This is a genomic window from Comamonas avium (genome assembly GCF_014836675.1).
Lineage (GTDB): Bacteria > Pseudomonadota > Gammaproteobacteria > Burkholderiales > Burkholderiaceae_C > Comamonas > Comamonas avium.
This window is the reverse complement of the sequence record NZ_JACSQK010000003.1, coordinates 1-114,014: the sequence shown is the minus strand read 5'-3', so window position 1 is coordinate 114,014 and position 114,014 is coordinate 1. Positions and strand designations below refer to the sequence as shown.

Genomic DNA, 114,014 nt, shown 5'->3' with positions numbered 1-114,014 from the left:
AGCACCACTCTTCTTCAGATTATCGGCGGTCTCGCGACTATTGAACACAAGTGCCGTGTAGAAGAAACAGAAGAAAATGATTGCGGCGGCGTAGAGCATCACATAAATCGGCTGACCGGGGGTCAGTGTCGATGCAATGTCCTTCAACCAGCGCATGGATTCTCCTGCACTGAACCAATTCACCACGGTTGCTGGCAACAAGATGATCGAAGAAGCAAAGATGGGAGGAATGACACCTGCCATGTTCAACTTCAGTGGCAAGTGCGAAGACTGACCACCGTACACCTTATTGCCGACTTGGCGGCGTGCGTAATTCACCAAGATCTTTCTTTGACCACGCTCGACAAACACGACGAAGTACGTCACTGCTGCCACTACGAGGACGATAAAGATCGCGGCCAGAATGCTCATGGCACCGGTACGAACCAGCTCCAGCAATCCACCGATCGAGCTGGGCAAGCCTGCGGCAATACCAGCAAAAATCAGGATAGAAATACCGTTGCCCAGACCACGTTCTGTGATCTGCTCGCCGAGCCACATCAGGAACATAGTGCCAGCTGTCAGGCTGACCACCGCAGTCATGCGGAAGCCAAAACCTGGATCCAACACCAGACCTGGAGAGCTTTCCAAAGCCACGGCAATACCCAACGACTGAAAGAGTGCCAGGCCCAAAGTGCCGTAGCGGGTGTATTGAGTAATCTTGCGACGACCCGCCTCACCCTCCTTCTTCAGCTGCTCAAATGTAGGGACGACATACGTCATCAGCTGCATGATGATCGATGCCGAGATATACGGCATGATCCCCAGTGCAAACACTGTGAAGCGCGAGAGCGCTCCACCCGAGAACATATTGAACAGGTTGAGAATGCCCTGCTGGCCATTAAACAGCTGCTGCAGCTGCGCTGGATCGATGCCCGGCACGGGGATATGCGCCCCGATACGGTAAACGACCAACGCAAGCAACAGAAAAACCAGTCGGCGACGCAAGTCGCCAAACTTGCCGGTTTTTGCAATTTGAGCTGCGCTAGTAGCCACGGATGTCTCTTTCAGAACTTAATCAGGCGATGCTGCCACCGGCAGCTTCGATGGCGGCCTTGGCACCGGCTGTAGCGACAATGCCGCTCAGCTTGATAGCCTTGGTCAACTCACCGCTCTTGATAACCTTCACCACCAGGGCGTTGGAAGCTACCAAGTTTGCTTGCTTCAGTGCTGCGACATCAACGTCGGCCAGACCCAGCTGCTCCAGAGCAGCCAATGTCACTTCAGCGTTGAACTTCAAAGTCATGGACTTGAAGCCGCGCTTAGGCAAACGACGTTGCAAAGGCATTTGACCGCCTTCGAAGCCTACCTTGTGGTAGCCACCCGAACGCGATTTTTGACCCTTGTGACCACGACCGGCAGTCTTACCCAGACCGGAGCCGATACCGCGGCCAACGCGACGCTTAGCGTGCTTGGCGCCTTCTGCAGGCTTGATGCTATTGAGTTCCATCATCAATCCTTTCACAGAACCTTCACCAAGTAGGCGATCTTGTTAATCATGCCGCGCACTTCAGGAGAATCCTGCAGTTCGCTGACGCTGTTCAGCTTACGCAGACCCAGGCCACGCACAGTCGCACGGTGCGACTCTTTGGTGCCAATAGGGCTACGAACCAGCTGAATCTTGACAGTTTGTTGTGTTGTCATGTGCTGGACTCCGATCAGGCGGTGAAGATGTCTTCAACCGACTTGCCGCGCTTTGCTGCCACTTCCGAAGGAGTTGTGGAGTTCTTCAAAGCGTCGAGCGTGGCGCGAACCATGTTGTAAGGGTTCGAAGAGCCATGGCTTTTGGCCACGATGTCGGTGATACCGACCACTTCGAACACAGCGCGCATTGGGCCGCCAGCAATAATGCCGGTACCCTTGGGAGCTGGGTGGAGTTCCACGCGAGCTGCACCATGATGACCCAACACAGAGTGGTGGATGGAGCCGCTCTTGAGCGAAACCTTCATCATGTTGCGGCGGGACTCTTCCATGCCCTTTTGCACGGCTGCAGGCACTTCTTTCGACTTGCCCTTACCCATGCCAATACGGCCATCACCGTCGCCAACCACGGTCAGTGCAGCGAAGCCGAGGATACGACCGCCCTTCACAACCTTGGTGACGCGGTTCACCGCGATCATTTTTTCGCGCAGACCGTCGTCACGACCTTCGTCTTGCACCTTGGGGGAAAACTTTGCCATTTTTGTCCGCTCCGCTTAGAACTGCAGGCCCGCTTCGCGAGCGGCCTCTGCCAAAGCCTTCACACGGCCGTGGTATGCAAAACCGGCGCGGTCGAAAGCCACTTTCTCAACGCCGGCAGCCTTAGCACGCTCGGCAATCAACTTGCCGATTTGTGTGGCGGCAGCCACGTTGCCACCCTTGCCAGCGGCGCCCAATTGTGCGCGCACAGTGGCTTCGGCAGTCGAAGCTGTGGCCAACACCTTGGTACCGTCTTCGGAGAAGACGCTGGCGTAGATGTGGAGGTTCGTGCGGTTCACGCTCAAACGCGCCACGCCTTGCTGTGCAATGCGAATACGAGTTTGGCGTGCACGACGCAGACGCTGCTCTTTCTTGGTCAACATATTGCAGCTCCTTACTTCTTCTTGGTCTCTTTGATCACGACCTTCTCATCCACATAGCGGATGCCCTTACCCTTGTAGGGCTCAGGAGGACGAACGGCACGGATCTCAGCAGCCAGCTGACCTACCACTTGGCGGTCAGCACCCTTGATCACGATTTCAGTCGGAGTGGGGGTAGTGATGGTGATGCCTTGAGGGGCTTCGAAGTTCACAGGGTGCGAAAAGCCTACAGCCAGGTTCAACTTGGAACCTTGCACGGAAGCCTTGTAACCCACGCCGATCAGGCTCAGCTTCTTTTCGAAGCCTTCGGTTACACCCTTCACCATGTTGTTGACCAACTGGCGGAAAGTACCGGCCAGAGCGTCAGCATCACGGGAATCGTTTGCTGGGGCAAACGACAGCTTGCCTTCGTTGTTGCTGATAACGACCAAAGCGTTCAGAGCTTGGGACAGTTCACCGCCCTTGCCCTTGACCTTGATGGATTCAGCATTCATAGACACATCCACGCCAGCGGGGATGGTCACATTTGCTTTAGCTACGCGAGACATTTCAGTATTTCTCCTTAATGTCTGTTAGGCCACATAGCACAGCACTTCGCCGCCGACACCGGTAGCACGTGCTTTGCGATCTGTCATCACACCCTTAGGGGTGGTAACAATGGCCACACCCAAGCCGTTTTGGACTTGAGGAATAGCGTCACGGCCCTTGTAAACGCGCAGGCCAGGACGGCTTACACGTTCAATACGTTCGATCACAGGGCGACCGGCGTAGTACTTCAGGGTAATAACGAGTTCAGACTTACCGTCTTCGGTTTTGACTTCAAAACCGTCAACATAGCCCTCGTCCTTCAGCACTTGTGCAATGGCAACCTTCACTTTGGATGAAGGAACCGACACAGTGGCCTTGGACACCATTTGGGCGTTGCGAATACGGGTCAGCAAGTCGGCGATAGGATCACTCATGCTCATCTTGTATCTCTCCTACTTGCTTACCAGCTGGCCTTGGTGACACCAGGGATGTCACCAGCGAAGGCCAGTTCACGGATCTTGGCGCGACCCAGACCGAATTGACGGAATGTGCCACGTGGACGACCAGTGATCTCGCAACGGTTACGTTGGCGAGTGGGGTTGGCGTTACGAGGCAGCTTTTGCAGACCCAGACGGGCTGCATCACGCTCTTCGTCGGAACGCTTTGCGTCACCGGCGATTGCCTTCAATTCAGCGTACTTGGCAGCGAACTTCGCGGCCAATTTTTCGCGCTTCAGTTCGCGCTCGATCAAAGCTTTTTTAGCCATGCGCTACCTCAGTTCTTGAAGGGGAATTTGAACGCGGCGAGCAGTGCCTTGCACTCTTCGTCGTTCTTGGCCGTTGTCGTGATGCTGATGTTCAGACCACGCAGAGCATCCACTTTGTCGTATTCGATTTCAGGGAAAATGATCTGTTCTTTAACGCCAACGTTGTAGTTGCCGCGACCGTCAAACGAACGACCCGAGATACCGCGGAAGTCGCGAACGCGAGGCAGAGCCACGGTCACGAAACGGTCCAGGAATTCGTACATTTGAACGCCACGCAGAGTCACCATGCAGCCAATTGCCTGGCCTTCACGGATCTTGAAACCTGCGATAGCCTTCTTGGCCTTGGTCACCACGGGCTTCTGACCAGCAATTTTGGTCAGGTCAGCCACAGCGTTGTCCATCACCTTCTTGTCGGCCACAGCTTCGCTCACACCCATGTTCAGGGTGATCTTGCTCAGGCGGGGCACTTCCATAGCGGAGGTGTAACCGAACTTTTCTTTCAGTTCAGCCGCGATCTTTTCGCGATAGAGTTTTTGCAGTCGTGCCATGTGTGATGCTCCTTAGGCAGCCTTGATTTCGGCGCCGTTAGACTTGAACACGCGTACACGTGCACCGTCAGCGTTCACCTTAATGCCCACGCGATCGGCCTTGCCAGTCGCTGCATTGAAGATCGCCACGTTGGATTGGTGAATAGGCATAACCTTTTCCACAATACCGCCAGTGGTGCCCTTCATGGGGTTTGGCTTAACGTGCTTCTTAACCAGGTTCACGCCATCGATCACCAGGTAAGAATCATCCTTGCGCGAGGCAACTACGCCACGCTTGCCTTTGTCACGGCCGGTCAGCACGATGACTTCGTCGCCCTTGCGAATCTTGTTCATTGCGCTTTCCTTAGAGAACTTCAGGTGCCAAGGACACGATCTTCATGAACTTTTCGGTACGCAGTTCACGAGTCACGGGGCCAAAAATACGAGTGCCGATAGGCTCCAGCTTGGCGTTCAGCAGAACGGCAGCGTTGCCATCGAACTTCACCAAAGAACCGTCGCCACGGCGGATGCCCTTGGCTGTACGAACTACCACTGCACTGTAAACCTCGCCTTTTTTGACGCGGCCACGGGGAGCGGCTTCTTTGATGCTCACTTTGATGATGTCACCAACACTTGCGTAGCGACGATGTGAACCGCCCAGTACCTTAATGCACTGAACAGACTTCGCGCCCGTGTTATCGGCAACCTCTAAACGAGATTCTGTTTGGATCATTTCAATATTCCCAACTTGCTCCAGCAGATCCGGACAGCCCCAGAGAACTTCTCAAGGGCCAAACGAAGCAGCCAGTCAGTCTTGGGCCCGTCGTCCACCTCCCGGACCATTCCGGAGGGCTTCCCGCTGGGCAGAACTTTCACGCTTTTACACATGAAGCTAGCGATTATCGCAAGAATTTCCTTGCGCGTCAACCGCTTAGATAGCGAAAACCACCACACTTTCGGGGAATGCAGCCCGGCTTTCAGCGTCAATAAAAAAGCATAGCTAACAACGTAGCAATAACGCTTATTTGACGCTATTTAGCTTACAAGACCCCATAAAACAAAGCGCGAGCAGCTTCCTTTTTAGAAGTCTCTCGCGCTTTTAGATCTACCGCACTGGCTTGTTCAGGCCTTGGTCGGCAAATATTGCTGTGCCAGCATGAGAAATTCAGGCAGCTTCACGTCTACGCCCGGCAACTCTTGCTGCAAAATTTCTGCCACACGGGGGGCCACACTGGCTGCCAAGCGAGCGTCCAGAAACAGCAACCGGCAACGGCGAGCCAGCACATCTTCCACGGTACGAGCATATTCATAGCGTGCAGCAAAACGCACCATGGCTTCGCTCAGCCCCTCGGCCAGCATGCGCTCGGCGCCCGGCAAGCTGTGTACAGCAGCAGCCTCTGTGCCATAGACATGCTCGCCCTGCGCAGCGTTCATGCGGTGCTTGACCTGCTCTGGCTTGGGCGCACCCACCAACGGCAGCTTTACCGTGACACCACCGGCACGCGCTGGCAACAGTTTCTGGTCAAAGCACTCCGTCAGCACATCCTCCGCCATGGCGCGATAAGTGGTCCATTTGCCGCCAGTGACAGTGACCAGACCAGACTTGCTGGTCATTACGGTGTGCTCACGGCTGATCTTCTTGGTGTTCTCACCATCATCATCTTGCGGCTTGACCAGTGGGCGCATGCCCACCCAGATGCTGCGCACATCGGCACGGGTCGGACGACGGCACAGGTAGTTACCGGCTTCTTTGAGGATGAATTCAATTTCGTGCTCGAAAGCCAGAGGCTCTCGGGCCAGATCGTGACGGGGCGTGTCGGTAGTGCCCAAAATGACCTTGCCCAGCCATGGCACGGCAAACAGGACCCGGCCATCGGCGGTCTTGGGTACGAGCAGCGCGTGGTCAGAGGGCAGAAATTCACGGTCCACAACCACGTGCACCCCTTGACTGGGCGCCACCATCGGCTTGACCGGCTTGCCCAGCAACTCGGCATCTTGCTGACGAAACAGGTCGACCCAAGGGCCTGTTGCATTGACCACACATTTGGCGCGCACTTCAAAGCGTGCGCCGGTCTCGGCGTCTTCACACACCACGCCTGAAACCTTGCCATCGGTGTGCAGCAATTCCTTGGCGGGGCAGTAATTGACCAGCAACGCACCCTTGACTGCAGCGGTACGCGCCAGAGCCAGCGCCAGACGGGCATCGTCAAACTGGCCATCCCAGTATTTCACGCCACCCTTGAGCGAATCAGTTCGCACGGTGGGCAGCAGACGCAAGGTTTTGTCTTTGCTCAGAAATTCCGTACGACCCAGACCTTCTTTGCCGGCCAGTGCGTCATACATCTTCAGGCCCGCGCCATAAAACGGCGTATCCAGCAGCTTGTAAGACGGCATGACAAAAGCCAGCGGCTGCGCCAGATGTGGCGCGTTATTGAGCAGTCTGGTGCGCTCATGCAGAGCTTCTCGCACCAGGGACACATTGCCTTGTGCCAGATAACGCACACCGCCATGCACCAGCTTGGTTGCGCGCGATGAGGTTCCCTTGGCAAAGTCATGCGACTCAATCAGGCACACCTTGAAACCGCGCGTTGCAGCATCGACGGCAGTGCCTAAACCGGTAGCGCCACCACCGATAATGAGCAGGTCATACGTTTCGGATTGGGCCAAACGGGCCAGCAATTCCGCGCGGTCAGTCGTAACTGGAGAAGAAAAGTTGTTCATGGGCAACGCCTCGTGGATGCACCGCTCCACCCGCTTTCAGCTCGAACAGCGAGCGATAGAGCACAGATAACCAGTGTGCATTTTCGCTCTTTTTCGTTTTTTGTGCGCGATTAAGTTAATTTATGCGCGAAATTGATCAAATCCAGCTGCATCCAGCGAAAAAGAGCAAGCAGCCCATGCCGCTTGCTCTTGATTGTCCTACCTGCTCACAGCAACTCAACGCGCCTTGCCGTTCTTCCACGCATTGAGCAAGCTGTCATAGGCGATGGTTTCCCCTTTGGGCTTTTCATTGGCCAGCTTCTTCCACGGTGCATGCGCATCGCTCAGCCATTTGCCAGGGTCGCTTTTGGGATTGAGCTTGGGTGCGCAATGGGTCATACCGGCACGCTGCAAACGAGCCATGACCTGGTCCATTTCTTCAGCCAGGGTATCCATCGCTACCTGCGGTGTTTTCTCCCCCGTCACGGCCTGCGCCACGTTCTTCCACCACAGCTGTGCCAGCTTGGGGTAATCAGGCACGTTGTTGCCTGTGGGCGTCCAGGCCACACGCGCTGGGCTGCGATAGAACTCCACCAGACCGCCCAGCTTGGGAGCCATATCGCTCATGGCCTTGGACTGGATGTCGGATTCGCGGATGGGCGTTAAGCCGACGATGGTCTTTTTCAGGCTGGTGGTCTTGGCTGTCACAAACTGCGCGTACAACCAGGCGGCGGCCAGACGATCGGGGTTGTGGTCTTTAAAGAAAGTCCAGCTGCCCACATCCTGATAGCCGTTTTGCATGCCCTGCTTCCAGTACGGGCCGTTGGGGCCTGGAGCCATGCGCCACTTGGGCGAGCCATCGGCATTCACTACGGGCAAGCCGGGCTTGGTCATGTCGGCCGTAAAGCCCGTGTACCAAAAGATCTGCTGGGCAATATGGCCTTGCGCGGGAACCGGGCCCGACTCGCCAAAAGTCATGCCCATGGCTTCCTTGGGCGCGTATTTCTTCATCCAGTCGACGTATTTGGTCAACGCAAATACCGCTGCAGGTGAATTGGTAGCACCACCACGCGAGACGGAAGCCCCCACAGGGGTGCACTTGTCGTCTGCTACCCGAATGCCCCATTCATCCACGGGCATACCGTTGGGTATGCCTTTGTCTGCCGCACCCGCCATGGACAGCCACGCATCGGTAAAGCGCCAGCCCAGCGATGGGTCTTTCTTGCCGTAATCCATGTGGCCATAGATGGGCTTGCCATCGATGGTTTTCACATCGTTGGTGAAAAATTCCGCGATGTCTTCGTAGGCACTCCAATTGAGTGGAACACCGAGGTCATAGCCATATTTCGCTTTGAATTTTTGCTTCAGATCGGCACGCTCAAACAGGTCAGCGCGGAACCAGTACAGGTTGGCAAACTGCTGGTCTGGCAACTGATAGACCTTGCCATCAGGGGCCGTGGTGAAGCTGATACCAATAAAGTCCTTCAGATCCAGCCCCGGATTGGTCCACTCCTTGCCTGCGCCGCCCATGTAGTCCGACAGATTCAGGATTTTTCCGTATCGATAATGCGTACCGATCAGATCCGAATCAGAAATCCAGCCGTCGTAAATACTTTTGCCTGACTGCATCGAGGTTTGCAGCTTCTCCACCACGTCGCCCTCTTGAATCAAGTCGTGCGTGACTTTGATACCTGTGATCTCCGAGAAGGCTTTGGCCAGCGTTTTACTTTCGTATTCGTGGGTTGTGATCGTCTCCGAAACTACAGAAATGTCTTTGACCCCTTTGGCCTGCAATTTTTTGGCCGCTTCGATGAACCACTTCATCTCGGCCATCTGCTGGTCTTTGTTCAAGGTACTGGGCTGAAACTCGCTATCGACCCACTTTTTGGCATCCGCTTCACCCGCCCATGCGGCATGACCAGCTACCAGCGCCGCGGCGGCAATGGCGATGGCCCGAACTTGCACTTTCATAGCTGTCTCCTGGTTTGATATTGCTTTGTCCCCGCTGACAGTTCACCTGGCCGACAGGGGAAGATCAGGCCAAGCACACACTCGCCCCATGGCACCCATGCATTCGCGGGTACCGCCGCACCTGCCGCCTTAACCCTTGCGCATCACCAGCCCCAGCAACAGCATGGACAGCACAAAGCTGATCCACACCGAAGGCTCTTGCTCCAAGGACAGCCACTGGGCCATTTTTTCACCCAGCCCCAGCCAGATTAAATTCACATACGCGGCCAGCAGCAAACCTACAAAAAGACGATCTCCACGTGTCGTCTCCATAGGCAGCCAGCCCTTGCGCTGCACCGAAGGGCTGCGAATCTCCCATACCGTCATGCCCGCCAGCATCAGCGCAATGCATGTAAAGAAGATTGCGACAGGCGTCGTCCATGCCATCCAGCTGAGCATCACATCTCTCCTGTTAGACGCGCCCCATCGCAAAGCCTTTGGCGATGTAATGGCGCACAAACCAAATCACGATGGCTCCCGGAATGATGGTGAGTACCCCGGCTGCAGCCAGCGTTGCCCAGTCCATCCCCGAAGCACTGACCGTGCGCGTCATGGTGGCAACAATAGGCTTGGCATTCACGCTGGTCAGCGTGCGCGCCAGCAGCAGCTCCACCCAGCTGAACATGAAGCAAAAGAACGCAGCCACACCCACACCCGACTTAATCAGCGGCAGGAAGATCGTGAGGAAAAAACGCGGAAAGCTGTAGCCATCGATGTAGGCGGTCTCATCAATTTCACGGGGGATACCGCTCATGAAGCCTTCCAAGATCCATACCGCCAGCGGCACGTTAAACAGCAAGTGCGCCAGCGCCACCGCAATGTGCGTATCCATCAAGCCCACGGTGGTGTAGAGCTGAAAAAAAGGCAGCAAGAACACGGCGGGCGGCGTCATGCGGTTGGTCAGCAACCAGAAGAACACATGCTTGTCACCCAGAAACCGGTAGCGTGAAAACGCATAGGCGGCGGGCAGAGCCACGGTCAGCGAAATCACCATGTTGATGGCCACGTAAATCAGGCTGTTGATGTAGCCCGAATACCAGGACGGATCGGAAAAAATCGTGTGGTAATTGGCCCAGGTGAAATTGGCTGGCCACAGCGTGAAGCTGGACACAATTTCTTCATTGGTCTTGAAACTCATGTTGACCATCCAATAGATGGGCAACACTGCAAACACCAGATACAGGCACAGGAACACACTGCGTTTGTGGAAGCGTTTTTCAGTCATGTTTGACCTCTGCGTCACCCGTGCCCACGCGCTGCATCCAGTTATAGAGGATGAAGCAAAGCAGCAAGATGATGAGGAAATAAATCAGCGAGAACGCCGCTGCAGGCCCCAGGTCAAACTGGCCCACGGCCTTTTGCGTGAGGTACTGGCTCAAAAAAGTGGTGGCATTGCCTGGGCCACCACCTGTCAGCACAAAGGGCTCTGTGTAGATCATGAAACTGTCCATAAACCGCAGCAGAACCGCAATCATGAGCACGCCGCGCAGCTTGGGCAGCTGAATGAAGCGAAACACCGCCCACTTGCTCGCGCCATCAATGCTGGCAGCCTGGTAATACGCATCGGGGATGGAGCGCAAACCGGCATAGCACAGCAGAGCCACCAGAGGCGTCCAGTGCCAGACATCCATCACCAAGACGGTGATCCAGGCATCCATGGCGTTGCCGGTATAGCTGTAATCAATGCCCATGCCGTTGAGCGCTGCACCCAGCAAGCCAATGTCGGAGCGACCATAGATCTGCCAGATCGTGCCCACCACGTTCCACGGGATCAGCAGTGACAGTGCAATCAGCACCAGCACTGCCGAGGCTTTCCAGCCTTTTTCCGGCATGGACAGCGCCAGCGCAATGCCCAGCGGAACTTCCACCAGCAACACCGACAGAGAAAACACGATTTGCCGGTACAACGCACTGTGCAGCTCTTGGTCACGCATCACCATGGCAAACCATTCGGTCCCCACAAACACGCGCCGCTCGGGGCTGATGATGTCCTGCACCGAATAGTTCACCACCGTCATCAAAGGCAAGATGGCCGAGAACGCCACGCACAGCATGACAGGCAAAATCAGCAACCAGGCACGCTGATTGAGTGGCTTGTTGGTGGTACTCATGCCTGCAACTCCTCGTTGCGATAAAAGCAGGTGTGTGGCCCAGTCAGCTGCAGCCACACCGTCTCGTGCAATGCCGGTGTGGCCCTGTCTGCTGGCAGGCGCACTTTCAATGCGCTGCCTGCCATCACGGCAGTCAGCAGACTGTGCGTTCCCACATCCTGCACTCGCACCACTTGTGCCGGCCAGGCACCCAAAGAGTGAGGCGCCACCAGTTGCACATACTCCGGACGAATCCCCAGCTGCAGTGTCTGCGCTGCAGTGGCCGCCGCAGACAACCCAGGCGGCGCCGTCACCTGCTGCCCGGCGATATACAGCGCACCGTCGCGCTGCTCCAGGGGTACAAAGTTCATGCCTGGCGAGCCAATGAAATGCCCCACAAAAGCATGCTGGGGGCGCTCAAACAGCTCTTCAGGCGAGCCCACCTGCACCATCTTGCCGCGCGACATCACGACCACGTGATCCGCAAACGTCAAAGCCTCTACCTGATCGTGGGTCACGTAGATCAGGGTTAGTTTCAGTTCATGGTGAATCTGCTTGAGCTTGCGGCGCAACTGCCACTTCAAATGCGGGTCAATCACGGTCAGAGGTTCATCAAACAGCACCGCAGCGACATCAGGGCGCACCAAGCCTCTGCCCAACGAGATTTTTTGCTTGGCGTCCGCCGCCAAACCTGCTGCGCGCTGGTTGAGCTGGCCACTCATCTCCAGCATTTCGGCAATGACACCCACACGCTCCCTGATCTGCGCCTCTGGCACATGGCGATTGCGCAAAGGGAAAGCCAAGTTTTCAGCCACCGTCATCGTGTCGTAGATCACCGGGAACTGAAACACTTGCGCAATATTGCGCTGCTGTGGCGTGCGCACAGTGACGTCCTGCCCATCAAACAGCACCGAGCCGTGAGAGGGCTTGACCAGGCCCGACATGATGTTGAGCAACGTTGTCTTGCCGCACCCCGAGGGGCCCAGCAAAGCGTAGGCACCGCCGTCGGCAAACTCCATGCGCATGGGCAGCAAGGCGTAGTCACTGTCTTGCTCAGGCTTAGGGCGGTAGGCATGGGCCAGGTCCAGGGTAATGCGTGCCATGGTTCAGCCTCCCTGCGCGTGCGCTGGCAGTTGCAGCAAGGCACCGCCCTGATCAGCCGCACGCTCGCTGTCAAATACGTAACACGCGTCTGGCATCAGATACACGCTGATCGGCGCATTCAACGGCACTTTGTGCACCCCCGTAAGCTGTACCACCCAATCGCCCCACGGCAGCTGCACATGCACAAACGTGTCAGAGCCTGAAATTTCGGCCAGATGCACCTGCCCGCGCACTTCCACGCTGCCCGGCTGTGCCTGCAGCGTCAGTGCGCTGGCACGCACGCCGAGTACGGCCGCTGCGTCCGCAGTCGCTACAGGCTGGCGCAGGGCAAGCACCACCCCATTGGGCAGCCGCATCTGCGCGCCCCCCTCTTGTAACTGAACTGGCACCAGATTCATGGGCGGATCGCTGAAGGCGCGTGCCACACGCAGCGATTTAGGGGAACGAAATACCTCTGAGGTCGGCCCGTACTGCAGCAACTCTCCCCGCTCCAAAACGGCGGTGTACCCGCCCAGCATCAGGGCTTCTGCAGGTTCGGTGGTGGCATACACCACCGTAGAGCGGCCTGCCTCAAACAGCTGCGTCAATTCATCGCGCAGGCCCTCGCGCAGCTTGTAGTCCAGATTGACCAGCGGTTCGTCCAGAAGCATCAAGGGGGCATCTTTGGCCAAGGCGCGTGCCAGGGCTACGCGCTGCTGCTGACCGCCTGAAAGCTCTGCGGGCAATCGATCCAAGAAGGGTTCAATGTGCAGCCGCTGTGCCAGGCTGTGCACCTTGTGGGCAATGTCTGTATCCCCGCGCAGCTTGAGCGGTGAGGCAATGTTTTGTGCCACCGTCATGGACGGGTAGTTGATAAATTGCTGGTACACCATGGCCACGTTGCGCTGGCGCACCGGCATGCCTGTGACGTCCTGGCCGTCTACCCACACACGCCCTTCGGTGGGCGTGTCCAGACCCGCCATGATGCGCATCAGACTGGTCTTGCCAGCCTGTGTGGCACCCAGGAGCACGGTCACCACGTTGCTTTGCAATGACAGGCTCATCGGATACAGCCAGGTGGCCGCTCCGACTTTCTGCACTACGTTTTCCAACACCAGTTGCATGTGCACCTCTCGCCCTGTCGCATGAATGAAGTGCGCAAGCACTACCGCCCAAACAAGCTTGAAATCTTTCGATTTCTGATCATTTTTGTTCTTTTCAGGCCATCAGATATAGAAAAATACCCTGACATCTTTTCGTTTGAATTCGCTCTACATTGGCAAACGAAATTAGGATGACAGGCTTGGCAGCCCCGTGCGATGTAAAGGCGGGTTTTATTCACTCCCTGATCTCTAACCCGTGAACTCAAATCCACGTCAACTACAGCTTTTGGAAGAAGTTCGACAGCGGCAATCGGCCACTGTTGAGCAACTGGCAGAAATTCTGGAAGTCACGCTACAGACCGTGCGTCGCGATATTCAAAAGCTGGCAGAAATGGGCCTTCTGGTGCGCTTTCACGGTGGGGTACGCATGCCCAGCGCCACCGTAGAGAACATTGCCCACCCGCGCCGCCAGACCATGCACGCCGAAGGCAAGACACGTATTGCCAAGGCGATTGCGCAGGCCATCCCCAATGGCTGCTCCTTGATTCTGAACATTGGCACCACCACCGAAGCGGTGGCCAAGGCGTTGATGCGACATCAAGGCCTGCGCGTCATCACCAACAACCTGAACGTGGCCGCCATCCTGAGCAGCAACGCAGACTGCGAAGTGATTGTTGCGGGCGGAGTGGTGCGCACGCGTGACCGCGGCATTGTGGGTGAGGCTGCGGTAGATTTCATCCGGCAGTTCAAGGTGGACATTGCCGTCATTGGCATTTCAGCCATGGAACCAGACGGTAGCCTGCGCGACTTTGATTTGCGCGAAGTGAAGGTGGCGCAAACCATCATTCAGCAATCGCGTGAAGTGTGGCTGGCCGCAGACCACAGCAAATTTGACCGCCAGGCCATGGTGGAGCTGGCCAAACTGAACCAGATTGACCGCTTATTTACCGATGCCCCCCCTCCTGCCCACTTCGCCAGCCTGCTGCAAGAGGCTGAAGTGCAGTGCATCGTCGCACAATAAGCAGCCTGCCTTCCCACCAGCGGCCTGAGGCCGCTTTTTTCTGCCCTATCCTTGTCAGTTATGACGACCTACCTGCTCGCCTTGGACCAAGGCACTTCCAGCTCCCGCTCCATCGTGTTTGATACGCAGGGCCGCATCGTGGCCTCGGCACAGCAGGAGCTCCCGCAGATCTACCCCCGCCCAGGCTGGGTAGAACATGACCCCCACGAAATCTGGCGCACACAGCTGACCACGGCCAAGGAAGCGCTGGCCAAAGCAGGCCTGAAAGCCAGCGACATTCGCTCGGTGGGCATTACCAACCAGCGCGAAACCACGATTGTCTGGAACCGCAGAACGGGCGCGCCCGTTCACCACGGCATCGTCTGGCAAGACCGCCGCGCCGAGCCCACCTGCCAGCAACTGCGCGAGGCAGGCCACAGCAACACCATCCTGCAAAAGACCGGCCTGCGCATTGACGCCTACTTCTCGGGCACCAAGCTCAAGTGGCTGCTGGACAACGTGCCCAGCGCCCGCGCTGCGGCTGAACGTGGCGAGCTGGCCTTTGGCACCGTGGACAGCTGGCTGATCTGGCAGCTGACTGGCGGCAAGCGCCACGTCACCGATGTGAGCAATGCCAGCCGCACCATGCTGTTTAACGTGCACACCAACCAGTGGGACAGCGACTTGCTGGCGCTGCTGGGCATTCCTGCCAGCCTGATGCCTGAAGTGCTGCCCTCTGCCGCAGACTTTGGCAAAACCGCTGAAGACGTGCTGGGCGGCATGATCAACATCGGCGGCGTAGCCGGTGACCAGCAAAGCGCGCTGTTCGGTCAGGCCTGCTTCAAGGCAGGCATGGCCAAGAACACCTATGGCACGGGCTGCTTCATGCTGATGCACACCGGCGGTCACTTTCAGACCTCGGCCAACGGCTTGCTGACCACCAGCGCCGCCCAGCCCGGCCCCGCGCCCCAGTTTGCGCTGGAAGGCAGCGTGTTTGTGGGCGGTGCCGTGGTGCAGTGGCTGCGCGACGGCCTGCAGGCCATCGAGCACAGCGGACAGGTGCAGCAACTGGCCGAAAGCGTGCCAGACAGCGGCGGCGTCATGCTGGTGCCTGCCTTCACAGGTCTGGGTGCGCCGTACTGGGAGCCCGATGCCCGCGGCTCCATTACCGGCCTGACCCGCGGCAGCACCATTGCCCACATTGCCCGCGCCGCGCTGGAGTCGATTGCCTACCAAAGCGCGGCCCTGCTGCTGGCCATGAGCCGCGATGCGGTTGCCAACGGCGGCGCAGCCGTCAGCGAGCTGCGCGTAGACGGCGGTGCCTGCGTGAACAACCTGCTGATGCAGTTTCAGGCGGACTTGCTGGGCATTCCCGTGGTGCGCCCCGCCTGCGTGGAAACCACCGCACTGGGTGCAGCGTATCTGGCGGGCCTGTCCAGCGGTGTTTACCAAAGCACCGATGAGCTGTCGGCGCTGTGGAAGGCCGAGCGCCGCTTTGTGCCCACGCTGGACAAATCCCGGGCTGATGAACTGATGGAGCGCTGGGAGCGCGCCGTGCGCCAGACCACGGCGCACTAGCGCATCACACCAACAAAAAGAGAGCTATCAGCGCTTATACACTGGTGTTTTCAGATACAAAACACTTTGAAAACATTTACCCATAAGCGTTGGCAGCTCTTATTTTTAAATATTCATTGAAAGCATCGCCATGAATCAGACTTCTTCTCCCCGCATCGCCTTCATTGGCGGCGGCAACATGGCCAGCGCCATCATTGGCGGCCTGATTGGCCGTGGCGTTCCGGTGGATCACATCACCGTGGTGGAGCCCTTTGAGGCTGCACGTGCCGCGCTGCAAACCAAGTTTGGCATCACCGCCCTGCACACCGCCAGTGCCGCGCTGGCAGGGCAGGATCTGGTGGTCTGGGCCGTCAAGCCCCAAAGCTTCAAAGACGCCGCCACCCCCGTGGCCGCACACACCGCTCAGGCTCTGCACCTGAGCGTGGCCGCCGGCATCACCACCGACAGCATTGCCCAGTGGCTGGGCACCCCCCGCATCGTGCGCGCCATGCCCAACACCCCGGCGCTGGTGGGCAAGGGCATGACAGGCTTGTTTGCCCGCCCTGAAGTCAACGCCCAAGGCCAGGCCCTGATCGAGCGCGTAATTGGCAGCACAGGCCAGTTTCTGTGGGTAGACGCCGAAGACAAGCTGGACGCCGTGACCGCCATGTCGGGCTCTGGCCCCGCCTATGTGTTTCTGTTTCTGGAAGCCATGACCCAGGCGGGTGTGGACATGGGCTTGACCGCCGATCAGTCCTACCAGCTGGCTGTGGCCACCTTCCAGGGCGCCACCGAGCTGGCTGCCCGCTCTGACGAAAGCGCCAGCGTGCTGCGCGAACGTGTCACCAGCAAGGGGGGCACGACCTACGCCGCCATCACCCACATGCAGCAAACCGAGCTGCCCCAGCACTTCATCGCGGCCCTGCGCAAGGCCGAGGCCCGCGCCAAAGAACTGGCCGCAGAGTTTGGCAAGTAAGCACTGCTGAACACGATAAAAAAGCCCCGCCAGCATGGTTGCTGCGGGGCTTTTTGCATCTTCTCCACAGTGCGCCGCCTTTGCCAGCCGGGGCCGCACATTGCAGGCAGTGTTTGAGAAAAAGCGCATCAAACCAGACAGCGATCTAGCGATTTAGAGCTTTAGCACCTGAGTGCGTGCCACCAGCGCATCGATGCATCACGGTCTGGGCAACCAGCGGCGTCAAGCACCCCAGAGCATGGAGCGCATGGAGATCGATGCCATCTGAAAATCAGCATTGAAAAACCGTGCGCGCTCGCCGCTGCCCACAGCACCTGCCGCATACAGCAGCGGTAGATAGTGGTCGTGCGTCGGGTGCGCCATCTGCGCCACGCTGCCCATTTGCTGAAAGTTGCTCAGCCCAGCCAGATCGCCTTTTTCAACATGCCCGGCCACCATCTGGTCAAACTCGATGGCCCAGTCATATGCCTGCAGCGGCGACTGTGTACGCTGCAGGGCACGCAGGTTGTGCACGGCATTGCCACTGCCCACAATCAGCACGCCGCGCTCGCGCAGTTGCTGCAATTGCTGGCCCAGCGCAAAGTGCTCTGCCGGGGGGCGGCTGTAGTCCATGCTCAGTTGCACTACGGGGATGGACGCATCGGGGAACATGGGCTTGAGCACGCTCCACGTGCCGTGGTCCAGCCCCCAGGCATGCCCATCCACGCCCAGAGCCTGCTGGTTGTGGGGGTTGTGCAGTTCTTGGGCCAGTTGCTGCGCCAGTGCAGGTGCACCCGGCGCGGGGTATTGCTGGGCAAACAGCTCGTCAGGAAAACCACCAAAGTCATGGATGGTCCTGGGCTGTGCCATGCCGGTCAGCAGCGAGCCCTGTCCCTGCGTGATCCAGTGCGCAGAGATGCACAGCACCAGTTGAGGCCGCTCTACGCGCTGCAGCAGCTCCTGGCCCAATTGCTGCCAGCTTTGGCGGTAGGCGTTGTCTTCGATCGCGTTCATGGGGCTGCCGTGCCCCACAAACAGCACCGGCATGCGAGCCGAGGGCTGCAGTTCTGTGACCCCGGCCTGCGCTGCGGCGCCTGGAAGGTTGTTACTTGCTGTCATGCGTGCTCCCGTGGCCACCAAGGCCGCTGCACCTGCTGCGGCACCCAGCCACTGTCTGCGTTGCATCTTCCCACTTTCAAAGCCAACCCGCGTACGGATACACAAACCGGGGCCACGCGCCGTGTGCGTTCACTGCATGCAGATGGCTGCGTTTGCGCCACCTGCACCCTGGCCCGCTGCCCACTCAACGCAGGCCAAATCCCAGTGCAATACCGGCAAAAATTGTCAGGCCGATGTAGTGGCTCTTGCTGAAAGCTACAAAGCAGCCTGCGCGCTGGCGGTCTTTGATCAGGGTGAAGTGCCATGCCACCTGCGCCGCTGCCGCAGCCATGCCCAGCCAGAAAGGCCAGCCCAGGCCATAGGGCAGCAACGCCCAGATCGTCAGAGCCATGCACAGCACAAAGAAGGCCATGATGCCCAGCACGTCAAAACGCCCCAACGTGATGGCCGAGGTTTTCATGCCAATCTTGAGATCATCGTCGCGGTCCACCATGGCGTATTCCGTGTCGTACGCCAGCACCAGAAACATATTGGCCAGCCACAAGATCCACGCAGTCCAGCCCACGCTGCCAGTGACCGCTGCAAACGCGATCACGATGCCAAAGTTGAATGCAATGCCCAAGAAGGCCTGCGGCATGGCAAAAAAACGCTTGGTGAAGGGGTAAAGGATAGTGAACAGCACCGCCGGCACAGACCATGCAACCGCCTCCCACCGGGTGGTGAGCACCAGCCCGAAAGCCACCAGGGTGAGCACGACGCCCACCATGGCAGCTTCTTTGACGCTGATTTGCCCACTCGTAATCGGGCGCTGTGTGGTGCGTTTGACGTGCTTGTCAAAATCACGGTCCGCAATGTCATTGATGGTGCAGCCTGCACTGCGCATCAAGAATGTGCCCAGCACAAAAACCACCAGCAGGTGCCAGCCCGGAAAACCGTCACCAGCCACCCACAACGCGGCCAGTGTGGGCCAGACCAGCACCAGCCATCCGGCAGGGCGGTTGAAGCGAATCAGATCTAGGTACAGCGCAATTTTGGAGCGCGGTGCAGGCTTGGCTGCGTGCGTAGGCGTGGAAGTGGTCATGGGCAAATTGTCACGCTAAAAGCACAACGCCCGCTGGGTGCGGGCGTTGTGCAGGCTGCAGGTACTGGTATCAGCCCCTGCAGCGCAATGCAGGTATCAGTCTTCCAGCAAGGAGCGCAGCATCCATGCGTTTTGCTCGTGCACGGTCAGGCGCTGTGTCAGCAAGTCGGCGGTAGGTTCGTCGCTGGCCTTGTCAGCCAGGGGGAACAGTTCACGGGCTGTACGGGCCACGGCCTCGTTGCCCTCCACCAGAATACGGATCATGTCCATGGCCTTGGGAGGGGTTGCGGGCACATCGGGCAGGCTGGTCAGCTTGCCAAACTGGCCGTACGAACCGGGTGCGAAATGGCCCAGTGAGCGAATGCGCTCTGCCACGGGGTCTACGGCATTCCACAGTTCGGTGTACTGCCCCATGAACATGGTGTGCAGCGTGTTGAACATGGGTCCTGTGACGTTCCAGTGGAAGTTGTGCGTCGTCAGATACAGCGTGTACGTGTCTGCCAGCAAACGCGACAGGCCATTGGCAATGGCTGCGCGGTCTTTGTCATTGATGCCGATATTGATGGGCATGCCGGCAGGTGCTTGTGCCGCTTTGACAGTTTGCTTCTTGGTTTCTCTAGCCATGATGTATCTCCTCGATCATGCAAAACCGGACAACATCCACGATGTTGCTCGGGGTTGGGTGGTTCTTACTGTAGCGCATGCACGTGTACACAACCGCGTCAGTCAATGACTTATGGCAAGGCACGCGCTCCAGGGTCACGCTCAGGTCAGCAGCTCGGCGCCGGTCAGCTCGCAGGCGTACACGGCATTGCGCAAGGCGGCAATCGCTTCGTAGCGGGTAAAGCTGCGGCGCCACACCAGCACCACGCGGCGGCTTGGTGGCGGATGGCCATCTTCTGCACGAATTGGCAGATAGCGAATGTGGGGGTCGTCCGATGTGCGGCGGCGCTGCGTGACCAGGGCGTCTTTGGGGACAGACAAGCGCGGAACCAGCGTCACGCCCATGCCTGCGGCCACCATGTGCTTGATGGTCTCCAGAGAAGAGCCTTCAAACGTGCGGCGAATGCCTTCTGCGTTGCTGGCATAGCGTGCAAATTCAGGGCACACCTCCAGCACATGGTCGCGAAAGCAGTGACCGGCACCCAAGAGCAGCATGGTTTCGTTCTTGAGCTCTGTGGTCGTTACCGATTCCTGGTTCGCCAGAGGGTGGGTATTGGGCACCGCAGCCATAAAGGGCTCGTCATACAGTGCTGCGGTCGCCAGACCGGTTTCAGGAAATGGCTCGGCCACGATGGCGCAATCGATTTCACCTGTGCGCAGCATCTCCAGGAGCTTGACGGTGAAGTTCTCCTGCAGCATCAGCGGCATTTGCGGCGTCATCTTGATGGAGTTGCGCACCAGCTCCGGCAGCAGATAGGGGCCAATGGTGTAGATCACGCCCAAAGTGAGCACGCCCGACAGCGGGTCTTTGCCGCGCTTGGCAATTTCCTTGATCTCTGCGGCCTGCTCCAGCACGCTTTGCGCCTGGCGCACGATGGATTCCCCCAGCGGCGTCACCGACACTTCGCCTGCGCTGCGCTCAAAGATTTTGACGTCCAGCTCTTCTTCCAGCTTCTTGATGGCCACCGACAACGTGGGCTGCGATACATAGCAGGCGTCAGCTGCACGGCCAAAGTGTTTTTCGCGAGCAACGGCAACGATGTATTTCAGTTCTGTAAGCGTCATGACTTTTGAGTATGCCTATCGAAGATCGAGCAATTATTGTGCATTTATGTAAACAAATGTTTGGTTCGCAGACTGTTCAATACCCGGTCTTTGCCGGTTATTGCGAACAAATCCGTTTTTGTCCTACGCCTTGAGGAATTCAGATTTTGCGCCCAACCAGCGCTGAATGTGCGTGGCCGCCAAATGGGGGTGCTGCGCCAGCATCACAGGGGCCAATTCTCGCGCCCACTCCAGCAAGGCAATGTCTTTGTCCAAATCGGCAAACCGCAGCATGGCATCGCCAGACTGCCTGGCACCCAGAAATTCACCCGGCCCCCGTATTTCCAAATCGCGGCGCGCTATCTCAAAACCGTCATTGGTCTCGGCCATCGCCCGCAAACGCTCTTTGCCGGTATCCGATAAGCGACCATTGTCATTGACCGCGTACAGCAGCACGCATGCAGAGGCTGCAGCACCGCGCCCGACACGTCCACGCAACTGGTGCAGCTGACTGAGCCCAAAGCGCTCGGCATGCTCAATCACCATCAGCGATGCATTGGGGACATCCACGCCCACCTCAATGACGGTGGTGGACACCAGCACGCCCATGATGCCCGCGGTGAACAGTTCCATCACGGCCTTCTTGTCTGCCGTGGGCATGCGTGAGTGCAGCAGGCCCACGGTGACGCCGGGTAAAGCTTCACTCAAATCGGCGTGGGTGGCCGTGGCATTGGACAGATCAAGCGTTTCACTTTCCTCAATCAGCGGACACACCCAGTAGACCTGGCGCCCCGCCGCAACCTGGGCACCAATGCGCGCAATGACCTCGTCTTTGCGGCTGTCTGAGATCACCTTGGTCACGATGGGGGTGCGCCCCGGCGGCAGCTCATCAATGACCGATACATCCAGGTCTGCGTAATAGCTCATGGCCAGGGTACGCGGAATGGGGGTGGCACTCATCATCAGCAAATGGGGCTCCAGCCCCTTGTGCGCCAGCTTCTGGCGCAAAGCCAGACGCTGCGCCACACCAAAGCGGTGCTGCTCGTCAATGACGGCCAGCGCCAGACTGTGAAACTGCACCTGCTCCTGGATCACCGCATGTGTGCCCACCACCAAGGCGGCTTCGCCACTGGCCACCAGCTCCAGCATGGCTGTGCGCTCTTTTTTCTTTTGCGCACCCGACAGCCAGGCTACTTTCTTGCCCAGTGGGGCCAAAATAGGCTCCAGCCACCCCACCAGCTTGCCAAAGTGCTGTTCCGCCAGAATTTCGGTCGGTGCCATCAAAGCGCACTGCCAGCCAGAGGCAATGCAGACCATGGCCGACATGGCTGCCACCACCGTTTTGCCAGAGCCCACATCGCCTTGCAGCAGGCGGTGCATGGGGCTGGCACGCGCCATGTCTTCGGCAATTTCCCGGCACACGCGCTGCTGGGCACCCGTGAGCCCAAATGGCAGCTGCTGCAAGAACTGCTCCACCAGCGTCTGGGTGCCGGCTTGCGGCGCAGGCACCGTCAAACGCGGGGCCTTCAAGGCCGCACGTTCTTGTTTGGAGCGGTATTGCGACAACTGCTGCGCCAGCAGCTCTTCGGCCTTCAGCCGCTGCCATGCCGGGTGGCTGTGGTCTTCCAGCGTGACCAGCGCCACGTCGGGCGTTGGGTGGTGCAAGAAAGACAGCGATTCACGCAGCCCCATCATTGGCTGCAGACCATTGTCACCCCAGTAGCTCATCACAGGCGGGGGCGTATCCGGGGGCAAGGTTTCAGGCAATTGCACGCGTTGCAGCGCGCTGGCAATGGCACGGCGCAAATAGGGCTGGGGCAGCCCGGCGGCAGTGGGATACACCGGGGTCAACGCTTGCGGCAGCTCGCCACCGGCCACCTTGAAGGCAGGGTGCAGCATCTGCCGCCCCCAGAATCCGCCTTTGATCTCCCCCCGAATACGCAGCACCGTACCCACGGCCATGGTTTTTTGCTGTGAGGGATAAAAACTAAAGAAGGTCAGCACACAGTTGCCGGTCTCGTCTTCCACTGTCACCTTGAGCATGCGCCGAGGCCGCAGCTGCACCTCACACTGCGTGACCGTCGCTTCAATCTGCACCGTATCGCCATCGCGGGCATTGCGCAGCAAGGTGATTTTGGTTTCATCCTCATAGCGCAGGGGCAGGTGCAAGACCAGATCAATATCACGCACCAGACCCAGCTTGTGCATGACTTGCTGTGCAGCACTGGGGGCCGTTTTTTTGCTGGTCGGTGCGGGGGAAGAAGGCATGAATCTTGAAACGTTGGAGTAATCGCTGGCTTGGAGGAAAAGGCTAACACGCAAGGCAGCGTGCACAAGCTTAAGCCCACAGTTTCATGCACGTACAGGGCAGGGAAACTGCGTGCAAGCACTGGTGACCTGGCTCACCACCACCACAGCTTGTGGTCGGTACACACCCTGTACACCATGTGGCCCGTTGTTCGCAGACTCTGGGGCTGGGTTTTACGCATCAGGCTGCCATCATGCACGCGGCAACCGTGCCAAGCTAGGTCACTCGGCGTATTCAAAAGTACGGATAGCTGGCAGTGGCCTTATGTCCCACCGTTTTGGCTGGCGCGCTGCTGCTTTGCCAAGAACAAGCGTGCACATCTCCTGAAACCAGCAGGTGGCCCACCAGGCCTGTGCATGCCATCAGGTCAAGGCTTTCAGCCCCTCGCACCCAAAAGCACACACGGCTTACGCGGCTGGCTGCACCTTGCACCAACGCACAGCCAGATGCCCTGCCCTGTGTGGCTGAATTTATAGGGACCGCTCGGCCGTTTCGGGCTTCATGGCGCAATTGCGGCCCGCCCCCTTGGCGCGGTACAGCGCCTGATCCGCCTCGCGCACCAGCAACTTGGCGCCAGCACCTGTGGGCACCAGACTGCATGCGCCTGCGCTGATGGTCACCACCGGTGCAGCCTGAGAGCTGTCGTGCGCCAGGCCCAGGGCCTGTACCGCCAGCACCATGCGCTGTGCAACGGCGTAGGCACCGTCCATGTCAGTGTCGGCCAGGATGACGGCAAACTCCTCTCCGCCATACCGGGCCACCACATCGGTTTCACGGTGTGCACAGCCTTGAATGGCTTTGGCCACGGCTTGCAAGCACGAGTCTCCCTGCAAGTGACCATAGCGGTCGTTGTAGCGCTTGAAATAGTCCACATCAATCAGCAGCATGCCCACAGGCCGGCCACTGCGACGTGCAATGGCGCAGGTCTGCTCCAGGCGCTCATTGAAGTGCGCACGGTTGGCAATGCCCAGCAAAGCATCTGTGCACGACAGTGCCTTCAATCTGGCGTTGGCATCTTCCAGCTCCCGCGTGCGACGGGCCACCCGCGCTTCCAGCGTTTGATTGGCCAGTGCCAGCTGCGCGTTCTGGGCCGTCAGCGCCGTGTACAGCTTGCCAATCATCTTGAGCAGCGCCTGTGTGCCGTTGTCGTGGTTGCCGCGCTCTTTGTCGTAGGCGTCGGCCGGCCCCATGCCTTCGCGGATGGACTTGATCTGCCGCGCCATGGACTGATCGATGCCCAGAATGTGCAAGCCCAGCCATGACGTCAGAAAGCCCACCAAAGTGGTGGCCGGATCCGTCATGGTGGTGCGCTGCGCCCACAGCATGATGACCTGCTCCACAAATTGCTGGTGCATGCTGCGGTGGCTCTCGACATGCCGGGGATCGACGGCAAATTTCGCCATCAACTCCTCTTCTTCCTGGAAGTGATGCTCGGTGTACGACAGCAGACGCGCATAGGTGTCGGCCAGCACCACCTCACGGTCACTGCGTTTGGAAAAAAGGCCCCGGCTCAGTTCGTTGAACAGATCCACCAAGGCATGGTGCTGCTCGTCTACGGACTCGAGATCCGTCACGAAATGCTGATCCCATACAAAAGTGGTATCCATACCAAGCCGATCACATAGTAAAAAATATGTAAGTCAGTGTAAGGACGATTTCAGCGGCGTTCGTGATGCGTATCAAAGGATGCACCCCTTGCTACCGAGGGCTTACCCAAAGTCATCAGGGGCATTGTTGGCTTCAAACGACGTCGCAGCACCCAGATTTGCGAGAATTACTTCTTTTGTCTTCACCTTGGAACGGGCTTGTTCAGCCCTCAAGAACACGCATGTCTCTCAGCCCCCGCGCTCATACCCTCAGTGATTTCGACTTTGTGCTCCCCGAGCACCTGATTGCCCAACACCCTGCTGCCGAGCGCAGCGCCTCGCGCCTGCTGGATGCACGGGCACCGGAGCTGGTGGATCGCATTTTCAAAGAACTGCCCGATTTGCTGAGCGAAGGCGACCTGCTGGTGTTCAACGACACCAAGGTGGTCAAGGCCCGCGTATTTGGTGAAAAAGCCAGCGGCGGCAAGCTGGAGCTGCTCATTGAGCGCGTGCTGCAGGGCAACGAAGTTGTGGCGCACATGAAGGTCAGCAAAAAGCCTTTGCCCGGAGCCCGTGTGCACCTGTGCGGTGGCATCAGAAACGGTGGTTTTGATGCGGTACTGCTAGGCCGCTGGCCCGATGAAAACGGCCCCTTGTTCCGCTTTGCACTGCAAGGAGCCAAAGGCGAAACACCATGGCAGCTGATGGACCAGTTTGGCCACCTGCCCCTGCCGCCCTACATTGCGCGCAACCAGAACGCCGAGGTAGACCCCGATGAAGCAGAAGATGCCGAGCGCTACCAGACGGTGTTTGCCAGCCACCCCGGTGCCGTGGCCGCACCCACAGCAGCGCTGCACTTTGACGAGAAGGTGCTGGCTGCGCTCAAAGCTAAAGGCGTAGAGACCGCAGCCGTCACGCTGCACGTGGGTGCAGGTACCTTCCAGCCCGTGAAAACCGAAAACCTGGCCGAGCACCAGATGCACACCGAGTGGTACAACATTCCGCTGCCCACGCTGGCTGCGCTGGAGCGCTGCCGCCAGCGCCGTGGCCGCATCATTGCGGTAGGTACGACCAGCGTGCGCACACTCGAATCCTGGGCACGCTCTGGCCAGATTTCAGGCGACACCAACATCTTCATTACCCCGGGTTTTGAGTTCCGCGTGGTGGATGCGCTGATCACCAACTTTCACCTGCCCAAAAGCACGCTGATGATGCTGGTGAGCGCGCTGGCGGGCTACAAGCACATCATGGATGTGTACCAGCACGCCATTGCCAACGATTACCGCTTCTTCAGCTACGGCGACTCGATGCTGCTGGAACGCCGTCGTTGATCTGGCAGATCATTAAAAAATGAGCTACTAACGCATATCAGCAGGGCTTTTCAAAGTCAAAACACTTTGAAAACGTTGATACACATGCGTTAGCAGCTCTTTTTTATGATTGTCACCGCATAGCCTCTTGCTGGCCCACCGCCGGCGTCACGTTCTGCTCAGCGTCTTGCACCTGTACCTGCCATTGCGGCCAGCGGGGTGGCAGCGTTTGCACCTGCCCGCTGCGCAACGCTTGACTCAGGCTGCTTCGCTGGTGCGCATCGTCCATGTAAGGCCACTGCACGCGGCCTTCATCACGCCACGCGCCCGGCACGTCAGCGCGTGTGCTGGCTTCACGCGCCGTCAGCTGGCAGCGCGGTGAAGACGACCCCAGATTACACAGCAGGTAGTCGGTCTGGCCATCTTTGTCCCAATCCCCACCCACCAGCACACACTGTGCATCTTCGGCCACGCAGGAAGAAGCCCAATACTGGCTGCGCGTTTGTGCCTGCAGCCACAGCCACCAATCCGCTGCGGGCACATCGCCCGCCACCGTGCGAATGCGTGTCTGGGCAGTGGGCACATCCACCACCTCGTCCTCGTCTTCGCGCTCCAGCACGGCATCTGCACGGGTTGCACTGCCCGCAATTTTCTCTATCCATGCCTTCACCTGCGCCTGCTGGGCAGTCGGTGACTGGGCCAGCTCTGACAGTGCTGCAGCGCCGTAAGGGCCATGGTCAAATTTCAAGGCTTTCAGGCGTGCAGGGGTGATGGTTTGCGCCCCCGATGCCAGTTGCGCCAGCTGGCTGCGAGCACTGAGGCGATCAGGGTCCAGCAACGGTGTCTGCAAGGCCAGCAACACCGCCAGCACCAGCAGCGACATGACTCGATTGACCCCACTGACCACAGACAGCCACAGCCCACCCTGCACGCCAGCGCGCCTGTTGTGAATGGCGGCCCAGGCGTAGCCCGCGGCATACAGCCACAGCACGCCGCTGCCTGCCGCCGCCCACAAGCGCTCAGCGGTCCAGCCGTATTGCGCCACCCGCAGCCCCACAGCCACGCCCGCCAGTGTTGCCAGCACAGGCATGGCCAGCAGGCTGGCATGCACCAGATGCAGCACCCAGCGCGGGTACGGCCCTTGCAGCGCAGCGCCATCTTGGTAGACCGCATTCACCAGCCACAGGTGGGTCAGCAAAACGCACATCAGCAATGCGGCGGCAAACCGTGTGGCCCACAGTTTTTCAACGCCGGTAAAGAGCAGCATGACCACAAACAGCACCAGCACCCAGGCCATCAGCGGCAGCAACAAGCGCCCCAGCGCCAGCAGCACCTGGCGTGCCATTTGAATGGGGCGCTCTTGTGTGCGGGCCATCCACAAGCCCAAACCTGCTGCCAGCCCGGTGGCAGGCAGCACAAACCACATCTGGCTGAATAACGTGGCAAACCATTTCACCCCCACCAGCGCAAACAGCCCGGCCCACAGCCACAGCACGCCCCAGATCAGCTGCACGCACAGGCTGGCCAGGGCCAGCACCAGCGCGTTGTTCCAGGCATGGACAAACAGCCGCGCATAAGGAATGCGCCAGCTGCCTTGCTCCAAACGGGCTTGAAACCATGCCAGCGCCACAAACCACCACAGCGTGATGGCGCCCACCAGCCGCAGCAGCGTGCCTTCATGCCCGGCTTCACTGTGCAGGCTGCGCCACACGGCCCAGCCCCCCATGGCCAGCACCACCGCAGCCATCACGGCACCGCCGGCCCACAGCGCCGCCTGACGCCAGCGGGAGACAGCCATGCCCATGAACAGCGCAGGCAGCACGATGAGCAGCGTCCACAGCACCAGCCAGGATCGATCAGCCACACCATCGCTGCCCTTCATCCACTCCATCAGCACATACAGCGCCAGGCCTTGCAGCAAGCCCATGGCGAGCAAGCCTTGCCGCGACACTGGCGCTGGTGGCGCCGCGGCCTGTTCGGACGAGGAAGGAAAAGCGGGGGGCGAAAGCGAATCGGCGTGCATGCGGTGAGTCTATCGGGGCTGCCTGGGGTTGCGGCGCATTTCGCGCTGCCTGCAGGCACAGCTGCAACCATCCTGCAAAGCGTTTTTCAGCACCCGCACAACGCCAGCTGCAGATGCACGCAGCGCACTTGGAGTGCACGCTGGCGCATCGCATGGTTCATGCCAGAGATGGCCGGCGTGCAAAGATGTTTTCAAAGCCATGACCACCTGCATTTGCACAGCCAGCGCCTTGAGCAAAAACACCTTGGAACGCTGTATTTTTCCGCTCTAGTACCAGCGCCAGTGACAGCGACAGCAGCGCTAATTTTTTACTGGAAAGGCGCTACGCAAAGTAGTGGCACAGCCGCTGACCCTGGATCTCATGCACCGTCACATCCATCCCGTACAGCGCGCTCAAGACCTCATCGCGCACCACCAGCAGCGGACCACCCTCGTAGGCTACATGGCCGTCTTTCATGGCGATGATGTGGTCGGCATAGCAACTGGCAAAGTTAATGTCGTGCAGTACCACCACCACCGTTTTGCCGCGCTCTTGCACCATGCGGCGCAGCAGCTTCATCATGCTGGCCGCATGTGCCATGTCGAGGTTGTTGAGCGGCTCATCCAGCAAGATGTAGGGGGTGTCCTGGCACAGCACCATGGCGATGTAGGCACGCTGGCGCTGGCCACCCGAGAGTTCATCCAGATAACGGTCTGCCAGCGCGTTGAGTTGCAGAAAATCCAGCGCCTCATCCACATGGCGCACATCCTCTGCCGTCATGCGACCCTTGCTGTGCGGAAAGCGGCCAAAGCCCACCAGATCACGCACCGTCAGGCGCAGCGCAGACTGGTTGTCCTGACGCAAGATGGCCATCACCTTGGCCAGCGCATCGCTGGCGGTGTTGGCCACATCCAGCCCCCCCACTGTGGCCGTGCCAGCGGTCATGGGAGCCAGGCGGCTGACCATCGACAGCAAGGTGCTTTTCCCCGCTCCGTTGGGGCCGATGATGGCGGTCAATTGCTGTTCAGGGATTTGCACGCTCACCGCGTGCAGCACCGTGGTCTTGCCGTGGGTTTTCACCACATCACGTGTTTCGATCATTGTTTACCTTTGCGCATCAGCAGGTAGATAAACACCAGCCCGCCAACAAACTCCACCACCACCGACAAGGCCGAGTTAAAGCCCAGCACCCGCTCCAGCACCACCTGCCCGGCCAGCAGCAGCACACAGCCCCACAGCACCACGGCGGGCAGCACCCACTGATGGCGGCGTGTGCCCATCCACTGGTAGGCCATGTTGGCTACCAGAAGGCCAAAGAAAGTCACCGGCCCGACCAGTGCGGTGGAGATGGCCACCATGGTGCACATCACCACCAGCAAACGCAGCACCTGCGGCTGGTAGTTGATGCCCAGATTCACCGCCGCATCACGCCCCAGCGCCAGCACATCCAGCACATGCCGCTGACGCCAGAAATAAAGGGCCCCCAGCACCAGCAACGCCAGCGAGGGCCACAGCAGCTGCGTGTGGATGGTGTTGAAGTTGGCAAACATGCGGTCTTGCAGCGTGGCGAACTCATTGGGGTCAATCATGCGCATCGCAAAGCTGGTCATGCTTCGAAACAAAATGCCCATGACCATGCCCACCAGCAGCATCAAGTGCAGGCTGCTGGTATGGCCGGTGAACAGCCAGCGCATCAGCGCCACGCTCAGGGTCACCATCAATGCGATTTCCATCGCAAACTTGGGCAGCACACCCATGCCCACCACGCCGACAGAGCCCAGCACCAGCACGGCCTGCAAAAACAGATACAGCGCATCCAGCCCCATCACCGCAGGTGTCAGGATGGTGTTGTGCGTCACGGTCTGAAACACCACGGTGGACATGCCCAGCGCGCAGGCCACGATCACCATGGTTACCACTTTGGTGCCACGGTGCTGCAGCACAAATGCCCAGTCTGCCTCGACCCCCAGTGTCATGAACGCCAGCACCGCCAGCACCGCCATGACAGCCAGCGTGGCCAGACGCACACTGCGTCGCTCCCACCCTCTGGCAGGCTGTGCAGCCACATACAAATCTTGCGCCATGCCTACCCTTGCTTCGCACGACGGCGCAACAAAATCACCAAGAACAAGGCACTGCCCACCACCCCCATCACCGTGCCCACGGGCACCTCATAGGGCGCAATGATGAGACGGCCAAACAGGTCGCACACCAGCGTCAGCGCAGCCCCCGCAGTCGCCACCCACAGCACGCTGCGGCGCACGTTGTCACCCACCATCAGGCGCACCACGTTGGGAATGATCAGACCCACAAAGGGGATCGAACCGACGGTCACCACAATGCAGGCCGTCACCACTGACACCACAATCAAGCCCTGCAGCACCAGCCGCTTGTAGTTCAGCCCCAGATTGGTGGCGAATGATTCACCCAGGCCCGCCACCGTAAAACGGTCGGCAGCCAGACACGCCAGCGCCGTCATGCCCAGCGACAGCCAGAGCATTTCATAGCGGCCTTCGATCACTACCGAAAAGTCGCCATTGGAGAAGGCCCGCAGCGACTGAATCATGTCGTGCTGGTAGGCGATAAAGGTAGTGCCCGCGTCAATCACCCCAGCCAAAATCAACCCCACCAGCGGCACGATCCATGCCGAGCGCAGGCGTATGCGCGCAAGCACCGCCAAAAACAGTGCCGTGCCCGCCATGGCCGTGGCCGCAGACACACCCATCTTTGCAAACACCGGCAGATCTGGCGCCCACAGCATGCAAAACAGCATGCCCAGCGTGGCCGACTCTACGGTGCCCATGGTGGATGGCTCCACAAAATGGTTGCGCGCCAGCATCTGCATGAGCAAACCCGCCACCGCCATGGCACTGCCCGCCAGCATCAGCGCCAGCGTGCGTGGTACGCGCGAATACATCAGCACCTGGGCCACCATGTCGTCGTCGCTGTCGCTCCACAAGGTGTCCCATGACACATCGCTCACGCCCACCGACAAACTCCATAGCGCCAATGCAAAAAGGGCCACAAGGGCCCCTGTCCACGCCAGCGCAACGCGCCCAGCGGGTGTTTGTTTACTTGGAAAAAGCATCTGCTAGCTGTTTCAAATTCTCTTTCAACGCAGTTGGGCTGGCGTTGGACATCGTGTACCAGTTGGCTGCATTCAGATAGACCACCTGCTTGTTGCGCCATGCCTTGGTGGCATGCACCAGCTTATTGTCCAGCAGCTTTTGTGCAGCCTGGCCGTCGTTGCCAATCGCGGCATCACGGTCAAGCACCAGCAGATAATCAGGATTGGTCTTGAGCAGGTATTCAAACGACACCGCCTGACCATGCTTGGACACTTCAATCTTGTCCTTGATGGGGTTCACGCCAAACACCGAATACAGCATGTCAAAACGCGAGCCGGGGCCGTAAGCGCTGAGCTTGCCACCATTCGTCATCAGGAACAATGCACCGCCCTTGTTGACCGCCTTGGCCTTCACATCAGCAATGCCTGCGTCAATCTCTTTGATCTGCTGCTCGCCCTTTTCAGGCACCCCGTAAATGGCCGCAATGCTGCGGATGTTGCGGTACACGTGGGCCATCTGATTTTGGTTATCAATCGTAATGTCCAGCACTGGTGCGAACTTCTTGAGCTCATCAATCTTGGGCAGCGAGCGATTGCCTGCAATGATCAAATCGGGCTTGAGGGCTTTCACCTTCTCGTAGTCCGGCTCAAACAAGGTGCCGATGTTGGCGTACTTGCCGGCATCAGCGTAGTGCTTCAAAGCAGGAGGCAAGGCTTGGTGCGGATTGCCCGCCACATCGCCACCGAGCGTCTGGATGATGTCCAGCGCGCCATAGTCGTACACGAGCACCGTCTTGGGCTTCACGGGCATCTGCACCTCTCCCGTGTTGTCATTCACCTTGATCGTGCTTGCGGCGTGCGCAGCAGCAAAAGGCAGTGCCAAAGCTAACACCAGGCCGCCCAGAGTTTGGCGGCGTGTCCATACAGCGTTCATGTTCTTTTTCCTTGGCCCCAAAGGCACCAGCAACATTGCGAAGATGCCTTATTGTATGAGAATCATTCTCAACATGTGTCAAGTGGTCATGCAAGCTTGTCCAAGATCAGAAAACAGCATGTCACGCAAGCGCCGAACTTGGCCAGATAGACGCACTAAAATCTGCGGCGCGTGGCGTGCCCGGTGCAGGCCTTTTCCGGAATTGGCGAAGCCCCTTCGCGCCCGGCTTCGCCGCCATGCTGGTGGCATTCGTTTGTTGCAGAAAGTGGGTGGACAGCATGTCGTCCTCCATCGGGCCAGTGGCCACCATTTCCCCCGTTCGCGCCACACTCACGGGCATTGCCCTCACCATCAGCGCATGTGCGCTGTTTGCACTGCTGGACAGCGGCACCAAGTACACCGGCCAGTACCTGCCCATGCTGATGGTGGTCTGGTTGCGCTTTGTGGCCCAAGCTGTAGTGACCACCGCCTGGGTACTGCCACGACACGGCCTGCATGCGCTGCGTACGACACACCCCAAATTCCAGATCGGCCGAGCCCTCAGCGGGGTCATGACCACCGTCTTTGCCTTTTATTGCATCCAGAACATGCCGCTGGCCAACTTCACGGCGATCTGGTCGGCAGGGCCGCTGCTGATCGTAGTGGCCTCTGCCCTTCTGTTTGGTGAAAAAGTCAGTGCTGCACGCTGGGCCTTGCTGGTCATTGGCCTGCTCGCCGTGATCGCCATCGTGCGGCCCGAGCAAGATGGCATGCCACTGGGCTGGATGGCGCTGGCACCCGTGGGTGTGCTGCTGTGTGGCACCACCTACCAGCTGCTGGGCAGCCGGCTGGCGCGGCTAGAGCACCCCACCACCACGCAGCTGTACACCACATGGCTGCCCGTGATCGCCACTGCGCCACTGATTCCGTGGATCTGGGAGCCGATTGCCCAGTGGCACATCTGGCTGGCCGTGGCCGTCATGGGCCTGTGCAGCGGCATTGGCCACCTGCTGCTGCTACAGGCCTTTACCTTTGCCACCCCATCGGTGGTGTCGCCTTTTCTGTACAGCCAGATAGGCTTTGCCATGGGCATGGGCTGGCTGTTTTTTGGCCAAACACCCGATGGCATCTCGCTGATGGGCATGGCCATCATCATGGGCTGCGGCTTGTTCAGCATGTGGCTGAGCGTGCGCGAACATTAGCCCCCTCTTTGTCTTGATTATTTAAAGCGAAAAAGTCCGTTCCTTTTTATTGCCATCACGAGCCCCATCATTAGGCCTACGATCAGACCCATCACTATATAAAGTGCTTTCTGAGGAGAAAAAGGACTAGTGGGCATGTGAAGCGGACCATCCTGGCGATACATGCGAAACCTGTAATCTTCTGGCTTTTGCTCCTGCAAAAGTTTCAATCTCAGCTCGGACTCTCGGACACCTTCCATGAATGGAGCCTCGTCTTTACGTTCATTAAGTATTTCTAATTCAGCTTGTAATGACTTAACCCCTCGCTCAAATAAACCAGAACCATCGGTAAATGAAGCCATATTATCTTGACTTGGCAAACGTGCAACTGTCACCTGAGGATTGATAATTCCAGCTGCCTTAGCAACATGAAATGCTTCATTCAAACGCACGCTTTTATCCAACCGCAATTGACGAGCTAATTGCAGCCGCGCACTCAACTCTCTACTTGAATTCTGGATTGCAAGATTAATGCTTGATCTTGCATTTTTCAACCATAATGAACGAGCTTCGTCCTCTGTGCTCGTCAAGAAAGCATTCATCCACTCAATTGCTTTCTCTGCGGTTGGAGCCTCAACGCGCACCGAATATTCTCTTCGATCTTTTAACTTAGGTTCAACAACTTTAATTTGATTCTTTATCACCGCCTGCAACAACTGCAATTTTTCTTTCTCAGAGCTAGGCTCAACGCCCATTGAGGGTAGGTACGTATTTGTAAAAAAACGCACTTTTGCCTCATCAGACTGAAGCTCTTTAATGAAAAAATCAAATACTTCTTCTGGAGTTACATGCGACAAACCGGACAAAGAAATTCTATTGGAATTTATATCAGCGAGTTCGCTTGCCCTAGGTAAATCCAAATAAATTTTCAATTCGTATTTTTCACTTGCAATCAAAGTAAACGTTGTAGCTACCGCCCCTCCCACACAAACGCATGCGACTACAATCCTCCAGCTTCTTTTTAGTGAAGAAATGATATCTGTCACAGAAATCTCATCTTGTCCTACAAAATTTTTCATATTTAAAGTTAATAGTGTAATCTCACAAAATTGGAGGAAATATCACCCCGAATTTTCAAAAATGTGTCTCTAAAAAATTGAAATACGGGTGACTCTTTATGATGATAAAAAACTCTGCAAACTCCACACTGGAAGTCGAAGATGAAATTGATTTACTTGATTTACTTGTTCTTCTCGCAGAAAATATCAAACCCCTAGTTTTAATACCATTAATCGCTGGAATTGCTAGTTTTGGACTTTCTTTTTTCTTACCTAAAACATATGAAAGTCAATCTATATTAAATCCAAATAAATCTGATTTCAGTATTTCTGCCGCAGTAATTGCCAGTCATATCAAATCAGCAGACATGTTGGCCTTGGTTGGCAATAAAGCAGGACTTGACTCGAATGCAAGCCATGCGCAATTAATCAAAAAAATGGACACTCTTGTACGAGTCAACATTGGCAAACAAGATCAGCTTATCACACTCACAACCCAAGGCGGCAGTCCTGAGTCTGCACAAAATCTCAATAATCTTATTTGGAAATTTACGCTTCCTAATACGGCCCCTCGAGGTTCCGAACTGAAAAACTTACGAGACCAGCTAGAGAAGGAAAAAGAACGTCTAGATTCAGGTTTAATTCTAGAGACATCTACTGCAAAAACACTTAAAAATGGCAATGGTGGTGAAGGTTCAGCTAGGTTATATAGTGAGTTACTTGTCGCAAACAGTGATCGTCTAAAAAGAATTTCCAATCTCAATTCAAGAATAGAAGGGCTTACACTTGAGAATTTAACCCAACAGCCAACCTTACCCGAGCTAGAGATTAAGCCAAACAAGAGCCTAATTGCAATTACTAGCACCTTGGTAGCTGGTATTTTGATATTGATCTTCATTTTCTTACAAAATTTTTCAACAATAGCAAAAAATACACCTAAACAAGCAGAAAAAATTCAAAGAATACGTATGGCTTTGAAGTTCAAGAAATAGGTCTGCATCTGACAAAAGTATGCGCCAAGTATTCATTCCTCAATTTCTTTTTCAATATCCGTGTTGTTCACGAAAGGCCTTGGCCTGACTGAAATGGCCGTTGCCAATGAACGGCACCGGCGGACGCAGCGCAGACAGTGGAGACGGGTGGTTGCTCATCAGCACCAGATGGCCCCTGTCTTGTGGAATCAGAGACTGCTTGGACTGTGCGTGGGCACCCCAGAGCATGAACACCGTGGGGCGGCCTTGCTCGGCCACCTGGCGGATGACTGCATCGGTCAGCTCTTCCCAGCCGCGCTTGCTGTGGCTGGCGGCCTGGCCCTCTTCCACCGTCAGGCAGGTATTGAGCAGCAGCACACCGTTTTGCGCCCACTTGACCAAAGAACCTCCGGGCTGGGGCATGGGCGGAAAAGGCGCGCCCAGGTCGCGCTGCATTTCCTTGAAGATGTTGAGCAGCGACGGTGGCAGGCGCACACCTGGCGCGACGGAAAACGCCAGACCTTCCGCTTGACCGCGACCGTGGTAAGGGTCTTGCCCCAAGATAACCACGCGCACATCTTCGGGAGCAGTGAGCTCCAGCGCACGCAAAGGCTGAGGCGGAAAAATCACCGCACCCGCCTGCAGGCGCTGCTGCAGATAGGCCTGCAACTGCTGCCCCTTGGGCGAAGTGAAGAACGATGTAACCGCCCCGCGCCAGCCGTCTGCCACCATCCAGCCTGCAGGGTCTGCGCTCATCAATTGGGTAGCAGCTTGCGCTGGTGATTCGGTCATTTCAATTCAATTTCTATTCAACACAATCCAAGACAAGCACTATCAGCTCACAAGTGCAGAGCATCAACACTTGCCTTGCCATCCTGACGCGCCAGCGAAACGGGTGCTGCTGCGCCAGCCCATCTTGCAGTTACGCAAACAGCTTGGCCAGCGCTTCGCCGGGTTCGGGGGCACGCATGAAGGCTTCACCCACCAAGAAGGCATCAATGCCTGCGCCGCGCAGGCGCTGCACGTCGTCTTGCGTCAGGATGCCCGATTCGGTCACCAGCAAACGGTCTGCGGGCACTTCCTGCTTGAGCGTGATGGAGGTTTGAATGTCGACTTCAAACGTGCGCAGATTGCGGTTGTTGATACCCACCAAAGGCGTCTTGAGCTTGAGCGCACGCTCGAGCTCTTTGCCGTCGTGCACTTCCACCAGCACGGCCATGTCCAGGCTGCAGGCAATCTGCTCCATCTCGGCCATCTGCGCATCATCCAGGCATGCTGCAATCAGCAGCACGCAGTCGGCACCCATGACACGCGATTCATAGATCTGGTAGGGGTCGATCATGAAGTCCTTGCGCAGCACCGGCAGCAGCGTGCTGGCACGCGCTTGCTTGAGGTAATCGGGCTGGCCCTGAAAGAACTGGCGGTCAGTCAGCACCGACAGGCAGGCCGCGCTGATCTTGCCGTTGCCCACCATGTAGCTCTGGGCAATGTCAGCGGGGTCAAAGTCGGCACGGATCACGCCCTTGCTGGGGCTGGCCTTCTTCACTTCGGCAATCACCCCGGCCTGGCCTTTGGCGATTTTGGCGCGCAGCGCACCAACAAAGTCACGGGTGGAGATGCGGCTTTCGGCATCGCGGCGCATTTCAGCCAACGCAATCGCACGCTGGGCCGCGGCTACTTCCTGCACTTTGACTTCGCAGATTTTTTGGAGGATGTCAGACATGGTTTTCTTTCTGTTCAGTCGCTGCGCAGCGGGGCGCAGCCATGGGCACTATTGTCAACGTCAGCGTATTTACGCGGTGTGCTGGCCGGTATAGGCCACCAGTTCCTTGAGTTTGTTCAGCGCCGCCCCGCTATCGATGGCAGCTTGCGCACGCAGCAGGCCGTCAGCAATGCTGCTGGCCACATTGGCCGCATACAGCGCCGCGCCCGCATTCAGGCAGACGATGTCGCGCGCCGGGCCTTGTTCGCCCTGCAGCACGCCCATCAGCATGGCTCTGGATTCCTCGGGGGTTTCCACCTTCAGCGCACGTGTGCCCACCATGCGCAGGCCAAAGTCTTCGGGGTGAATTTCGTATTCACGCACCACGCCGTCTTTGAGCTCGCCCACCAGCGTGCCCGCGCCCAGGCTGATTTCATCCAGCCCATCACGGCCATACACCACCAGTGCATGCTCGGCCCCCAGGCGCTGTAGCGCACGCACCTGAATGCCCACCAGATCTTCGTGGAACACGCCCATCAAAATGTTGGGGGCGCCCGCAGGGTTGGTCAGTGGCCCGAGGATGTTGAAGATGGTGCGCACGCCCAGCTCTTTGCGCACGGGAGCCACGTTTTTCATCGCCGGGTGGTGGTTGGGCGCGAACATGAAACCAATGCCCATGTCACGGATGCAATCGGCAATCTGCGCTGGCTGCAGGTTGATGTTCACCCTCAGCGCCTCCATCACGTCGGCGCTGCCCGATTTGCTGCTCACGCTGCGCCCGCCGTGCTTGCTGACCTTGCCGCCCGCAGCCGCAATCACAAAGGTCGAGCAGGTGGAGATGTTGAACGTGTTGGCGCCATCACCGCCGGTGCCCACAATGTCCACCAGATGCGTTTTGTCGTGCACATGCACCTGGTTAGAGAACTCGCGCATTACCTGTGCGGCAGCGGCAATTTCGCCAATGGTTTCCTTCTTCACTCGCAGGCCGGTGACGATGGCTGCCGTCATCACGGGCGAGAGTTCGCCGCGCATGATGGTGCGCATCAAGGCCAGCATTTCGTCGTGAAAGATTTCGCGGTGCTCAATCGTGCGTTGCAGCGCTTCTTGCGGGGTGAAAGTGCTCATGACTGGGTATCCTTTGCTATGCCTATAGAAGCTACCAACGCCTATACAGTCTTGTTTTCAGATAGTTATTGCTTTGAAAACAAGCACTAACAAGCGCTGAGCGCTCTTAAAAACAAAAGGCCGCCTGCTGGGTGCAGCGCGGCCCGGGTTTATTTCTGCTCCAGAAAGTTCTTGAGCATGGCGTGACCGTGTTCGGTCAAGATGCTTTCTGGGTGAAACTGCACCCCCTCCACCGCCAGCGTGGTGTGGCGCACGCCCTGAATTTCACCGTCTTCGCTGGTCGCCGTCACTTGCAGGCAATCTGGCAGCGTGGTCTTGTCGATCACCAGCGAGTGGTAGCGGTTGACCGTGAACTGCGCGGGCAGATCGGCAAACACGCCCTTCTGGTCGGTGCTGATGACGCTGGTTTTGCCGTGCATTTGCTGGCCTGCACGGATGATGTCGCCACCAAAGGCAGCGCCAATGCTCTGGTGCCCCAGACACACGCCCAGCACCGGCAGCCTGCCCGCAAAGTGCTGGATGGCGGCCACCGAAATACCGGCCTCCGCCGGCGAGCACGGCCCGGGCGAAATCACGATGCGCTGCACACCTTCGCGCTCAACCAGCGCAATCACGTCTTCCAGCGTGGACTCATCGTTGCGCACCACGATCACCTGCGCCCCCAGCTCGCCCAGGTACTGGACAATGTTGTAGGTAAAGCTGTCGTAGTTGTCGATCATCAAGAGCTTCATGGCTGCTCTCCCTGGGGCTTCAAGCCCTGTGCACGCAGGCGCGCCAGCTCCTGGTGCTCGTAATCGATGTAGCACTCCATCATGGCGCGGTACAGGCGCTCCATCAGGTCGGGGTTGCCGCCCTGTGCCTGCGCCATGGGCCGTACGCGGTCCACAATGGTCTGAATGCGCGCTTCATCGCGCACCAGGTCTTCGTTGTTCTTGACCTTGGCCGCCTGGGTCATGTAGCCACTGCGCTCCACCAGCAGCGGCACCAGGATATCGTCCAGCGCATTCACGCCAGCGCGCACCTCTTGCATGTTGCTGCAGTTTTTGACTTTATCGATTGCGCGGCTCATTCCAGACCTTCCTCCACCAGTTCTGCGGCGCGCAGCAAGGCGCGGGCTTTGTGTTCAGTTTCTCTCCACTCCATCTCGGGGACGGAGTCGGCCACCACACCGGCGGCCGCTTGTACGTACAGATTGCCGTCCTTGATCACGCCGGTGCGAATTGCAATCGCCATGTCCATGTGCCCAGCAAAGCTCAGGTAGCCCACAGCGCCGCCGTAAATGCCCCGCTTGGTTGGCTCCAGCTGGTCAATGATCTCCATGGCATGCACCTTGGGCGCCCCCGACAGCGTGCCCGCCGGAAAGGTAGCCTTGAGCACGTCCATGCTCGTCATGCCGTCCTGCAAAATACCTTCCACGTTGCTGACGATGTGCATGACGTGGCTGTAGCGCTCCACCACAAAGGCTTCCGTCACCTTGACCGTCCCCGTCTTGGCAATGCGGCCAATGTCGTTGCGTGCCAGATCAATCAGCATCACGTGCTCGGCGCGCTCTTTGGGGTCGGTGATCAGCTCTTGCTCGGTGGCCTTGTCTTTTTCAGGCGTGGCACCGCGTGGGCGCGTGCCTGCCAGCGGGCGAATGGTAATTTGCTCGCCCGCATCGGTCTTTTCTTGGCGCACCAGAATTTCGGGGCTGGAGCCCACCACCTGAAAATCACCAAAATTGTAGAAATACATGTACGGCGACGGGTTCAGCGAACGCAGCGCACGGTACAGGCTCAGTGGCGATTCGGTGTAGCGTTTTTGAATGCGCTGGCCCACTTGCACCTGCATGAAATCGCCCGCGGCAATCAGCTCCTTGGCGCGCTCCACGGCGGCCAGGTAGTCATCCTTGGCAAAGCTGCGCTCGGCCGGATGGCTGTCGCCGCCTTTAATCTGCGGCACGCTGACCGAGTAGCGCAACTGCTCCTTGAGCTGGCGCATGCGCTTCTTGGCCTTGCTGTAGGCCTCGGCCTCTGCAGGGTTGGCGTACACAATGAAATACAGCTTGCCCGAGAGGTTGTCGATCACCGCCACCTCTTCGCACAGCAGCAGCATGATGTCGGGCGTGCCCAGCGCGTCAGGCGGGCAGGTGGCTTCGAGCTTTTTCTCAACATAACGCACCGCGTCATAGCCAAAGTAGCCCGCCAATCCACCGCAAAAACGCGGCAAGCCGGGGCTGAGCGCTACCTTGAAACGCTCCTGGTACGCGGCAATGAAGTCCAGTGGATTGCCCGCATGGCTTTCCACCACCACACCGTCGGTCAGCACCTCGGTTTTGGCAGCAGCACCAAAGCCGCTGGCACGCAAGCAGGTACGCGCAGGCAGTCCAATAAAGCTGTAGCGGCCAAAACGCTCACCACCCACCACCGACTCCAGCAAGAAGCTGTATTTGCCGTTACCGCTGGCATGCGCCAGCTTGAGGTACAGAGAAAGCGGGGTTTCGAGGTCAGCAAACGCCTCGGTCACCAGAGGTATACGGTTGTAGCCTTCGCTGGCCAGGCTTTTGAATTCAAGTTCTGTAATCACAGAGCAGGCTTCCCAATCGGGGCACGCACTGCGCCCATGTCGAAAGGGCAGGCGTGCAATTCACTCAAACCATCCGCAGCAGTGGCGGACAAGGGTGCGCCCGCAATGGAGCGCTTTAAACGGTCATTAATGCAGGCTTACGCCAGGGCCAGGCTCCCCGGTCCGCGCAACCTGTGATGAACACGTGATGAATGAACATAGCGAACAAGTGTAGCGCATTGCCGCCCTTTGAATGGTCTGGGCGCAGCAGCAGCGCTTTGCAGCTCCTTTCATCGCTTTTCTGTGCCATCTCCCAAGTGGTTTTCCCGAGGACTGGGGCACTTGCTGTTGTCGTGCACTGAACCACGCAGCACAATCGCTTACATAAAAAAAGCACGCGCGTGCGAATCAATCCAGCAACCAAGGAGACACCATGTTGACCGCCCATTTCGCCTCTGTGCTGCGCATGCTTCGCTTGGGATGCGCAGGCCTGTGCACCGCGCTGTGCGCATTGGCATTGCCCGGCTGGGCACAGAGCAGCGAGCCGCCTGAACTGGCCACACTCCCAAAGATGGTGGAAGTGAACAACCAAAGCCTGCAACGCAATGGTGCGGGCATTCGCTACAAAGCCATTTTCAAGGTCTACGCTGCGGCGCTGTATCTGGAAAAACCGGCCACTTCTCTGGAAGAAATTGGCAAGATGGCCGGTGCCAAGCGGATCACGGTGCACATGCTGCGCACCATCAATGCCTCCGAGCTGGGCAAGCTCTTTGCCCATGGCATGGAAGACAACATGGACAAGCAGCAGTTTTCCAAGCTGATCCCTGGCGTGATGCGCATGAGCGAGGTATTTAACCGCCACAAAGAGCTCAAGCCGGGCGACAAGTTCACCCTGGACTGGCTACCCGGCAAAGGCATGCTGATCAGCGTCAACGGCGCTCCTGAACCCGCACAGTTCAACGAACCCGAGTTTTACCAGGCCATGCTGGGCATCTGGCTAGGCCCCAAACCCGCAGACGCCAAGCTCAAACAAGCCTTGCTGGCAGCCACACCAGACTAAACAACCGTTTATCAGAACCTTCTGTCCAGGCCCCAAGGGGCCTGTTTGCTTTTGTACACACATTCTTGCGAAGTGATTTGTTCCTCCGCAAATCCACGCCGTACAAAAAAATACATAGTGCCCCCTCACTTCTGATCTGTGTGCCATAGGGAGAGGCACACATAAACAATAAAGACATATCCGGAGAGTTCATGCCACTGCTTCAAAACATCACCGTCACTCGCCGGCTGGGCGGGCTGGTGCTCTTGGCCACGCTCAGCATTCTGGGTCTGGCACTGAGCCTGAGCTTTTCAGAGCGCAGCCTGCTGATTCAAGAGCGCCAGAATGCCGTCCGCCAGAACGTTGAAATTGCCCACGGCTTGCTGCAGCAATTTCAAGCGCAGGCAGCCCAGGGAGCCATCACCAACGAAGAGGCACAAAAACGTGCTTTGCAGACCATCTCCAAACTGCGCTACAGCGGTGGTGAGTACTTCTGGATCAATGACATGCAGCCGCGCATGGTGATGCACCCTGTGCGCCCCCAGCTGGATGGCCAGGATCTCACTGAAAACAAGGATCCAACAGGCCAGCGGCTGTTTGTGAACTTTGTCGATATCGTTAAAAAAGAGGGGGCTGGATATCACCGCTACCTGTGGCCCATGCCCGGCAGTGATGCCCCTGTCGAGAAAGTCTCTTACGTCATGGGGTTTGAGCCCTGGGGCTGGGTGATTGGCTCAGGCGTTTACATCGATACCGTGCACGCTGCGTTTGCTGAGCGCTTGCGCTGGGCCATCGGCGGTTCATTGCTGCTTGCCGTGCTGCTGCTGGTCGCCGGATGGCTTATTTCCCGCAGCATCTTGCAGCAACTGGGTGCCGAGCCGGTGCGCTTGCTCGCCATCACGCAGCAGATGGCCCAAGGGAATCTGAGCACCAGCCTGGCTGGCCAGGCCAACACAAGCAGTGTGGTGTATGGGCTCGAGAGCATGCGCGCCAATGTTGCCGACATCGTGCAAGGCGTACGCAGCGGTGCAGAACGTGTCGCCATGGCCAGCCAGGAGATTGCACAAGGCAACCATGACCTCTCCGTACGCACTGAAGAGCAAGCCAGCGCTTTGGAGCAAACGGCAGCCTCCATGGAACAGCTGGGTAGCACGATCCGCCAAAACGCAGACAGCGCACGGCAGGCCAATCAGCTGGCCGTCAACGCCAGTCAAGTGGCCCAGCAAGGCGGGCAGGTGGTGCAAGAGGTGGTCAGCACCATGCGCGGCATCAACGATGCCAGCCAGCGCATTGCAGACATCATTGGCGTGATTGATGGCATCGCCTTCCAGACCAATATTCTGGCTTTGAATGCGGCGGTAGAGGCAGCACGCGCAGGCGAGCAAGGCCGTGGTTTTGCCGTGGTTGCCAGTGAAGTGCGCAGTCTGGCACAGCGCAGCGCTGAAGCGGCCAAAGAAATCAAGACACTGATCACCGCCAGCGTGGAGCGCGTCAGCCAGGGCTCAGCCCTGGCTGATCGCGCGGGCTCTACGATGTCCGACGTGGTGTCCGCCATTCGCCATGTCAACGATATCGTGGGTGAAATCAGCGCCGCAAGCGCCGAGCAAAGTACGGGCGTGACACAGGTCAGCGAAGCGGTCGGGCAAATGGACCGCAACACCCAGCAAAATGCGGCCTTGGTAGAGCAAAGTGCTGCAGCTGCATCCAGCCTGCAAACCCAGGCGGAACAATTGGTGCAGGCCGTCTCGGTGTTCCAGTTGGCGCATTACACCCCTTCTGCGTTCGCGCATCCGGGCACCAGCGCACCGCAATCGCCTGCTGCCCATCTGCAGCGACCTACAAAGCCCACCCTGCGGGCACTGCCCCACCACGAAAACGCTTAGAAAAAGCTTCCCGTCAGGCTCCGCTTGCGGGGCTTGGCTTGAGGCCGGCTGGCTTGCCAGCCCCAGACAGCCATTGGACAGCCTGAGCCTTTCTGGCGCACCGAACGCCCAGCCTTTGCGCTTGTGCTCAAAGCACGCGCAATTGCGCAATGCTGTCTACAAAACCATCAGCATCGACGGTGTCTACAGGCTGACCATGGTTATAGCCATACGAGACCAGCGCCACTGGGCAACCAGCAGCACGACCGGCCTGCGCATCATTGCTGGAGTCTCCAATCATCAAGGTGCGCGCTGGGCTTGCTCCCAGTGCCTGGCAGGCATTGAGCAGCGGCAGCGGGTCGGGTTTTTTGCGCTCGAACGAATCACCGCCAAAGACCACCTCAAACAAGCCATCCAGGCCCTTGGCCTTCAATAACGGCGTAGTAAATGCCAAAGGCTTGTTGGTCACACACGCCAGCCGCAACCCGGCGTTCTTCAAGGCCTGCAAACCCAGCGCCACACCGTCGTACACACTCGAATGCAGGCCGTTGATGGCCACGTAGTGGTGCATGTAACGCTGCATGGCCTGCGGGAACAAAGTCTCTACCGCCTCAGCCAGCCCATCCTTCGGGTGGCCGGCACTGGTCAGGACCGCCGCCAGAGCCAAGCGCAGCAAATGCTCGGTCCCTTTGCCCACCATATGTTCAATGTCTGCAGCTGTCAGCAGTGGCAACTGCAAATCGGACAGCATCCGCGTAATGGCCTCGGCAAAGTCGCCAATGGTGTCGACCATCGTGCCATCCAGATCCACGATGGCCGCATCCAGAGCCCACACTTTTCCTGCACCACCCAAAATCACATTCACTGGCATTGCACACATCCAATTTCAATCGCTATTCACCCTTGCACAGCAAGCGCTAACAGCCAAAAAGACTGATAAAAAAGGCCTGCATCCGCAGGCCGCAAGGCAGGTGTTACAGCAGAAAGTATCTGCTAGCTGCAGTGCCTTAAGCTGCCAAATTGGCACGCATCTGATCGATCACGGCCTTGTAATCGGGTTTGCCAAAAATAGCGCTGCCCGCCACAAAGGTGTCGGCACCGGCATTGGCCACCGCGCGGATGTTGCTTTCCTTGATGCCGCCATCCACTTCCAGGCGAATGTCTTTACCGCATGCATCAATGCGCTTGCGCACCGCTTCAATCTTGCGCAGCGTGCTATCAATGAAGCTCTGGCCACCAAAACCGGGGTTCACACTCATCAGCAAGATCAGGTCCAGATCTTCAATCACCCAGTCCAGCATATCCAGCGGTGTAGCGGGATTGAATGTCAGCCCAGCCTTGACGCCATGGGACTTGATGTTCTGGATGCTGCGGTGCACATGGGCCGAAGCATCAGGGTGAAAGCTGATGTAGTCCGCGCCGGCCTTGGCAAAGGCACTGGCCAGCTCATCGACTGGCTGCACCATCAGGTGCACATCAATAGGCACAGGCTTGCCATCTGGCGTGACTGCATGTGGCTTGACAGCCTGGCAAATCATGGGACCAAAGGTTAAATTGGGGACGTAATGATTGTCCATGACGTCAAAGTGGATCCAATCTGCGCCAGAAGCGATGACAGTGCGTACTTCTTCACCCAGACGGGCAAAGTCGGCAGACAAGATGGAAGGGGCGATGCGGTACGTGGGGTTCATAGGGTCAATTGTCGCAGTTACTATTGCCACATGCCGATGTATGAGTTTCAGGTTGAAGCGCACGCCCACTATGAGGCGCAGCAGTCCATCCCCCAGCAGGGGGTCTATCGTTTCGCGTACACGATTACGGTCACCAACACGGGAGAGGTGGCCGCGCAATTGATCGCACGCCACTGGCTCATTACCGATGCCCAACAAGCGCAGCAAGAAGTGCACGGTCTGGGCGTTGTAGGGCGCCAGCCTCTGTTGCAGCCCGGAGAAAGCTTTAGCTACAGCAGTGGCTGTGAATTGCGTACAGATTCAGGCAGCATGCAAGGACGCTACGTGTGCATTACAGAAGACGGGGAAATCTTTGATGCTCCGATTGCACCGTTTGCACTGAACGTCGAGGCTGACCCGGAGCCCGACCGCTCCAGCACCCTTGCTCAGCCCTCCTCACGCACCCTGCACTGAATGCGCCGTAAACCCCAAGACCTGCCCCGCCTGCTGGCGGAACTCGACCCCCACGCAGATATTGCCGAGCGTCATCTGTGGCTGATTCACGTCTTGGAATGGGTGCGTGAAGCAGCCCCATCCATTGAGGTAGCTACAGGCCGTGTGGAAGCTTTTGTAGTCGCCATGGAAAACGATGCCGACGCACGGCAACGCCTGCAAGCGTGGTGGCTGATTTTTATTGACCGCGTAGACATCACGACCTTGCTGGCCGATTTCGGCTTCGCACCCCGCACTGCGATGATCACGGAAGTGTCCGAACGCATCCGCAGCAAGCTGCTGCCCGGCACTCCCGAGACCATCGACGCATCCGAGCTTTTTTCCATTGCGATGCCCAGCGAGTTTGACGCACGCTGGCTCAACGCATTGCCAGAGTCACTGCTGCAGCGCCTTGCAGCCCTGCTCGCCCCTGCAGACAGCCAGGGTGCCAGTTTTTGGCAGCATGCACTGCTCAATGCCATCACTTACTGCGCCGGGCAAATTCTGTCCAATGGCTTTGCACCCGAATTGCGCCTGCGCATGAGCGAAGAGGCACGCGATCAGCGCCCTTTTCACGACCTGATTCGAGATGTCGAAAGCCTGCGCATCGAGGTGCTGCACGGCCTGCGCACCCCCGACCGGTTGCTGGAAGCAGAACGCCGCCTGCGCGAACGGCTGGATGCCTGCCGTGCAGCCATTGGCACCGTCTACAACCACTATGGCGATGACGGCATCTCCGTTGGCCTTGTCTTTCGGGTGCGCCAGTTGCGCACCCGCATTGTGCGCATTCGCCAGTTGCTCGATTGCCTGACCAGCACACGGCCTGAGCAAGATGCCCTGCGCCTGCTGGCGGGGTTTGTCAGTGTCGGGCGCGAGCGACGCAGCCTGCGCTCCCTGTTTGCCAACAACTCTTCGTTGCTGGCGGCCAAGATGACCGAGCGCAGCGCTGAAACCGGCGAACACTACATCACCCGCACCGGCAAGGAATACTTGCAGATGCTGCATCGCGCAGCCGGTGGTGGCCTGGTCATGTCCGTGACCACTTTGGTGAAATTCGGTCTGGTGGCACTGACCTTCTCCGCATTCTGGGGCGGCTTCTGGGCTGGCATTAACTACGCCATCAGCTTCTTGCTGATTCAGTTGCTGCATTTCACCGTAGCCACCAAACAACCCGCCATGACCGCGCCGGCCATGGCAGCCAAGCTCAAAAACATCAACGAAGAAGGTGCGATCGAGGGCTTTGTGGATGAGGTAGCCAACCTCACCCGCACCCAGGTGGCGGCCATTTTGGGCAACGTGCTGGTGGTTTTCCCGGCCGCGCTGGGGCTGAGCATGCTGTACCAGTACGCTTTTGGCACGCCACCACTTGATGAGCCACACGCCACGCAAGTCTTGGATTCGCTCAGTTTGCTGGGGCCTTCGGTCGTGTTTGCCGCCTTCACCGGGGTGTTGCTGTTTTTAAGCAGCCTGATTGCCGGCTGGGCTGAAAACTGGTTTGTTCTCAACCGCCTGGACTCGGCCTTGCGCTACAACCCTACCATCACTCGAGTGCTGGGCAGCGCGCGTGCCAAACGCTGGGGCACGTTTTGGCGCAACAACATTTCTGGCTTTGCCGCCAACATTTCGCTGGGCCTGATGCTGGGGCTTGCGCCAGCGATTGCAGGTTTTTTTGGCCTGGGGCTGGAGGTGCGACATGTCACACTGTCTTCAGGCCAGCTGGGCGTTGCGGGTGCCACCTTTGGCTGGGAAATGATCCATGACGACGCTTTCTGGTGGGCTGTGGCGATGTTGCCCTTCAACGGAGCCATCAACGTTCTGGTAAGTTTCTATCTTGCCTTTCGCATGGCATTGCGTGCCCAAAACGTCACCGGTGTAGAGCGCTCGCGCATCTACGCTGCCATCCGCCACCGCCTGCGCAAACGACCTTTGAGTTTCTTCAAGCCTTGATCGGCTCAAACGGTCCCATTCAGCGCTGGCGCTGCTTGTTCCCAAGGAGACACCGACAAGGATGAATGCATGATCCAAGATCCAAGCTTCTGGGCCCAATGGCTCAAACCTTCCGCGGGGTTTGACACCCTGCAATGGTCTTTGCTGCTGGCCCTGGCCTCGCTCGTAGGCTATTTATTTCAACGCCACCTGCAAATGCCCAAAGTCTTGGGCTATGCCGTGGTGGGAACGCTGGCTGGGCTGCTTGGCTTCAGCGCCACGGCGTGGCCACTGCAAGGCCCTGCACTGTTCTTGCTGGAGCTGGGTGTGGCCATCGTGCTGTTTGAATGCGGTGGCCGCATTACGCTGCGCTGGTTTCGCCATAACCCCATGGTGCTGGTTCAAAGCCTGACCGAAGCAGCGCTGACCTATCTGGCGGTTTACTACACGCTGATCTGGCTGAACATGCCTGCAGCAACGGCCACACCGCTGGCCTTGATTGCCATGGCGGCTTCGCCCGTAGTGCTGGCACGCGTTATCAACGACACCCGCGCGGTTGGCCCTGTAACTGACCGCGCCATGGTGCTGGCGACGCTGTCAACGCTGTACGCACTGACCCTGGGCAGTGCCAAAGCAGAAATCTTCGCCCGTCCCTCTGCATCGCTGTGGCATGACATTACCCCGGTACTGGTGGTGCTGGGCGTGTCTGTCGTGGTGGCGGCGCTGCTGTGCCTGGCAATGCGCATGGCACTGCGGCTGATGAACCCCAGCAGTGAGAACACCTCCATCCTGATGCTGGCCTTGATTGCCGCCGCCACGGCATTGGCGGCCCATCTGGGTGGCTCAGCCCCGCTGGCAGCATTGCTGGGGGGCATGCTGCTCAAGCAACTGCACCAGCGCCCCTGGGCATGGCCACGCCAGCTGGGCACGGCGTCATCGCTGCTCACCATGCTGATGTTTGTACTGGTCTCTACCGTAGCTGCACAGGCTTCGTGGAGCGGTGCTGTAGCCCTGACGGTGCTGGCTTTGGTGGTGGCGCGGCTGCTGTCCAAAACCATCGGGGTCGGGCTGGGCAACATTGGTTCAGGGGCCAGCTGGCGTCAGGCCATATGGGTGGCGTGTGCCATGGCTCCCATGTCTGCGGTGGCGCTGCTGATTACTTCGCAATTTGCGCAAGCTGCGCCCGAAGCAGCGCAGGCCATTGCAGGCACGGCCCTGCCCGCCATCTTGCTGCTGGAGCTGCTGGGCGCTGTCCTTGCCACCCTTGCACTGCGCCGCGCAGGTGAAAGCGCTGTTCCAGCGCACATCCCGCCCTCTACCAACACCACCAATACCACCAGCACAGGAAACTGAAGATGCCTTTAGAAGCCTTTCAGCAGTCCGAGCCCCTGACCCTGGGCGTGGAGTTGGAGCTGCAACTGGTCAACACACACGACTACGATCTGGCGCCCTACGCCACCGACATGCTGCGCCTGATGGACAAGCACGCCCTGCCCGGCAGTGTGGTGCCGGAGATGACGAGCAGCATGATCGAAATCTCTACCGGCATCTGCCACAGTGCCGCCGAGGTGCTCGGGCAGCTCACCCCCATCCGCGATGCCTTGGTCAAAAGTGCCGACAAGCTCAACATTGCCGTGGTTGGCGGTGGCACCCATCCCTTCCAGCAATGGCACCAGCAGCGTATTTATGACAAGGCCCGCTTTCATGAGCTGTCAGCGCTGTACGGCTACCTGACCAAGCAATTCACCATTTTTGGCCAGCATATCCACATTGGCTGCCCCGATGCTGATGCCGCCCTGCTCATGCTGCACCGCATGTCGCGCTACATCCCGCACTTCATTGCGCTGTCGGCCTCCAGCCCTTACGTACAGGGTCAGGACACGGCCTTTGACTCGGCACGGTTGAACTCGGTGTTCGCTTTCCCTTTGTCAGGTCGGGCGCCCTGCGTGCTCACGTGGAAAGAGTTTGAGGCTTATTTTGACAAGATGACCGCCACCGGCGTAGTCAAAAGCATGAAGGACTTTTACTGGGACATTCGCCCCAAGCCCGAGTTCGGCACCATCGAAATCCGTGTGTGCGACACCCCGCTGACCATTGAGCGCGCAGCGGCACTGGCAGGCTACGTGCAGGCGCTGGCCGCATGGTTCATCGACACCCAGCCCTTTACGCCCTGCGAAGACGACTATCTGGTGTACACCTACAACCGGTTTCAGGCCTGCCGCTTTGGACTGGATGCTGTGTATGTAGAACCCGGCACGGGCCAGCACATGCCGCTGTCTGAGCACATTTTGCAAACCATTGAGCAGATCACGCAGCACGCAGCACGCCACGGCGCCGCACCTGCACTGCAAATGCTACGCAATGACGTCTTAACCAGTCACAATGACGCACGTTGGCTGCGAGAGCGGCAAGCCAAAGAGCAATTGCTGGGTGAAGTCACCCGGCAAGCCTCACGCCGTTTTCGCGGAGAAGCCATTTAGATATTTAAAAAGCATAGCTGCAAGCGCTTGCAAAACAGCCACTTCAGCATCATTTGCATCTGAAATGCTTTAAACACAAGCGCTAACAGCTACTTTTCTATCATGGGCGAATTCGAACTCATCCGCAAATTCTTCCAGCGCCCAGTGCGCCGCTCCCCCCTGGGCGTGGGTGACGACTGCGCGCTACTGGCGCCTGCTGCAGGCATGCAACTGGCTGTCTCCAGCGACATGCTGGTCGAAGGCCGCCACTTCTTTGCGGACGTCAACCCCCAACTGCTGGGCCACAAGGCACTGGCCGTTAACCTCAGCGATCTGGCTGCCTGCGGTGCCAGGCCACTGGCCTTCACTTTGGCGCTGTCTCTGCCTCGTGCAGATGCCAACTGGTGCCAGGCCTTTTCCGATGGCCTGTTTGCCCTGGCCAATCAGCATGACTGTGAACTGGTCGGCGGCGACACCACCCAGGGCCCGCTCAACATCTGTATCACGGTATTTGGTGAAGTACCCGCCGGCCAGGCTTTGCTGCGCAGCGGTGCCCAGGCCGGTGACGACATCTGGGTCAGCGGCACGCTGGGCGATGCGCGCATCGCTCTGGATGCCCTGCTGCGCCAGCACGCCTTGCCGCCGGCTGTTTTGGCACAGGCCCGCCAGCGGCTGGAACAACCCACACCCCGCGTTGCATTGGGCATTGCGCTGCGCGGCATTGCCAGCAGCTGTCTGGACCTCAGCGATGGCCTGCTGGGCGATTTGAATCACATCCTGGAGGCCAGCCAGGTCGGCGCTTGCATTGATGCCAATATCACCCGCAGCCTGCTTCAGGCACGCCGCCACCCCATGATGGCCGCACTGGCCATGAGCCGCATCGACGCCTGTACCCTGGCCGGCGGAGACGATTACGAGCTGTGCTTTACCGCCCCATCCAGCCTACAGACTGCTGTGCGCGAAGCCGCTGCCCAGACTGGCGTTGCCGTCACCTGCATTGGCCGTATCGAAGCCGAGCGTGGCATCCGCGTACTGGCCCCGGGCGGCCAGCAGCTGCCGTTGCGCTTTGCCTCGTTTGACCATTTCGCCTGAGCCACGTCCCTGAGCGACTTCTACAATCACACCATGGAACCAATAACCGACGTGCAGCCCAAACGCTTCACGGAATCCGAGGGCACAGCGCGTGCATCGTCCACGCAGGCGCGTCCTACCACACCCATTCGCCCCACCGTGCGCTTCATGCTGGCGCACCCGGCCCACCTGATTGCGCTGGGTTTTGGCTCGGGGCTGGGCCGCATCGCACCGGGCACCATCGGCACACTCTGGGCCTGGCTGGCTTTTTTGGTGCTGCAACTGTGGCTGACCCCGGCACAAATGGGCTGGCTGATTGCCGCGAGCATTCCGGTGGGCTGGTGGGCGTGTACCGTGACGGCTCGCCACATGCGCGTGGCAGACCCCGGGCATATCGTCTGGGACGAAGTGGTCGGCATGTGGATCGTGCTGTGGCTCACCATGCCCATGGGCTTTTGGGGGCAGTTCGTAGCCTTTGCCCTCTTTAGGTTTTTTGATGCAGCCAAGCCCAACCCGGTCAAATGGGCCGACCGGCTGTTCAAAGGCTTTGGCCCGCGTGGCGGCTGGGGCATCATGTTTGATGATCTGGTTGCCGCATTTTGCACACTGCTGGTCATTGCGCTGTGGCGTTACGTAACCGTTTAACCACCGCATGACTGAGTTGCCTCCCTTGCACCACACCCTTGTGCAGCTGGCCACAGCCTTGAAGCAACGCGGCTGGATGATGGCCACTGCAGAAAGCTGCACTGGCGGCCTGATCGCCGCGGCCTGCACCGACCTGCCCGGCTCCAGCGACTGGTTTGACCGTGGGTTTGTGACGTACTCCAACGCTGCTAAAACCGAGATGCTCGGTGTGCCATCCGCGCTGATCGAGACGCACGGCGCGGTCAGCGAAGCCGTGGTTCGCGCCATGGCAGAGGCCGCCGTGCAACGCTCCAACGCCTGTGTCGCCGTTGCGGTCAGTGGCGTTGCAGGCCCCGGTGGCGGCTCTGCTGACAAGCCCGTTGGCACGGTCTGGATGGCATGGACCATTGGCGCTACCACCCACGCACAATGCAGACAATTTGCCGGTGACCGTGCCGCAGTGCGTACGCAAACTGTGGCTTTTGCACAAAGCCAGCTGCTCGACTGGATCAACGCCGCCAGCGCATGACGCACAGTCTTTGACAGATCAGCAGCACACCATCAAAGCACCAAGCTCTGCGCGTCAGTAAACCAGCTCGCTGCTGCCGCCGCACTGCAGATAGGGCGCCACTTCCATCTCATTGACCTGAATGCCCAGCGCACGCAACAGCCCGTCCAGCAGTGGTGCAAGAGGGTCCAGAATCGACAAAACAGGTGTCAACACGTTCTGGAGCAACGCATTCACCAGAGAGAGTTTTTGTGCACCCGTCACACTGGCGCCGATGTTCACTTCAATCAGATTGGCACCCTTGAGCAGCCCTGAAATGCTGCTGATATTTTTGGGCAAGACCGTGTGATAGATGCGTTGACCTGCCGCGTCATCGACCACTTCAAACTTGTTGATTTCGTCGCCGCTAAAGCGCACGTTCTGCTGCTCAGAAAGCACTTTCAAATGCCCGCCCAACAGGATATTCCCGTGAGTTCCTGCAACGCGTGAGCCGCAAAGTAACCCCAGCAAATTGCACTTGCTGCTACCAATATCAATGATAGACACTGGCTGAACCTGGGGAATGCCTGCGCCAAAAGCTTGTTGCTCACGCAGAACAGGCGTTGTACCCGTGAGCTGGCCCACATACACATCGACTGTCGCTTTTTCCACCGTCAAATCCATACTGTGCACAGCGCTGGTGCAATCGACATTCTCAATCCGCACATAACCTCTGGCCGCATCTAGCAAGACATCCAGCCTCAAAGGATTCAAGTTTAGAAACTCAGGTTCAATCCTCGTGCTGCTCAACAACCCAAGAACAAGCTTTAGCAGATCCTCAATCAAGCCGAAAACCATATCAAGAACGGAAGACAAAAGGTTGGCAGAGGTGCTGAGTGCCACCCACAAACGCACTTGTGCGGTGCGTGCCTCAATGGTGATGCTGTCGTCCAGCGGGTTGCCAATGATGGCCAGCTGCGCAGGCTCTATCACCTTGAGCTTGACGGTCACCAGTCCAGGAATGCCCAGATTCAAATTCAATGCGTTATCTTTGGTCGCCACCTGCAATGCGCCCTGAATCAGCTCCAGGGCATTCACACCCAGATTCAGCGCCGCAGCGGGGTTGGCATTCTCCAGTTTGATCAAATCACCCAGACGCACTTGCACGTTGCCCAGGTTCAAGAGGGAAAGCTGCTGCAAGGCAGCCACGTCAGCAGCCACGAACTTGCCCGGCTCGACGGCTGAAATCATGGCTTTGAGAAGATCAGCCAGCTTCACCTGGGTATCAAGCAGTGCTTCGTAGTCACCGACGTTGGCATTCACGTCCAGCAGAGTATCAAAGACCTTCAGCAAATTCACATTCAGTTTGGCAATGCCTTGCCAGCTGGCAGCCGTCAGATTGACCTGAGTGCCCAGCACAGCGCTCAAAAGCGTATTGAGCATGCCTGCGTTCAGCGAAGCGAGCGTGCTTCGAACCAGCACGGTTGCCACCGGTTCGCCAGATACCAGCGCCGTCGCTTTGGCACCAATCCAGCGGCTGTTGTTTCCGCTGGCAGAGAAAATAAAAAAATAAGAAACATTGCGCTGAACTTCCACATGGCAGGCATTGCTTTTCGAGACATCGGCTGCAGCAAAAAATTGCTCAAGAGAAACGCCTGCACCGGGTGCCCAGCGGCCATATTTCGCCTCAAACACATCGCCTGCTCGCAGGCCATTGGCATCAGCAATTTGCTTGGCGTTGGAGGGCGCCGTGGAGGTGCAGGCTGCGTTCAACGGCTGGGTCGAGCCGGCCAACGCACTGAGGTCTGCAATTTTTTGAAGCTCACGCTTTTGCCAGAACAAATTACCAATATCAAGCACCATCAGTGCCGCCAGAGCAATGCCCATCCACAGCGCCACCATGACCAGGGTGACACCCTGCTGCTGCTTGCGGTGGTGGTGGTGGTACGCCGGCATGCACAGGCCTTATTTCTGCGCTTCCAGCGTCGAGTCCAATCTCTCTGGAATTGGATGCGCGAAGCTATCTACATAGCGCTTGTATACCCTTTCTGCCACAGCGACGGGCATGGGGTATTGCCTGTCAGAGGCAAGGGTCCCGCGTCCTTGCAACTCCAGCAGCTTCTGCGTGGCCTCCCCCACTTTGGGCTGCGGCAACCACACCGCCTGCGGCTGCACTTTGGGCGCTTCCTGGTTTTTGGCATCTTGCGCATAAGTGCCCGTTGCCATCCATGCACAGAAGCAGGCCATCAAGCATTGGCGCAATGCAGGCATTGGCTCACGCTGTTTCAGTCGATTATTTGGTGACATCACAACTCCTGGCTCTAGCAATCAAACTGGTGTGAATCTTGGCCGCATGCCATGCGGTGCCATTACAAGGCTGCAGCCGTTGACGCCAGCTGTTTTTCAAAAATCAGGGGGCTGCGCCCCACCTCTACCACCGCCGCCTGCGGTGCAGCGCCCAGCACTTGAATGGGCCGGCTGCTGGCCGCCCCCTCAGCGGGCGCACTCAACGTGCGTGCCTGTTCCAGAACACGCATGCGCTGCTCTGCCCCCATGCCCGATTGATTCATCCACGCCAGTGCTTCAGAGGTGCTGCCAAACAGTGCCAGATACACTGCCAAATTACTTTGTATGCGGGTGTTTTGTGGCAGCAGCTGCGCAGCTTGCTTGAGCGGCATGCCCGCATCAACACCCCGCCCGGTATGCAGCAGTGCGTAGCCCAGATCGTTGAGCAAGAGCGCATCGGTAGGTGCGATTTTTTGCGCAGCCTGCATTTGCGATACCGCAGCCTCAAACTGCCCGTCTGCTGCCGCAATCAGCCCCAGCCCATGCAAAGCCCGTGCAGCACTGGGGCTGCGCAAAAGCTGGCGATAAAGCACCGAACTGGGCTCTTTTTGCCCCGTCTGGCGCAATGCATCTGCCCGCAGCAAACGGCTTCTTTCTGAGACAGCCCAGCGTGTCTCCAGTGCATCGATGTGCGCCAGAGATGCAAACCACAGCCCCTGTTTTTGCATCTGCTCAACCACGTTCAGATACGCGGCTTCATTTTCAACATGCTGCGGTGTTTGCGCCTCTTCGTAGGACTGCAAGTCAGACTGCATCTCAGCGCGCCGCCGCGACTCTTTGGAGTAGGAGTTGCCAGCGACCGCCTCGGCCACTGCCCCGATGGCACTCGCCCCTACAGCAGTGGTAGAGCACGCAGACATGGACAGCACAGTGCCCATCAAGCCCAGCGCAGCCAACAACTTGGATAACAGGTTTGTCATTTCACACCCCCCAATGCGCGAACTACCGAAAGGAAACCCGGGCCAGCTGTAATGATCAGCAGCGAAGGCAAAAGCGTCAGCACCATCACGACGGTCATCTTGACCGTGATTTTTCCTATGTCTTCCTTCATGCGCATGCGCCGCTGCTCACGCAAACGCTCTCCAAACTGACGCAAAGGCTCTTGCACCGCACCCCCGTGCTTGTCAATCTGGACAATCAGCGCAGCAAGATCCGTCAACGCATCGCTTTGAAACATCTCAGACATACGGATCAGAGCTTGCTCACGCGATCGACCGCTGGCATGCAAACGATTGGCCATGTCCAGCTCACCCGTCAACACGGGCATGACGGAGCGAAAATCTTTGGCAATCAAGTGCAGGCTTTGGTCTATCCCCAGCCCCGCGCCCTGCAGCAAGCCCAGCAAATCCACCAATACGGGCAACTCTTTGGTTGCCTGCCTGCAGCGCCTGGCGGCTCGGCTTCTCAAAAACCACTTCGGGACCAGAAAGCCAAGAACAGCGGCAGCAAACAATGCCAAAAGCCTGTGGCCCTGATCTTCAAAGACGGGCACAAATAGCATGGCCACCATGGGAAAAACCAGAGAGCAGGCAATACGTGCCAGCAAAAAGTAAGCGCGGCTGAGGCTGCTCTGATAGCCACACTGCACCAGCAAGGCCCGGTCTTCCTGTGCCACCCACTGCCTGCCCCAGCGCGTATCCAGCCAGGCGGCAGGCTCTTGCACCAGACGCTCCAGCCAGTGACCAGACCGCTCAGGCTGCAAGCCACTTTCAGCCAACGCTTTCTGGCTATCCAGCAAGGCGTCCATATGCCTGCGCTGCCCGCCGCGTTTTCCATAATGAGACAGCAGCAACAGCGCCCCTGCTGCAACCAATACGAGCCCCAGGACACCCATCCATTGCGCGTTCATCGTCATGCGTGTGGCTCCTTGATCAGTCGTCCAGGTTGGCTAAACGATATAAAACCACCGACCCCAGCACTTGCAGGCCCAGACTGACCAAGGCCAGCCACTTGCCTGAGGGGTCATCCCACATCTTCATAAAATAGCTGGCGTTGAGCACAATGATCACGCCGCCCACCACTACTGGCAGCAGGCTCAATACCCAGGCAGAAACGCGCACCTCTGCTGACAGCGCTTTCAGCTCACGGTCAGCCTGCTCCCGGTCACGCATCAGGTGTGCAACACGCTCGAGCAGATGATCTACTCGCCCGCCAAACCGTCCACCCACTTGCAAGATGGCTGCCAAAAGATTGAATTCATTCAATTTCAGCTCTCGGGTGGCCGCCTGCAGGGCCTGGTCAATCGGCATGCCAGCCTTGGTAAAAGCTGCGGCCTTGACCACGATGCAGGCCAGCGGCTCCTTGGCAGCTGCAGTGGCCATGACAAAGGCCGACTGTGTGGCATGCCCCAGCACCACCATGCGCACCATGCCATCAATGAAAGACGGCAATTGCTGCACCACGCGTGCACGCAAACGCTGCCAGCGCAGCCAGGCAGCAAACAAGGCAATGCCCAGTACCAGCAGCGGCACAATTGCAGCGATGCCGAGGCTGGCCATCCATGCCACCAAACCTGTCGCACACAATGTTGTCAGGGCAATCAGCACCCACTGCCGTGGAGAAAATGCCTGCTGCACCCAGGGCGGCACAAACTGCAGCCATTCATGCCGCTTTTGCTGCTGCTCTTTGTCCAGCGCCGCAGGCAGCACCAGCGTAGGCTCTGCATCCAGAACACGCTGCACGCGCTGAGAAATCAGCTGCACGTTTTGCTTGTGCTGTGCATAGCCGAACAGGCCGATGCCTGCCGCCAGCAGCAAACACGCCATGCTGATCCAGGCAAGGTTACTCATAGCAGCCACCCGCCATGCGACTGGCTCGAATTTTTATTCGCCATCTCTTGCCGCAATTTAGCCAGCTTAGGCGTTTGCGGAAGCAGGCCTGCGCCCGTCCAGTGCTCCACCAACTCACCATCAGCTTGCTCGGTGTAGTCGTGTTTGAAAAGCTCCTGCAAAGCAATCACGTTGTCATTGACCCCCGACACCTCCGTAATGGAAACCACACGGCGCTTGCCATTCGGGAGACGGCCAATTTGCACAATGAAATTCAACGCAGAAGCGATCTGTCTGCGCAGGCTCAGCTCACTGCCGGCAAAGCCGGCAAAACCAGCCAGCATTTCCAATCTGTACAGGCACTCCCTGGGGGAGCTGGCATGGACTGTCGCCATGGAGCCATCGTGCCCGGTGTTCATGGCCTGCAGCATTTCCATCACTTCAGCCCCGCGCACCTCACCGACAATGATGCGGTCGGGGCGCATGCGCAAGCTGTTGCGCATCAGGTCTCTGGTATTGATTTCACCGTGTCCATCCAGCCCAGAAGGACGACTTTCCATGCGTGCAACGTGGGGGTGTTTCAGGCTCAGCTCCGCCGTGTCCTCGATGGTGACAACGCGCTCCGTGGCCGGTACGTAGCTTGCCAATGCATTGAGCATCGATGTCTTGCCTGAGCTGGTGCCACCGCTGATCAGTACATTGCAGCGGTTGCGCACCGCATGCTCGAGCAGTTGCGCCATGTCCTCGCTCAGCGAACCCAGGCGTACCAGATCGGCCATGCCATAAGGATCTTTGCGGAACTTGCGGATAGATACCAGAGGGCCATCCAGAGCCAATGGCGCAATGACCGCATTCAATCGCCCGCCACCGGGCAAGCGAGCATCCACCATGGGCGTGGACTCATCCAGACGCCGCCCCAATGGGGCGATGACGCGCTGAATGATGCGCAGCAAATGCGCATCATCGGCAAAATGCAGCACTTGCGACTGCATCACTCCGTTGCGAGACACAAAAACCTGCCTGTGCCCGTTGATCAAGATGTCTTCCACCGATTGATCGCCCATCAAGTCATCCAGTGGCCCCAGTCCATTGATCTCTTTGAACAGCTCTTGTGCAATGTGCTGCGCCTCGTGCGAGTTGATGGGCACGCGCTGCTGCTGCACAAATCGATCAACTTCACTGTCTACAAAATTTTTGACCCGCTGCTCTCCCCATTGCGAAAACTCCATCCCCACATCTTCAACACGGGACAGTAAATATTCATGCGCTTTGGCTTTGATGGAGAGGTACTCACGTGAGCCTTCAAACCCGGGTGAACACTCCTGGAACGTCAAGTGAATCATGCGGTGCCCCCTTTGCCTGACACCCAGCTCAGCCAACCCTTGCCTGACTTCATCTGCGCAGAGTTCCCGTCAGCCCGGTGCGATGAGGCATTCGCTTCAACCAGGCTCACCGCCATCTTTTTGATGTCTTGCACATAGGGGTCCGAGGGAACGCTCTCGGACAGCAGCAGGCCTGAACTGCTGGATTTGAGCAGGGCTTCTTCACGATGCGGCAAAACATGCAGCAAGGGCAACGCCAAGCGTTTGGCTATATCTGCGGGAGGCAGCCCCTGGGTCTTGTAGACGCGGTTCACCACCAGTCCATCAATGCTCTTGACTGCGGCGTTGGAGCGCAGGTTCTTGAGCAGCTCTGACAGCGACACAATGCCGCCGACAGACTGATCGCAAACCACCCACACATGGTCTGCCGCCTGCACCACTTCTTGCACAATGTCTGGCGACGGAAAGCCACCCACATCCACCACTTGCCAGGCAAAGAAGCCCCGCATCCGCTGGATGATCGAAGACGTAGATAACGGCGAGACCTCGCGCAGAACGTGCGATTGCGCTGGCCAGGAAAGCACCGTAGTGCCACTGATGTGGCGCGGCAAGGTGGCCTCGAGCATGGCCTTGTCCAGGCGATTGACCCCTTGCACGGCATCCACCATGTGAAAGCGGCCATTGAGGCCTAGCAGCATCTGCCCATCACGCAGTGGAAAGCCCAGATCAAGCAGCCCAATCCCCAGGTCTTCAGAAGCGGCCTCATAGCCTGGAGTGGCTGGGGCTGCATCGTGCAAAGCTGCCAACGCTGCAGACAGATGGACGGCCAAAGTGGTCACACCCATGCCCGCGCGTGCGCCAACCAAGGCCAGCACCTTGCCACGAGAGACGTCTGCACGCTCCACGTTGCCGCGCATGCAAGCCTCCCACACAGGCTTGCGGATGTCTTCCACGTCGGTGGCACTGATGTCCAGAAAGTCTTTCACTCCCGCGCGCAAGGCGGCCAGGGGTACAGCCGCACTGTTGGCATAGCCCATACCCAGCACCGAGACCTCTGTTTTGTATTTGCGCAGCCACTGCACCACTTGCGAAGGCTGCGTTAAATCTGAGCGCGCATCAAACATCACGACCACCGCAGACACGGATTGCGCCATCACCTCCACAACGGCTTCAACACTGACCAGGCAGTGCTCAATCTGCAGTGCCTGCCCCAGCCGCATCTGCAGCCACTGCGCATCCGAAGGGTCCTGCGACGCGACCAAGACACGGCGCGCAACCGGAGGGGGCGTGCCACTGGTGAGCACGCTGCTAGATGGAAGAGATGCGCCCATAGCCATTGCGCCTACTGTGAAAAACCAGGAACTTGGTCACTGCCGCCTGTGGGGCCCAGATACTTTGACCAAAAGTTGGAAGTGGCTTGCTGAGCCTGTGCCGCACCTGGCATGTGTGCAGCCAAAGACGTGTTGGCAGCGATGGGCCTTACCAAACGCGGTGTCACCACGATCACCAGTTCTCGCTCTTTGCGCGAAAACTCCTGGCGTTTGAACATCATCCCCAAGATCGGAATTTCGCTGAGGAAAGGCACTCGATTGATGCTGCTGTTCGTGCTTTGGCTGACCAGTCCGCCAATCACAAAGCTCTCACCATCGCCCAGCTCGACTGTTGTGTCAGCTTTGCGCACCGTCAGCGCTGGAACCGAGACGCTTTGCAACGTGACAGCATTTGCATAATCGAGCTCGCTCGACTCAGGGGCCACCTTCAAGACAATCCGCTGGTTATCCAGCACGGTGGGAGAAACCGTTAACCCCACGCCATACGATTTGTATTCAATATTGATGGCACCATTGCCCTGTGCCACAGGAATTGGCACTTCTCCGCCCGCCAAAAAGTTGGCACTTTGACCGGAGATCGCCAGCAGAGATGGTTCAGCCAGTACGCGCGCCATGCCGCTGCCCTCCAGCATCCCCAGATTCACGCCGATATTGGCCTTGCCAAAATTCATCAACAGCCCAAAAGCCTGCGAAAAAGGTGAGGCTGTGATGCCCTGCAAAGCACCACCGGCAAAATTAGGATTGCCCGCAACGCCTGGCGAAAGCAGCCCGAAACTAAAACCCTGGCTGTTCGCTGCGGTGCTGAAAATATTAAGCCCCGCTTGCTGCAGGCGGTTTTTATTGAGCTCCACCACCTTCACGTCCACCTGCACCACATTGCTCTTGTGCACCACTTCGCTGGCATTGATTGCGGCACCGGCGGCACCCGCAGCCGGTTTGAGCGCCGCCTCCCGAAGCGCCATCTCCGTCAGCTCTTCATACTTGCTGCGACGCATTTGCACAGAGGGGCTGACGTTGAGCAGCCATGAGCGTGGCTTGTCTTCTTTGATCCCCCACACCATCAATGAAGTCGTACCCGGCTTCAGCGGTGTGAGCAACAGCCTGGCGGGGTTCCCGGCCCCCTGCGCGCGCTCTACCGCCACATTCACCACCGCATCGTCAGCAATGGCAATGCGCTGAATGCCCTGTGGAAAGTCCAGGTGCTGCTGCACGCCCATCACCACCTCGCGCTCCTGCATCACCTGTGCATGGGTGCTGCTGCTCAAAGACCACAGCAGCATCGGCATCAGCAGGTACGTCTCCCAGTTCTTTTGATTCATCAGCATTCCTTTTGGCGCACACGGATCAGCGGTTCTCAATACTTCAAAGTCTCTTTGCGTACACCTTTAATCACTTCCACATTGGCACCACCCGGCGCAGCTCGTACATGGGTTCGCCTCACGCTGGCTGGCTGAGCTTGCTTGACCGAGAGCGTGGCTTTGGCCGCGGTGTCCTTGGCCAAATCCGCCATCGTCAAAGCAGTCAGGCTGGCATCCAGCGCTGCCGACTCCTTGCTTACATCCTGATGCAATGGCGCCACCACGCCAAGTCCGGCAATGTGTTTCAATTTGTCAGACGAAGGCTCGTGTTGATCGAGCGGACTGCGCAACGCCAGCAACACCTGCCCCTGCTGCTCTGCCAGCAACAGGCGGTTGACTTCCTCCACGGGGACCGCAATCACAGCGGTGCGCGCCACCGGCGGGTTCTGCCGGTCTGCAGACTTCGCCTCTTCTTTCTTCTTTCCATCGCCCAGGGGGAGTGTTTGCAACTGCGCACCGTAAGCCAGTACCTTTTTACGCGGCAGCAACATGCGGGCCTGGGTTGTGTCTACCTCCTGGCTATCGCGGCGGAACACCGCAAAAACGTCGACCCAGTCTCCGGGCTGCAGCTTGTGCCCAACGGCAGATGCCTCATCCACTTTGATGGACACTGCCCGCTCGCCCACCATCAGCATTCCGGCCAGACCATCCAGCAAACTGTGTGCTGCCACCGGAGTGCCCTGAGCAAGCTCTACAGAAGTGCTGCGCCCCACCACCATGGACGCATTGCCAAAACCGTTCGCAGGCATTTGCGCCATGTTCTGCACCGAGACATCAGCCGCCGTTAAAACCTGCCCCGCGGGCACATCTCGGGCTGTCACGACGACCGCAACCTGGGGCAATGCAGCCTGAGGCGCGGGCAACGCCTCTGACTGGCTGCTTTGCTGCGTATTGAGCAAAGCCATAACGGCGAGCAAGGCACCTGCGAGCAACAAGGCAATCGCTGCAAATTTAGTCAACCTACTCATGGCCACTCCTGGTTTTTTATGTCAATACGCCAGTGCAATCTGTGTAAAGGACTGGCCCGTCAGATTGGCGGGAACCGGCAACAAGACGGGAATGACCGGGTGCGTGCGATAGGCGTATGACACGGAAATCTCAAGGCAATGCCGATTGGCATTGACTGCCCCTGCGGGGCAATTTTTTTCAAGAACATCAATACGAACGCTATTGCCTGAACCTGAAGTGCAGTTGTTGGCCACCCCTATTTGTTCCAGCCATAGCAATGAATTTTTTGCAGCTTCACAAGCCGCATTGATTCTTGTGGCCAGCACATCCTGAGTTTGTGAAAAACGCACTGCAGCACGCCCGCCTTCTGCTGCAGCCAAAGATAAAGAATGTTGAATGGCAAAAATAATTGAATAGGTCAAAAGGCCATACAGCATTAAAAAAAGCACAGGAAAAATCAAAGCGAATTCGACAGCAGAAACTCCACTGCTCGAATGACGTCCGTATTTTTTCTTGTGATTTTTCCTCATATCAAGCACCGCTATAAATCACAATAAAAACTGAAACACACAGCAAGGCACCGTAAGGAACAAATCGATGCACGCCGTGCTTCGAAAAACTGAATGGAACCCGCCCATACGTCAATTCAATTGTTATGAGCAATTTCCACACAAGCCCGTACGCAACGGCAAAGACAACGCTCACCACCCATATCCAAAAGAACTGTTCCAGCCCCAGACAAAAGGCCAGTGCTGCAGCCAGCTTGACGTCTCCGCCGCCCATGATTCCGAAGGCGTAGAACAAGAAAAAGAAACCAAAAACAACCAAGCAAGAGAAAGCCGCTACTCGCCAGTCCGCCACCATCCAGCTCACGTCTTTGAATATCAGATTCAAACCACCCAGAACAAAAACACTAGCTACAGAGAAATTAAGAATTCTCCTCTTTGCCACATCCAGAAATGCAATATGGCAAAGAAGGAGAAGCAATACGACACCCACCATCAAGAACCACCGGTCCCACCACCACCGCTAGGAGCAGTAAACCCAAGCTTGGTAGCGATTGAACTAAATATTTTTTCCAGACTGGTGCCCACATTGCCCATGGCAACCATGGCAACCACGGCAATCAGGGCTGCAATCAACCCATATTCAATGGCTGTTGCACCTTCTTCATCGCGCAAAAAATTTGAAAAATTCAGTCTCATTGCAGTCTCCTGAAAAAAATTAATGAAACACTTGGTGACTAAATACTAAGAAAACACTTTTCGCTGCGGAAGTTGTTCAAAGCTATTAAAGCAACGCAGCCAATAGAAAGTTACGGGCCAACAAACATGAAGCACAATAAAATCAATTGGTTACAACAGTTTCAGCGACAGTCACAAATCAACAAGCCATTTTTGATTGATATTGCCTAATGATTTAAAGAAATTTTCTGACACCCCTTGCCGGAAAAACACTTTCAGCGTTTGAAGCAATCACCTACGACAAAGGCCTTTGTGCAACAGTGACCTGAAAAACCAGCGGTAAATTCAGGCTGCTCAGCCCTATCCAGCCTGTTTCCAAGCGCCACTTTCAAGGCCTGAGCAACGTCCCCAGCATGTGCACAAAGTCACACATTTGGACACACTCACTGCGCCAACTCATGTGGACCGCATCGCCCCTCCAACGGCAACATTCACAATTGCCCATAAAATTCGCACTTTGTAAGCAACTGGCTTACAGATGAAAAAGCGAAGAATCAAATTTCCTAGTCGTTGAAAGTGCATCTATGTTCCTGGCCTCAGTGCTTTCCTTGCTCAGCAAGCCTCACGCGTTCAGTCGTTGGCTACGACCTGTAACAACTGCAGGGCTGATCTGTGCTACAGCATTTGGCAGTGGCTTGGTGCAGGCGTCACAAACGGCTGTGGCCGAGGTCAACCAGTTGCTCGAGCGTGGCAAGGTCAACGAAGCTGCGCAACGCGTTCAAAGCCACCTCAAGAAAAACAGCAACGACGTGCAAATGCGCTTTTTGCAGGGCGTGATCGCGGCTGAGCAGCAAAAGTTTGACCAGGCCATTCAAATTTTCACGGCGCTTACGCAGGAGTACCCGGGACTGCCAGAGCCCTACAACAACCTTGCGGTGCTGTACGCAGCCAAAGGCGAAGAACGCAAAGCCACCCAAGTGCTGGAGCAGGCGATTCGCACCAATCCCAGCTACGCGACGGCCCATGAAAACCTGGGTGACTTGTACGCGCGCATGGCCAGTGACGCCTACGCCAAAGCCTTGCAGCTGGACAACAATCGCAAGGCCATTCAGCCCAAGCTGGCACTGATCAAGCAAATTTTCCCCGGACAGGGCGCGCCCGTCGTGATAGCGGCTGCCACGGCAGCGCCTGCATCGGCACCGGCTACAGCCCCAGCTGCTGCGTCGGTGCCAGCGCCAGCACCCGTTCCAGCTCCTGCATCGGCTCCAACGCCTGCATCGGCTCCAACGCCTGCATCGGCTCCAGCGCCTGTATCGACTCCAGCTCCGGCAGCTTCTGCATCGGCTGCGGCTCCAGCTGCACCTGAAGTTCAAACCACCAAGGCAACTGCGGCCGTCGCGGCCCGTCCAGCGGCCACCAAAGACGCAGCAGACAGCCAGGCGATTGCGGCCGTTGAAAAGTCTGTCTTGGCATGGGCCAACGCCTGGGAACAGCAAAACATGCAGGCGTACTACAACGCCTACAGCAGTCGCTTTGAGCCCCAGGGTTCTACTTTGGCGGCCTGGAAGATCGAACGCAAAGAGCGCATTGTTGGCAAGCCCGCCATCACTGTGACGGTCAATGACCTCAAGACTTCGGTGCAAGGTGAGCGGGCCACGGCCAGCTTCCGCCAGTACTACGCATCCGGCGGCTACAAAGCAACCACACGTAAAACCCTCCGTCTGCAGCGCGAAGGCGACAAGTGGCGCATCACCCGAGAAGAAACTGGCCGCTAATGCCCTGCAATCTGAACCATTTTTCAGCGTGGCTGCGCAGCCACCGGCTGCACACACTCTTGGGTCTTGCTGTTGTGACCAGTTGCCTGAGCTGGGGCGGGGTGGCATCGGCCAATACCCATTCCAGCCAGGAACTGGCGCGTGCAGAAAAACGTCTGGTTGAAATCCTGGCGCAGATTGAGCGCCGTGAGATCAACGAGGCGTTTCGTGCCGTGACAGAGCTGACCGAGGAAGTACCCAACTTTCGGGCCGCACAACTGCTGTATGCCGATTTGCTGCGTTTGCGCACAGGTGCCGCCCCCATGGGTGAGCAGCTTGCGCAATCTCAAGCCAGCCCCAGCAAGCGCAACATGGGCGTGGCCGACCAAAGCATTGCACCATCTGAGTTTTACCAAGGCCTCAAGAACGAGCTGCAACGCCGCCGTCAAGCCTCGATGGACCTGCCCCCTCCGGGCATGATTCCGAGCAATTTTCTGCATCTCGGCCCGAACGTGCGCCATGCCATTGCCGTGGATGCCAGCCGCTCGCGCCTGTACGTGTTTGCCAACGGCCCGCAGGGGATGACGCTGCTGGGCAACTTCTACGTAACGGTAGGACGCAACGGCGTGGACAAGCGCGCCGAAGGCGATCAGCGCACGCCCTTGGGGGTCTATTTTGTGGGCCGCCAGATTCCTGGAGAACGTCTGCCTGAGCTGTACGGCAAAGGCGCACTGACCGTGAACTACCCCAATGACTGGGATCGCGTTCAGGGCCGCACTGGCAGCGGCATCTGGCTGCATGGCGTACCGTCTGACCAGTTTGCCCGTGTGCCCCAAGCCAGCGATGGCTGTGTGGTGCTCTCCAACCCGGACATTGCGTTTTTGATGGCATCGATTGACCGCCGCACTCCGGTCTTGATTGCCGACAAGCTCAACTGGGTCACGCCGCAATGGACCATACAGCAGCGCAAGAAAGACAGCTTCATGCTGGAAATTGAGCACTGGCAAACAGCCTGGCGCCAAGGCGATACCCAGCGCCTTAACAGCCTTTACAGCGCTGAAATGGCGGGCGGCGCCGATCTTCTGGAAAAACGCCGCAGCCGCCTGTCTGCCGTTGGCCCGCTGTCCAAGCTGGCTGTGGATGAAATGTCGGTCTACAACTGGCAAGAAGATGCCGGTGAGATTCGCATCGTCAACCTGCATATCGCCAAGGGCAACAGCAGCCCCACCGTACGCCAGTACTGGCGCAAGAACGCAGGCCGCTGGCAGATATTTTCGGAAGATGTGCTGAGCTGACTGGTCACACGTTCCCCATAAAAAAAGCCCGCATCAACGGGCTTTTTTTATGGAGTGGTGGGGCTACAAGCCTGCGGCTGTGGAGTTGTAGAGCTATGCAGTTACAGCCGTGGCCATCACGTCTTCATGCGCTGCACCAGACGCTGGCTCTGAGCGTCCATGCCAGTCAGCTCCACGGTGCAGCCGTGCTGCTCCAGACGTTCGACCACTTTGTCCAGCGCGCCAATGGCCGTAATGTCCCAAAAGTGCGCCCCGCTGACATCAATGCGCACGGGCTGGCCGGCCACCGCCCGCACATCAAAGCGCTCGACCAGAGCGTCGGCAGAAGCAAAAAATACCTGCCCGCTGATGCGCCATGTGCGCAAACCCGTTGCTGCGTCCTCTTCATAGGTGACCTGCAGCATGTTGGACACCTTGACGGCAAAGAACACGCCCGACAGCAGCACCCCCGCAATCACGCCTGCGGCCAGGTTATGCGTGGCAATCGTGATGACGACGGTGACCAGCATCACCCCGCTGGACAGGCGCGGGTAGCGCACCATGTTGCGTAGCGATTTCCAGTCAAAGGTAGAGGCCGACACCATCACCATGATGGCCACCAGCGCCATCACCGGCACCTGCGACACCCAGGGCTTGAGCACCACCATCAAGATCAGCAGAAACACCCCTGCAAACAGCGTAGACAAGCGACCGCGACCGCCGTATTTCACATTGCCCACAGCCTGCCCAATCATGCCGCAGCCTGCAATGCCACCGAACACGCTGGAGGCCATATTGGCCATGCCCAGGCCCGTGCACTCGCGGTTCTTGTCGCTGGGGGTGTTGGTCATTTCATCCACCACGGCAGCAGTCAGCACCGACTCCAGCAAACCCACCATGGCAATCGCCAGGGCAGGCAGCACGATGATGCGCAGCGTGTCCCAGCTGGCGGGCACCTGCGGCAGGCCAAACAGCGGCAGGGCATCGGGGAGCTTGCCCAGATCGGCCACCGTCGCCACAGGCAAGCCCAGCGCAGAGGCCAGCAGCGTGAGCACCACTACACAGATCAGCGGGGAGGGAATGGCTGTGAGCGCCTTCACTTGCAAAAGCTGCCCCAGCCAGGGCAAGCCATAAATGATGAGCAAGCCCAGCGCCAGCATGGCCCAGGTGGGCACGTTGGCGTTGTGCAGGTGCGGCAATTGCGCGGCAAAGATCAAGATGGCCAGCGCGTTCACAAACCCCGTGCGCACGGAGCTGGAGACAAAGCGCATCAGCACGCCCATCTTGCACAGCCCAAACACGATCTGCATGGCCCCCGCCAGCAAGCCCGCAGCAAACAGGTACTGAATGCCGTGTGAAGCCACCAAGGGCGCCGCCACCAGCGCAACCGAGCCCGCCGCCGCTGACACCATGGCCGGGCGTCCACCAAAAAAGGCAATCACGATGCTGATGACAAACGAGGCGAACAGGCCCACCGACGGATCCACCCCCGCTACAAACGAGAAGGCAATCACCTCAGGAATCAATGCAAACGTGGCAACGGCACCGGCCAGCAATTCACGCGGAATGCTGGGCGCCCATTCCGCGCGCAGGCGGGCTATCAAAGGCAAGGACATACAACGCAGAGAAAACGTACTGGAGCGTGATGGTAGGGCCTGGCTGGCGCACCGCACAGAAATAAAAAAGGAGCTTCTATCGCTTACTACACCTTGTTTTCAGATAGAAAGATATCTGAAAACTATACAGTGCAAGCGATAGAAGCTCCTATTTTTAAGAAGGCCTCACGCCCTCAAAAATACGGGCATTCGGTCAATGCATCAAGCGCCGCAGCACTTCTTGAATTTCTTGCCGCTGCCACAGGTGCAGGCATCGTTGCGGCCGGGCTGCTCACCCTTGACGATGGACTCCACGCGGGGGCCCATGCTGCGCCACAGCTGGCGCAGGTCATACACGGCCCATACGGTTTCACCAAACGCGTCCAGACGCTCTTGACTGGTCGATGCGGGGCCGGTTTCGTCGTACAGGTTCAAAGTGGCTTCGCCGTCGTCGTCTTCTGTCAGGTTGACCAGAAACTCCATGGCCGCATCCAGCCACTGTGCAGCTTCCTTGTCGCGCGGTGCAGCCCACTCCTCGGCCCAGTTTTCCACCACAAACATGAAGCCCAGCGCCCAGACCTGGCCCAGCGAAGGAATCTCTTCGTCTTCCAGCTCGGCGCGTTCGGCCTCGGGCAGCATCAGCAGTGCGCCACGGGTGTCCATCACTTCAGGCTGGAAAGCGGCCTGGTCTTCCAGCGACTTGATTTCAGTATCCAGCTGGCCGCGTACTTCGTCCATGCGCAGCTGCGCCAGCTCCAGAAAACGCGCTTGCTGGGCCGCATCTTTGAACGCTTCAATCTTGGGCAATGGCTGGCCTTGCGCCACTTCCAGCGTTTCGCCGTCGCCCAGCAGCATGGGCAGCCATTCGGCGGCCGCAATGTCGCGGCGTGTGCAGATGACGGCCGTCAGAAAGCCGTCGCAGAACTCCCACTGCGGGATTTCTTCTGCGCGTTCGCGCATTTCTTCCAGCATGTTGTCCAGCTCTTCGAGCATTTCCGTGCTCAGCGCAGCTTCGACTTCTGGGGCGTCAGTTTGGTTGTTTTCCATGGTGTATCTATATTCAGGTGGTTGGCGGGCACAAGCCCATGTGCGAATTCGGCGGTCTCCTGCATGGTGATGGCGCTGTCATTCGCACAATCAATGCAAAGGGGGCGGGACTGCATGCGCAACGCATGTGTGGCCGATAGCGGGCAGTGTAGCCCGCAGGCCAAGCCCGTGCCTGTTACACAGGAGTTGTCTGCATGCTGCATGGACCTTATCGTTCACGGGGTCTGTTTCCCGTTCGTTACACCGTACTGGCGCTGTGCATGGCCAGCAGTGTGCTGGGCTTGATCGCCGCGCTGGCCTGGGGCCACTGGTGGTGGCTGGTGCCGGTGATTGCAACGGCGCTGACCGTGATTGGCTTTGCGGATCTGCGCCAGAAGCGGCATGCCATCTTGCGCAATTACCCGGTCATCGGGCACATGCGTTTCTTGCTGGAATTTATCCGCCCCGAAATGCGCCAGTACTTCATCGAAGGCGATCACGAGGCCTTGCCCTTTTCGCGTGCACAGCGCTCCCTGGTGTACCAGCGCAGCAAGGGCGAGCCTGACAGCCGCCCTTTTGGCACGCTGCTGGATGTCTCCATTCCAGGCTACGAATGGATCAACCATTCCATGGCCCCCAGCAAACTGGACAGCCAGGACTTTCGCGTATGGATTGGAGGAACGCCTGAGCAGCCGCTCAGCGGCAAAGGCGTCTGCACCCGTCCCTACCACGCCAGCGTATTCAATATTTCAGCCATGAGCTTTGGTGCTTTGTCTGCCAATGCCGTGCTGGCACTGAACCTGGGGGCACGTACTGGCGGCTTTGCACACGATACGGGGGAAGGGTCCATCAGCCAGCACCACCGCGTCCACGGCGGTGATTTGATCTGGCAAGTGGCCTCAGGCTACTTTGGCTGCCGCAACCCAGATGGCACGTTCAGCGAAGAGCGTTTTGCCGCCAACGCAGCCGACCCACAGGTCAAGATGATTGAGCTCAAGCTCAGCCAAGGCGCAAAGCCCGGACATGGCGGCATGCTGCTGGGGGCCAAGGTGACCCCGGAAATCGCAGCTGCACGCGGCATTCCGGTTGGCGTTGACTGCATCAGCCCCTCCAGCCACAGCGCTTTTCACACCCCCATCGAAATGCTCCAGTTCATCACCAAGCTGCGCCAGCTATCGGGAGGCAAGCCCGTAGGCATCAAGCTGTGCGTGGGCCATCCCTGGGAGTGGTTTGCCATGGTCAAAGCCATGATGGAAACCGACATCACCCCCGACTTCATCGTGGTGGACGGTGCCGAAGGGGGCACGGGGGCTGCACCCGTTGAGTTCACCGACCACGTCGGGGTGCCGCTGCAAGAAGGATTGCTGCTGGTGCACAACACCCTGGTGGGCGTTAACCTGCGCCACCGCGTGCAAATTGGTGCGGCCGCCAAAGTGATTACAGCGTTTGACATTGCCCGCATGATGGCGCTGGGTGCCAACTGGTGCAACGCAGGGCGTGGGTTCATGATGGCCTTGGGATGCATCCAGGCACAGACCTGCCATACCGGCCACTGCCCCACCGGCGTTACCACGCAAGATGCGCTGCGCCAAAAAGCCCTGGTCGTGCCTGACAAGGGCACACGCGTGGCCAACTTTCACCGCAGCACCATGCACGCACTGAAAGAGCTGGTGCAAGCGGCGGGCCTGCGCCACCCGGGCGACATCACCGCCCACCACATCGTGCGCCGCACCAATGACTCACAGGTACACCAGCTGGCCAACACCATCTTGCGGGTCGAGCCTGGGGCATTGCTGGGGCCACTGGACGAGCAGCACAACGTCTTCAAAATGTACTGGGGCCGTGCTACAGCCCAGACTTTCCAAATCTCTGCTCCGCCACTCAAGCCCTCTGCAACGCAGCCAATGAACAAGGCACAATCCCTGAATTGACCACAGGGCCGCGTCCCTGGGGCCCGCTTGCTTTGACCCGACGTGCTGCCTGTGCCTGCTTCTAACACCCCGATTGATTACGACGCATTCCTTCGCGCCCATGTACTGAGCCAGCCGCACAGCGTCATGCGCTATGACCAAGAAGGTGAGACCCTGTGGGTCAAGCGAGCTGGTGCGCTCAACCCGCGCTGGCGCTATCGCGTGCTGGCAGCACTGGCCAGAGTTTTCAAAATGCCGGTGCTCAGCCCCGTACCCAATCCTGGTGGCCGTGTGGCAGTGGCCACCGAAGTGCGCCGCCTGCGCGATTTTTCTGCGCGGGGGCTGCGCGCCCCGCAAGTGCTGGCTACCAATGAAGATGGTTTTGTCATGCGCCATCTGGGCGCTGCGGGTCAAGCTACCCCCAGTCTGGGCAATGAGCTGCAAGAAGCCATCCCCCGTGGAGCAAATGCCGTACTGGCGCTGTGGAAGCAAGGCCTGCAAGCCATTGCCAAAGTGCACAAGGCGGGCACCACACTCAGCCAGGCTTTTGCACGCAATCTGGTGCGCTGCCCCGACGGCGTCATTGGCTATATCGACTTTGAAGACGACCCCACCGCACACCTGCCCCTTCCCGTGTGCCAAGTGCGTGATGCCCTGTGCTACGTCCACTCCACCGCATGGATTCTGGAGCAAGCCCACGCCATGCCTGAAGCGCGCAAGCACTGGCAAGCCTGGGTGCAGACATTGCAGCCCGAAGCCCGTGAGGTCCTGCAGCAATCGATTGCACGCATGGCATGGGCCGGCCGTTTGCCCACCGACCGCAAATTGGGCCGTGACGGCCAGCGCATCCGCATGGCGTTTGAGCTGCTGCGCGCAGACGTTTAAAGCCGCCCGTCGTGGCCAGCCCCCTCTTTGGGCTGCTCTATTGCATGCACAACCAGCGCCATGCGCTGCCGCTGTTTAAAGCCTGCGGCTATCCACACTCAGTGCATAGCCATGCATGCCAGCGACGACGGCAACCACCATGCTGGTTTGCCGCTCCATGCCACCTGTGCCCAGCATCGCAACGACGCATGAGCGGTACGGCGTCCTTTTAGTGCATCTGTCACCTTTAAAGTACACACCAAATAGCCAGTTAACAAAGGTTTGCAGCAAAGTGCAAGCCATTGATTTTTATATATTTTTCATTGGTTTCAACGAGAAAAAACCGTTGATCGCATCAGTGACACGCTACTGGTAGCGGACAGGCGTTTCCCGCTCATCGGGTTAATGAATGTAACCAGACTTGGCCCTGTACATTCCACCTCCGCCTAGCACAAATAAAACACCATGCATTGACCTGCACCACAACCTCCGCGCCCAGCTGGTACTCCGGAGTGATGTGCATCAAGACTGCATGCAGATGCCAGCTTTGCTGCGTGAAGACAAGGCCAGTTTCCCGTCTATGAAAACACCCTGCCTACACAGCACAGCCGCCCCCCACATGCTGGGACAACGCGCTGCCAGAGGACGACACATATGTTCACAGAGACACAATTGCTCCATCTCCCCCACGACAACGATGGCGTGTACCGCACGTTGCTGGAATCGACCAAGGCCATTCCCTGGAAGATCGACTGGGCCACCAAACGCTATGTCTATGTGGGGCCGCAAATCGAAGCACTGCTTGGCTGGAGTGTGGGCACTTGGGTCACCGTGCAAGATTGGGCAGACCGCATTCATCCCGAAGACCGGGAGCAAGTGGTCAAGCACTGCGTGGAGCTGTCCATCGCGGGCGTTGACCACGAAGCCGACTACCGGGCGCTCACGGCCGATCAGCGCTACGTCTGGATGCGCGACACCGTGCACGTCCTGCGCAATGCACAGGGTGAGACCGAGGCCTTGATCGGCTTTATGTTTGACATCAGCGAACGCAAGATCACCGAAGAGAAGCTGCTGAGCCTGCAAAGAGAGCTGGAAGTCATGTCATACAAGGACGGGCTGACCAATATTGCCAACCGCCGTCGCTTTGACGATGCGATGGCGCAGTACTGGGAGCGTGCGATGCAAACGCAGCATCCGCTGTCCTTGATGGTGCTGGACATCGACTTTTTCAAGCAATACAACGACTACTACGGCCACGTCCGTGGTGACCAGTGCCTGGTCGACATTGCGCAAATGCTGGCACAGACACTGGATGGCCCATCTGACTTGGTTGCACGCTTTGGTGGCGAAGAATTTGTGGTGCTGCTTCCGGAGGTTCCTGCGCACATTGCGCACCAGGTGGCAGAGCGCTTCATGCGCCAGCTCAAGGAGCACCCGATCCCGCATCCCGGCTCACCCCATGGGCAACGTGTGACTGCGAGCATTGGCGTGGGCACCATCGTGCCGCAGTCAGGCACGCAGAGCATTGACTTCATTGAAGCGGTGGACCAGCAGCTTTATCTGGCCAAAAAACAGGGGCGCAACCGCGTTGTCTCCCAAAGTATCGAGCTCAGCCGCCCAGCCTTTTTTGCAGGCGATGCCACACCTGCCTGCCCCGCCCTCACTACTGCTGCGCAGAGCTGGCGGCAGCGGTGATGCGCTCCATCACCGTTGTGCAGCCTTCTTGCGCATTCCATAACACCCTCCGAACTGGCTGACGCCGCGGATAGGGGCTTTGTCTGGAGCCATTCATGACCGAGCTTTCCCGCAGGGCTGCAACGCCACGACGCCCACCTACTGTGCATCCTTGCAACCAGCTGAGCCGATGGCGCGTGACCGTCTTGACGCACTTGGCCCCCTGATGCTCTGCGGAATGCCGATATCTTTATTTATTTAAAGAATAAAAAACCAAGGGTTTATTACTGGTGGTATTATTCGGGCTTCGCACTTGATACCTTGTCTCCAAAGACAGTGGTCATGCACAAATTACCGCGAGGTGGAGCAGTCTGGTAGCTCGTTGGGCTCATAACCCAAAGGTCGTTGGTTCAAATCCGGCCCTCGCAACCAATAAAAAAATCCCTGATCATGTTTGGTCAGGGATTTTTTTTACGCCTGTACTGAAGCCCCATGCAAAAGGGGTGCCTCAGCACCCCTTGGTCAGCGAACACATTCACGGCCCGCTGATGGCATCTGCAAAAGTACTCAGGCCTTGGCCGCTACAGCGACGGGCACGGGATCCAGTTCAGCAACAGGCTCGCCATCCAGCACCGAGTTCAGGCGCTTCATGTCCACGCCATTTTCCCAGCGAGAGACCACCACGGTCGCAACCGCGTTCCCGATGAAGTTGGTGATCGAGCGGCACTCAGACATGAAACGGTCCACACCCAAGATCAGCGCCATCCCGGCCACTGGCACTTCAGGCACCACCGCCAGCGTTGCAGCCAGCGTAATGAAGCCCGCGCCCGTTACACCCGCCGCGCCCTTGGACGACAGCATGGCCACCAGCAGCAGCATGATTTGGTGACCCAGCGTCAGCTCCACATCACAGGCCTGGGCAATGAACAGCGCAGCCAGTGTCATGTAAATGTTGGTGCCATCCAGATTGAAGGAGTAACCGGTAGGAACCACCAGACCGACCACCGACTTCTTGCAGCCGGCTTTTTCCATCTTTTGCATCAAGCTGGGCAACGCCGATTCGGACGACGAAGTACCCAGCACCAAAAGCAGCTCTTCCTTCAGGTAGCGACACAGCTTGAATACCGAGAAGCCGCACAGGCGCGCGACAACACCCAGCACCACGGTCACGAAGATGAAAGACGTCAGGTAGAAAGCGGCGACCAGCTCTGCCAGATTCACCAGCGAGGACAGACCAAACTTGCCAATGGTGAACGCCATGGCCCCGAAAGCGCCAATAGGAGCGGCCTTCATCACAATCGCCACCAGCTTGAAGACGGGCTTGGCCAGCGCTTCAAAGAAGTTCAGCACAGGCTTGCCAGCATCACCCACCATGGCCAGCGCCACCCCAAACAGCACCGCCACCAGCAGCACCTGCAAGATGTTGTCACCCACAAATGGGCTGATCAGTGTCTTGGGAATGATGTCCATGACAAAGCCGGTCAGCGTCATGTCGTGCGTCTTGGCCACAAAGCCCTGTACGGCTTTTTGATCCAGATCGGCCACGTTGATGTGCATGCCAGCGCCGGGCTGCCAGACGTTTGCCACCACCATGCCGACAACCAGCGCCAGCGTAGAGAAGGTCAGGAAATACGCCATGGCCTTGCCAAAAACGCGGCCCACGGTGCTCAGCTGCGTCATGCCCGCAATGCCGGTCACGATGGTCAGGAAGATCACCGGAGCAATGATCATCTTGATCAGCTTGATGAACGCATCGCCAAAGGGCTTCATGGCTGCGCCGTATTCCGGTGAGAAATGGCCCAGCAAAACACCGACAACGATGGCAACCACCACCTGCACATACAGCTGGCGGTAGAACGGCAAACGCATAGTGCTTATGGCTTCAGATTGGATGGGGTGCATGCTACGGGTTCCGAAAGTGCAAACAAAATGCACCTTGGCGGTGCAACTGAGGGGGTTTGTACTGCTGGCCCGCGTTTACGCCGATAACCTATTGGTATTAGATGCCCGTTTTTCGCGGCAAAAGTGCCTAAAAATACGTAGAAATACGAACCCATTTCGACTGCATCAACAGCCTGCAACTGGCCAAACCGCTGCCAGCACAGGCACACTTGCGCCATGTTTTCACGCCTTCGCCGCCGCCAGCTGTGGCCTTTCGCTCCCCTGATTGCTGGCATGCTGCTGAGCATGCTGGTTGTGGGCTGGCTGACATGGCGACATGCACTGCTCAACGAGAGTGAAATTTTTCAACGCCAGCTGGAAGTGCGCGCCCAGGTGCTGACCCAGCGGGTGGACCGTTTTCGCACCCTGCCCGAGGTGCTTTCGCTTGACACCGAATTGCGCCAGGCCCTGCAGCGCCCCTTGACCGCCAAGGATGTGGACTACCTCAACCGCAAGCTAGAGCGGGCCAACGGCGCCACTCGCTCCTCGACACTCACACTCATCAACAAGCAAGGCATTGCGATAGCCGCCAGCAATTGGCATGCCCCGCAAAGCAATGTGGGGGAAAACTACAGCTACCGTCCCTATGTGCAGCAAGCGCTGGCCAATGGCAGTGGACGCTTTTACGGCATTGGCACCACCACTGCCGTGCCCGGCTATTTTTTATCGCAAGCAATTTACGACGACACCGGCAACGCCATTGGACTTATTGCAATCAAGATTGCACTGCAAGAGCTGGAACGCCAATGGCCCAATGCCGCTGACATCGTGTTCGTCTCCGACAACTATGGCGTCATCTTTCTGACTAGCCGTGAGCCGTGGCGCTACCGCTTGTTGCGCCCATTGACCCACGCAGCCCAGATCCAGCTGGCGGCAACCCGCCAGTACCAGGACGAGCAGCTGACGCCACTGCACTTGCGACTGCGCAAGCAACTGGACAATGGCAGCCGCTTGGTGGATGTGCAAGACCCTGACCTGCCCCGTCATATGCTGCTGCAAAGCGTGGGGCTGCTGCACGGACAGTGGCAGATGCATTTGCTGCACGACACCAGTACCAGCGCCACCACCAGCTGGTGGGCTGCCGGCGCAGCAGGAGGCCTGTGGCTGGCAGGCGGATTGCTGGTGCTGTTTGTGCGCCAGCGCCAGCGCATCACACGCCTGCGCCTGCGCAGCCGCCAGGAGCTGGAGACCGTGCTGCAGCAACACGCGCAAGAGTTGCGCACCGCCCAGGACGGCATTGTGCAAGCTGCACAGCAGGCCGACACAGGCTTGTCACGCAGCCTGGAGCACCTGCCCCAAGGGGTTGTCATCATCGATGCCAACTTGAACCTGGTGGCATGGAACTCCCGCTACCTTGCCCTCTTTCGCTACCCTCCTGAAATGGTCCGCGTAGGCCAGCCGATTGAAGACCTTCTGCGCTTTAACGCCAAGCGTGGCCTGCTGGGCACCGCACCGATGGAAGAGGCCATCCAGCGCCGCCTGGGTCATCTGCGCAGTGGCAAGCCCCATTTGCACGAGAGCGAAAAAGGTGATGGAACGGTGCTGGAAATTCGTGGCAACCCACTGCCCGATGGTGGTTTTGTCACCAGCTATGCAGACATCACCAGCTACAAAAATGCAGCCCGAGAATTGCGCTCTCTGGCCGATGCACTGGAGCGGCGTGTAGAGGAGCGAACCCATGACCTCACCCAGGCCAAACGCGAGGCCGAAGAGGCCAACCGCTACAAAACCCGCTTTGTGAACGCTGCCGTGCACGATCTGCTGCAACCCCTGAACGCAGCACGCATGTTCACCAGCCTGCTGCCCAGCCACGTGCATGACGATGCGGGCCGCCACGTGGCTGACAGCATTGACGCCGCACTGGCCTCGCAAGACGCCATCTTGAACAGCCTGCTGGACATTGCCCGCATGGAGTCCGGCCAGCTTGAGGTGCACGTGCGGGACTTTGCGCTCGACTCTCTCCTGCATGTGGTGCACAACAACTTTGGCATGCTGGCCGAAAGCGAGGGGCTGAAGTTGCGCACCCGCTCCAGCCACCTCATCGTGCGCAGTGACGAGGCGCTGCTGCGCCGTATTTTGCAAAATTTTGTCTCTAACGCCATTCGTTACACGAGACAGGGCCGCATCCTGATCGGTTGCCGCCGTGCGGGCAACCATGTCCGCATTGAAGTGCATGACCAGGGACCAGGCATTCCCGAGAGCCTGCAGCGCGAGATTTTTGAAGAGTTTCGCCGTCTTGACGAAGGCCACGCCGATGATCGCGGCACAGGCCTGGGACTGGCGATTGTGGAGCGTCTGGGCAAGCTGCTGGGCCACGAGATTGGGCTGCGCTCTACCCTCGGCAAAGGCAGTGTGTTCTGGGTCCAGGTGCCGCTGGGCAACGCCCAAACCCTGCAGCCTGCCGTGCGCCCCAGCACTGTCACGCATAGCCAAAACGATGCCCCCTTGCAAGGTGGCGTAGCCTGGTACATCGACGATGACCCGCAGACCTGTGCTGCCACCCGCGCCCTGCTGGAGCGCTGGGGCTGCGAGGTCCCCTACGCCGGAGGTCCGCACGATGCACTGGTTATTGCCAACGCCCACGATGTACCGCAACTGGTGCTGCTGGACGTGCACCTGGGCAAAAACCTGTATGGGCCAGACATTTATGCACAGCTGTGTGAGCAGTGGGGGCAGATGCCTCCGGTGATTTTGGTGACTGCCGAGCGCGATGCATCACTGCGCCGCCAGGCCGCCGAGCGAGGCTGGGGCTTCTTGGCCAAACCCGTCAGACCGCCAGCGCTGCGCGCGCTGATGAGCCAGACACTGCTGCGTATCCGCGAGGATTGATGGTTCAAAAAGTGGATCTACCGCTGACTGAGAAATCGCCAATACCTGGATTTATTGCAATTCATCGCCAGTAAGCACTCATCTTGCGGTGGCCCGGATTGCAGAAATAGGGGGGTCTTGACGCAGCCTTTCAGGCATGGGGTCCATAGACCCGCCTTGCCGGCAGGTACACATGTGCCACAGGCACCCAGCCACCACCACTATCGCTGCACTGCCGTGCCCGATGCCTGCAGCACTTGACCTTGCCGATTGGTGGCGTGCATGGGCGCGATCACGTCACCCGTGGCGGTGTCAATCAATACGGAATGTGGCTCATCGGCAGCAAACAAATGCTGCTCGCCCCACTGGCGCAAAGCCACGATGAGCGGAAACAGCTGCGCCCCTTTTGGCGTGAGCACATATTGCTGGTAGGCCGAACCACCCGCCACAGGCTCGGTGGCCAGCACCCCGGCATCTACAAGACGCTTGAGGCGGTCAGTGAGTATGTTGCGCGCAACGCCCAGATTGCGCTGCAAATCGCCAAAGCGGTGCAGGCCATCCATCACATCGCGCACGATGAGCAACGACCAGCGGTCTCCCATCAAGTTGGCAGCGCGGCCCACAGGGCAGGTGTCATCGACAGCAGGAACAGTCATCAGCTCAGACTCCAATCTGGTTGCATTCTAAAACCAATCCGCGTATGCTGCGACTAGTTTTAATTTGAAACCAAACTGCATTCATGCCTTCCTCTCATTTGTGCGGCGCTGCGCCACCTTCCACACAAACGCCAGCGCTAGCCCCCATCTGGCTGCTGGCGCTGGCAGCAGGCTGCAGTGTGGCCAACGTGTATTTTGCGCAGCCCTTGCTGGATGCCCTGGCCGCCGCATTTGACATTAGCCATGGGGCAGTCGGCGGGGTGGTGACCGCCACCCAGCTGGGCTGCTTGCTGTCCTTGGTGCTGCTGGTACCGCTGGGCGATCAGATTGAGCGACGCCGCTTGATGCTGGCGCAAATGGCAGGCTTGGTGCTGGCATTAGGGGGCGTAGCCTTGGCGTCGTCAGCCACAGGCCTGATGGTCGGGATGCTGGCTATCGGGCTGATGGGCACCGCGATGACCCAGGGACTGATCGCCTATGCCGCAGCCATTGCAGCTCCTGCAGAGCGTGGCCGGGTGGTGGGAGTCGTACAAAGCGGTGTGTTTGCTGGATTGCTGCTGGCCCGGGTGTTTTCGGGCGCTGTGAGCGACATGGCTGGCTGGCGCGGCGTTTACATGGTGTCTGCTGCCGGCATGCTGGTGCTGGCAGTGCTGCTGTGGCGGCAGTTGCCGGTCACTAGCGTACATGCCCAGCCCACCCTCAGCTACCAGCAACTGCTGGCGTCGATGTGGCAGTTGCTGCGCAGCAACCGGGTACTGCAGGTGCGCGGCATGCTGGCACTGTGCATGTTTGCCGCATTCAATATTTTCTGGAGTGCGTTGGTGCTGCCCTTGTCTGCAGCACCGTGGTCTTATTCGCACACCGCCATCGGCGCGTTTGGACTGGTCGGTGTGGTGGGGGCCCTGGCAGCCACACGCGCCGGGCACTGGGCCGATCGTGGCTGGAGCCAGCGCACCACGCTGGCAGCTTTGCTGGTACTGCTGCTGGCGTGGTGGCCGCTGGCGTATATGCCCCAGTCTGTGATGGCGCTGATGCTGGGCATTGTCTTGCTGGACATGGGTGGTCAAGCCCTGCATGTGGTCAACCAGCACCTGATTTTTCAGCAATCGAGCAGCGCCCCCAGCCGGCTGGTGGGCCTGTACATGCTGTTTTATGCCGCGGGCAGCGGTGCTGGCGCACTGGGCGCCACTGCCATGTACGCACACCATGGCTGGCTGGGCGTATGCGCATTGGGTGCCGCGGTTAGTTGCGCTGCACTGCTGTGGTGGTGGATGACCCGCCGCTACGGACAGTCAACGAATGGATAGCTCGATGACCCACCATTGAGCATTTACGTACGCGAAGATGCCAGGCGAGCCATCTTCATGCTCATCTGCGCATCCAGCAAATGCTTGCTCAAGCCTCAAATTCAATATGCACGGCGGGCGCACTGCGCCGCGCTTCACCGTGATAGACGGCTTCGATGTTGTTGCCGTCGGGGTCCAGTACAAAAGCCGCGTAATAGCCCGGATGGTAGGAACGCTCGCCCGGAGCCCCGTTGTCAGACCCGCCATGCGCCAGGGCGGCTTGATAGAACGCATCCACCATGGCACGGTTTTGTGCCTGAAATGCCAGATGGTGCCGACCTGTCACATGGCCTTGTGCAACAGTGCCGTCTGCAGTGGAAACGAACAGTTCATCGGCCCAAAAAAATCCATCTCCCGTGCCGCTGACAGGTATGCCCAGACTCTCCAGCACTGCTGTGTAAAAACGCTGCGCACGCGGCAAATCGGGCACCACAATTTGCAGGTGGTCAATCAAGCGGCCACGGTAAGTTTCACAAATTTGCATCATCGTCTCCTTGGGTGAAGTTCATGCCCAATGTACGTACACCCGGCTCTGCGGGAAAGCACAATTTCTCCAGGTGTCAGCCATTGAGCACGCTCGCACGTTATGTCAGACAAAGGGAAAGCGTGTCCGCTTTTCTGCCTTGTACTTCCACCGAGCCAGTCTGCGCCACGTGAACACCCGAAATTCCTGGTTTGATCAAATCAAAGCCATCGCTTGCTTGCTGATTGTTTGCCACCACCTGGCGTTTTATGGCCCGATGTCAGATGTTCTGCGTCCTGCGCTGCCCGGCGTTATGGCATGGCTGGATGAATATGGCCGCATGGCCGTGCAAATTTTCCTGGTGATTGGTGGCTACTTTGCAGCCGCTGCGCTGGCGCCACAGGGCGTGGGCAGGCATGACCAGCTCTGGCCAGTGATCAGCAAGCGTTTTATCCGTTTGAGCCTGCCATACAGCGCAGCACTGGTGGTGGCGATGGTGGTGAATGAAACGGTGCACGGGTTGGGGTTTGACCATGACTCCGTGTCACAGACACCCACCTGGGCCAGCGTGATGGCGCACCTGCTGCTGCTGCACAGCATTGGTGGCTGGGAATCCATTTCGGCCGGGGTCTGGTATGTCGCCATTGATTTTCAGTTGTACGTGCTGTGCCTGCTGGGGCTGTGGCTCAGCCGCAAGCAGTCTGCATGGAAGAGCTGGGGCCAAGCCGCAATCACAGCCGCCACGGCCGCCTCTTTGTGGGTGTGGAACCTGAACCCTGAACTGGATATGTGGGCGCTGTACTTTTTAGGCGCTTACGGGCTGGGCATGATGGCCTGGTGGGCCACCCACAGCGAACATAGCGCGCAACGCACCTTGTGGGTGGTGACCATTGCTGCACTGGGGCTGACCGCCCTGAATGTGCAGTGGCGTGACCGCATTGCGCTGGCTGTGGCTAGTGCCTTGGTACTGGCCATCAGCGGCAATCTGCGCTGGCCAGAAACACTGCGCACGTGGCAATGGGCACCGCTGACATGGATTGGCCAGCGCTCGTACTCCATCTTTTTGATTCACTTTCCCATGTGTCTGCTGGTCAGCGCTGAGGTCTCCGCCTCCTGGCCCGACAGCGTGGCCGCAAACAGCCTTGGCATGCTGATGGCGGTGGCCTTATCGATTGCCGCCGGTGCAGTGCTGTACGAGTGGACCGAACGCCCCAGCGCCACATGGCAACGCCTGCGCCACTGGCACGTAGGCGCGCTTTCTACCGGCCTGCTGGCGGCATTGTTCCAGCTGGTATGAGCAGCGTTTAAACGCTGCCCTCGCGCTCCACCACCAAAATACGGGCCACCCCCTGAGGGTGGGCCACATGTTCATCACCGCTTTGTGCATGAAAGATATCGCCCACCTCCAGCCGGTGCACGCGTTCTTGACCATCACTGCGCGTATGCATGTGCACCACGCCATCCAGGACGACAAAGACTTCGGGGCCATCGTTGATGTGCCACTGGTAGGGCTGATCTGTCCAGTGCAAACGGACGGTGGTATTGCCGGTGATTGTCTCAATCGGCAACGCCTCCCAAGCTCGCGTGCCGGTAAATGCCTTGGCTGTGATTTTTCGCATGCATGCACTGTACGGCATGGTTTTTCCCCGCCCCAGCCACCGTTGTGCGGCGCTCAAGCAGCAATGCAGTGCCTGATATGCGTCAGCGCTGCATCGGCATGCAAAACAAGGTCTGCCTGCGCCCTATCCATCACACCAGAGTCGATAAACACGGCGCTTCAAATATCTGCGTCGTTCTCAAGGCTCTTGACCAGCACGGCAGCCTGCGTACGTGAGTAGCACTCAAGCTTTTTCAAAATTGCCGTCACATGCACTTTCACGGTGTTCTCGGCCAAACCCAGCTCATGGGCGATTTGCTTGTTGAGCAGTCCATCCGCCAAACACAGCAGCACGCGAAACTGCTGGGGAGTGAGCTGCGCCAGACGCGCAGCCAGTTCGGCATCGGCCTCAGAGCGCTCTGCCGCCATCGGCGGAAACCAGCTGCCGCCCTCAAGCACCGCGTCAATGGCGTTGCCAATGTCTTCTGCAGGGCTCGATTTGGGAATGAAACCCGCTGCACCAAACTGCTGCGCACGGCGGATGACGCGCGGGTGGTCATTCGAGGAGATGATGACCACGGGTATCTCGGGGTACTCCCCGCGCACATGCAGCAAGGTAGAAAAGCCCCGCGCACCGGGCATGGTCAGGTCCAGCAGTACCAGCTCCACCTCAGGGTGTTCCTGCAAAGAGCTGCTGACCGTGCTTGCACTGGCGGCTTCCAGGGTCTGGTACTGCGCAAAACGCTCGCGCAGCACGTGCAGCACGGCGGCACGAAAAAGGGGGTGGTCATCGGCGACCAGCAGGGTGGGTTCTGACATGTCGCGCAGTCTGCCACGCCGCAGGCATGGCTGCTTTGCCGATAACGCAAAGGCAATGACACGCTCCAAACAAAAATGCCCTTCAGCCATTGCTGGAGGGCACTTCCTATTGCGCAGTTTTAACAGCCCGCATGGCTGTGATCGACGCCTGATTACTGGCTAGCGATTTCCAGGTGGGCAGCACGTGCTTCTTGGATGAATTCGATCAGGGAGTTGATGGCTTGGCGCATGACAGTTCTTTCTGTGTACGAGATGCCTTTCTAAGTGGCTGTGGACAAGCATCTCAACTGTCCACAACTACGGAATAACCACTAAGTGATAACCCGTAGCCGTAAGTATAAACCACATGCTTATTTTTTGCACAGCCCCTCGGGTTTTATGGCTTTGACGCAACGATGCCCCACCCAGCACGCCCCTCTAACTGCGACAGGCGCAGTGCCCAGACCCGCACATTGCGCTTTGCACCGGGCGGTTGCCACGGGGGTTTTGCATGAGTCCGACGGGATCGCTGGCAGCACGGGTGACTTCAGGGCCGCAGCAGCGCCCTGGACTGCAACGGCACCCTGCTTTACGGACTGGCGCGGCAATGCACATCCGCAAGGCGCGTTCGTCGGGGTGTGGGAGGGCGGCGGCTGCGTTAGCGCGGCAGTCCTACAGCCCGGGCACCGGCCGTGCACACAGCATGCAGCATGCATTCACCCTGTTAGACAAAGGCGCTCCATGATTGTCACCACCACCCATAGCGTAGAAGGCAAGACCATCAGCAAGTACTGCGGCGTGGTGGCAGGCGAGGTCATCTTGGGCACCGATGTATTCAAGGACATGTTTGCCGGCATCCGCTACCTGACAGGTGGCCGGGCGGGCTCCAACGAACGTGAGCTGCAAAAGGCCCGCGAGGTGGCACTGTCAGAGCTGCAGGCGCATGCTATTCAAATTGGGGCTAACGCCGTGGTGGGCGTGGCGTTAACTTATGAGATTTTGGGCGCTGCCAACAGCATGCTGATGGTGTCAGCCAGCGGCACTGCCGTGATCATTCACTGACCCGCCAGCACCACTGCAACGCTCGCGCCATCAAGCCGGCATTAATCAGCAGACGACAGCTTCATCAGCACCAGCCCGCTCACGATGAGTGCCGCTGCTGCAATGCGCATGGGTGTAATTTGCTCGCCCAGCACCGTAATGCCCACCACAAACGCACCCACCGCGCCAATGCCTGTCCAGATCGTATAGGCCGTACCCAAGGGCAGGGTGCGCATGGCCATGGACAGCAGACCAAAGCTGGCAATCATGGCGATGAGGGTAATGATGCTGGGGGTGAGTCTGGAAAAACCATGGGACTGCTTCATGGTGAAGGCCCACAAAACTTCCAACAAACCCGCCACCACGAGATAAAGCCAAGCCATACGAAGCTCCTTGCATTGCATGAAGGTGCGGGTCGTCCCGTGATGGTCAAAGCTCACCAAGGTCGTCCCTGGCTAGGCAGTGTTGCACTGCTGAAGATGTTGCGATTGTAGGCAGAGCACCCCAGTGGAGGTGCTCATCCCCGCAATGGTGCTATCGCGCCTGGGTGGTTGTTACGCCACAGTGTGCAAAGAAGTTTTCACTTCCACGCGCCCACGTGCGGCTGGCTGGCTTCATCGATCAATGCGGGGCCCACGCATTCGATGTCAAACGGCGCTGCACGAAACACATCGCGGCACGACAGCTCCACATCACGCTGGTCCAGCCGCTCTCCCCGAAAGATGCGCAGCCGCTGGTCATCAATACCGTACACCACCCGGCGCAGATTGGCCCAGAAGATGGCACCCGCACACATCACACAAGGCTCGCCCGATGCGTAGAGGGTGGCGGTTTCCAGGGCTTCGCGGCCATGGCGCTGACTGGCATCGCGAATGGCCTGCACTTCCGCGTGCGCGGTGCAGTCGCGCAACTCGCTGTTGCTGTTCCAGCCCTGCCCCAGCACCGTGCCGTCGCGCGCCACGATGAGCGAGCCAAAGGGCCGATTGCCCCGCTCGCGCGCCGTGCGCGACAGGCCAATGGCCTGACGCAGATAGACGCCATCACGCTCGCTGACAGTCTGCTCGGGCAGGAAACCTGCAAAGGGCTTTTCAGCGGCGCTCATGCCGCACCACCGTGCTTGACCGCTGCTGGCAAAAAGGCCGTATTCCATATCTGCTCAGTGGCCGGCAATTGCTTGAGCGCAAAGGTTTTGCCAACCTGCGCAATTTGCCGGGTCAACACGGCCGCATCAATATGCCCCAGGCCGACGCGGGCGGTTTCCGCATTCGCCAGATAGGTGCGCGTGATGGCCCAGCGGGCGCTTTCCTGATCTGCGCGCAGCAGCGGCTCGCGGGTGCGCACGGCAGCCAGCGCGGCATCGGGGTTGGCCAGCGTCTCTACCAGCGCACGCTGGGTGGCGCGCAAAAATGCACGCACCACTTCGGGCTTTTCTGCCAGCATTTTGCTGCTGGCCAGCACGGCATTGCCATACAGGTGCACACCGGCGTCGGCATAGGACAGCACGCTCAGTTGCTCTGGCGGCATGCGCATGAACAGCGAGATGGCCGAGTCGTGAAAATAGGTGGCGGCATCGACATCGCCACGCACCACTACGTTGTCGCGCGCGCTGAAATCGGTGGTCACCCAGTCAAAGAAAGGCTCTGCCAGCTTTTGCTGATCGGCCACCATGGGCCAGCAGCGGCGTGTCGCCTCGACGGCAGCCGCCGCCACTTTCTTGCCTTTGAGGCTGTCAAGGCTGCTGGTGATGCCCTTGTCCTTGCGACCAATGATGGTGAAGGGTGCGCGGTTGTAGTATTGGTAGACGGCCTGCACGGGCATGGTGCCGCTGGCGTGCGCCTCGATCAATGAGCTGATGTCGCCCAGCCCCATGTCATATGCCCCTGAGGCCACCCGCGTGATCGACGCAACCGAGCCTGCGCCCACATCAATCTGCACATCCAGCCCTTCTTCGGCGTAGTAGCCCCTGGAGGCCGCCAGGAAGAAAGGCGATGTCTGACTGGTGACTTTGAAGTCCAGCGTGAACTTCACAGGAACCAGCGCTTTCTTGCCCGTTTGTGCCCAGCTGCTGGCAGGCAGCAGCGCGGCGGCAGAAGACAGACAGGTCGCAGTGCGTAAAAAGTGGCGGCGTTGCATGGCAAAACTCCTTCATCGGTGGTGGCAGCAAGCCAGCGCAAACGAGGATGTGCAGCGTATGCCACCCCGTCCCAGCCGTCTTGCAACTTTGGGGGGTGAGCAATTTCCGGGCGGCATGGCAGCAACCATGCATGCGCTGAACGCTTCTACTCAAACAGCGTTCAAGCACATCCTGTGCCAGCGTGTTTTGCGCCAGCGCAAACATCAGCAGCCACGCAGCTGGCACGAATCTGGCTTGGTACAAGCCTGCACGAGTAGAAGCGTTCAGCACTGCAGCCCACCAGGAGTTTCAGCGCCGGAAATTGCTCAGCGGGCGCACCTCCAACGGTGCGCCACAGGTCTGAAGACCTGCGCTGATGCACCACTTGTGTGCCAGCACAGGCTTTCAGGGCATCACCCCCTCCTGCCACAGAAAGTCCCGCCATGCTGATGACGACACCCCCCAACACCACCACCTCTGACTATGCGCTGGAAGAGTTGCGCAAGGAATCATTGATGGGCAGCGAAGGCACCACGGTGCAACGCGAAATCCGCCGCATCGACCTGTCCAACTTTGCCGAGCGCAAGGCCGAAATCACCGAGCAGCTGTGGAGTGCGGCCACAGAAATTGGTTTCTTTCAGGTCTACAACCACGGTATTACCGAGCAAGCCGTGCGCCAAGCGTTTGCGCTGTCTGAATCCTTTTTTGCACTGCCCAGCACCAGCAAGGCGCAGTGGCCGCTGTCTCGCAACGCGGGCTGGGAAAGCATGACGCAGATCCGCCCGTCCACGCGCACGGCAGACCAAAAAGAGTCCTACCAGATCACACGCCCGCGCATGCAAGGCTTGTGGCCATCAGAGGCCGAACTGCCCGGCTTTCAGGCAGCAGCACTGGCGTTTGAGGCCCAGTGCTGGGCTGTAGGCATGCAGGTGCTGTCCTGCTTTGCCGACAAGCTGCAACTGAACAGCGATTTCTTCACCCGCGCCCACGACCCCAGCAGCCCTCACTACCAGAGCACGCTGCGCATGTTGCACTACTTTGCCCAGGCTGCAGACACCCCTGCCGGCAGCTGGCGTGCCGGCGCGCACACCGATTACGACTGCCTGACCCTGCTGTTTCAGCGCCCCGGCCAAGGCGGCTTGCAGGTGCTACCCGGCAAGGAGATGCAAGGCCGCGCCTGGACACCGGTGGAGCCCGCAGAAGGCGTCATCACCTGCAACATCGGCGATATGTTGATGCGCTGGAGCGATGACCAGCTGCCCTCCAATTTTCACCGCGTCAAAAACCCAGCACCGGGCGAATACCAGGGCGCACGCTACAGCCTGGCGTTCTTTTGCCAGGCCAATGAAGACGTAGTCATCACCAGCCCCAGCGGCAAGTACCCGGACGTGACCGCCGCCGAGTATTTGAAGCAGCGCATCAGCGCCAACTTCTCTAACAAGTACTGAGTTTTATGGTGCCCACTCCTACAGGTCACAGCCCCCCGCTCTGACCATGTCCTGGCAGCATCTTTCGCTACAACCTAAGTACAGGCGACAGCAACGCCGTACTTTGGAGAAGTGAACACAATGCCCACGACAGCCTCACGAGCGCGCACCGTCAAAAGCGCTGCGCGCACGCCCACCTCATCGGCACGCAAGCCATCCACCCAGCCAGTGCAGGCCAAACGCACGGCCATCGCCAAAGCCAAGGCGGTGGCGCCCGATGTGGCCGCACGCATAGGCAGCACGCCCGCCACCAAATTCCGGGGCGATGCCGACATTTTCGGTCGCCTGGTGCAAGACCACGACCGCCACCGGGCGCTGCTGGCCATGGTGGCCCAGACGTCTGGAAAATCCACAGAGCGCCAGAAACTGTTCAAGGAATTGACGCTGGAGCTTAAAAGCCACGCCGCTGCCGAAGAGCAGGCGCTGTGGTCCAGCGTGATGCGCAACCCCAAGACCACCGACGATGCCCGCCACGCCGTCAGTGAGCACAAAGAGATCGATGAAATGCTGGCCGATCTGGCTGCGCGCGACATGGCTTCACCCGCATGGCTGCGCCGTTTTACGGCCCTGCGCGATGAATACCTGCACCACATCCGTGAAGAGGAGCAAGAGCAGTTTGTGGCCGCGCAAAAGCACCTGTCGGCCAGTGACTTGCGCTACATGAAGCAGGTGTTCAACCGCCGCAAGCAAGAAGAAAAAGCCACCACCAAGATCGACAAGAAGATCAAACTCAAAGACTAATCTTTGATAGCTATTAGCGCTTTACCCAAGCCACTTTCAGTATGTTTTATATCTGAAAGTGGCTTGTAGCTTGCGTTACTAGCTATTATTTCTTTAAACGACGCTGGCGCACCGCATCGGCCAGTTGCTGCAGTACCGGAATGGTCTGCTCCATGCTGATGCACGCATCGGTGAGCGAAACGCCGTGTTGCAGCGTTTGCCCTTCCACAATGTCCTGGCGGCCTTCATGCAGATGGCTTTCAATCATCACGCCGGTGATGCGCGCATCTCCCGCAGCAATTTGTGTGGCCACGTCGGCACCCACATCAATCTGACGGCGGTGCTGCTTGCTGCTGTTGGCGTGCGAGAAATCAATCATGACCTGCGGGCGCAGGCCGGTTTTTTCCAGCACTTCGCTCACGGCCTGCACATCGGCGGCGCTGTAATTGGGCTGCTTGCCACCGCGCAAGATGACGTGGCAGTCATCGTTGCCGCGTGTCTCAAAAATCGCTGCCTGCCCCATCTTGGTCATGCCCATGAAGGCATGGGGTGCTTGCGCAGCCAGGATGGCATCGCATGCCACTTTCACGCCGCCATCAGTACCGTTTTTGAAGCCCACGGGGCAGGACAGCCCGCTGGTCAGCTGGCGATGGCTCTGGCTCTCCGTGGTGCGCGCACCAATCGCGCCCCAGGTAACCAGATCGCTGATGTACTGCGGCGAGAGCAGATCCAAAAACTCTGTGCCCACGGGCAGGCCCAAGCCAACCACATCCAGCAGCAGCTTGCGCGCCAACTCCAGACCGTCGTTGATGGCAAAACTGTCATCGCGATGCGGGTCGTTGATATAGCCCTTCCAGCCCACCGTGGTGCGTGGCTTTTCAAAGTACACGCGCATCACCACCAGCAGGTCTTGCGACAGCGCATCGGCCTGCACCTTGAGCTGGTGCGCATATTCCATGGCCTGGTCATGGTCGTGGATCGAGCAAGGGCCCACCACCACAATCAGACGGTCATCTTGCCCATGCAGCACGCGCGAGATGGCCTGACGGCTGCTTTCCACCAGCGCCAGGGCCTGTTCGGTTGCGGGCAGCCATTCCTGCAGCAGTGCAGGCGTGATCAGCGGACGCACCGCTTTGATGCGCGTGTCATCAATGCGGGTGGTGTCCAAAGTGGGCTGTGCGACGGATTTGTTCAAGGTGGGCGTGTGGGAAATCATCCCTCTATTGTCGCCCGGCCGCTCCAAAGTCGCCACGGCAAAGTCTGGCGGGATAGGCCGGCATGCGCATTCTTAAAAAACCATAGCAGATGGCGCTGATACGGCTTAGGCTTGAAGCCCCCTAGCGCTTGCTCTCCCATGCACATGCAATTGCCCCTGGGCCGCTGCCGGTGGCAGTCAGCCCCGTGCAAAGACAGCACACAGATCTGCTGCATCCTCCATCACGCATCACCGGCTCTGCTGGCTTGAGCGTCAGCGGCACATTCCAGTTCGCTGCATCAGCGATTTATGGCGGCCTCTCTGCACACAACAAGATGCACAGGACGCCGCGTCACCGATACTGTGCGCCCGACCCACTCACTGCACTGCCTTTGTATGCTGACAGGACTCAACCACCTCACCTTGGCCGTTTGCGACCTGCAGCGCAGCGTGCAGTTTTACAGGGATGTGCTGGCCTGCACGTGCCACGCGCAATGGGACACGGGGGCGTACCTCAGCGTCGGGGATTTCTGGCTCTGCCTGTCGCTGGACCCAGCGCGCAACAGCGCCCCCTCCGCTGCGCGTGACTACACCCATTACGCGTTTGGAATTGAGCAGCAGCACTTTGCAGACTTCGTTGTGCACGCGCAAAAGCATGGCGTGATCGCCTGGAAGAACAACCGCAGCGAAGGCGATTCGTTCTACTTTCTCGACCCTGATGGCCACCAGCTAGAAGTCCACGTGGGTTCTCTGGCTTCGCGCATTGCCCAATGCAAAGCTGCGCCCTATGCAGGCATGCGCTTTGGGGATGTGCCGGCCTGCAGCACAGGTGAGACGTCTATAAAAACATAGCTTGCAGCGCTTGATGTATCAACGCTGCAGCCTGCATCACCTCACGCCGCCAGTGCGTTTTCTGCAGGCTCCAGCAGCACTAGGTTGCCAATGGTGGCACCGTAGTTTTGTGCCACACGCTTGCGCTGTTTGAGCACAGCCCTGTCTTTGCTGACCAGCAGCGCCTGGTGCTGGCTGGCCAGGTCCAGAAAATGCTGGTCGTCGGGGTCGGTGCAGGTAAAACGAATTTTGGGCGCTGCCGCCACATATTCCACCGCCGCATCAAACGCCGCCATCACGCCTTCGGGCGTTTTGCCGTAGAACGACACACGCGGAGCAATCTGGCTGTAGTGCAGCACACGGCCCAGCTCAATGCGCTGGGCTTCGTCAGCAATCCAGCGCACCTGGCCCTGCGCAAGCAACTGGCGAATAGGTGGGATGTGCGGGTCGTCAAAAATCAGCATGTCCAGCACCACGTTGGTGTCCAGCACCATGGGGCGCGGCCACGGGCCTTCATAGCCCGCATTGCATGCAGGCCACTTCAACACGATTTTCATGCCGACTCGCTCTCGGCACCACCTTCAGACTTGCGTGGTTTGACCGCACCCTTGATCATTTCAAAGCAGAACAGGCGGCACTCGATCGGGCCGTTCCACATGGGTGTGCGGCGCGATTCTTTCAGGCGCATCTTGCCGGGCAGCTTCAGGTCGGGGGTCAGCATCCAGCCCGTCCAGCCGCTGTAGTTCTTCTTCCAGTGGCTGGCCAGCTGGCTGAAGAATTCGCCACCATCTTCGGTCTGCGCGGTCTCGCGGCCTGCACGCTCCATCACGCCCATGCGCTCTGCGGCGTTGCGCCCGGCAGAACCCGCTGCAGCAATACGCTCGCCATAGGGGGGGTTAAGCAGCATCATGCCGGGCTGCTCGCACGGGGGCATGCGCTGCAGTGCATCACCACCGCGCAGGCTGATGGTGTCTGCCACACCCGCACGCTCGGCGTTGCGCTGGGCAAAGTCCACCATGCGGTGCGAAATGTCCGAGCCAAAAATAGGCACAGGGCTTTCATCCAGAATCTGCGCTTCGGCCTCGTCCAGAATTTGCTCCCAGACATGGCGCTGAAAAGGCACCAGCTTTTCAAACGCAAAGCGGCGCAGGATGCCCGCAGGAATCTTGCGCGCAATCTGCGCAGCCTCAATCAGCACCGTGCCCGAGCCACAGCAGGGATCATACAGCGGCTGCGGGTTGGCGCCGTGCGGGTTCCAGCCGGTGGCGGCAATCATGGCGGCGGCCAGCGTTTCCTTCAAAGGCGCATCGCCCTTGTCTTCACGCCAGCCACGCTTGAACAGCGCCTCACCCGTGGTGTCCATGTACAGCGTGCAGCTGTCCGTGGTCAGGTGCATGTGCACGCGCACATCGGGGTGGTTGGTTTCCACGCTGGGACGCACGCCGTTGCGCTTGGCGCGAAAGCGGTCGGCAATCGCGTCTTTCACGCGCAGCGCGGCAAAGTTCAGGCTGGTCAGCGGGCTGTGCTGGGCCGTGGTTTCAATCTTGAAAGTCTCTTTAGGAGAAAACCAGATTTCCCACGCCACCTCACTGGCTGCGCGGTACAGGTCGTTCTCATTGCGGTACTCGGTGTACGACAGCTCCACCAGCACGCGCTGGGCCAGACGGCTGTGCAGGTTGAGCAGCATGGCATCGCGCCACATGCCGCGCACGCTGACACCGCCGCGGCCGGTGAGCACATCGCCGTTGCCCACGCCAGTGATGGCGCGGACTTCGTCGGCCAAGAAACCCTCGACGCCGGCGGCGCAGGGCAAAAACAGATGCAGTTGATTCATAGCAGGGGACCAAGCATACGCGAGTCACCCTGCCCTTGTACGGCTGTTGGTTGACACGCTTTGAAAGCAAAAAACGCAGCCTTGCGGGCTGCGTTTTGGTTTCGCTGTAAAAAATATAGCTTAAAAAGCAACGCCCGCCACCAACATCACGTTGGAAAACGGTGTGCATTCGCCCGTGCGGATGACCGCACGCGCTTGCGCATTGCGCTGTTTGAACACCTCGTGCGCCACCTGCTCAATCGGCAGCTCACGCCACTCCGGGGGCAGCCAGCCGGGCAGCTCGCCTTGGTTGGCAAAGAAGGTTTCTTTGGCCAGCACCATGCGCTCCACCTGCATTTCACTCTCCAGAGCCTCCAGCACCTGGGCCATGCTGGGCAAGCCGCGCATCAGCGCCAGATCAATGCAAGGTACACCCGCCGGTACTGGCAGGCCCGCATCACCCACCACCACCACATCGTTGTGCCCCAATTGCGCAATCAGGTGCGAGAGTGCGGCATTTAAAAGTTTGGTTTTTTTCATTGCTGTTCAACTTCCGTACGCTCAGGGATAGAGGGCTGCGCCCCTGCGCGGCCAATGCACAGGCTGGCAGCGCGGATGCCCCATTGCACCGCCTGAGCCAATGTGCTGCCCTCCCCCAGACGGGTGACCATGGTGCCAAGAAAGGTGTCGCCCGCAGAAGTCGTGTCCACCACCTCAACCTTGGGCGCAGGGTGAATGCTGTGACCTGCGGCATTGACTGCCACCGCACCCTGGCTGCCCATGGTGACCACCACCTGCCGGACACCTTGCTCTACGAAATACTGGGCAGCGCGCACAGCCGTAGCTGCATCCGTCACCGCCATGGCAGACAGCTCTGCGGCTTCGTGTTCATTGACCACCAGCGTGTCAATCCATGACCACCACTGGCTGGGCACAGCTTTGACCGGCGAAGGGTTGAGCACCACTTTGCAATGGCTGTGCCGGGCCATGGCCAGTGCACGATCCAGCACCTCCAGCGGAGTTTCAAACTGCACCACCAGATAGTCGGCCTGCGCCAGCACTTCGCTGAAGCTGGCAGGCAAGTCGGCCAGTGCATTGGCGCCGGCAATGACGGCAATCCGGTTGCTGCCATCGGCCTCCACCATCACAACGGCCGATCCTGTGGCAGCACCGTCATGCACGGCCACATTGGACACGTCAACACCATCGGCTGTCAGCGCATCACGCAGCACCTCGCCATGCGCATCACGGCCCACACAGCCCACCAGCGCCACTTGGGCACCATGGCGCGCACAAGCCACCGCCTGGTTGCCACCCTTGCCGCCGGGGATGTAGCTCAGGCCCTGGGCATGCACCGTTTCACCACGCTCAGGCATGCGCGCAAGGCGCAGCACCACATCCATATTCAAGCTGCCCAGCACCACAATGCGGGTCTTGGAAGATTGCGTCATCACCAAATCTCTCGTCTGCCCGGGATTAATGCTTGCGCTGACTGCGGCGCTGGCGAATGGTATCGACCACCACCGCCACCACAATCACGGCACCTGTAATGATGCGCTTGCTGGGTTCGCTGGCACCGATTTGTGCCAGCCCAGCTTCCAGCACCGCAATGATCAACACCCCAAAGAAGGTAGTGATCACGGAGCCACGCCCGCCCATCAAACTGGTGCCGCCAATCACGACCGCTGCAATCACTTGCAGCTCCATGCCAGAGCCCGCATTCGGGTCGGCCGCTTCCAGTCGCGCCGATTGCATCAGACCTGCCAATGCGGCCAAAAAGCCCATGGCTGCAAACACGGCAATGCGCACGGGTCTGGGGTCGACACCAGCCAAACGCATGGCCTCTTCATTGGTGCCAATGCCAACGACGTAGCGGCCAAACACGGTACGGCTGAGCACCAGCTGGCCAATGATCACCACGCAGATGGCGATAAAAAATGAGGCCGACAGCCCACCCAGCCACGGAGCGGCCAAGCCGCCCATGGCGTCACCCACGTACTGGGTGCGTGAATCTGTCACCAGATAAGCACCACCGCGCACCGCCTCCAGCATGCCCAACGAGACGATGAAGCTGGGCAGTTGCCATGCCACAGAGATACCCCCGGTGATCGCACCACAGACCACACCCACCATCAGGCCCAGCGCTGCAGCCCCCCAGACTCCCCACTCCCATTGCAGCATGGCTGCGGCCGCAGCCGCCGCGCTCAGCGCCAGCACAGAGCCCACCGACAGATCAATGCCCGCAATGATCAAGATAAAAGTCATGCCCACGGCCATCACAGCCAGCGCAGGGATTTCGTTGGCAATGGACAGCAGCGTGTCCTGGGTGAGAAAGTAGTCCGACATGGAGCTGAACAGCGCCACCATGGCGATCAGCACCACAAGCAAACCGAGGTAGGTGCCAATTTCCTGGCGCCATGGGCTACGCGCTGCAGCCGGGGTGGAGATAGAAGTAGAGGAAGACATTGGGTGAGGTAAGTATTGTTTTAGGCGGCAGCCGTTACGGGCACTTGTGCAGTGACGTCACCAAACGCCGCGGCGAGCAAGGCTTGCTGGCTCCACGCTCCGCGCTCAAAGGTAGCCACAATGCGGCCCTGGTACATGACGGCAATGCGGTCGCACAGCTCCATGAGCTCCCGCAGGTCACTGGAGACCACCATCACTGCTTTGCCCTGGTGGGTCATGGTGTTGATCTCGGCGTACAGATCAGCGCGAGCACCCACATCGACACCACGCGTGGGCTCGTCCAGCAAGACCACGGGGCAGTCCCGGTGCAGCCAGCGCGCAAAGATCACCTTTTGCTGGTTGCCGCCGCTCAAGGTGCCCACCGGCTGTTCCGCATTGACCGCGCGCACACGCAAGCGCTGCACCATCTGCTTGGCCAGTTGTGCTTCGCGTGAGCGATTGAGCCAGCCGCCACCGGAAACCGAGCCCAGATGGCTCAGCGAGGTATTCACGCGAATCGACTGGGGCAACAGCAAGCCCTGTGCTTTGCGGTCCTCGGTAATCAGGCCAATACCTGCGCGCACCGCCTGCATGGGGCTGCGCCAGTTGGGAGTGACTGTTTGGGGCTGTTGATCGGGGTGCTGACCAGTCAGCTCAATACTTCCGGTATCGGCTTTGTCAGCACCGTACAGCAGCCGCATCAGCTCTGTACGGCCCGCGCCCACCAAGCCAGCCACACCCAGCACTTCGCCCGCGTGCAGCTCCAGACTCACATCCTTGACCACATCACCGCGTGACATGTTCTCTGCGCGCATCAGCACAGGGCCGGCCTTGCGCCGGGGTTTGTCGTCCAGCGTTTCCACATGGCGGCCCACCATGCGCTGCACCAAGGTAGCTTCCGACAGGCCTTGCATGGGAAGGACATCCACCAGACGACCATCGCGCAGCACGGCAGCGCGCTCGGCCACGCGCTGCAGCTCTTCCAGACGGTGCGAGACGTAAATCAGCGCCACGCCCTGTGCCTTCATCAGATCAATTTGCTTGAACAGATGCTCAATTTCATTGGCCGTCAGCATGGCTGTGGGCTCATCCAGCACCAGCACACGGTTGCCATCGCGCAGATTGCGGGCGATTTCCACCATCTGCTGCATGCCAATGCCCAGCTCGGACACCTGGGTGCGCGGATCAATGTGATTGAGCCCCATTTTGGCCAGTTGCTCGCGCGCCAGCTCGTTCAAGCGACGGTGATCAACCACGCCCCAGCGGTGCGGCAATCGATCCAGCAGCAAGTTCTCAGCCACACTGAGCGTATTCACCAACCCCAGCTCCTGCAGCACCATGCGCACACCTTGCCGCTCCGCATCGGCGCGCGAGGCGGGAGCAAAAGGCTGGCCCATCAAGGTCATCTGCCCACGAGTTGCAGTGACCAGGCCGCACATGATCTTGGAGCAGGTGCTTTTTCCTGCCCCGTTTTCACCGGTCAGCGCCAGCACTTCACCCGCACGCAGGTCAAGACTCACACCATCCAGCACCGTGCTGCTGCCGTAGTCTTTGCCAATGCCTTCCAGGCGCATGACCACGCTGCCACGGTCTGCAGGAGTTGGGAATGCCATGAAAGCCGCCCTTACTTGGTGACCAGCACCACGTCGGTTTTCACCTCAACGGGAAGCTGTGCCTGCGGCGTTTTATCTTTGATGGCCTTCAACGCCACATCAATCCCAAACGCGGCCTGTTTGGCTGCAAACTGGTCTGCCGTGGCCAGCACGCGGCCATCCTTGAGCATGGGTTTAATGGCCTGGATGTTGTCGTAACCGACAACCAGCACCTTGCCCGTCTTGCCTGCCGCACGCACCGCAGCCACAGCGCCCAGGGCCATGGAGTCATTACCCGCCAGCAAGGCCTTCAGGTCTGGGTTCTCTCGCATCATGCCAGCCGCAACAGTGTTGCCATTGGCAATTTCCCAATTACCGGACTGCACGCCCACGATGCTCATCTTGGCAGCATCCATGGCATCTTTAAAGCCTGCAGTGCGCTGCTGTGCGTTGGTGGTGGTAGAGACGCCTTCAATGATGCCGACCTTGTCACCCGCCTTCAGCTCCTTGGCCAGACGCTCGCCCACCAGCTTGGCACCCAGGCGGTTGTCAGGCCCCACAAAAGGAATGTTCAGGTTCTTTTCCTTCAGGGCTTCAGGGTCCAGGCGGTTGTCAATATTCACAACAATCACGCCCTTGTCCACTGCATTTTTCAGCACTGGCACCAGCGCCTTGGAGTCAGCAGGCGCAATCACGATGGCCTGCGCCTTTTGCGCCACCATTTGCTCAACCATCTTGATCTGCGCGGCGGTATCGGTTTCGTTCTTGATACCGTTGCTCACCAGCACATAATTTTTATGTTCTTTGTTGTGCGCCTTGGCACCGTCTTCCATGGTGCGGAAAAACTCATTGGCCAGCGACTTCATGACCAGCGCCACCTTGGGCTTTTCTTCGGCATGGGCCACAGGCGCAATAGCGCCCAAAGCGGCCAAAGTGGCGGCCCCAATGGCCAAAAGGGTGTGACGACGTTGCTGCATGGTGGTTCTCCGAGCGCGCTGCGCGCTCAACTGGTTAACACAAGCTGGGAAAACAAAAGCGCCGCCCACAGGCAGCGCATTTTGATTCAACTCGCGCGATTCTATCGAGCGCTAGCAAGCTTAGCTAAACAGTAAGCACAAACCAACACAGGCGCAACGGGATGCTCTCCCGGCTTACAGCGCTTTGCGCAAATTTGCTGGCGCAATCTTCAGCGCCTCGCGGTATTTGGCCACCGTGCGGCGTGCGCACTCAATGCCCTGCTCCTTGAGCATCTCGGCAATCTGGCTGTCAGACAGCGGTTTTTTGGTGCTCTCCGCCGACACGAACTGCTTGATCAACGCCCGCACCGCCGTACTGGAGGCGTTGCCCCCCGTTTCCGTGCCCAGACCCGAGCCAAAGAAATACTTCAGCTCATACGTGCCATGAGGGGTGGACATGTATTTGGCCGTGGTCACGCGGCTGATGGTCGATTCATGCAGCCCCAGCTCATCGGCAATGTCCCGCAGCACCAAGGGGCGCATGGCCAGCTCGCCATGCACAAAGAAGTTCTTCTGCCTATCCACAATCGCTTTGGACACCCGCAAGATGGTGTCAAAACGCTGCTGCACATTCTTGATAAACCAGCGCGCCTCCTGCAGACGCTGCTGCAGCCCAGCATGCCCCTCGCTGCCCTTATGGCTGCGCAGTGCACCGGCATAGATGTCATGCACACGCAGGCGGGGCATGACATCGGGGTTGAGTTGAACACTGAACTGAGCCATGCCATCAGCCCCGCGGCGCGCGGCTTTCTTGACGATGACATCAGGCACCACCACATTGCGCTCCACATTCACAAAGCGACGCCCAGGCTTAGGTTCTAGCCGTGCAATTGCCCCCAGCGCAGCGCGCACCTTGGCTTCAGGCAGACCGCAGGCCTGCATGAGTTTGCGAACATCGCGCCGAGCCAGCAGCTCCAAGGGCTGCGCGCACAGCTGCAGCGCTATATCGATCAGGTCGGTGTCACCACCTTGGTGGCGCAGGTGCTGAAGCTGCAGGCGCAGGCACTCTGACAATCCACGCGCGCCCACGCCCACTGGTTCCAGGGATTGCAACAAACCCAGAGCAACGGTAAAGCGGTGCACCAGTTCTTCTAACTGCTCCAGATCCGAGGGGCCTGCCAGACCCAGGGCCAGCTCTTCCAGTGAATCTTCAAGATACCCATCGTCGTTAAGGTTTTCAATCAGAAAACGCAGCGCGTACCGATCCAGCTCGGACAACCGCAGGGACAGCGACTGCTGGAGCAGAAAGTCTGTCAAAGACTCATGGGTGCCTGCCAGCTCCAACGCGGTGGGCGCATCGTCATCATCGCGGGTGCCGCGAGGCAGGGCATCGCCACCCCACTCGCTGTCATCGAACGCCATGTCCACACTGCCATCGCCTTCCCAATCGTTAGGAAGATCATTTTCAGAGGCGGAGGCATCTTGCTCTTTTTGTCCATCAGCGCCTGCTGCGCCTGCACTATCCGATATGGAGTACTGCGCCTCATCTGCCGCATGTGCATCGTATTCAGGTGCTGCATCAACGCTGGGTACACCAAATTCTTCAGAAGGGGCCTCCTCATTGGCCACCTCAAGAAAGGGATTCTCGTCGAGCATTTGCTCGACTTCTTGGGAAAGCTCCAGCGTAGATAGCTGCAAGAGGCGGATGGACTGCTGCAGTTGTGGCGTCAGCGCTAAATGCTGTGAGACCCGCAGTGACAAACCTGGCTTCAACGCTGTACCCCCTCTTTCGACCCTTGTTGTTTTTCCTGAAAACTGCCGTAGAGGGCTACATCCTGAAGTGTTCGCCGAGGTAGACCCGTCTGACATCCGGGTTCTCGACGATTTCCTGTGGCGTTCCCTGCGCCAGTACTGTGCCATCACTGATGATGAAAGCGTGGTCACAGATACCCAGTGTTTCACGCACGTTGTGATCGGTAATCAGCACACCGATGCCGCGTTCCTTCAAAAAACCAATGATGCGTTGAATTTCAATGACGGCGATCGGATCGATGCCGGCAAAAGGCTCGTCGAGCAAGATGAAGCGCGGGTTAGTGGCCAAAGCGCGGGCGATCTCCACGCGGCGGCGTTCCCCCCCAGACAGCGCCAACGAAGGCGATTTGCGCAGATGGTCCACGCGCAGCTCTTGCAGCAAGGACGTCAGCTGTTTTTCAATCTCATCTCTGGACAAAGACTGGCCCGCATCATTTTTTTGCAGCTCCAGCACCGCGCGCACGTTGTCTTCCACATTCAATTTGCGAAAGATGGAAGCTTCTTGCGGCAGGTACGACAAGCCCAGGCGCGAGCGCTGGTGAATTGGCATGCTGCCCACGGAATGACCATCGATGAATACATCCCCACCATCGCTGCGCACCAGGCCCACGATCATGTAAAACGAAGTGGTCTTGCCTGCACCATTGGGGCCGAGCAAACCCACCACTTCACCTTTTTGCACAGTCATTGACACATCTTTCACCACCTTGCGGCTGCCATACGACTTGGCCAGGTGGCGGGCTTCCAGCTTGCTGGAGGCCACAGTGTCCGGGGTGTTCTCAGCCATTACTTGCCTTGTAGATTCAAATTACCAGAAGGCTGCAAGGGCTGTGCAGGCACGGGGGCAGAAGGGCTCGCACTGGGCGCTGCCTTGGGTGCCAGGATGGCACGCACACGGCCGCCAGAACCGGCTGGTGCTGACGACGGCTCGTTGGTGCGCTTTTCGCCATCCACAGTGAACACATCAGTCAGATTGTTATAGGTAATGACGCTGCCCATGATGTCATCACTGAGCTTACCGCCCGTATAACGGCGCAACTGGCCACGGCGAATCAGCTTCACATCATCGGTCTTGCCGTTGTACTCAATGATTTCGCCTTCACCCTCGACCACTTCATCGGGGGCACCGGGCGCCGTATCGCGCTTTTGACGAAAGTAAGCGCGCTTGCCCGCTTCAGCCTTCACCACCCCATGCTGATAGCCCTGCGCATCCTGGCGCACATCCAGCTGCGCACCGCGCAACACAATGGTCCCCTTGGTCATGACCACATTGCCGGTGAATACGCTGGTCTGCGTCAATTCATCGTGGCGCAGTGCGTCCGACTCAATGTTCATGGGCTTGTCGCGATCCGCACGCTCAGCATGCGCTACGCCTGCAGCCCCCGCAAGGGCCGTCAACAAGAGGCAGGTGATGAATTTTGATGTCATGGGCAGGGCACGTTTCTTGCAGCACATTGTAGTCACGCATCCTCGTTTTCCATTAAAAAGCCCGCACAAGGCGGGCTGTCGATGTAGCAAAGAGCCGGAAAAACCGGCCCTGACCATTACGCCTTGGCGCTTTGTGCCACCAGATACTCCACCACACGCAGCACGTTGGGCATGCTGCCCGCACGAGGACCGTCGGTGTAGTAGCGGCCAGCCACACCCATGGAAGGCACGCCCTCCACGTCGTAGGCCTGCTGCAGCTGCGTGGCCTTGCGCACCTGGCTGGACACGTTAAAGGAGTTGTAGACCTCCTTGAACTTGTTCACATCCACGCCTTGCTTGCCCACCCAGTTGAAAATATCTTCATCTTTTGCCAGCTTATTGCGCTCCACATGGATGGCGTGGAACACCTTCACGTGCATGGCGTCAAAGTTATCCATGGACTGCAGCGCGAAATACAGCTTTTGCTGCGGCACAAAACTGGCATTGAACGCCACAGGCACGCGACGCACCACAACGTTCGCTGGTGCTTTTTGCTTCCAGGCCGCAAACGTCGGTTCAAACACATTGCAATGGGGGCAGCTGTACCAGAAAAACTCCACCACTTCGATCTTGCCAGCAGGCGCATCGACAGGCGCTGGCTTGGACAAGCGCAGGTATTCCTTACCCTCTTGAGGCGCAGCTTGCTGCGCCAGTGCGGAGTTGGCTCCAAAAGCCATGGAAGTAGCAGCAGTAGCTGCAGCCAAAGAGAACTGGCGGCGTTGCATCAAAAAGGCTCCTTAAGGAAATATGGGAAGTCAGAGCTTAGAAAACTCAAAAAGTTCACTGCTGCACACGCACCAGTGCGGAGTCAACGCCTGCACCATCGAGCTTTTGCTTGAGCTGCTCAGCATCACCGCGCTTGGTGAAAGGCCCCACGCGCACGCGAAACACTGGGCGGCCGTTTTGCTCACGCTCGCTGATACGCGCTTCCCAGCCAAGCATGGCCAATTTGGCACGCTGGGCATCTGCATCGGCCTGTGTGCGAAATGCACCTGCTTGCACAAAGTAACTAAAGCCATCCGCAGCAGCAGGGGCTGCGCTGGCAGCTTTAGCTTCTGCGGCGACCTTTGCTTCTGACGCTTTGACCTGCGCCTTCGCCAAATCTCCCAGCGGATCTGCTGATGCCGCAGGCGGCTGTGCCACGGGGTCAATGACCGGTGCTGCGGTGGTAGCGCCCGGCTCTGTCGCCGGTGCTGGCGGCGCGTTGCGCGAAGGAGTGCTACCGTACAGTGGCGAATTCGGGTCCCAGTTACGGTTACGCTCGCTCTCGCTGGCCTCGGTATTGCGCTGGTCACCCTTATTGAGGAAAGGTACAGGCACCTTGGTGACGTACACCGCCACGCCCAGCGCAATGCCTAACCCCAAAATCAGGCCGATGATGAGACCGAGGATCGTTCCACCTCGCTGCTGCTTAACCATAAAACCGCCTGTCACGTTACTTGTAGTATTTCTCACATGCGCTCAGGTGCGCTCACACCCAGCACAGCCAAGCCATTGTGCAGCACCTGCGCCGTAGCAGCGACCAGTGCCAGACGGGCCAGTTTGACTGACTCGTCGTCCACCAGAATACGCTCTGCGTCGTAGTAGCTGTGGTAGGCGGAAGCCAAATCACGCAGGTAGAAAGTGACGTCATGCGGTGCGTTGCCATTGGCAGCTGCCGTCAGCATTTCGGGGTACTTGGCCAGCAGCAGCATCAAGGCCTGAGCCTGTGAGCCCTGCAGCGCAGACAAATCCACGCCTTGCAAAGCGGCCAGACCAGCGCCACCGCTTTCCTGCCAGCTACGCAGTACCGACTGGATGCGGGCATGCGCGTACTGCACATAGAACACCGGGTTGTCATTGTTCTGCGCCACGGCCAGGTCCACATCAAAGGTGTACTCTGTATCGGGCTTGCGGCTCAGCAGGAAAAAGCGCACGGCATCCTTGCTCGTCCACTCAATCAGGTCACGCAGCGTCACATACGAACCCGCACGTTTACTGATTTTGACCTCTTCGCCCCCTTTGACCACGCGCACCATGGTGTGCAGTACATAGTCAGGGTAGCCCTTTGGAATTCCCACATTGACGGCCTGCAGCCCCGCGCGTACGCGGGCAATGGTGCCATGGTGGTCGGTCCCCTGAATGTTTACGGCCTTGCCGTAGCCACGCAGGAACTTTTGCGTGTGATAGGCCACATCAGGCAGGAAGTAGGTGTAGGTGCCATCGGACTTGCGCATCACGCGATCCTTGTCATCCCCAAAATCGGTGGTGCGCAGCCACAGCGCGCCATCCAGCTCATAGGTGTGCCCGCTGGCGATCAGGCGCTGGACGGTTTCGTCCACATGGCCGTTTTCGTACAGACTGGACTCAAGATAATACTCATCAAACTTCAGGTTGAAGGCCAGCAAGTCCTTGTCCTGCTCGTTGCGCAGGTAGGCAACCGCAAAGTTACGGATGTTGTCGTAATCCTCAACATCACCATTGGCGGTGAACGCGCGGTCATCGGCCTTCACGGTTTCCTTGTTCAGGAACGCCTGGGCAATATCAGCGATGTAGTCGCCGTTGTAGAAATTCTTGGCCAGCGGATTTTCGCTGTCGGTGGGCCAGCAGTCGTCGCCTGGCTTGAAGCCCTTGGCACGCAATTGCGTGCTCTTGGTCAGCGTGTCGATCTGTACGCCCGCGTCGTTGTAGTAGTACTCGCGGTGCACCTTCCAGCCTTGGGTGGTGTACAGGTTGCTGATGGCATCGCCAATCGCCGCCTGACGGCCATGGCCCACGTGCAGCGGCCCGGTGGGGTTGGCAGAAACGAACTCCACAACGATCTTCTCACCACGGGCCGTCTGGTGACCAAATTGGTCCGCCTGCCCCAGCACTTCACGCACAACTTCCTGCTTGGCTGCAGGTTTGAGACGAATGTTCAAAAAGCCGGGGCCCGCGATCTCGATCGCATCCACCCATTTCTGAAAATCCGGGGTGGCCTCCAGCGCGGCCTTGAGCTGTTCACCCAAAGCACGGGGGTTGGCCTTCAGGGGCTTGGCCAGTTGCATGGCTGCCGTACAGGCGAGGTCGCCATGGGCTGCCACCTTGGGGTTTTCAAACGCAGCGCGCGCACCAGCGCCGGGCGACAATTTTTCGAGCTCAGCAGCCAGGGCCGCGAGCAAATCCTGTTTGACGGAAAGCATCGGGCGATTTTACGTGCCACATCGCTTTGTCCAGATAGACCGGCCAAGCAATGCCATGGGCGTTGTCGCGCCAGTGCTGCAGTCAGTGTGCCTGCACAGTCAAAAATTTATATAGAAAACACTTCTGGTGCTTATTTTTGTTAGATAGCGCGCTATTGTTTTTAAAAAAACAATTTACCCTAATTCTGGTCTATGCCCACACACCAGCTGCACGATCGCATCCCCATCAACGCCAGGGGAAGGATAGCGACCGCGCTTATTCATATCTAAACCTGGTGAAGGCCAGCCCCTCTGCCGGCTTGTGCACAGCTGATACAAGAGCCGACTTGGCGCTCACATGCCCCGCGCCCAATACACAGCAACCACGGCAATGACCGGAATGATGTGCGCCTGCACCATGATCCACTGACGTGCTGACTTGATGGCGGCCTCAGCAGGCAGCGCACCCGTGGCATTGAGGGTTTTGAGCCAACGACGAATCGTGAACGTGGGCCGCAGCGATATCAGCGCAGTGATAAAGAACAGCGTCATCTTGACGTGAAACAGCGGCTGCGAGACATACCACGTCAAACCCTTGGCACCCCAGACAATGCGCGCAATCCCAGTGAGCAGCAGCACCAGCGCCGTGATGCCATAAATCATGTCCAGCCTGGCCAGGCGGCGCACCACCGCCTCATTCATCCACTCGGAGCGGCACAAGGCGGCCTCGCTCGACAGGAAAACCACCAGGGTCAAAATAGCCACTATGTGCAGGCTGGCCAGAAATGCTTCGAGAGTCATCGTGCGACACCTTTGCTCCAAAACTCGGGGCGTTCATACTGCCCCTTGAGATAGTCCATCCACAAACGCAGGCGCAATGTCATGTGCTTGCGCTGTGGAAACACCAAGTAAATACCGTTGGGTGGCGCAGCAAAGTCAGCCAAAACCTCCACCAAACGACCTGCGGCAATTTCAGCCTCCACTTCCCACGTGCTGCGCCATGCAATACCCCAGCCACCGAGGCACCAATCATGCAGCACCTGCCCATCTGAACAATCAAGTGGCCCCGCAGGTTTGAAGTGCACCACCTCTGTGCCGCCATCGCGGCTGGGTAGGCGAAAGGCCCAGCCCCGGGTCTGTGATGCATCGCTGGACAGCGTCAGGCAGCGGTGCTGTGCCAGCTCAGACGGGTGTTTGGGCATGCCATGGCTTTGCAAATACGCGGGCGTGGCCACACACAGACGCCGGTTATCAGCCATGCGCACGCTGATCAGCGATGAATCGGGTAAATCTCCCACGCGCACCGCGCAGTCATATCCTTCACCCGCCAGGTCCACCACACGGTCGCTCAGGTTCAGCGAGATGGTCACATCCGGGTGCAAATCATGAAACAACGGCACTAGCGATGCCACATGACGGCGACCAAAGCCAGCAGGAGCAGTCAGACGCAAATGCCCCGTCGCCTTGATGCCACCGGCCGAAACACTCGCTTCGGCATTCGATACATCGGCCAGCAAGCGCTGGCAGTCTTCCAGAAAGGCACTGCCTTCGTGTGTCAGGCTGATGCGCCGCGTGGTGCGTACCATGAGCTTGACACCCAGATGAGCTTCCAGCGCATCCAGACGGCGGCCCATGATCGCCGGGGCCACACCTTCTGCCTTGGCGGCGGCCGTCAAACTGCCGCGGGTGGCAACAGAGACAAAGGATTCGAAAGCTTTGAGTTTGTCCATAGTCCCAAAGATTTATGCATCGAATTAAATGCTGGCACTTACTGCACAAGCGTCAGCAGCTATTTTTTATGTAGCACGGCATCGTTGCGCATCGATGACAGTGTTGCCCACTTTTGCGTAAAAGTCATCAGTTTAGAGCTTTTTGCGCGATTTATTAACCCTTAGCTTTGCAATACAGTGGTGTGCGAGGCTGCATCACTTTGAGATGCCACGATTTTTCAATGATCCAAGGGGACCACACCATGACCGCACGCACCCAAGTCCATGGACTGCAAGTTGCCAACGAGCTGCATACCTTCATCAACGAACAGGTTCTGCCCGGCACGGGCGTTGACACTGCCACGTTCTGGAAGGGCTTTGATGCACTCGTGGCCGATCTGGCCCCCAAGAATGCCGCCCTGCTGGCCGAGCGTGACCGCCTGCAGACCGAACTGGACACCTGGCACAAAGCCAACCCCGGCCCCATCACCAACATGGCGGGTTACCAGCAGTTTCTGACGCAAATTGGCTACCTGGTCGAGCAACCCAAGGACGCCAAGGCCACCACCGAAAACGTCGACGCCGAGCTGGCCACCATGGCCGGCCCTCAGCTGGTAGTGCCAATTTTGAATGCCCGCTACGCATTGAACGCAGCGAACGCCCGTTGGGGCTCTTTGTATGACGCGCTGTACGGCACCGATGCCATCAGCGAAGACGGCGGCGCTGAAAAGGGCAAGGGCTACAACCCCGTGCGCGGCGCCAAAGTGATTGAGTTTGCGCGCAACTTCCTGGATCAGGCTGCGCCACTGGCTACAGGCTCGCACAAGGATTCCACTGGCTACAAGGTCGACGGTGGCAAACTGGTAGTCACTCTGAAAGATGGCAGCGCAACTGGGCTGAAAGAGGCTGACAAGTTCATCGGTTACCAGGGCGATGCCACGGCTCCCACCTCGGTACTGCTCAAGAACCACGGCTTGCACATCGACATCATCGTCAACCCCGCAACCCCCATTGGCCAGTCCGATGCCGCTGGCGTAGCCGATGTGGTGGTGGAAGCCGCCGTGTCCACCATTCTGGATCTGGAAGACTCTGTTGCCGCGGTGGATGCCGAAGACAAGGTGCTGGGCTACAGCAACTGGCTGGGCATTTTGAAGGGCACGCTGACCGAATCGTTCGAAAAGGGCGGAAAAACACTGACCCGTGGCCTGAACGGTGACCGCAGCTACACAGGCGCCGATGGCCAGAGCGTCAAGCTGCATGGCCGCTCGCTGATGTTCCTGCGCAATGTGGGCCATCTGATGACCAACCCCGCTGTTCTGTGGGGCGAGCAACGCAAAGAAATCCCCGAAGGCATTCTGGATGCCATGGTCACCACCACCATCGCTATCCACGACCTCAAAGGTCTGGGTGCCAACGGCATCAAGAACAGCTGCACTGGCAGCGTCTACATCGTCAAGCCCAAGATGCACGGCCCTGTCGAGGTCGCATTTGCCAACGAACTGTTTGGCCGTGTTGAACAGGTGCTGGGCCTGAAAGAAAACACCGTCAAGCTAGGCATCATGGACGAAGAGCGCCGCACCTCCGTCAACCTGAAGGCCGCCATTGCCGCCGCCCCTGCGCGCGTGGCGTTCATCAACACCGGTTTCCTGGACCGTACCGGCGACGAGATGCATACCGCCATGCAAGCTGGCCCCATGGTGCGAAAGGGCGACATGAAGACCAGCGCCTGGCTGCAAGCCTACGAAAAGAGCAACGTCTTGGTCGGCCTGACCATGGGCCTGCGCGGCCGCGCCCAGATCGGCAAGGGCATGTGGGCCATGCCCGACCTGATGAAGGCCATGCTGGAGCAAAAAATTACCCACCCCAAGGCCGGAGCCAATACAGCCTGGGTACCCTCACCTACAGGCGCCACGCTGCACGCACTGCACTACCACCAAGTCAATGTGGCCGATGTGCAAAAGGAGTTGGAAAAAACCAATGCAGACACCGAGCGCGCCAACATCCTGGCGGATCTGCTGCAGATTCCCGTTGCCAAAGACCCCAAGTGGACCGACGCCGAAAAACAGCAAGAGCTGGACAATAACGTGCAAGGCATTCTGGGCTACGTGGTGCGCTGGGTGGACGCTGGCGTGGGCTGCTCCAAAGTGCCGGACATTCACAACGTAGGCCTGATGGAAGACCGTGCCACGCTGCGTATCTCCAGCCAGCACATTGCCAACTGGCTGCTTCACAGCATCGTCACCGAACAGCAGGTACGCGACACTTTCGCCCGCATGGCCAAGGTGGTGGACGGCCAGAACGCCGGCGATGCCAGCTACAAGAGTCTGGCCGCCAACCCCAACGGTGCAGCCATGCAGGCCGCACTGGATCTGGTGTTCAAAGGCAAAGAGCAGCCTTCCGGCTACACCGAGCCACTGCTGCACGCATGGCGCTTGAAAGTAAAGGCCGGCGCTTAACCCAAACCAAGCTGCTGACGCCAGCCGTACATGTGCCAGCAGCAGGCCTGACCTACAACAAAAGACACCTCCGGGTGTCTTTTTTTATTGAGAACTACTTTCATTTGCAAGTTGCACGAGGGATTTGTGGTTACAGTTTCAAGCTCTGTCTCAACGCCACTGACCTCCCATGCGCCTGCTTGTTTCTGCCTCCGCCCTGGCGATTTCCGCCCCCCTGTTGCTGTCTGGCTGTGCCACGGAAAGCTCCCAATCGCTGAGCGTTGCGCAAACACAAGCGGCCACACGCAGCTACCAAGGCCCCCGTACACCCATCGCGGTGGGAAAGTTTGACAACCGTTCCAGCTATTTGCGCGGTGCGTTCTCTGATGGTGTCGACCGTCTGGGCAGCCAGGCCAAAACCATTTTGATGGGCCACCTGCAGCAAACCAATCGCTTCACCGTTCTGGACCGCGACAACATGGCTGAAATCAAGCAAGAAGCCACCATCCAGGGCACCGCACAGCAACTCAAAGGTGCCGACTACGTTGTCACCGGCGATGTGACAGAGTTTGGCCGCAAAGAAACCGGAGACAGGCAACTGTTTGGTGTGTTGGGCCGTGGCAAGACACAAACTGCCTATGCCAAGGTGACGCTGAACATCGTCAACATTCGTACTTCGGAAGTCGTGCGTTCGGTGCAAGGTGCTGGTGAGTACCAGCTGTCCAACCGAGAAATTGTGGGCTTTGGCGGCACTGCCAGCTACGACTCCACCCTCAACGGCAAGGTCTTGGATCTGGCCATCCGCGAAGCGGTTGATCGACTGGGCGAAGCCGTAGACGCTGGCGCACTCGGCAATCGTTAAAGAGCGCATCCATGTCTTCTCTTTTGATGCGCTCCTGCGTAGCGCTGGGTCTGGTCAGTGCGCTGGCTGCATGTGCTAGCGCACCTTCCACGCTGTACAGCTGGAATGGCTACAGCGATCACGTCTATAGCTACCTGAAAAGCGAAGCATCGCCCGAAGAGCAGGTACTGGCCCTGGAAAAAGGTGCCCAGGAAGCCAGCGCCAAAGGCCGTGCCCTGCCTCCTGGGTATTACGCGCACTTGGGACTGATGTACTTGAACTCTGGTCGGACCGACCAAGCACTCAGCGCCTGGTCGCAGGAAAAGGCCCACTTTCCGGAGTCCACGCCCTACATCGACTACCTCATCAACAACATGAAGAAGAACAAAAGCTGATGGCACGCCTTTCCCTCCCCTTAGCGCTGCGCTGGTTTTTGCTGGGCATCACTGCGGCCTGGCTGACAGGCTGTGCCACCACCACTGCACCTGGCAAAGACTATTCTGCCTTCCGTGCTGCCAAACCCCAGTCCATCTTGGTACTGCCTCCGTTAAACGATTCCCCGGACGTGCAGGCCACCGCCAGCGTGCTATCGCACACCACACTGCCCCTGGCAGAAGCCGGCTACTACGTAATGCCAGTGACGCTGGTGACCGAAACTTTCCGCCAAAACGGCCTGGAAATTGCGAGCGACATCCATGAGGTGGCGCCTGCCAAACTGCATGAAATCTTTGGTGCGGACACTGCGCTGTACATCAAGGTCGACAAATATGGCGTCAGCTACCAAGTCATCAACAGTGTCGCGGTCGTCAGTGTTGAGGCGCGGCTGGTTGATCTGCGTACTGGAACCAAGCTGTGGACCGGCCAAGCCTACGCGTCGAGCGACGAAGGTGGCAACAACTCTGGCGGTGGCCTGGTCGGTATGCTGGTCACAGCCTTGATCAAGCAAATCGTCAACTCCGTCTCTGACGTCTCGCACCCTGTGGCAGGCGTTGCCACCAACCGGCTCCTGGCGGTCGGCGGACGCGATGGCTTGCTCTACGGCCCACGCTCTCCGAAATACCTCAAGAACTAAACACTCTTCGGGCTTTTCCATCAGGCGCCTTCGGGTGCCTTTTTCATGCGTGGTTCTGGTGCCCCCCGCACTGCTATGACGGTCTCATCCCATGTAAAGCAGATGGTTTTCTCCACGCCTGATCTAGCATAGCGACCCATGCGCATCTCTTTCCTCCTTCGTAGCCTGCTTGTCACAGGCCTAGCCAGCTTCACGCTGGGCTGCACCAACCTGCCATCTAACTCTGAGATCAGTGCCGACCAATGGCCCAGCGTGCTGCACCGCGTGACGCCACCCCAAGTCCTGCTTTTGGGTGAGCAACACGATGCGCCCGAGCACCAGCAGTGGCAACACGCCACCGCGCAAAACCTGATTGCCCGCCAGCAACTGGCCGCCGTCGTGCTGGAAATGGCAGACCAAGGCCAAGACACCGACAAGCTGCCACGCACAGCCACAGAACAAGAGGTACAGACAGCACTTCAATGGAACGACAAAGGCTGGCCTTGGCAAGCCTATGGCCCGGCGATCATGACCGCTGTACGCGCAGGTATTCCCGTCTTTGGCGGCAACCTGCCACGCGCAAACATGCGCCAGGTCATGCAGGACAGCGCTTGGGACAGTCACTTGCCCCCCGCAGCCTGGGAGCAACAACGCCAAGCCATTCGCAGCGGTCATTGCGATTTGTTACCCGAGAACCAAATCACACCCATGGCACGCATTCAATTGGCCAAAGATGCACGCATGGCCCAAACCATTGCGCCGCAAGTGCAGGCGGGGAAAACCGTGCTCTTGATTGCAGGGCGGGGGCACGTATTGCGCAGCATGGGCATTCCCACCTGGCTGCCAGCAGACATTTCACGCCTGATCGCCATTGGCCAAGCGGGTGGCAAGGCCCAAGCTGATCGCGCTGAGAGTGATTACGTGGTGCGCACACCCGCACTGGCAGACAAAGACCACTGCGCTGATTTGCGTGCTCAATGGGGCCAGTCACCACCAAACAAATAGCCTGTCACGCTAAGCTGGAAAGCGTTAAAAGCACTTTTCATCTAAATTTTTGCTCGCTGTGTGGCGCACTCCATTGGCGGAGTGCCCCTTACACTGCGTGCCATGTCTGCCGAGATCAACACTTCTGTTTGCCCGCTGTGCGGTCAAGCTAACCAATGCGCCGTAGCCGCAGGCTTGCCCGCGCAAGACTGCTGGTGCATGCAAACCCGCATCGCGCCACAGGTTCTGGAGCGTATTCCAGCCGCACAACGCCGCCAGTCGTGCGTATGCCCGGCCTGTGGCCAAGGCCTGTCTCCCACAGGCACGCCAAGCTGAATCCAGGCGCGTAGGCTGCAGGCCTCTTGTATTCACTTATTCGCCGAACTATCTATGTCCTTGTTCGCACCATCGCCTTCCAACGTCCTCAAAGACCGTTACGGCGAACGCTATCGCTGGCTGCTGTTGATGGCTGTGATGGTGGGTACGATCGCCTCCATCATTCCCTCCACCAGTGTGAATGTGGCAATTCCTGCCATGAGTGCGTACTTTGGTTTGGGGCAAGAGCGTGCGCAATGGATCACCTCGGCCTTCATGGTGGCCTCCACCGTCGCCATGCTGGTCACGCCCTGGCTGCTTGCACGGTTCGGCTATCGCGCCACCTATGCCGGCGCAATCAGTTTGCTGATCGTCGGCGGTATCGCTGGCGGTGTGGCCCAGCAGTTTGAGGTGCTGCTGTTTTCGCGTGTGGCCGAGGGCATTGCCGCTGGCCTCATTCAGCCTATTCCGGCCGTGATCATCCTGCACGCCTTTTTGACACATGAACAAGGGCGGGCTGGTGGCGTATTTGGCATGGGCGTGGTACTGGCCCCCGCGCTTGCGCCAGCGCTAGGCGGTTTGCTGGTGGACTGGATGGGCTGGCGCAGCACCTTTTTCATGGTGGTTCCGCCTTGCTTGCTGTCGCTGTGGCTGGCATGGAAATATGTGCCCTCCTCAGCCCCCGGTGGCAACACCAGCGGCCAAGACAGCGGCAAGCTTGATATGTGGGGCCTGGCGCTGGTCAGTGCAGGCTCTCTCAGTTTGCTCAACGCACTGGTCGCTTTTCATCACAGCCACAGTCAGGCTGGCGTGTTGCTGGCCGTTGCCGTCGTGTCTTTGACAGGCTTCGTGGCATGGCAAAAACATTTGTTGCGTACAAACCGAAAACCGCTGATGGATTTACGCCTCTTTAGCTATCGCCCCTTTGTCATGGGTTGCATAGTGGCCTTCATCTACGGCACGGCCATGTTTGGCTCCACCTATTTACTGCCCGTCTTCATGCAAATGGGGCTGGGGCTTTCTGCCAGCTACGCCGGCAACTTGCTGCTGCCTGCGGGCATTGTGCTGGCCATCACCATTCCGTTGGTGGGGCGCATGGCAGACACCCAGCCCACGCACTGGCTGGTGAGCATTGGCATGTTGCTGCTGGCCGCTTCGTTTGCGTTGATGCTGTGGACAGGCCAGGACATGGCCCTGTGGGTACTTGCGGCATTCATCATCGTAGGTCGAATCGGACTGGGTTTCATCTTGCCCAGCCTGAATCTGGGCGCCATGCGGCCACTGAATAAATCACTCATCGCCCAAGGCTCCAGCACCATCAGCTTTATCCGGATGCTCGGTGGAGCCGTAGGTGTAGGCCTGTGCGGCATCGTGCTGGAGTGGCGCTTGGCAGTGCAAGCGGCCAACCCTGCCATCACGCAGTCACAAGGCCGCATCACGGCATTCCATGAAAGCTTTGTCATGCTCACCTTGCTGTGTTTAGTGGCCTTCGTCGCTGCCACGCAGCTGCGTTCACCGCCCCGTAAATCTGCTGCTTAAACCGCAGCATTGCACACAAGCAACACAAGGCGCGTTAGGCTATATCCCTTTGATTGCTTGAGACGGAATCCGCGCCCATGTGCCAGCTTTTAGGAATGAACTGCAACACCCCCACTGATGTACGCTTCAGCTTCAGTGGGTTTGCACAACGCGCGGGCAATACCGGGGATCACACTGACGGCTGGGGCATCGCATTCTTTGAAGACAAGGGACTGCGTCTCTTTGTCGACCACGAACGTGCGGTGGACTCCCCAGTCGCTCAACTGATTCGCCAATACCCCATCAAAAGCAAACACGTCATCGCCCACATTCGCAAAGCCACCCAGGGTGTGGTCAGTCTGCAAAACTGCCACCCGTTTGTGCGTGAGCTATGGGGCCGCAACTGGGTTTTTGCCCACAACGGTGACCTGAAACACTTCGCCCCCAAGCTGCACACGCACTTTCAGCCCATTGGCTCCACCGACAGTGAATTGGCCTTTTGCTGGATCATGCAAGAACTGTCGAAATCGCACGCCGGAGTGCCCAGCATTGAAGAGCTGACGATCACCTTGCAAGAGCTGGCTAGGCGCATCGCTCCACACGGCACCTTCAATTTTCTACTCTCCAACGGCGAGGCACTGTGGGCGCACGCTACCACCCAGCTATTCTTTACCGAGCGCTGCCACCCCTTTGCAGCAGCCCATCTGGCCGATGAAGACTTGAGTGTGGATTTTTCCAGCGAAACCACGCCCGAGGACAAAGTCGCCGTGATTGTCACCGCACCTTTAACCAAGAACGAATGCTGGACGGCGTTCGAGCAAGGCATCGTCAATGTCTTTGTCGATGGCCGCTTGTACTTGGGGCAGCATCAAGCGAACAAATAAAAAAGGAGCGCTCTACGCGCCCCTGTATTTAGTTTTAGATAGATAACTATCTGAACTTCAATAAGAGCGCACGCAGTGCGCTCTTATTTTTTGTGATTTTGCTTTTGAGCACTAAGTACGCTTTCCCTCACCGCTAAAACAAAAACCCCTGCCTCTTGCCAAGGTCAGGGGTTTGTCACGGTAAGGGCCTGACGATGACCTGCTTTCACACGGGAGTCCGCACTATCATCGGCGCAAAGTCGTTTCACGGTCCTGTTCGGGATGGGAAGGCGTGGGACCAACTTGCTATGGTCATCAGGCATAACTGTCTGCCAAGCAGCAACACTTCGGTGCTGCCCAGCTAAAAATTGTGCTTTTACTAAAAACAAAACCCCCTGCCTCTTTCAAGGTCAGGGGGTGTTGCAGCTGTAAGAGCCTAGCGATGACCTACTTTCACACGGGAACCCGCACTATCATCGGCGCAAAGTCGTTTCACTGTCCT

Annotated in this window: 111 protein-coding genes, 1 tRNA gene and 1 rRNA gene (1 of these 113 running past the window's edge); 36 read left to right on the top strand and 77 right to left on the bottom strand. The window is 58.5% G+C overall.

Annotated elements, in window-relative coordinates:
- The 18 genes from secY to H9646_RS05760 all read right to left on the bottom strand — a co-directional run.
- Nucleotides 1-1,035 carry the 5' portion of a preprotein translocase subunit SecY gene (gene secY, locus H9646_RS05845; protein ID WP_191722417.1) on the bottom strand. Its footprint begins 279 nt before the window's first position, so the window shows 1,035 of its 1,314 coding nt (coding positions 1-1,035); it begins with the start codon at nt 1,033-1,035; the stop codon falls past the left edge of the window.
- A 22-nt stretch (nt 1,036-1,057) separates the two neighbouring features.
- A complete protein-coding gene (rplO, locus tag H9646_RS05840) occupies nt 1,058-1,489 on the bottom strand; it encodes a 50S ribosomal protein L15 (protein WP_191722416.1) in 432 nt (143 codons plus the stop codon).
- An 11-nt stretch (nt 1,490-1,500) separates the two neighbouring features.
- Complete coding sequence (rpmD, locus tag H9646_RS05835; protein ID WP_191722415.1) at nt 1,501-1,683, bottom strand: 50S ribosomal protein L30; 183 nt, start codon at nt 1,681-1,683, stop codon at nt 1,501-1,503.
- A 14-nt stretch (nt 1,684-1,697) separates the two neighbouring features.
- Nucleotides 1,698-2,219 carry a 30S ribosomal protein S5 gene (gene rpsE, locus H9646_RS05830; RefSeq protein WP_191722414.1) on the bottom strand — a complete coding sequence of 174 codons (522 nt, stop codon included), beginning with the start codon at nt 2,217-2,219 and terminating at the stop codon, nt 1,698-1,700.
- A gap of 15 nt (nt 2,220-2,234) precedes the next feature.
- Nucleotides 2,235-2,600 (bottom strand): 50S ribosomal protein L18, encoded by a 366-nt coding sequence (gene rplR, locus H9646_RS05825; protein ID WP_191722413.1) that lies wholly within the window; start codon nt 2,598-2,600, stop codon nt 2,235-2,237.
- A gap of 11 nt (nt 2,601-2,611) precedes the next feature.
- Entirely contained in the window at nt 2,612-3,145 is a 534-nt protein-coding gene (gene rplF / locus H9646_RS05820; protein ID WP_191722412.1) for a 50S ribosomal protein L6, read from the bottom strand.
- A gap of 24 nt (nt 3,146-3,169) precedes the next feature.
- Nucleotides 3,170-3,565, bottom strand: a complete 396-nt coding sequence (rpsH, locus tag H9646_RS05815; protein WP_191722411.1) for a 30S ribosomal protein S8 — start codon at nt 3,563-3,565, stop codon at nt 3,170-3,172.
- A 20-nt stretch (nt 3,566-3,585) separates the two neighbouring features.
- Nucleotides 3,586-3,891, bottom strand: a complete 306-nt coding sequence (gene rpsN, locus H9646_RS05810) for a 30S ribosomal protein S14 (protein WP_191722410.1) — start codon at nt 3,889-3,891, stop codon at nt 3,586-3,588.
- 8 nt (nt 3,892-3,899) lie between these two features.
- Nucleotides 3,900-4,439, bottom strand: a complete 540-nt coding sequence (rplE, locus tag H9646_RS05805) for a 50S ribosomal protein L5 (protein WP_191722409.1) — start codon at nt 4,437-4,439, stop codon at nt 3,900-3,902.
- A 12-nt stretch (nt 4,440-4,451) separates the two neighbouring features.
- The gene (rplX, locus tag H9646_RS05800) at nt 4,452-4,772 is read right to left on the bottom strand and encodes a 50S ribosomal protein L24 (RefSeq protein ID WP_191722408.1); all 321 of its coding nucleotides are present in this window, start codon (nt 4,770-4,772) and stop codon (nt 4,452-4,454) included.
- Between the two features lie 10 nt (nt 4,773-4,782).
- Nucleotides 4,783-5,151: a 50S ribosomal protein L14 gene (gene rplN, locus H9646_RS05795; RefSeq protein WP_042417471.1), complete on the bottom strand. Its 369-nt coding sequence runs from the start codon at nt 5,149-5,151 to the stop codon at nt 4,783-4,785.
- Nucleotides 5,152-5,540: 389 nt separating this feature from the next.
- Entirely contained in the window at nt 5,541-7,139 is a 1,599-nt protein-coding gene (locus tag H9646_RS05790) for a glycerol-3-phosphate dehydrogenase/oxidase (RefSeq protein WP_191722407.1), read from the bottom strand.
- A 216-nt stretch (nt 7,140-7,355) separates the two neighbouring features.
- A complete protein-coding gene (locus H9646_RS05785; RefSeq protein WP_191722406.1) occupies nt 7,356-9,089 on the bottom strand; it encodes an ABC transporter substrate-binding protein in 1,734 nt (577 codons plus the stop codon).
- A gap of 129 nt (nt 9,090-9,218) precedes the next feature.
- Nucleotides 9,219-9,527: a DUF2160 domain-containing protein gene (locus tag H9646_RS05780; protein ID WP_191722405.1), complete on the bottom strand. Its 309-nt coding sequence runs from the start codon at nt 9,525-9,527 to the stop codon at nt 9,219-9,221.
- A gap of 13 nt (nt 9,528-9,540) precedes the next feature.
- Complete coding sequence (locus H9646_RS05775; protein ID WP_191722404.1) at nt 9,541-10,353, bottom strand: carbohydrate ABC transporter permease; 813 nt, start codon at nt 10,351-10,353, stop codon at nt 9,541-9,543.
- Complete coding sequence (locus tag H9646_RS05770) at nt 10,346-11,239, bottom strand: carbohydrate ABC transporter permease (protein ID WP_191722403.1); 894 nt, start codon at nt 11,237-11,239, stop codon at nt 10,346-10,348. The genes H9646_RS05775 and H9646_RS05770 overlap by 8 nt, the downstream gene beginning before the upstream one ends.
- A complete protein-coding gene (locus H9646_RS05765; protein WP_191722402.1) occupies nt 11,236-12,321 on the bottom strand; it encodes an ABC transporter ATP-binding protein in 1,086 nt (361 codons plus the stop codon). The genes H9646_RS05770 and H9646_RS05765 overlap by 4 nt, the downstream gene beginning before the upstream one ends.
- A 3-nt stretch (nt 12,322-12,324) precedes the next feature.
- The gene (locus H9646_RS05760) at nt 12,325-13,425 is read right to left on the bottom strand and encodes an ABC transporter ATP-binding protein (protein ID WP_191722401.1); all 1,101 of its coding nucleotides are present in this window, start codon (nt 13,423-13,425) and stop codon (nt 12,325-12,327) included.
- A gap of 235 nt (nt 13,426-13,660) precedes the next feature.
- On the opposite strand from H9646_RS05760, the gene H9646_RS05755 reads away from it, so the two are divergent.
- From H9646_RS05755 to proC, 3 genes are all read left to right on the top strand, one after another.
- On the top strand, nt 13,661-14,425 hold the full coding sequence (locus H9646_RS05755) for a DeoR/GlpR family DNA-binding transcription regulator (protein WP_191722400.1): 765 nt from the start codon (nt 13,661-13,663) through the stop codon (nt 14,423-14,425).
- A 60-nt stretch (nt 14,426-14,485) separates the two neighbouring features.
- The gene (gene glpK / locus H9646_RS05750; protein ID WP_191722399.1) at nt 14,486-15,982 is read left to right on the top strand and encodes a glycerol kinase GlpK; all 1,497 of its coding nucleotides are present in this window, start codon (nt 14,486-14,488) and stop codon (nt 15,980-15,982) included.
- A gap of 130 nt (nt 15,983-16,112) precedes the next feature.
- Nucleotides 16,113-16,937 (top strand): pyrroline-5-carboxylate reductase, encoded by an 825-nt coding sequence (proC, locus tag H9646_RS05745; RefSeq protein ID WP_191722398.1) that lies wholly within the window; start codon nt 16,113-16,115, stop codon nt 16,935-16,937.
- A 222-nt stretch (nt 16,938-17,159) separates the two neighbouring features.
- Here the strand turns inward: proC and ygiD are convergent, their stop codons facing one another.
- From ygiD to H9646_RS05715, 6 genes are all read right to left on the bottom strand, one after another.
- The gene (gene ygiD / locus H9646_RS05740; RefSeq protein ID WP_191722771.1) at nt 17,160-18,035 is read right to left on the bottom strand and encodes a 4,5-DOPA-extradiol-dioxygenase; all 876 of its coding nucleotides are present in this window, start codon (nt 18,033-18,035) and stop codon (nt 17,160-17,162) included.
- Nucleotides 18,036-18,219: 184 nt separating this feature from the next.
- Nucleotides 18,220-19,116: a 4-hydroxybenzoate octaprenyltransferase gene (ubiA, locus tag H9646_RS05735; protein ID WP_191722397.1), complete on the bottom strand. Its 897-nt coding sequence runs from the start codon at nt 19,114-19,116 to the stop codon at nt 18,220-18,222.
- Between the two features lie 96 nt (nt 19,117-19,212).
- The gene (locus H9646_RS05730) at nt 19,213-19,740 is read right to left on the bottom strand and encodes a Dps family protein (RefSeq protein WP_191722396.1); all 528 of its coding nucleotides are present in this window, start codon (nt 19,738-19,740) and stop codon (nt 19,213-19,215) included.
- A 141-nt stretch (nt 19,741-19,881) separates the two neighbouring features.
- Entirely contained in the window at nt 19,882-20,844 is a 963-nt protein-coding gene (locus H9646_RS05725; protein WP_191722395.1) for a LysR substrate-binding domain-containing protein, read from the bottom strand.
- Between the two features lie 123 nt (nt 20,845-20,967).
- Nucleotides 20,968-23,091 carry an ATP-dependent DNA helicase RecG gene (gene recG / locus H9646_RS05720; protein WP_191722394.1) on the bottom strand — a complete coding sequence of 708 codons (2,124 nt, stop codon included), beginning with the start codon at nt 23,089-23,091 and terminating at the stop codon, nt 20,968-20,970.
- Between the two features lie 510 nt (nt 23,092-23,601).
- Nucleotides 23,602-24,738: a GGDEF domain-containing protein gene (locus H9646_RS05715; RefSeq protein WP_191722393.1), complete on the bottom strand. Its 1,137-nt coding sequence runs from the start codon at nt 24,736-24,738 to the stop codon at nt 23,602-23,604.
- Between the two features lie 221 nt (nt 24,739-24,959).
- Between H9646_RS05715 and queA the strand changes: the two genes are divergently transcribed.
- Complete coding sequence (gene queA, locus H9646_RS05710; RefSeq protein WP_191722392.1) at nt 24,960-26,048, top strand: tRNA preQ1(34) S-adenosylmethionine ribosyltransferase-isomerase QueA; 1,089 nt, start codon at nt 24,960-24,962, stop codon at nt 26,046-26,048.
- Nucleotides 26,049-26,160: 112 nt separating this feature from the next.
- On the opposite strand, the gene H9646_RS05705 is transcribed toward queA, so the two are convergent.
- The 5 genes from H9646_RS05705 to H9646_RS05685 form a co-directional block, all read right to left on the bottom strand.
- Entirely contained in the window at nt 26,161-28,050 is a 1,890-nt protein-coding gene (locus H9646_RS05705) for a DUF4153 domain-containing protein (protein ID WP_191722391.1), read from the bottom strand.
- 322 nt (nt 28,051-28,372) lie between these two features.
- A complete protein-coding gene (locus H9646_RS05700; RefSeq protein ID WP_191722390.1) occupies nt 28,373-29,131 on the bottom strand; it encodes an iron ABC transporter ATP-binding protein in 759 nt (252 codons plus the stop codon).
- On the bottom strand, nt 29,128-30,114 hold the full coding sequence (locus H9646_RS05695; RefSeq protein ID WP_191722389.1) for an iron chelate uptake ABC transporter family permease subunit: 987 nt from the start codon (nt 30,112-30,114) through the stop codon (nt 29,128-29,130). Before H9646_RS05695 ends, H9646_RS05700 begins: the two co-directional genes overlap by 4 nt.
- Before the next feature lie 2 nt (nt 30,115-30,116).
- A complete protein-coding gene (locus H9646_RS05690; protein WP_191722388.1) occupies nt 30,117-31,118 on the bottom strand; it encodes an ABC transporter permease in 1,002 nt (333 codons plus the stop codon).
- Nucleotides 31,102-32,031 carry a siderophore ABC transporter substrate-binding protein gene (locus tag H9646_RS05685; protein ID WP_225214018.1) on the bottom strand — a complete coding sequence of 310 codons (930 nt, stop codon included), beginning with the start codon at nt 32,029-32,031 and terminating at the stop codon, nt 31,102-31,104. The genes H9646_RS05690 and H9646_RS05685 overlap by 17 nt, the downstream gene beginning before the upstream one ends.
- A 278-nt stretch (nt 32,032-32,309) precedes the next feature.
- On the opposite strand from H9646_RS05685, the gene H9646_RS05680 reads away from it, so the two are divergent.
- Nucleotides 32,310-33,212, top strand: coding sequence for a DMT family transporter (locus H9646_RS05680; RefSeq protein ID WP_191722386.1), 903 nt, complete (start codon nt 32,310-32,312; stop codon nt 33,210-33,212).
- Between the two features lie 17 nt (nt 33,213-33,229).
- Here the strand turns inward: H9646_RS05680 and H9646_RS05675 are convergent, their stop codons facing one another.
- The gene (locus H9646_RS05675; protein WP_191722385.1) at nt 33,230-34,270 is read right to left on the bottom strand and encodes a Wzz/FepE/Etk N-terminal domain-containing protein; all 1,041 of its coding nucleotides are present in this window, start codon (nt 34,268-34,270) and stop codon (nt 33,230-33,232) included.
- 98 nt (nt 34,271-34,368) lie between these two features.
- On the opposite strand from H9646_RS05675, the gene H9646_RS05670 reads away from it, so the two are divergent.
- Nucleotides 34,369-35,241: a Wzz/FepE/Etk N-terminal domain-containing protein gene (locus H9646_RS05670; protein ID WP_191722384.1), complete on the top strand. Its 873-nt coding sequence runs from the start codon at nt 34,369-34,371 to the stop codon at nt 35,239-35,241.
- 51 nt (nt 35,242-35,292) lie between these two features.
- On the opposite strand, the gene H9646_RS05665 is transcribed toward H9646_RS05670, so the two are convergent.
- The 6 genes from H9646_RS05665 to trpE all read right to left on the bottom strand — a co-directional run bounded on the left by H9646_RS05665 (nt 35,293) and on the right by trpE (nt 40,612).
- Nucleotides 35,293-36,012, bottom strand: a complete 720-nt coding sequence (locus tag H9646_RS05665; protein ID WP_191722383.1) for a uracil-DNA glycosylase — start codon at nt 36,010-36,012, stop codon at nt 35,293-35,295.
- Between the two features lie 130 nt (nt 36,013-36,142).
- On the bottom strand, nt 36,143-36,943 hold the full coding sequence (trpC, locus tag H9646_RS05660) for an indole-3-glycerol phosphate synthase TrpC (RefSeq protein ID WP_191722382.1): 801 nt from the start codon (nt 36,941-36,943) through the stop codon (nt 36,143-36,145).
- A gap of 69 nt (nt 36,944-37,012) precedes the next feature.
- On the bottom strand, nt 37,013-38,047 hold the full coding sequence (gene trpD, locus H9646_RS05655) for an anthranilate phosphoribosyltransferase (RefSeq protein ID WP_191722381.1): 1,035 nt from the start codon (nt 38,045-38,047) through the stop codon (nt 37,013-37,015).
- 149 nt (nt 38,048-38,196) lie between these two features.
- Nucleotides 38,197-38,778 (bottom strand): aminodeoxychorismate/anthranilate synthase component II, encoded by a 582-nt coding sequence (locus tag H9646_RS05650; RefSeq protein ID WP_191722380.1) that lies wholly within the window; start codon nt 38,776-38,778, stop codon nt 38,197-38,199.
- Nucleotides 38,775-39,116 (bottom strand): chorismate mutase, encoded by a 342-nt coding sequence (locus H9646_RS05645; RefSeq protein WP_191722379.1) that lies wholly within the window; start codon nt 39,114-39,116, stop codon nt 38,775-38,777. Before H9646_RS05645 ends, H9646_RS05650 begins: the two co-directional genes overlap by 4 nt.
- Complete coding sequence (gene trpE, locus H9646_RS05640; protein WP_191722378.1) at nt 39,113-40,612, bottom strand: anthranilate synthase component I; 1,500 nt, start codon at nt 40,610-40,612, stop codon at nt 39,113-39,115. The genes H9646_RS05645 and trpE overlap by 4 nt, the downstream gene beginning before the upstream one ends.
- Nucleotides 40,613-41,024: 412 nt before the next feature.
- Here trpE and H9646_RS05635 point away from each other — a divergent pair, with 412 nt between their 5' ends.
- Together H9646_RS05635 and H9646_RS05630 are read left to right on the top strand one after the other, a co-directional pair.
- Nucleotides 41,025-41,651: a chalcone isomerase family protein gene (locus tag H9646_RS05635; RefSeq protein WP_225214017.1), complete on the top strand. Its 627-nt coding sequence runs from the start codon at nt 41,025-41,027 to the stop codon at nt 41,649-41,651.
- 191 nt (nt 41,652-41,842) lie between these two features.
- Complete coding sequence (locus H9646_RS05630; protein WP_191722377.1) at nt 41,843-43,513, top strand: methyl-accepting chemotaxis protein; 1,671 nt, start codon at nt 41,843-41,845, stop codon at nt 43,511-43,513.
- 127 nt (nt 43,514-43,640) lie between these two features.
- On the opposite strand, the gene gph is transcribed toward H9646_RS05630, so the two are convergent.
- Entirely contained in the window at nt 43,641-44,363 is a 723-nt protein-coding gene (gene gph, locus H9646_RS05625; RefSeq protein WP_191722376.1) for a phosphoglycolate phosphatase, read from the bottom strand.
- A 136-nt stretch (nt 44,364-44,499) separates the two neighbouring features.
- The gene (rpe, locus tag H9646_RS05620) at nt 44,500-45,183 is read right to left on the bottom strand and encodes a ribulose-phosphate 3-epimerase (protein ID WP_191722375.1); all 684 of its coding nucleotides are present in this window, start codon (nt 45,181-45,183) and stop codon (nt 44,500-44,502) included.
- A gap of 30 nt (nt 45,184-45,213) precedes the next feature.
- Between rpe and apaG the strand changes: the two genes are divergently transcribed.
- The 7 genes from apaG (at nt 45,214) to H9646_RS05585 (ending at nt 52,263) form a co-directional block, all read left to right on the top strand.
- Entirely contained in the window at nt 45,214-45,636 is a 423-nt protein-coding gene (apaG, locus tag H9646_RS05615; protein ID WP_191722374.1) for a Co2+/Mg2+ efflux protein ApaG, read from the top strand.
- Nucleotides 45,637-47,601 (top strand): site-specific recombinase, encoded by a 1,965-nt coding sequence (locus H9646_RS05610; RefSeq protein ID WP_191722373.1) that lies wholly within the window; start codon nt 45,637-45,639, stop codon nt 47,599-47,601. It abuts the gene before it with no gap.
- A 69-nt stretch (nt 47,602-47,670) separates the two neighbouring features.
- A complete protein-coding gene (locus tag H9646_RS05605) occupies nt 47,671-48,933 on the top strand; it encodes a cation:proton antiporter domain-containing protein (RefSeq protein ID WP_191722372.1) in 1,263 nt (420 codons plus the stop codon).
- A 2-nt stretch (nt 48,934-48,935) separates the two neighbouring features.
- Nucleotides 48,936-50,060: a YbdK family carboxylate-amine ligase gene (locus tag H9646_RS05600; RefSeq protein ID WP_191722371.1), complete on the top strand. Its 1,125-nt coding sequence runs from the start codon at nt 48,936-48,938 to the stop codon at nt 50,058-50,060.
- 102 nt (nt 50,061-50,162) lie between these two features.
- A complete protein-coding gene (gene thiL / locus H9646_RS05595) occupies nt 50,163-51,131 on the top strand; it encodes a thiamine-phosphate kinase (protein ID WP_191722370.1) in 969 nt (322 codons plus the stop codon).
- Nucleotides 51,132-51,278: 147 nt separating this feature from the next.
- The gene (locus tag H9646_RS05590) at nt 51,279-51,755 is read left to right on the top strand and encodes a phosphatidylglycerophosphatase A family protein (protein ID WP_225214039.1); all 477 of its coding nucleotides are present in this window, start codon (nt 51,279-51,281) and stop codon (nt 51,753-51,755) included.
- Between the two features lie 7 nt (nt 51,756-51,762).
- Entirely contained in the window at nt 51,763-52,263 is a 501-nt protein-coding gene (locus H9646_RS05585; RefSeq protein WP_191722368.1) for a CinA family protein, read from the top strand.
- A 54-nt stretch (nt 52,264-52,317) separates the two neighbouring features.
- On the opposite strand, the gene H9646_RS05580 is transcribed toward H9646_RS05585, so the two are convergent.
- The 12 genes from H9646_RS05580 to H9646_RS05525 all read right to left on the bottom strand — a co-directional run bounded on the left by H9646_RS05580 (nt 52,318) and on the right by H9646_RS05525 (nt 63,499).
- The gene (locus H9646_RS05580) at nt 52,318-54,177 is read right to left on the bottom strand and encodes a TadG family pilus assembly protein (protein WP_191722367.1); all 1,860 of its coding nucleotides are present in this window, start codon (nt 54,175-54,177) and stop codon (nt 52,318-52,320) included.
- A gap of 9 nt (nt 54,178-54,186) precedes the next feature.
- Nucleotides 54,187-54,447, bottom strand: coding sequence for a DUF3613 domain-containing protein (locus tag H9646_RS05575; protein ID WP_191722366.1), 261 nt, complete (start codon nt 54,445-54,447; stop codon nt 54,187-54,189).
- Between the two features lie 143 nt (nt 54,448-54,590).
- Entirely contained in the window at nt 54,591-55,487 is an 897-nt protein-coding gene (locus H9646_RS05570) for a tetratricopeptide repeat protein (protein WP_191722365.1), read from the bottom strand.
- On the bottom strand, nt 55,484-56,422 hold the full coding sequence (locus tag H9646_RS05565) for a type II secretion system F family protein (protein ID WP_191722364.1): 939 nt from the start codon (nt 56,420-56,422) through the stop codon (nt 55,484-55,486). Before H9646_RS05565 ends, H9646_RS05570 begins: the two co-directional genes overlap by 4 nt.
- A gap of 16 nt (nt 56,423-56,438) precedes the next feature.
- Nucleotides 56,439-57,356, bottom strand: a complete 918-nt coding sequence (locus H9646_RS05560) for a type II secretion system F family protein (RefSeq protein ID WP_191722363.1) — start codon at nt 57,354-57,356, stop codon at nt 56,439-56,441.
- Nucleotides 57,353-58,678: a CpaF family protein gene (locus tag H9646_RS05555; protein WP_191722362.1), complete on the bottom strand. Its 1,326-nt coding sequence runs from the start codon at nt 58,676-58,678 to the stop codon at nt 57,353-57,355. The genes H9646_RS05560 and H9646_RS05555 overlap by 4 nt, the downstream gene beginning before the upstream one ends.
- Entirely contained in the window at nt 58,675-59,988 is a 1,314-nt protein-coding gene (locus H9646_RS05550; RefSeq protein WP_191722361.1) for a hypothetical protein, read from the bottom strand. Before H9646_RS05550 ends, H9646_RS05555 begins: the two co-directional genes overlap by 4 nt.
- Nucleotides 59,989-59,999: 11 nt before the next feature.
- Nucleotides 60,000-61,307: a type II and III secretion system protein family protein gene (locus tag H9646_RS05545; RefSeq protein ID WP_191722360.1), complete on the bottom strand. Its 1,308-nt coding sequence runs from the start codon at nt 61,305-61,307 to the stop codon at nt 60,000-60,002.
- 35 nt (nt 61,308-61,342) lie between these two features.
- On the bottom strand, nt 61,343-62,314 hold the full coding sequence (cpaB, locus tag H9646_RS05540) for a Flp pilus assembly protein CpaB (protein ID WP_191722359.1): 972 nt from the start codon (nt 62,312-62,314) through the stop codon (nt 61,343-61,345).
- Between the two features lie 21 nt (nt 62,315-62,335).
- Nucleotides 62,336-62,824: a TadE/TadG family type IV pilus assembly protein gene (locus tag H9646_RS05535; RefSeq protein ID WP_191722358.1), complete on the bottom strand. Its 489-nt coding sequence runs from the start codon at nt 62,822-62,824 to the stop codon at nt 62,336-62,338.
- A 1-nt stretch (nt 62,825) separates the two neighbouring features.
- A complete protein-coding gene (locus H9646_RS05530) occupies nt 62,826-63,296 on the bottom strand; it encodes a prepilin peptidase (protein ID WP_225214016.1) in 471 nt (156 codons plus the stop codon).
- Complete coding sequence (locus tag H9646_RS05525; RefSeq protein ID WP_191722356.1) at nt 63,296-63,499, bottom strand: Flp family type IVb pilin; 204 nt, start codon at nt 63,497-63,499, stop codon at nt 63,296-63,298. Before H9646_RS05525 ends, H9646_RS05530 begins: the two co-directional genes overlap by 1 nt.
- 563 nt (nt 63,500-64,062) lie before the next feature.
- Here H9646_RS05525 and H9646_RS05520 point away from each other — a divergent pair.
- Complete coding sequence (locus H9646_RS05520) at nt 64,063-65,253, top strand: L,D-transpeptidase Cds6 family protein (RefSeq protein WP_191722355.1); 1,191 nt, start codon at nt 64,063-64,065, stop codon at nt 65,251-65,253.
- Entirely contained in the window at nt 65,253-66,527 is a 1,275-nt protein-coding gene (locus H9646_RS05515; protein ID WP_191722354.1) for a L,D-transpeptidase family protein, read from the top strand. The genes H9646_RS05520 and H9646_RS05515 overlap by 1 nt, the downstream gene beginning before the upstream one ends.
- A gap of 116 nt (nt 66,528-66,643) precedes the next feature.
- Here the strand turns inward: H9646_RS05515 and H9646_RS05510 are convergent, their stop codons facing one another.
- Both H9646_RS05510 and H9646_RS05505 read right to left on the bottom strand, forming a co-directional pair.
- A complete protein-coding gene (locus H9646_RS05510) occupies nt 66,644-68,122 on the bottom strand; it encodes a SulP family inorganic anion transporter (protein ID WP_191722353.1) in 1,479 nt (492 codons plus the stop codon).
- A gap of 201 nt (nt 68,123-68,323) precedes the next feature.
- Complete coding sequence (locus H9646_RS05505) at nt 68,324-69,148, bottom strand: UPF0149 family protein (protein WP_191722352.1); 825 nt, start codon at nt 69,146-69,148, stop codon at nt 68,324-68,326.
- A 194-nt stretch (nt 69,149-69,342) separates the two neighbouring features.
- On the opposite strand from H9646_RS05505, the gene H9646_RS05500 reads away from it, so the two are divergent.
- From H9646_RS05500 to H9646_RS05485, 4 genes are all read left to right on the top strand, one after another.
- Nucleotides 69,343-71,058, top strand: coding sequence for an FMN-binding glutamate synthase family protein (locus tag H9646_RS05500; protein ID WP_191722351.1), 1,716 nt, complete (start codon nt 69,343-69,345; stop codon nt 71,056-71,058).
- 51 nt (nt 71,059-71,109) lie between these two features.
- Entirely contained in the window at nt 71,110-71,922 is an 813-nt protein-coding gene (locus H9646_RS05495; RefSeq protein WP_287919312.1) for a BUD32 family EKC/KEOPS complex subunit, read from the top strand.
- A 633-nt stretch (nt 71,923-72,555) separates the two neighbouring features.
- Nucleotides 72,556-73,596: a GGDEF domain-containing protein gene (locus tag H9646_RS05490; RefSeq protein WP_191722349.1), complete on the top strand. Its 1,041-nt coding sequence runs from the start codon at nt 72,556-72,558 to the stop codon at nt 73,594-73,596.
- A 334-nt stretch (nt 73,597-73,930) separates the two neighbouring features.
- Nucleotides 73,931-74,007 (top strand) — tRNA-Met (locus H9646_RS05485).
- 135 nt (nt 74,008-74,142) lie between these two features.
- On the opposite strand, the gene H9646_RS05480 is transcribed toward H9646_RS05485, so the two are convergent.
- Entirely contained in the window at nt 74,143-75,477 is a 1,335-nt protein-coding gene (locus H9646_RS05480) for a dicarboxylate/amino acid:cation symporter (protein ID WP_304515595.1), read from the bottom strand.
- Between the two features lie 216 nt (nt 75,478-75,693).
- Between H9646_RS05480 and H9646_RS05475 the strand changes: the two genes are divergently transcribed.
- Nucleotides 75,694-78,345 (top strand): hybrid sensor histidine kinase/response regulator, encoded by a 2,652-nt coding sequence (locus H9646_RS05475; RefSeq protein ID WP_225214015.1) that lies wholly within the window; start codon nt 75,694-75,696, stop codon nt 78,343-78,345.
- A 200-nt stretch (nt 78,346-78,545) separates the two neighbouring features.
- Here H9646_RS05475 and H9646_RS05470 read toward each other — a convergent pair whose 3' ends face one another.
- Entirely contained in the window at nt 78,546-78,980 is a 435-nt protein-coding gene (locus H9646_RS05470; protein WP_191722347.1) for a winged helix-turn-helix transcriptional regulator, read from the bottom strand.
- A gap of 83 nt (nt 78,981-79,063) precedes the next feature.
- On the opposite strand from H9646_RS05470, the gene H9646_RS05465 reads away from it, so the two are divergent.
- Nucleotides 79,064-80,287: an MFS transporter gene (locus H9646_RS05465; RefSeq protein WP_191722346.1), complete on the top strand. Its 1,224-nt coding sequence runs from the start codon at nt 79,064-79,066 to the stop codon at nt 80,285-80,287.
- Between the two features lie 88 nt (nt 80,288-80,375).
- Here H9646_RS05465 and H9646_RS05460 read toward each other — a convergent pair whose 3' ends face one another.
- Entirely contained in the window at nt 80,376-80,810 is a 435-nt protein-coding gene (locus H9646_RS05460; protein WP_191722345.1) for a VOC family protein, read from the bottom strand.
- Between the two features lie 169 nt (nt 80,811-80,979).
- Between H9646_RS05460 and H9646_RS05455 the strand changes: the two genes are divergently transcribed.
- On the top strand, nt 80,980-82,086 hold the full coding sequence (locus tag H9646_RS05455; RefSeq protein ID WP_191722344.1) for an acyltransferase family protein: 1,107 nt from the start codon (nt 80,980-80,982) through the stop codon (nt 82,084-82,086).
- Nucleotides 82,087-82,093: 7 nt separating this feature from the next.
- Here the strand turns inward: H9646_RS05455 and H9646_RS05450 are convergent, their stop codons facing one another.
- Together H9646_RS05450 and H9646_RS05445 are read right to left on the bottom strand one after the other, a co-directional pair.
- A complete protein-coding gene (locus H9646_RS05450) occupies nt 82,094-82,408 on the bottom strand; it encodes a cupin domain-containing protein (protein ID WP_191722343.1) in 315 nt (104 codons plus the stop codon).
- A gap of 158 nt (nt 82,409-82,566) precedes the next feature.
- Nucleotides 82,567-83,205, bottom strand: a complete 639-nt coding sequence (locus tag H9646_RS05445) for a response regulator (protein WP_191722342.1) — start codon at nt 83,203-83,205, stop codon at nt 82,567-82,569.
- A 720-nt stretch (nt 83,206-83,925) separates the two neighbouring features.
- On the opposite strand from H9646_RS05445, the gene H9646_RS05440 reads away from it, so the two are divergent.
- A complete protein-coding gene (locus H9646_RS05440; RefSeq protein ID WP_191722341.1) occupies nt 83,926-84,246 on the top strand; it encodes a heavy metal-binding domain-containing protein in 321 nt (106 codons plus the stop codon).
- Nucleotides 84,247-84,287: 41 nt separating this feature from the next.
- On the opposite strand, the gene sugE is transcribed toward H9646_RS05440, so the two are convergent.
- The 3 genes from sugE to H9646_RS05425 all read right to left on the bottom strand — a co-directional run bounded on the left by sugE (nt 84,288) and on the right by H9646_RS05425 (nt 86,358).
- A complete protein-coding gene (sugE, locus tag H9646_RS05435) occupies nt 84,288-84,608 on the bottom strand; it encodes a quaternary ammonium compound efflux SMR transporter SugE (protein ID WP_191722340.1) in 321 nt (106 codons plus the stop codon).
- Between the two features lie 197 nt (nt 84,609-84,805).
- On the bottom strand, nt 84,806-85,327 hold the full coding sequence (locus H9646_RS05430; RefSeq protein WP_191722339.1) for a nucleoside deaminase: 522 nt from the start codon (nt 85,325-85,327) through the stop codon (nt 84,806-84,808).
- Nucleotides 85,324-86,358 (bottom strand): ABC transporter substrate-binding protein, encoded by a 1,035-nt coding sequence (locus H9646_RS05425; protein ID WP_191722338.1) that lies wholly within the window; start codon nt 86,356-86,358, stop codon nt 85,324-85,326. The genes H9646_RS05430 and H9646_RS05425 overlap by 4 nt, the downstream gene beginning before the upstream one ends.
- 423 nt (nt 86,359-86,781) lie before the next feature.
- On the opposite strand from H9646_RS05425, the gene H9646_RS05420 reads away from it, so the two are divergent.
- On the top strand, nt 86,782-87,786 hold the full coding sequence (locus H9646_RS05420; protein WP_225214013.1) for an isopenicillin N synthase family dioxygenase: 1,005 nt from the start codon (nt 86,782-86,784) through the stop codon (nt 87,784-87,786).
- A gap of 120 nt (nt 87,787-87,906) precedes the next feature.
- Nucleotides 87,907-88,566 (top strand): hemerythrin domain-containing protein, encoded by a 660-nt coding sequence (locus H9646_RS05415; protein WP_191722337.1) that lies wholly within the window; start codon nt 87,907-87,909, stop codon nt 88,564-88,566.
- Nucleotides 88,567-88,651: 85 nt separating this feature from the next.
- Here H9646_RS05415 and H9646_RS05410 read toward each other — a convergent pair whose 3' ends face one another.
- Entirely contained in the window at nt 88,652-89,761 is a 1,110-nt protein-coding gene (locus H9646_RS05410) for a 3-deoxy-7-phosphoheptulonate synthase (RefSeq protein ID WP_191722336.1), read from the bottom strand.
- 375 nt (nt 89,762-90,136) lie between these two features.
- On the opposite strand from H9646_RS05410, the gene fos reads away from it, so the two are divergent.
- Entirely contained in the window at nt 90,137-90,592 is a 456-nt protein-coding gene (gene fos, locus H9646_RS05405; RefSeq protein ID WP_191722335.1) for a fosfomycin resistance glutathione transferase, read from the top strand.
- 41 nt (nt 90,593-90,633) lie between these two features.
- Here fos and H9646_RS05400 read toward each other — a convergent pair whose 3' ends face one another.
- The 15 genes from H9646_RS05400 to H9646_RS05330 form a co-directional block, all read right to left on the bottom strand.
- On the bottom strand, nt 90,634-91,128 hold the full coding sequence (locus tag H9646_RS05400; RefSeq protein ID WP_191722334.1) for a putative toxin-antitoxin system toxin component, PIN family: 495 nt from the start codon (nt 91,126-91,128) through the stop codon (nt 90,634-90,636).
- Entirely contained in the window at nt 91,125-92,405 is a 1,281-nt protein-coding gene (locus tag H9646_RS05395) for a THUMP domain-containing class I SAM-dependent RNA methyltransferase (protein ID WP_191722333.1), read from the bottom strand. The genes H9646_RS05400 and H9646_RS05395 overlap by 4 nt, the downstream gene beginning before the upstream one ends.
- A gap of 120 nt (nt 92,406-92,525) precedes the next feature.
- On the bottom strand, nt 92,526-92,924 hold the full coding sequence (gene rbsD / locus H9646_RS05390) for a D-ribose pyranase (protein ID WP_191722332.1): 399 nt from the start codon (nt 92,922-92,924) through the stop codon (nt 92,526-92,528).
- Nucleotides 92,921-93,835: a ribokinase gene (gene rbsK, locus H9646_RS05385; RefSeq protein ID WP_191722331.1), complete on the bottom strand. Its 915-nt coding sequence runs from the start codon at nt 93,833-93,835 to the stop codon at nt 92,921-92,923. Before rbsK ends, rbsD begins: the two co-directional genes overlap by 4 nt.
- Nucleotides 93,836-93,860: 25 nt before the next feature.
- Nucleotides 93,861-94,850, bottom strand: coding sequence for an ABC transporter permease (locus H9646_RS05380; RefSeq protein WP_191722330.1), 990 nt, complete (start codon nt 94,848-94,850; stop codon nt 93,861-93,863).
- Nucleotides 94,851-94,870: 20 nt separating this feature from the next.
- Complete coding sequence (locus H9646_RS05375) at nt 94,871-96,442, bottom strand: sugar ABC transporter ATP-binding protein (protein WP_191722329.1); 1,572 nt, start codon at nt 96,440-96,442, stop codon at nt 94,871-94,873.
- An 11-nt stretch (nt 96,443-96,453) separates the two neighbouring features.
- A complete protein-coding gene (locus H9646_RS05370; protein WP_191722328.1) occupies nt 96,454-97,398 on the bottom strand; it encodes a sugar ABC transporter substrate-binding protein in 945 nt (314 codons plus the stop codon).
- A gap of 174 nt (nt 97,399-97,572) precedes the next feature.
- A complete protein-coding gene (locus tag H9646_RS05365) occupies nt 97,573-99,150 on the bottom strand; it encodes an RNA polymerase factor sigma-54 (protein WP_191722327.1) in 1,578 nt (525 codons plus the stop codon).
- A 55-nt stretch (nt 99,151-99,205) separates the two neighbouring features.
- Nucleotides 99,206-99,976: an LPS export ABC transporter ATP-binding protein gene (gene lptB / locus H9646_RS05360; protein WP_191722326.1), complete on the bottom strand. Its 771-nt coding sequence runs from the start codon at nt 99,974-99,976 to the stop codon at nt 99,206-99,208.
- Nucleotides 99,976-100,617 (bottom strand): lipopolysaccharide transport periplasmic protein LptA, encoded by a 642-nt coding sequence (lptA, locus tag H9646_RS05355; protein WP_191722325.1) that lies wholly within the window; start codon nt 100,615-100,617, stop codon nt 99,976-99,978. Before lptA ends, lptB begins: the two co-directional genes overlap by 1 nt.
- A 116-nt stretch (nt 100,618-100,733) precedes the next feature.
- Nucleotides 100,734-101,381: a thiol:disulfide interchange protein DsbA/DsbL gene (locus H9646_RS05350; protein ID WP_191722324.1), complete on the bottom strand. Its 648-nt coding sequence runs from the start codon at nt 101,379-101,381 to the stop codon at nt 100,734-100,736.
- 55 nt (nt 101,382-101,436) lie between these two features.
- Nucleotides 101,437-102,075 carry an SPOR domain-containing protein gene (locus tag H9646_RS05345; RefSeq protein ID WP_191722323.1) on the bottom strand — a complete coding sequence of 213 codons (639 nt, stop codon included), beginning with the start codon at nt 102,073-102,075 and terminating at the stop codon, nt 101,437-101,439.
- Nucleotides 102,076-102,107: 32 nt separating this feature from the next.
- Nucleotides 102,108-103,817: an arginine--tRNA ligase gene (argS, locus tag H9646_RS05340; protein ID WP_191722322.1), complete on the bottom strand. Its 1,710-nt coding sequence runs from the start codon at nt 103,815-103,817 to the stop codon at nt 102,108-102,110.
- Between the two features lie 333 nt (nt 103,818-104,150).
- Nucleotides 104,151-104,597 carry a DUF2214 family protein gene (locus H9646_RS05335; protein ID WP_191722321.1) on the bottom strand — a complete coding sequence of 149 codons (447 nt, stop codon included), beginning with the start codon at nt 104,595-104,597 and terminating at the stop codon, nt 104,151-104,153.
- Entirely contained in the window at nt 104,594-105,526 is a 933-nt protein-coding gene (locus H9646_RS05330; RefSeq protein ID WP_191722320.1) for a LysR family transcriptional regulator, read from the bottom strand. Before H9646_RS05330 ends, H9646_RS05335 begins: the two co-directional genes overlap by 4 nt.
- 242 nt (nt 105,527-105,768) lie before the next feature.
- Here H9646_RS05330 and H9646_RS05325 point away from each other — a divergent pair, with 242 nt between their 5' ends.
- The 8 genes from H9646_RS05325 to H9646_RS05290 all read left to right on the top strand — a co-directional run bounded on the left by H9646_RS05325 (nt 105,769) and on the right by H9646_RS05290 (nt 113,533).
- Nucleotides 105,769-107,961, top strand: coding sequence for a malate synthase G (locus H9646_RS05325; protein WP_191722319.1), 2,193 nt, complete (start codon nt 105,769-105,771; stop codon nt 107,959-107,961).
- Nucleotides 107,962-108,130: 169 nt separating this feature from the next.
- A complete protein-coding gene (locus tag H9646_RS05320; protein WP_191722318.1) occupies nt 108,131-108,802 on the top strand; it encodes a CsgG/HfaB family protein in 672 nt (223 codons plus the stop codon).
- Between the two features lie 11 nt (nt 108,803-108,813).
- Nucleotides 108,814-109,176: a DUF4810 domain-containing protein gene (locus H9646_RS05315; RefSeq protein WP_191722317.1), complete on the top strand. Its 363-nt coding sequence runs from the start codon at nt 108,814-108,816 to the stop codon at nt 109,174-109,176.
- Complete coding sequence (locus H9646_RS05310; protein WP_191722316.1) at nt 109,176-109,853, top strand: DUF799 domain-containing protein; 678 nt, start codon at nt 109,176-109,178, stop codon at nt 109,851-109,853. The genes H9646_RS05315 and H9646_RS05310 overlap by 1 nt, the downstream gene beginning before the upstream one ends.
- A 138-nt stretch (nt 109,854-109,991) precedes the next feature.
- Nucleotides 109,992-110,837 (top strand): ChaN family lipoprotein, encoded by an 846-nt coding sequence (locus H9646_RS05305; protein WP_191722315.1) that lies wholly within the window; start codon nt 109,992-109,994, stop codon nt 110,835-110,837.
- 102 nt (nt 110,838-110,939) lie between these two features.
- On the top strand, nt 110,940-111,152 hold the full coding sequence (locus tag H9646_RS05300; RefSeq protein ID WP_191722314.1) for a cysteine-rich CWC family protein: 213 nt from the start codon (nt 110,940-110,942) through the stop codon (nt 111,150-111,152).
- Nucleotides 111,153-111,206: 54 nt separating this feature from the next.
- On the top strand, nt 111,207-112,670 hold the full coding sequence (locus H9646_RS05295; protein ID WP_191722313.1) for a DHA2 family efflux MFS transporter permease subunit: 1,464 nt from the start codon (nt 111,207-111,209) through the stop codon (nt 112,668-112,670).
- Nucleotides 112,671-112,747: 77 nt separating this feature from the next.
- Nucleotides 112,748-113,533: a class II glutamine amidotransferase gene (locus H9646_RS05290; protein WP_191722312.1), complete on the top strand. Its 786-nt coding sequence runs from the start codon at nt 112,748-112,750 to the stop codon at nt 113,531-113,533.
- A gap of 186 nt (nt 113,534-113,719) precedes the next feature.
- Here H9646_RS05290 and rrf read toward each other — a convergent pair.
- Nucleotides 113,720-113,832 (bottom strand): 5S ribosomal RNA (gene rrf / locus H9646_RS05285).
- Nucleotides 113,833-114,014: the final 182 nt, after the last annotated feature.

Coding starts and splice junctions, on each gene's coding strand:
- rplO (WP_191722416.1), bottom strand. CDS start 1,489: ATGGAACTCAATAGCATCAAGCCTGCAGAAGGCGCCAAGCACGCTAAG.
- rpmD (WP_191722415.1), bottom strand. CDS start 1,683: ATGACAACACAACAAACTGTCAAGATTCAGCTGGTTCGTAGCCCTATT.
- rpsE (WP_191722414.1), bottom strand. CDS start 2,219: ATGGCAAAGTTTTCCCCCAAGGTGCAAGACGAAGGTCGTGACGACGGT.
- rplR (WP_191722413.1), bottom strand. CDS start 2,600: ATGTTGACCAAGAAAGAGCAGCGTCTGCGTCGTGCACGCCAAACTCGT.
- rplF (WP_191722412.1), bottom strand. CDS start 3,145: ATGTCTCGCGTAGCTAAAGCAAATGTGACCATCCCCGCTGGCGTGGAT.
- rpsH (WP_191722411.1), bottom strand. CDS start 3,565: ATGAGCATGAGTGATCCTATCGCCGACTTGCTGACCCGTATTCGCAAC.
- rpsN (WP_191722410.1), bottom strand. CDS start 3,891: ATGGCTAAAAAAGCTTTGATCGAGCGCGAACTGAAGCGCGAAAAATTG.
- rplE (WP_191722409.1), bottom strand. CDS start 4,439: ATGGCACGACTGCAAAAACTCTATCGCGAAAAGATCGCGGCTGAACTG.
- rplX (WP_191722408.1), bottom strand. CDS start 4,772: ATGAACAAGATTCGCAAGGGCGACGAAGTCATCGTGCTGACCGGCCGT.
- rplN (WP_042417471.1), bottom strand. CDS start 5,151: ATGATCCAAACAGAATCTCGTTTAGAGGTTGCCGATAACACGGGCGCG.
- H9646_RS05790 (WP_191722407.1), bottom strand. CDS start 7,139: ATGAACAACTTTTCTTCTCCAGTTACGACTGACCGCGCGGAATTGCTG.
- H9646_RS05785 (WP_191722406.1), bottom strand. CDS start 9,089: ATGAAAGTGCAAGTTCGGGCCATCGCCATTGCCGCCGCGGCGCTGGTA.
- H9646_RS05780 (WP_191722405.1), bottom strand. CDS start 9,527: ATGCTCAGCTGGATGGCATGGACGACGCCTGTCGCAATCTTCTTTACA.
- H9646_RS05775 (WP_191722404.1), bottom strand. CDS start 10,353: ATGACTGAAAAACGCTTCCACAAACGCAGTGTGTTCCTGTGCCTGTAT.
- H9646_RS05770 (WP_191722403.1), bottom strand. CDS start 11,239: ATGAGTACCACCAACAAGCCACTCAATCAGCGTGCCTGGTTGCTGATT.
- H9646_RS05765 (WP_191722402.1), bottom strand. CDS start 12,321: ATGGCACGCATTACCCTGGACCTGGCCCATGCCTACCGCCCTAAGCCT.
- H9646_RS05760 (WP_191722401.1), bottom strand. CDS start 13,425: ATGCAACTGGTGTTGGAAAACGTAGTGCAGAAAGTCGGAGCGGCCACC.
- glpK (WP_191722399.1), top strand. CDS start 14,486: ATGACGACCTACCTGCTCGCCTTGGACCAAGGCACTTCCAGCTCCCGC.
- proC (WP_191722398.1), top strand. CDS start 16,113: ATGAATCAGACTTCTTCTCCCCGCATCGCCTTCATTGGCGGCGGCAAC.
- ygiD (WP_191722771.1), bottom strand. CDS start 18,035: ATGACAGCAAGTAACAACCTTCCAGGCGCCGCAGCGCAGGCCGGGGTC.
- ubiA (WP_191722397.1), bottom strand. CDS start 19,116: ATGACCACTTCCACGCCTACGCACGCAGCCAAGCCTGCACCGCGCTCC.
- H9646_RS05730 (WP_191722396.1), bottom strand. CDS start 19,740: ATGGCTAGAGAAACCAAGAAGCAAACTGTCAAAGCGGCACAAGCACCT.
- H9646_RS05725 (WP_191722395.1), bottom strand. CDS start 20,844: ATGACGCTTACAGAACTGAAATACATCGTTGCCGTTGCTCGCGAAAAA.
- recG (WP_191722394.1), bottom strand. CDS start 23,091: ATGCCTTCTTCCCCCGCACCGACCAGCAAAAAAACGGCCCCCAGTGCT.
- H9646_RS05715 (WP_191722393.1), bottom strand. CDS start 24,738: ATGGATACCACTTTTGTATGGGATCAGCATTTCGTGACGGATCTCGAG.
- queA (WP_191722392.1), top strand. CDS start 24,960: ATGTCTCTCAGCCCCCGCGCTCATACCCTCAGTGATTTCGACTTTGTG.
- H9646_RS05705 (WP_191722391.1), bottom strand. CDS start 28,050: ATGCACGCCGATTCGCTTTCGCCCCCCGCTTTTCCTTCCTCGTCCGAA.
- H9646_RS05700 (WP_191722390.1), bottom strand. CDS start 29,131: ATGATCGAAACACGTGATGTGGTGAAAACCCACGGCAAGACCACGGTG.
- H9646_RS05695 (WP_191722389.1), bottom strand. CDS start 30,114: ATGGCGCAAGATTTGTATGTGGCTGCACAGCCTGCCAGAGGGTGGGAG.
- H9646_RS05690 (WP_191722388.1), bottom strand. CDS start 31,118: ATGCTTTTTCCAAGTAAACAAACACCCGCTGGGCGCGTTGCGCTGGCG.
- H9646_RS05685 (WP_225214018.1), bottom strand. CDS start 32,031: ATGAACGCTGTATGGACACGCCGCCAAACTCTGGGCGGCCTGGTGTTA.
- H9646_RS05680 (WP_191722386.1), top strand. CDS start 32,310: ATGTCGTCCTCCATCGGGCCAGTGGCCACCATTTCCCCCGTTCGCGCC.
- H9646_RS05675 (WP_191722385.1), bottom strand. CDS start 34,270: ATGAAAAATTTTGTAGGACAAGATGAGATTTCTGTGACAGATATCATT.
- H9646_RS05670 (WP_191722384.1), top strand. CDS start 34,369: ATGATGATAAAAAACTCTGCAAACTCCACACTGGAAGTCGAAGATGAA.
- H9646_RS05665 (WP_191722383.1), bottom strand. CDS start 36,012: ATGACCGAATCACCAGCGCAAGCTGCTACCCAATTGATGAGCGCAGAC.
- trpC (WP_191722382.1), bottom strand. CDS start 36,943: ATGTCTGACATCCTCCAAAAAATCTGCGAAGTCAAAGTGCAGGAAGTA.
- trpD (WP_191722381.1), bottom strand. CDS start 38,047: ATGAGCACTTTCACCCCGCAAGAAGCGCTGCAACGCACGATTGAGCAC.
- H9646_RS05650 (WP_191722380.1), bottom strand. CDS start 38,778: ATGAAGCTCTTGATGATCGACAACTACGACAGCTTTACCTACAACATT.
- H9646_RS05645 (WP_191722379.1), bottom strand. CDS start 39,116: ATGAGCCGCGCAATCGATAAAGTCAAAAACTGCAGCAACATGCAAGAG.
- H9646_RS05635 (WP_225214017.1), top strand. CDS start 41,025: ATGTTGACCGCCCATTTCGCCTCTGTGCTGCGCATGCTTCGCTTGGGA.
- H9646_RS05630 (WP_191722377.1), top strand. CDS start 41,843: ATGCCACTGCTTCAAAACATCACCGTCACTCGCCGGCTGGGCGGGCTG.
- gph (WP_191722376.1), bottom strand. CDS start 44,363: ATGCCAGTGAATGTGATTTTGGGTGGTGCAGGAAAAGTGTGGGCTCTG.
- rpe (WP_191722375.1), bottom strand. CDS start 45,183: ATGAACCCCACGTACCGCATCGCCCCTTCCATCTTGTCTGCCGACTTT.
- apaG (WP_191722374.1), top strand. CDS start 45,214: ATGCCGATGTATGAGTTTCAGGTTGAAGCGCACGCCCACTATGAGGCG.
- H9646_RS05610 (WP_191722373.1), top strand. CDS start 45,637: ATGCGCCGTAAACCCCAAGACCTGCCCCGCCTGCTGGCGGAACTCGAC.
- H9646_RS05605 (WP_191722372.1), top strand. CDS start 47,671: ATGATCCAAGATCCAAGCTTCTGGGCCCAATGGCTCAAACCTTCCGCG.
- H9646_RS05600 (WP_191722371.1), top strand. CDS start 48,936: ATGCCTTTAGAAGCCTTTCAGCAGTCCGAGCCCCTGACCCTGGGCGTG.
- thiL (WP_191722370.1), top strand. CDS start 50,163: ATGGGCGAATTCGAACTCATCCGCAAATTCTTCCAGCGCCCAGTGCGC.
- H9646_RS05590 (WP_225214039.1), top strand. CDS start 51,279: ATGCTGGCGCACCCGGCCCACCTGATTGCGCTGGGTTTTGGCTCGGGG.
- H9646_RS05585 (WP_191722368.1), top strand. CDS start 51,763: ATGACTGAGTTGCCTCCCTTGCACCACACCCTTGTGCAGCTGGCCACA.
- H9646_RS05580 (WP_191722367.1), bottom strand. CDS start 54,177: ATGCCGGCGTACCACCACCACCACCGCAAGCAGCAGCAGGGTGTCACC.
- H9646_RS05575 (WP_191722366.1), bottom strand. CDS start 54,447: ATGGCAACGGGCACTTATGCGCAAGATGCCAAAAACCAGGAAGCGCCC.
- H9646_RS05570 (WP_191722365.1), bottom strand. CDS start 55,487: ATGACAAACCTGTTATCCAAGTTGTTGGCTGCGCTGGGCTTGATGGGC.
- H9646_RS05565 (WP_191722364.1), bottom strand. CDS start 56,422: ATGACGATGAACGCGCAATGGATGGGTGTCCTGGGGCTCGTATTGGTT.
- H9646_RS05560 (WP_191722363.1), bottom strand. CDS start 57,356: ATGAGTAACCTTGCCTGGATCAGCATGGCGTGTTTGCTGCTGGCGGCA.
- H9646_RS05555 (WP_191722362.1), bottom strand. CDS start 58,678: ATGATTCACTTGACGTTCCAGGAGTGTTCACCCGGGTTTGAAGGCTCA.
- H9646_RS05550 (WP_191722361.1), bottom strand. CDS start 59,988: ATGGGCGCATCTCTTCCATCTAGCAGCGTGCTCACCAGTGGCACGCCC.
- H9646_RS05545 (WP_191722360.1), bottom strand. CDS start 61,307: ATGAATCAAAAGAACTGGGAGACGTACCTGCTGATGCCGATGCTGCTG.
- cpaB (WP_191722359.1), bottom strand. CDS start 62,314: ATGAGTAGGTTGACTAAATTTGCAGCGATTGCCTTGTTGCTCGCAGGT.
- H9646_RS05535 (WP_191722358.1), bottom strand. CDS start 62,824: ATGAGGAAAAATCACAAGAAAAAATACGGACGTCATTCGAGCAGTGGA.
- H9646_RS05530 (WP_225214016.1), bottom strand. CDS start 63,296: ATGGTGGGTGTCGTATTGCTTCTCCTTCTTTGCCATATTGCATTTCTG.
- H9646_RS05525 (WP_191722356.1), bottom strand. CDS start 63,499: ATGAGACTGAATTTTTCAAATTTTTTGCGCGATGAAGAAGGTGCAACA.
- H9646_RS05520 (WP_191722355.1), top strand. CDS start 64,063: ATGTTCCTGGCCTCAGTGCTTTCCTTGCTCAGCAAGCCTCACGCGTTC.
- H9646_RS05515 (WP_191722354.1), top strand. CDS start 65,253: ATGCCCTGCAATCTGAACCATTTTTCAGCGTGGCTGCGCAGCCACCGG.
- H9646_RS05510 (WP_191722353.1), bottom strand. CDS start 68,122: ATGTCCTTGCCTTTGATAGCCCGCCTGCGCGCGGAATGGGCGCCCAGC.
- H9646_RS05505 (WP_191722352.1), bottom strand. CDS start 69,148: ATGGAAAACAACCAAACTGACGCCCCAGAAGTCGAAGCTGCGCTGAGC.
- H9646_RS05500 (WP_191722351.1), top strand. CDS start 69,343: ATGCTGCATGGACCTTATCGTTCACGGGGTCTGTTTCCCGTTCGTTAC.
- H9646_RS05490 (WP_191722349.1), top strand. CDS start 72,556: ATGTTCACAGAGACACAATTGCTCCATCTCCCCCACGACAACGATGGC.
- H9646_RS05480 (WP_304515595.1), bottom strand. CDS start 75,477: ATGCACCCCATCCAATCTGAAGCCATAAGCACTATGCGTTTGCCGTTC.
- H9646_RS05475 (WP_225214015.1), top strand. CDS start 75,694: ATGTTTTCACGCCTTCGCCGCCGCCAGCTGTGGCCTTTCGCTCCCCTG.
- H9646_RS05470 (WP_191722347.1), bottom strand. CDS start 78,980: ATGACTGTTCCTGCTGTCGATGACACCTGCCCTGTGGGCCGCGCTGCC.
- H9646_RS05465 (WP_191722346.1), top strand. CDS start 79,064: ATGCCTTCCTCTCATTTGTGCGGCGCTGCGCCACCTTCCACACAAACG.
- H9646_RS05460 (WP_191722345.1), bottom strand. CDS start 80,810: ATGCAAATTTGTGAAACTTACCGTGGCCGCTTGATTGACCACCTGCAA.
- H9646_RS05450 (WP_191722343.1), bottom strand. CDS start 82,408: ATGCGAAAAATCACAGCCAAGGCATTTACCGGCACGCGAGCTTGGGAG.
- H9646_RS05445 (WP_191722342.1), bottom strand. CDS start 83,205: ATGTCAGAACCCACCCTGCTGGTCGCCGATGACCACCCCCTTTTTCGT.
- H9646_RS05440 (WP_191722341.1), top strand. CDS start 83,926: ATGATTGTCACCACCACCCATAGCGTAGAAGGCAAGACCATCAGCAAG.
- sugE (WP_191722340.1), bottom strand. CDS start 84,608: ATGGCTTGGCTTTATCTCGTGGTGGCGGGTTTGTTGGAAGTTTTGTGG.
- H9646_RS05430 (WP_191722339.1), bottom strand. CDS start 85,327: ATGAGCGCCGCTGAAAAGCCCTTTGCAGGTTTCCTGCCCGAGCAGACT.
- H9646_RS05425 (WP_191722338.1), bottom strand. CDS start 86,358: ATGCAACGCCGCCACTTTTTACGCACTGCGACCTGTCTGTCTTCTGCC.
- H9646_RS05420 (WP_225214013.1), top strand. CDS start 86,782: ATGCTGATGACGACACCCCCCAACACCACCACCTCTGACTATGCGCTG.
- H9646_RS05415 (WP_191722337.1), top strand. CDS start 87,907: ATGCCCACGACAGCCTCACGAGCGCGCACCGTCAAAAGCGCTGCGCGC.
- H9646_RS05410 (WP_191722336.1), bottom strand. CDS start 89,761: ATGATTTCCCACACGCCCACCTTGAACAAATCCGTCGCACAGCCCACT.
- fos (WP_191722335.1), top strand. CDS start 90,137: ATGCTGACAGGACTCAACCACCTCACCTTGGCCGTTTGCGACCTGCAG.
- H9646_RS05400 (WP_191722334.1), bottom strand. CDS start 91,128: ATGAAAATCGTGTTGAAGTGGCCTGCATGCAATGCGGGCTATGAAGGC.
- H9646_RS05395 (WP_191722333.1), bottom strand. CDS start 92,405: ATGAATCAACTGCATCTGTTTTTGCCCTGCGCCGCCGGCGTCGAGGGT.
- rbsD (WP_191722332.1), bottom strand. CDS start 92,924: ATGAAAAAAACCAAACTTTTAAATGCCGCACTCTCGCACCTGATTGCG.
- rbsK (WP_191722331.1), bottom strand. CDS start 93,835: ATGACGCAATCTTCCAAGACCCGCATTGTGGTGCTGGGCAGCTTGAAT.
- H9646_RS05380 (WP_191722330.1), bottom strand. CDS start 94,850: ATGTCTTCCTCTACTTCTATCTCCACCCCGGCTGCAGCGCGTAGCCCA.
- H9646_RS05375 (WP_191722329.1), bottom strand. CDS start 96,442: ATGGCATTCCCAACTCCTGCAGACCGTGGCAGCGTGGTCATGCGCCTG.
- H9646_RS05370 (WP_191722328.1), bottom strand. CDS start 97,398: ATGCAGCAACGTCGTCACACCCTTTTGGCCATTGGGGCCGCCACTTTG.
- lptB (WP_191722326.1), bottom strand. CDS start 99,976: ATGGCTGAGAACACCCCGGACACTGTGGCCTCCAGCAAGCTGGAAGCC.
- lptA (WP_191722325.1), bottom strand. CDS start 100,617: ATGACATCAAAATTCATCACCTGCCTCTTGTTGACGGCCCTTGCGGGG.
- H9646_RS05350 (WP_191722324.1), bottom strand. CDS start 101,381: ATGCAACGCCGCCAGTTCTCTTTGGCTGCAGCTACTGCTGCTACTTCC.
- H9646_RS05345 (WP_191722323.1), bottom strand. CDS start 102,075: ATGGTTAAGCAGCAGCGAGGTGGAACGATCCTCGGTCTCATCATCGGC.
- argS (WP_191722322.1), bottom strand. CDS start 103,817: ATGCTTTCCGTCAAACAGGATTTGCTCGCGGCCCTGGCTGCTGAGCTC.
- H9646_RS05335 (WP_191722321.1), bottom strand. CDS start 104,597: ATGACTCTCGAAGCATTTCTGGCCAGCCTGCACATAGTGGCTATTTTG.
- H9646_RS05330 (WP_191722320.1), bottom strand. CDS start 105,526: ATGGACAAACTCAAAGCTTTCGAATCCTTTGTCTCTGTTGCCACCCGC.
- H9646_RS05325 (WP_191722319.1), top strand. CDS start 105,769: ATGACCGCACGCACCCAAGTCCATGGACTGCAAGTTGCCAACGAGCTG.
- H9646_RS05320 (WP_191722318.1), top strand. CDS start 108,131: ATGCGCCTGCTTGTTTCTGCCTCCGCCCTGGCGATTTCCGCCCCCCTG.
- H9646_RS05315 (WP_191722317.1), top strand. CDS start 108,814: ATGTCTTCTCTTTTGATGCGCTCCTGCGTAGCGCTGGGTCTGGTCAGT.
- H9646_RS05310 (WP_191722316.1), top strand. CDS start 109,176: ATGGCACGCCTTTCCCTCCCCTTAGCGCTGCGCTGGTTTTTGCTGGGC.
- H9646_RS05305 (WP_191722315.1), top strand. CDS start 109,992: ATGCGCATCTCTTTCCTCCTTCGTAGCCTGCTTGTCACAGGCCTAGCC.
- H9646_RS05300 (WP_191722314.1), top strand. CDS start 110,940: ATGTCTGCCGAGATCAACACTTCTGTTTGCCCGCTGTGCGGTCAAGCT.
- H9646_RS05295 (WP_191722313.1), top strand. CDS start 111,207: ATGTCCTTGTTCGCACCATCGCCTTCCAACGTCCTCAAAGACCGTTAC.
- H9646_RS05290 (WP_191722312.1), top strand. CDS start 112,748: ATGTGCCAGCTTTTAGGAATGAACTGCAACACCCCCACTGATGTACGC.